We start from the raw sequence: 115,343 nt of genomic DNA, 5'->3' as shown, positions 1-115,343 counted from the left end.
TACTGTGACGACCCATCAGCTCAATGATGATTCGTTTCACGGACACATCACCGAGCTCGTCGCGCTGGCGAACGTCAATGTGAATGATCCGCTCCATGCCGATCTGACGGATCTCTTCTATAATGGCTCCCTCACAGTGCTTGCGCAGGAGCATACAGAACATCGGTGCTTCTGTAGGGTTTAAAAATGTTTTCTCCGTAAAGTGCACACGGGGATACGTCGGACTGGCCGATATGAGCAATTTGCTGTTCCCGCGTTGGGCACGAAGGGTCAAAACGACATCATGACCATTGGGCTGATGAATTTTGCTGATGCGGCCGCCTTTGCAGCCCTGCAATTCGTGTACGATGGCTCGTGTAACAATGCCGTCCAATGCCATATTTTTCAACTTCCTCTCTATCTATAACTGAAACGCACAACTGGAATATGTAAAAAATAGAACCGGTTGCAGTTCGTTGTCACTTGCTCTTGCATACAGCAATTTGCATCATTCGATTTCACTCGCTCCCGAGTACAGTATATAGACGAACAAAACCATTTCGATCTACATGTTGGAGTTTGGAGGTCGCTTTTTGGATTTATGCAAAATGCTCAATAAGTTAACTCGGCTTCCGCTGCGTTATGACCGCAGACCTTTATTTTAGCCTATTCTGTCCATCAGGGAAAGGATTCACCATCCGGGTGCTAATCGGGGTCCTGTCCGAATACATATAGAGCAGGTAGTTTGTCCGGCGTAACATGCAGCTGCCGTTAGCAAGCCGGCGCAGATGTATGAACGTCTTTTACAGGAAATATAGACTGGGAGGGGAACCTTGAAGCATGGAACAGACCAAGTGGCATCAACTAAGCGTAGAGGAGCTTCGCAGCAAGCTTGACGTCAATCTTGAGGAAGGGTTGACGGATGAAGCTGTCGCACAGAAAAGGAAAGCAGCGGGTTCAAATGAGCTGAGTGAAGGGAAACGCATATCTCCCATTACACTACTGCTAAATCAATTTAAGGATTTTATGGTACTTGTCTTGATGGGGGCAACACTGGTATCCGGATTGCTCGGAGAATATTTGGATGCCGTAACCATCGTTGCCATCATCGTACTTAATGCGATTCTGGGCTTTGTGCAAGAATTCCGGGCTGAGCGTTCCCTGCGCGCATTGAAGCAGCTGTCTGCTCCGCTTGCCAAAGTGCTTCGGGCCGGTCAGGAAGTGCAGCTTGCTGCCAAACAGCTGGTCCCTGGCGATATCATCCTTGTGGAGAGTGGAGACCGCATTCCGGCGGATGTACGTTGGCTGGAGACGAACAGTCTGGATGTGGAAGAATCCGCACTCACCGGGGAATCGGTCCCTGTAAGCAAGCATTGCAATATCATTAAGGATGATGCCGTGCCGCTCGGAGACCAGAAAAATATTGGATTTATGGGTACCATGGTCACCCGCGGGACAGCCAGAGGTGTTGTCATTCGGACTGGCATGGACACCGAGATGGGCAAAATTGCCGATCTGATCCAAAATACCGAAGAACAGGAAACACCGTTACAGCATCGCCTGGAGCAACTTGGCAAAATACTCATTTTTGTTGCGCTGGGACTTACCGTAATGGTGGTTGTGGCTGGTATTTTGCATGGACAACCGGCTGTGGGGATGTTCCTTGCTGGCGTGAGTCTGGCGGTAGCTGCCATACCTGAAGGTTTACCGGCCATCGTGACGATTGCACTCGCGCTGGGTGTACAGCGGATGATCAAGCGCAAAGCCATTGTACGCAAGCTGCCTTCTGTCGAGACACTTGGTTGTGCTTCAGTTATATGTTCGGACAAGACAGGCACGTTAACCCAGAACAAGATGACGGTCACCGATGTATGGCTGGAAGGGCGAAGTATCAAGGTTACCGGGGACGGTTACGCTCCGGAAGGACAGATGCTGGAGGACGGCCGCACGGTGGAGCTGAAGAGTGACCAGACGCTGCGAAGACTGCTTCAGATCAGTGCACTATGTAATAACGCCAGTATTGTGGAGAGCTTTTCGGAGGAACGCAGTAAGAAGAAGGGGAAGGATAGCAAGAAGGAAATCGTCAAGGAAGACGGCGTGGTATGGGAACTGAAAGGTGATCCAACCGAAGGAGCACTCGTCACCCTCGCTTCCAAAATGGGCCTTACCCCTGCCGGACTCAAAGAGTTATATGCACGTCAACAGGAATTCCCGTTTGATTCGGACCGCAAACGGATGTCTGTCCTCATCCAGCATCAGGGAGGCCGTATGATCTATACGAAAGGTGCCCCCGATGTGTTGATCGGACAGTGCAGTTATATTCTATGGGAAGGCAAAGTTGTGCCTTTCACCGGAACGTTGAGACAGAAAGTGATGGCTGCAAACGAGAAGATGGCCGGGGCAGCCCTGCGGGTTCTTGGAATGGCTTATCGTGAGGTGCGTCCTGATGAAAAGGTGGACGACGAACATGCTGCCGAGAACCAGCTTGTATTCGTAGGGCTCGCGGGCATGATTGATCCACCGCGTCGTGAAGTCAGAGATGCGATTGCTACCTGTCGCAGAGCAGGCATTCGGACCGTCATGATTACGGGTGACCACGGAACCACGGCTGAGGCCATTGCCCAGCAGTTGGGTATTCTTCCGCGAGGTGGAGGCTCGTTAAGCGGACAGCAACTGGCAGGACTGACGGACGACGAACTGGATAAACAGGTAGAGGGCATCTACGTCTTCTCCCGGGTGTCGCCTGAGCACAAGCTCCGGATTGTAAAATCACTGCAGCGCAAAGGCCATGTTGTAGCGATGACAGGGGACGGTGTCAACGACGCGCCAGCGATCAAAGCGGCTGATATCGGTATCGCGATGGGCATCACGGGTACGGATGTGACGAAAGAGGCATCCGCGTTAATTCTCAGTGACGATAATTTCTCTACTATTGTAGCGGCCATTGAGGAAGGACGTAATATTTACGAGAACATTCGCAAGTTTATCCGATATTTGCTTGCTTCGAACGTGGGCGAGATATTAACGATGTTCTTTGCAATGATGATGGGGCTACCGCTGCCGCTCGTGCCGATTCAGATTCTGTGGGTGAATCTCGTGACAGATGGCTTGCCTGCGATGGCGCTCGGTGTGGATCAGCCGGAAAAAGATCTGATGGAGCACAAACCAAGAGGTGCCAAGGAAAATATTTTTGCCCGGAGACTGGGTTGGAAAATCATCAGCCGAGGTGTGTTAATTGGCTTGTGTACACTGGGTGCGTTCTGGCTTACGCTTCAAGCAGCTCCGGATCAACCGGGTCAGCTCATCAAGGCACAGTCCGTGGCTTTTGCGACACTCGTCCTGGCTCAGCTTATTCATGTATTTGACTGCCGCAGCTCTCGCTCCATCTTCCACCGAAATCCGCTTCAGAACAAATATCTGGTTCTCGCGGTCATTTCATCTGTGGTACTCATGCTGGTCGTTATGTATGTGGAGCCGCTGCAGCCGATCTTCAAGACGGTACCGCTTGGCTTGCGTGAATGGGCAATTTCCATTGTTGCCGCAGGGATCCCAACGTTCCTGATGGGAGCAGGCAGTGTCTGGGGAGGCCGTCGTAACCGCCGCCGGATGGGTCCTGGAAGGTTCGTACCGAAAAGTACAAAGTTTTCAGCATAAAATCAATAGCTTTTCCTTATTGTTTTCGATATGCTATCCTCAAAATGATTCGAGGCGAGAGCCTTCGGCATTTTGCAGGATAGCTTTTTTCTGTAAAAGGGTAAGTATAACGCTTTGGCAGCAGACTGCCAAAAGGAGTGGGCAAGGATATGGAATTTACAAAGATGCACGGACTTGGCAACGATTTTATCGTTGTATTTGGAGAAAAACAGCTTCCGGCTGATGCAGCAGAGCTGGCTGTGAAATGGTGCAACCGTTTCTTCGGCATTGGCGCGGATGGACTCGTTTATATACTGCCTTCCGAAAAGGCGGATTTTCAGATGCGTATTATGAACTCCGACGGCTCGGAAGCGGAACAATGCGGAAATGCCATTCGCTGTGTAGCCAAGTATGTCTATGATCATGGTCATGTGACATCGGAGCAAATTACGATTGAAACGATTGGTGCGGGTGTACAGCCGGTAACCCTCAATGTTCTTGATGGGAAGGTGGCAAGCGTTCGAGTGGATATGGGCGAGCCTATTTTGGACGGGCTTCAGGTTCCCACAACCGTGGATGCCAATCCTGTCGTAGATCATTCCATTGAAGCGAACGGACAGGAGTTCAAATTTACAGCGGTATCGATGGGTAACCCTCACGCCGTCATTTACGTGAATGATGCGGTGAATTTCGATCTTGCGACTTGGGGGCCGCTGCTGGAAGTTCATCCGATGTTCCCGAAAAAGATCAACGTTGAGTTTGCCACTGTTCGCGATCGCGGATTCGTGGATATGCGCGTATGGGAACGCGGGGCTGGGCCAACACTGGCCTGTGGCACCGGTGCCTGTGCAACACTCGTATCCTCTGTTCTGAACGGACACACGGATCGTACAGCAGTGATTAGCCTCAAAGGCGGAGACCTGCACATTGAGTGGAACGAAGCTGACAATCATGTGTATATGACCGGACCAGCCGAAGTTGTTTTCAAGGGATACACTTCATAAGATGACAGTTTAAGCCAAGAGGCCTTCGGGCCTCTTTTTTTGACTTAATTTCATGGGAATGCTGTGTTTTTCTACGTTATTGATCGGTTTTTGTGTTACATTAGTATGAAATGATCACAGCTAGGCGGGGGGAAAAGGGATGAAGGCGGATTTGCGGAGTGTCTTGCAGGAACGAGTTCTCATTGGGGATGGGGCGATGGGAACATATCTGTACCAAATGGGTTTCCCGGTAGGAATTTCATATGAAGAATTAAACCTCGTTTCACCTGAAGTGGTGGCAGACGTACATCGTCGTTATTTGGAAGCAGGTACTGAAATATTTGAGACCAATACGTACTCTGCCAACTTTGATAAATTGTCCAAGTTCGGACTGGAGTCGAAGGTAGCTGACGTCAACCGTGCAGGTGTACGCATTGCCAAGGATGTTGCGGGTGCGAACGGTTACGTTCTGGGTGCTGTGGGCTCCATTCGCGGAGGCAAGCGGACCAACGTATCAACAAGTGAACTTAAACGCTTCTATGAACAACAAATTTTTGCCCTGCTTGATGAAGGGGTAGATGGCATTTTGCTTGAAACCTTCTATGACATCGAGGAGATGGATATCGCCCTGCTGCAGGCTCGCAAGCTGAGTGATCTGCCAGTGATTGGACAGTTCGCAGTTGAGGATATAGGACATACACTGGACGGATACACGATGCCGGAAGCTTTCCGGATCATGCGTGAGCAGGGTGCAGACGTAATCGGTTTTAACTGCCGTTCCGGTCCAAACGGAATTATGCGTGCCATGGAAACCGTATCCGGACGAATCGGAGTTCCGATGTCTGTTTACCCGAATGCGGGGGCGGCAGACTATGTCGATGGCCAGTTCCGTTACGGTGCCACACCGGAGTATTTCGGTCAGACCGCAGTACAATTCGCTGATCTGGGTGCCCGTATTATCGGTGGGTGCTGCGGTACCACACCTGATCATATTGCAGCAATTGCGCAGGCTCTTACTGAATACGCACCAACACCAATTGCCCTGCCTGACCCTGCAGAAGCGAAACCGCGTATCGTCCTGCATGAAAATGTGGATGAGCGTTCCGGCCGCGGCGGCCAGCCGACGATTGTGGATCTGGTAAAGCAGCGCCACACGGTTATCGTTGAACTTGATCCGCCCCGTGACCTTGATATTGCCAAATTTATGAAGGGGGCCGAAACGCTAAAAGCAGCTGGTGCGGATGCATTGACGCTGGCTGACAACTCTTTGGCGGTTACCCGCATGAGTAATATGGCTCTTGGTCATCTCGTTCAGGATCGTACAGGCTTGCGTCCGCTTGTACATATTGCCTGCCGCGACCGAAATCTGATTGGGACCCAGTCACACATGATGGGTTTTGACGCTTTGGGCATCAACCATGTGCTTGCCGTTACAGGTGATCCGGCACGTTTTGGTGATCTGCCCGGATCCAGTTCCGTATACGATCTGACTTCTTTTGAAATTATACGTATGATCAAGCAATTGAACGACGGTGTTGCTTTCTCCGGAAAACCGCTCAAGCAGAAGGCCGGTTTTGTGATCGGTGCAGCATTTAACCCGAATGTGAAACATCTGGACAAGGCAGTACAGCGCCTAGAGAAAAAGATTGCCTCCGGAGCCGATTACATTATGACGCAGCCTGTCTATGATCCGCAGTTAATCGTGGCGATGCATGAAGCGACCAAACATCTGGAAGTTCCCATTTTTGTTGGCGTAATGCCACTGGCAAGTGGACGGAATGCAGAGTATTTGCATAACGAAGTTCCAGGAATTCAGCTGTCGGATGAAGTGCGTTCCCGCATGGCGGGTCTCGAAGGGGAAGAAGGCCGCGCCATGGGAGTGAAGATTGCCAAAGAGCTGCTGGATGTGGCAACCGCCCACTTTAAGGGGATCTATTTAATGACTCCGTTTATGTTCTATGGCATGACTGCCGAACTGACCCAATATGTATGGGAGAAGTCCGAGCACCAATGTCCTACTTGTTTCAACCCTAATAATCAATTACAATAGTGTAACGGATGTGATGCCGATGTCATTCAGTATGACCGGATACGGTCAATCCGCCTTTCAATTTGGAGGCTATAAGGTACAATTGGAGATCAAATCAGTCAACCATCGTTACTGTGAAGTCATGATGCGCATGCCCAAGGAGTGGACATGTTATGAAGACGGATTGAGGAAAATGGTACAGAGCCGGCTGAAGCGCGGGCGGATTGATGTTTATGTAATGAAAGAAAAAGATGAAGACCAGGCTCTTCCCGCCGTGCTCAATGAGCAGGCAGTCAGGGCCTATCTGCAGGCGGCAGAGCAGCTGGAATCTCGCTTTGGGATGCAGGGCAAACCTAGCATTATGGATATGCTTGCGTTGCCGGATGTCATGGTTCATTCCGATGGGATGAGTTCCATTCCTGAGGAAGACAAGGACGAATGGGAGCGTGTGTTGCAACAGAGCTTGGAAGAAGCCCTGTCCAGTTTGGAGCAAATGCGAGCACGCGAGGGTCTTCATCTGGCCAGTGATCTGGAACGGCGGCTGAGTCGTCTGGAGTCACTGCATGCCGAGATGCTTGCTCTTGCACCTACGGTGGTAACGGATTACCGCAACAAGTTAAGACAAAGGCTTACGGAAATGCAGGAGGAAGGCTCTTTCCCTTTTGACGAGCATAAATTGGGTATGGAAATTGCTGTATTTGCCGATCGTTCTAACATAGAGGAGGAGCTTACGCGTCTACTCAGCCACTTCGGACAGAGCAGGGAGCTGCTGAAGAGTGAAGAGCCGGTAGGCCGCAAGTTGGACTTTCTTATTCAAGAGATGAATCGGGAAGTCAATACGATTGGATCAAAAGCCAACCATTTGGCTCTGGTGAACCGTGTTGTCGAGATGAAGGCGGAGCTGGAGAAAATTCGCGAGCAGGCGGCGAATATCGAATGAACGGCCATATTTCGGCAAAAGAGTCGCATGTATAGGGGGAAGAACCTGATTATGGCAATCAAACTCATTAACATTGGATTCGGTAACATCGTGTCGGCGAACCGGATAATTTCCATCGTAAGTCCGGAATCGGCGCCGATCAAGAGAATTATACAAGAGGCAAGAGATCGTCATATGCTGATTGACGCAACGTACGGAAGACGTACTCGCGCCGTAATTATTACGGATAGCGATCATGTCATTCTGTCGGCGGTTCAGCCTGAGACGGTCGCCCATCGTCTTTCTTCGAAAGATGATGACAACGACGAATAAAAATGGAGTGTAATATGTCTAAGGGATTACTGATAGTGTTGTCCGGCCCATCTGGGGTCGGGAAGGGTACAGTATGCAGCGCTTTGCGCAAACGTGTGCCGGAGTTGATTTATTCTGTGTCTGCAACGACTCGTCAGCCTCGTCTTGGTGAGGAGCATGGCGTGAATTATTTCTTCAGAAGTCATGAAGAGTTCCTGAACATGATTGCCGAGGATCAGCTGCTGGAACACGCAGAATATGTAGGTAACTATTACGGAACACCACGTGATTTTGTGGAGAAAACCATTAACGAGGGCCGCGACATCATTCTTGAGATTGAAGTTCAAGGCGCGTTAAAAGTGAAAGAGAAGTTCCCGGAAGGGATCTTTGTATTTCTGCTGCCTCCTTCATTGGACGAGCTTAAAGATCGCATTCAGGGACGTGGTACGGAAAGTCAGGCGACGATTGATCACCGGATGTCCGTAGCAGTGGATGAGATTAGCCTGCTGGAGCAGTACGATTACGCTGTCGTTAATGACGAAATTGATTTGGCGTGCAAACGAATAGAAAGCATTATTATCGCCGAACATTGTAAGATCAATAAATAATTCTTCTTGGCCGTCCCAGAATGCAATAATTCAGGCAACTGCTGTCATATAACTATAGATGGTCAGATGATGCCGGTTCGCATAAACAGGCTGAACAAGTTGCATTCTGTCAGGCGGCAAGTGGAATTATACTAAAGCAAAGAGGTGTTTTGTAAACATGCTGTATCCTTCTATTGATGAAATGATGAACAAAGTTGACAGCAAGTATTCTCTTGTTGTTGCCGCTTCCCGCCGGGCCAGACAGCTTCGTGAAGGCGAGAAAACGGATCTGAGAAATGCGAGATCCCATAAACAGGTTGGCGTTGCACTCGAAGAAATTTATGGTGATCATCTCGTTGTCATCAAAGGACAGGACGAAGAGGAAGAAGAGTAAGCCGCCTGCGGCTGCTCTTCAACTGCATACGGCGGAAGCCGGACTTATTTGACAACCGCGAGGTTGTTATTTTTTTCTCTATTCATCGTTTTAACGTCGTATATATCGGGGGAAATAACCATGTTGAACGGTAAAAAAATCGTACTTGGTGTGACAGGCGGCATAGCCGCATACAAGGCGGCTACATTATGCAGCAGACTGGTGCAAAAAGGGGCAGACGTTCATGTCATTATGACGGACTCTGCTAAACAGTTTATTACCGAATTAACGCTGCAAACGTTGACCCGAAATGTAGTTTATAGCGATACATTTGATGAGCGCGAGCCATCGGTTGTATCCCATATTCATTTGGCCGATATGGCGGATCTGGTCCTTGTTGCCCCGGCGACAGCCAATGTCATTGCCAAAATGGCACACGGTATGGCCGATGATATGCTCTCTACAACACTGCTGGCAACCACTGCACCGGTCATGATTGCACCCGCCATGAATGTTCATATGTATGATCACCCTGCTGTACAGCATAATATGCGTTTGCTCGTCGATCGAGGAACACTGATGATTGAACCGAGTGAAGGACAGCTGGCGTGCGGGTATGTGGGCAAGGGGCGGCTGGAGGAGCCGGAGACGATTGTTGAGGTAGTTGAACGGTTCTTTGAAGACCAGGAATCAGCCAAACAGAGCTTGAATCAACATGCCTCATTGTTAAAGGGCAAGAAAGTGGTTGTGACGGCCGGGGGTACTATTGAGCGCATTGATCCTGTGAGATATATTACCAATGACTCCTCGGGCAAGATGGGATTTGCCATTGCTGCGGCAGCGCGTGATTTGGGAGCAAAGGTTACGCTGGTTATGGGCAGCACACAGGTTCAGCCGCCAACGGACGTAGAAGTGATTCGGGTTCAGTCTGCCCAGGATATGTACGAAGCGGTCTCGAATCATTGGGAGCATGCGGATATCGTGGTTAAGGCAGCGGCAGTTGCTGATTACCGGCCCAAGGAAGTGTACGAGGAGAAAATGAAAAAGAAAGGCGATACGCTATCGCTGGAACTTGTTAAAAATATAGATATTCTTGAAACGCTGGGCAAGCAAAAGCGTCATCAATTTTTGATTGGTTTTGCCGCAGAGACCCATTCGGTAGAAATGTACGCAAGGGAGAAGCTGGAACGGAAAAACTGTGATCTGATCGTAGCCAATGACGTTGCCCGTCCGGGTATAGGATTTGGAGCAGATACCAACGCGGTTCATATTTACGACCGTGAAGGGTTGGTGGAAGAGCTTCAGGTGATGTCTAAGGAAGACATAGCTCACCGGTTGCTTGCGATTGCGGCGGAGCGCATTGCCGGGAGGAATTAAAGATGGAGATCGCCAAGGTTATTGTCGATGTTCCGGTGAAGCAGACGGACCGGCCTTTTGATTATCTGGTGCCGGATACGATGCGTGAATGGATCGAGATTGGCAGTCGGGTTGGCGTGCCTTTTGGACACCGTACCGTGCAGGGGTTTGTAATTGATCTTGTACCGCGCACGGGTACGGAGTCCTTTAAGTTGAAACCGATTCAGGAGCTGTTGGACATCGTTCCGCCCTTGTCAGAAGATCTGGTGCAGCTCGCGGAATGGATGAGTGAACGTTATGCCAGCAACCGCATTTTGTCATTACAGGTTATGGTACCGACTGCACTGAAAGGTAAAGCGGAGCGATATATTTCACTTGGAGATGCAGTGGATGGACAGCATGCTGGAGCACAGTCGGATGAAGAAGTCCTTTTTGTGTGGGGAGAGGAGTCTACATCCGAGAAAGTGCAGCAGGACATTATACGTTTTGTTAAAAGTCGGGGACAGGTTCCCCTACAGCAATTGAGCCGGAAATATCCCAATCATGCAGCATTGATCAAAAAGCTTCTGCTTAGCGGTGTATTGCTGGAAAGCCAGGCAATCAAGGATAAGCTGAACAAAAAGACGATGAAAGCTGTTGATCTGGCGATAGATGCTGCTGCTGCACAAGAAGCCCTTGCATCCTTTCCGGCGAAGGCACAGCGGCAGAAGGAAGTTCTCGCTTTTTTGCTGGAAATGAAAGAGCTGCTGCCGATGCCGATGAAAGAATTGCTGGCTACACTTCAAGTGTCTGCCGCTACAGTCAAAGGACTGGAAGAGAAAGGATTGCTTGTAACGGAGGACGTGGAGGTCTTTCGCGATCCTTACCAGGGCAGAACGTTTCGTGCGACAGAGCCACTTGCTCTTACAGCCGAGCAGCAGAATGTGTATGACAAAATTAATGGCCGATTACAGGAGAGGCGCCATGGCGTCTTTTTGTTACATGGTGTAACAGGAAGCGGTAAGACGGAGGTATATCTGCAGACGATTCAGCAGTGCATTGAGCAGGATCGGCAGGCAATCGTTCTTGTACCGGAGATTGCACTTACACCACAAATGGTGGAGCGGTTTAAAGGGCGATTCGGAGACCAGGTTGCCGTCATGCACAGCCGCCTGTCGGGTGGAGAGCGTTATGATGAATGGCGCAAAATCCGGGAAGGCCAAGTGAAGGTAGCCATTGGAGCGCGTTCCGCTGTCTTTGCCCCATTTGATCGTCTTGGTCTGATTATCATGGATGAGGAGCATGAGACCTCGTACAAACAGGAAGAAACGCCGAAATATCATGCCCGCGACGTAGCTGTAAAAAGAGCGCAGCAGCACCAGGCAGTCGTGGTTTTGGGTTCAGCGACACCATCGCTGGAAAGTTATTATGCCGCACGTTCGCAGAGCAATGATGATTTTGCTCCGCTTCTGCTGGAGATGCCTACCCGGGCGCTCGGCAATAACTTGCCGGATGTACGAATTATTGATATGCGCGAAGAATTGAAGGATGGCAACCGTTCGATGTTCAGCCGGGCTCTGCACAAGGGACTGGAGGAACGTTTGGAGCGTGGAGAACAGACGGTTTTGCTGTTGAACCGCCGGGGCTATTCCACTTTTGTGATGTGCCGCAGCTGTGGTTATGTGGCCGGCTGTCCCGAGTGTGATATTTCACTCACGTATCACCAGCGCTCCAACAATCTTCGGTGCCACTATTGTGGATATGCGGAGGCAGCCCCTGAAGTATGTCCGGAATGCGGCAGTGAACATATCCGCTATTTTGGCACAGGTACGCAGCGAGTGGAGGAAGAACTGGCGAAGTTGTTTCCGGGAATTCGTGTGATTCGCATGGATGTGGACACAACGACGGAGAAAGGTTCGCATGAGAAACTGCTGAAACAGTTTAGGGAGAAAAAGGCAGATGTGCTGCTGGGTACCCAGATGGTTGCCAAAGGACTGGACTTTCCGGATGTAACCCTTGTGGGTGTAATCACGGCAGACTCGGCGTTGAACTTGCCTGATTTCCGGGCTGCCGAGAAGACGTTTCAGCTGCTGACTCAGGTGGCAGGTCGGGCGGGACGTCATCAATTGCCTGGCGAGGTATTTGTTCAATCCTATACGCCGGAGCACTATTCCATCGGACATGCCAGCCGGCATGATTATGTTTCTTTTGTACGTGAGGAATTGCTTCATCGCCGCAATCTGCAGTACCCGCCGTATTGTCGCCTGATTCTGGTGACCTTTTCGCATGAGCAGTTGCCTGTACTGATCCGTCTGGCTGAAAATTACACGCGTTTATTAAAAGAACGTGCAAATGCAGCCGGCTGGCTGGGAAGCCTGGACCGTTTCAGCAACGATGCCTTTGATGTGCTTGGTCCTGTAGCCTCACCCATCCCACGGATCAAGAATAGATACCGATTCCAATGTATGATAAAATGGCGGGGGGATGTAGACGCCATCGGAATCGCTCTGGAGACGGCCCGGCGCATGGACGATGATGTTCAGGCGCAAAAACTGCTCATTAGTCTGGATGTAGACCCGCAAATGTTAATGTAAGCATTCAGCATCATTTTCCGAGGAACACTTGTACATTGAAGTGATGAAAATGATTGCGCAAAATGTGGATGTGAACAAGCGGTATAAACATAGATTAAAAACAAAGCAACAAAAAAACAAAAGAATGATACCCGATATGAGATTTGGGTTAGGAAGGTGCTTACAACATGTCGATTCGTATTATCGTTAAAGAACCGGATGAGGTGCTTCACAAAAGAGCCAAGGAAGTTACAAAAGTAACACCCAATGTACAAAAACTGCTGGATGATATGGCAGATACGATGTATGACGCTGAAGGTGTAGGTCTTGCCGCACCGCAAGTGGGCATCTTAAAACGCCTGATTGTTATTGATGCCGGGGATGAACAAGGTTTGATCAAAATGATTAACCCTGAAATCATCGCGAGTGAAGGTGAACAGTTCGGACCGGAAGGCTGTCTGAGTATTCCTGGGATTAACGGCGACGTTCGTCGTTTCGAAACAGTTACCGTTAAAGGTCTGGATCGTGAAGGCAATGAACTGATTATTACGGGCAGCGGTCTGTTGTCCCGTGCATTCCAGCATGAAATTGATCATCTGGATGGAGTACTCTTTACGGATATCGCTGAAAAGGTGTACGAAATTGCAGCGGATCAGACTGGACCGCGACGTAATTAAGGAGTGATGGATTTGAATATTGTTTTTATGGGAACCCCGGAATTCGCTGTTCCTTCCCTGGATATGCTTATTGCTGAGGGATATAACGTGGTGGGTGTTGTGACCCAACCCGATAAACCGCAGGGCCGCAAAAAAGTGCTCACGCCAACGCCTGTGAAGGCCGCGGCTGAGCGCCACGGATTGCCTGTATTTCAACCGGTAAAGCTGCGTGATCCGGAGTCAGTGGCTAGACTGGCTGAATGGAAGCCGGACCTGATTGTCACGGCTGCATTTGGACAGATTCTGCCGAAGGCTGTGTTGGATATGCCTGTTCGAGGATGTGTGAATGTGCACGGTTCCCTTTTGCCAAAATATCGCGGAGGTGCTCCAATTCAGCGCTCCATCATCAATGGGGAGCCGGTAACAGGCGTTACACTGATGTTCATGGCAGAAGGTTTGGATACCGGAGACATGATCTCACGTGTCGAAGTGCCGATCACCGATGAGGATACTTCTGGCACCATGTTTGTGAAGCTCAGCGATGCAGGCTCCAAACTGCTGCAGGCAGAAATGCCCCGCCTAATTGCGGGGGAGACTACGGCTGTCCCTCAGGACGAAGCCGAGGCTTCGTATGCCCGCAATCTGACCAGAGAAGACGAGAAAATGGACTGGACTCGTTCATCCCGTGAACTCTTTAATCAGATTCGTGGTCTTGTTCCGTTTTCCGGTGCATTTACGATGTGGGACGAGCAGGTGTTCAAAGTATGGGCTGCTGCCAACCCCAATCAGTCAGGTGCTTCAGAAGCTGCAACCAATGGACAGGCTGAGCCTGGCACGGTTCTGCAACTGGGGGCAATGGGGATTGAAGTGCGAACGGGTGACGGTTCACTCTGGCTGACGGAAGTTCAGCCTGCAGGCAAGAAAGCGATGAAAGCTGCTGACTTCGCTCGCGGTGGCACGCTGAAGCCGGGCACGGTGTTACGATGAGCGGGAATACATCTGGACGATCAGCAAATAGCACAAATAAAGGTAACGGCAACCCGAATCGTCGTCCTTATGCAGGGAAGTCGACTGGTTCCAAAAACAATGCGGGGTCCCAATCCTCTGGAGGAGCTCCGCGTACCCAAAGACCTAAAACTTCTCCACGCGCGCTCGCAGTGAAGGTGCTTAGTGCAGTGGAGCAGGATGGGGCATATAGCAACCTGGAACTCAACCGGCGTCTGAAAGAAGCTGAGCTTAGTCCGGCAGATGCAGGTCTGGCTACCGAGTTGGTGTACGGAACAATCGCACGGCTGAACACACTTGATTATTTTCTGGAACGTTTTGTTGCCAAAGGGATAGCCAAACTCCAGCCGTGGGTACGCAGTTTGCTGCGGATCAGCGTCTACCAGATGATATATCTGGATCGCATTCCGGAACATGCTGTTGTAAGTGAAGCCGTCAACCTGGCGAAAAAACTGGGTCACCAGGGAATCTCGGGCATGGTGAATGGCGTGCTGCGCAACATGATCCGCAATCGGGAAGAACTTCGAATTCCGAATGACCTGCCAGCTGCTGAGCGTATTGCACTGGAGCATTCTCACCCGCTGTGGATGGTCCAACGCTGGATCAGCCAATATGGTGAAGAGACAGCAGAAGCAATCTGCAAGGCAAATAATGAACCGCCAGCAGTGAGTGTGCGGGTAAATACGACGATGACCACACGTGACAAACTCATACGCGAGATGGAGAGTACGGGTGCAGTAGTAGAGCCTTCCCGGTTAAGTCCCGACGGTATTCTTGTTCGCAGTGGTGGGAATATGGCACTAACGTCCTGGTACCGGGATGGACTGTTCTCTGTGCAGGACGAAAGTTCCATGCTTGTGGCCGAAGCGGTCGCACCTGAAGAGGGGCAAACCGTGCTGGATTGCTGCGCAGCTCCGGGTGGGAAAACGGCTCATATGGCCGAGAAAATGCAGGACCGTGGGCAAATCATTGCCAATGACGTGCATGCACACAAACGTCAGCTTATCATGGATCAGGCAGATCGATTGGGACTGGGCTGTATCGATGCGGTTACCGGAGATGCACTGGATCTGGATGAACGTTATCCCCATGCTTCGTTTGACCGTATTCTTTTGGATGCACCTTGCTCCGGTCTGGGTGTTATACGCCGTAAGCCGGATGTCAAATGGACCAAATCCCCTGAAGATATTGAAGATATCTCAGGACTGCAGCGTGAATTGTTGGATCGGGTTGCATCGTTATTGAAGCCTGGCGGCGTTCTGGTGTACAGTACTTGTACCATTGAGCCGGCTGAGAACGAACTTATGGTAGCTGACTTTTTGAAGCGGCATCCCGAATACCAAGCGGTGGATTCTGCTTGGGCTGGAACCCAGATGGAAAAGTGGAAGGCAGTGAACGGAGGTGTGCAGATTTTGCCACAGTATGCACACAGTGACGGCTTTTTCATTGCAAGGTTGACACGTGTAGCCGATGAATAAATCCATAGCACGCAAGGATGGCCGCCGAGGGGAACTTCGGCGGATTTCTTTGTAATAGGGTGCGGCATAAGCGCCGAGGTGGTATAATGCATGAAGTGCAAGACTGAAGGGCATACATGGATGTAAAGTGGTCTTTGTGATAGAATAGGAAGAATGAAAAGAAAAGAAGGAATAGGTGTTGACAACAAAATGAAACCTTTTATATATGATTATTCCCTGGAAGAGCTGCAGCAATGGGCTGTTGAGAATGGGGAACCCGCTTTTCGCGGTGGTCAGATTTTCGACTGGATTTATGTAAAGCGAGTGAATGATTTCAGTGAAATGACGAATCTGTCCAAAGCACTGCGCGAGAAGCTTGCAGAGCAATTTGAATTCGTAACCCTTACCGAAATTACGAAGTTTGAATCCAAGGATGGAACGGTGAAGTTCCTGTTTGGTCTTCATGATGATCATGCGATCGAAACGGTTATTATGAAACATAACTATGGCAACAGCATCTGTGTAACGACACAGGTGGGATGCCGAATCGGTTGTACGTTCTGCGCGTCCACGCTGGGTGGATTGAAGCGTAACCTTACCGCAGGCGAGATTGTTGCCCAGGTCGTACAGGCTCAGAAAATTCTGGATGAGCGCGGCGAACGAGTGAGCAGCATTGTTATTATGGGTTCGGGTGAACCGTTTGAAAACTATGAAGCAACAATGACTTTCCTGCGCATCATGATTCACGAAAAGGGTTTGAATATCGGTCAGCGTCACATCACGGTATCCACAAGCGGGATCGTACCGAACATCTACAAGTTTGCTGATGAAGATACACAGATCAATCTGGCCATCTCCATTCATGCACCGAATGATGCGCTTCGTTCCAAATTGATGCCGGTAAACCGTCGTTTTCCTTTTGACGATGTGATGGAGTCGCTTCGCTATTACCTGGCCAAAACGGGCCGGAGAATTACGTTTGAATATGCCCTTATCGGTGGCGTGAACGATCAGCCGGAACATGCAGCAGAACTGGCAAGCGTGCTGAAAAACATGCTCTGCCACGTGAACCTGATTCCAGTCAATCACGTGCCTGAACGCAAGTATGTAAGAACATCGAGAAGCGACATTTTCAATTTTCAGAAGATTCTCTCGGAGCAGGGTGTTAATGTAACCATTCGTCGTGAACAGGGACATGATATTGCTGCCGCTTGCGGTCAGCTTCGTGCAAAGCATATGGAGTTGAGGTGAGAACGTTTTGATCAAAACAGTTCATGTGAGCCATATCGGACGCGTGCGTTCGGTTAATGAAGATTCAGCCTGGATCCGCAATTTGGAGACAGGATACATTCTGGGCATTGTCGCTGATGGCATGGGCGGGCATCTCGCAGGAGATACCGCGAGCCGTCTGGCAGTGGAGACTTTGGTACATGACCTTGGGACACTGGAACCGGGGTTGTCACATGCGTCCTTGTCCGCTGCCCTCAGCGATGCTATTTTGCATGCCAACGAAGTGATATATCGTACTGCATCCGGAGATGACAAATACCACAACATGGGGACGACCGTGGTTGCTGCCTTGTTGAACGATGCAGAAGGCGTTATCGGTCATATCGGGGACAGCCGAGCTTACAAAATTGCAAACAAACAAGTGATCCAGTTAACGGAAGACCATACATTGGTGAACGAATTGTTTAAAAATGGTCAGATCAGCAAGGAAGACGTATCTCATCATCCGCGTCGCAATGTGCTGACTCGTGCCCTTGGAACAGATGCCGAAGTAAAAGTCGATCTGGATGCTGTCAAGCTGGAAGCAGGTGAAGTTCTGCTGTTATGCAGCGATGGACTTAGCAATCTGGTCAGCAATGAACAGTTGGTTCAGGTGGCAGGCAATCAGGAATTGCCGCTTGAGGAGCGCGCGGATCGGCTGCTTCAGCTGGCACTGCTGGCTGGCGGAGACGATAATATCACGGTTGCGCTGTTTGAAGTGCAACAGGAAGGTTCCGTGGTGACGGAAACGGGGTGTGAGTCATGATTGGGCACCAGCTAGGTGGACGCTATGAAGTCATTGAGCGTGTTGGCGGTGGCGGCATGGCACTTGTGTACAAGGCCCAGGACCTTCTGCTGAACCGTAATGTGGCGATTAAAGTATTGAGGCAGCAATTTGTACATGATGAAGAGTTCATTCGTCGTTTCCGTAGAGAAGCACAGTCTGCCGCATCCTTATCTCATCCCAATGTCGTCAGCATCTATGATGTTGGCCAGGAAGATGACGTTCATTATATCGTCATGGAGTACGTGGAAGGCAAAAACCTGAATGAGATTATCAAAGAGCGGGCCCCTCTGCAGGTAGACGAAGCTGTTCGAATTGCTTCCCAAATTGCAGACGCTCTGGATCATGCACATCATAACCAGATTATTCATCGGGATATTAAACCGCATAATATATTAATTGGCCGAAATGGCCGTGTGAAGGTTACCGATTTCGGAATTGCCCGAGCGGTGACATCCACGACGATTACACAGACCGGCTCCGTTGTCGGTTCCGTGCATTACTTTTCACCGGAGCATGCGAAGGGGATCGTGACTGGCGAAAAGTCGGACTTATATTCTCTTGGTATCGTACTCTATCAAATGCTGACTGGGCAGCTTCCGTTCCTAGGTGAGAGTCCTATTAGCGTTGCGTTGAAGCATTTGCAGGAAGAATTTGATGAACCACGCAAATTCAACCCGCTGATTCCGCAAAGTGTGGAGAATGTCATTTTGAAATCCATGCGGAAAAATCCGCAGGAGCGTTATCAGTCAGCAAAAGAAATGCAGAATGATCTGGAAACGTGTTTGCTGCCGGAAAGACGCAATGAGTCCAAGATCGACTTTCCGGATGAGGATGATGTGGATCAGACGCGGGTAATGCCTGCAATCAAACCGGAACCACGAGGAATTACTTCTACGGGCGCAGCTCCAATCATGGAGCCTGATGAGGACAACAATAAGGGCAAGCCCAAAACGAAGAACTGGAAAAAACCAACGCTATTGATCTCATTGACCGTTCTAATTCTCATAGCCATGGTTGGTGTTGTATGGTATGTCAAAGGCATGCTTGTTGTGCCTGAAGTCACTGTTCCAAGTGTAATTAATCAGACAGAGGAAAGCGCACGTCAAATTTTGCAGGATAAAGGTCTTGTTGTTAGCGGGGATGTCATCCGGCAGTATAAGGAAGGTGTCGATCCCGGCATCGTATTTGAACAAAGCCGAAACGAAGGTGACGTGGTCAAGGAAGGTTCCGAGATTCAACTAACGGTTGGAGCCGAAAAGGAACTAACCAAAATGATCAGCGTTGAAGGTGATTCCTATGAGGATGCCGTCAAGGATCTGACGAATCTAGGAATCAGTGAGGATCGGATTAAGCGTAAAGATGAATATTCTAATGACGTTGCTTCAGGCATGGTTATTTCCCAGACACCTGGGGCAGATCAAGAATTTGATCCGGAACAGACCGAAATTGTGTTAACGGTTAGCAAAGGCGCGGAGACCGTCAAAATGCCTGATCTGAAAAATCGTACCCGCAGCGAAGCTGAGGAGATGATCAAGTCTGCCGGACTTGTTCTAGCGCAGGTTCAGGAAGAATCAAGCTATACGGTTGAGAAGGGGAAAGTAACCCAACAATGGCCTGTGGAAGCCGGGACCGATGTGAAACCAGGTGACAAAATCACCATTTTCGTCAGCACGGGTTATCCGCCTGAGGCATTGGAGTACTCCTTCAATATCAATGTTTCGCCAAAAGAAGAGGGCAAGAACAGCAAGATCCGAATTACATTCGAGGATGCCCGCGGCAAGAATCAGGAATGGGGAACCCGGACCATTAACAAGTCCTATCAGGCACTGACCATTCCACTTGTACTGGCTCCGAATGAGAACGGTGCTGTATCTGTATATCGTGATGGTCAATTCCTGGATACCTACGTGGTTACCTACGCTGAAGCCAAAAATGGTACCGTAGTGGTGCCTACCATTGAGCCGGAGATTAGCAATCAGCCAACACCTCCAGCAAATGAACCTGACGAAGGCGGCGGTGGTGACGAAGGCAGCGTGGATACGAATCAGGAAGGTGAATCTGAATCGATCCCTGCTGATGGTGAAGAGGATAATGAAGGCGAAGATACGTCTGCCATGGATAACGGCAGCGGTAAAGGTCATGGAAAAGACAAGAACAAGTAAGTCGTTAACGCATCAAGCCGTCCGTAAGGACGGCTTATTGCTGACGTTAGGTTGAATGTACCGAAAATCAAAGGAGGGCGACGGAGCTATGCCAGAAGGTATCATCGTAAAAGCGCTAAGCGGTTACTATTATGTCATGCCACTGTTAGAAAACGGGGTGCCTTCGGTTGAAGGCTCCGCCGTTACATGCCGAGCAAGAGGAATATTCAAAAAGAGAGGCGTTTCTCCACTTGTCGGTGACCGTGTGAGCTATATGCTGACAGAGAATGGTGAAGGAACAGTAGATGAGATTCGGGAACGGGATAATGAACTGATTCGGCCCCCTGTTGCCAATGTCAGTCTGGCTGTTCTTCTATTCTCCGTTAAAGAACCGGACATGAACCTGAACCTGCTGGACAAATTTCTTGTACATATTGAGCAGGCGGGGCTGGATGCTCTAATTGTATTAACAAAGCAGGATCTGGCTGATGCACAGAACGATGCGAGAGATACTGTGACCGAGGTAAAGGCATTGTATGAGCAGATCGGGTATGAAGTTATTTCGACCAGTTCGCGAACCGGTGAAGGAAATGAACTGCTCAAAGAACGCCTCGCGGGCAAGATTAGTGTATTCTCGGGTCAGTCGGGAGTAGGCAAGTCTTCTATGCTTAATGCCCTGATGCCAGGGCTGACGCTGGAAACGAGTGAAATCAGTATGCGTCTTGGTCGAGGCAAACATACGACGAGACATGTTGAACTGATTCCGCTGGATAATGGCGGATTTGTCGCGGATACACCCGGATTCAGCCAACTGGACTTTCTGGAGATCGGTGTAGAAGAACTTTCCACCTGTTTCCGGGAATTTGCCCAGTATGCGGACCAGTGTAAATTCCGCGGCTGTACCCATACGCATGAACCCCAATGCCGAGTACTTGCAGCCAAGGAGGAAGGTTTGATTTCCGAAAGCCGCTACCGGCATTATGAGCAGTTCCTTACAGAAATGAAAGACAAGAAGCGGAGGTACTAACATGATTAAAATTGCTCCATCCATATTATCTGCTGATTTTGCCCGTCTCGGTGCTGAAGTGGCCGAAGCACAGGCAGCTGGCGGCGACTGGATTCATGTTGATGTCATGGACGGTCATTTCGTCCCGAATATTACGCTTGGTCCTGCCATTGTAAAAGCAATTGCTCCTCATACTAACTTGCCCCTGGATGTGCATCTGATGATCGAAAATCCTGAGCGATATGTTGAGGAATTTGCTAAAGCCGGAGCGGCGGTTATTACCGTACATGCCGAGGCTTGTGTACATTTGCACCGTGTGATTCATTTAATTAAGGAACAGGGAGTCAAGGCGGGTGTTGCCCTGAATCCGGGGACGCCGGCCAGTGCCATTCAGGAAGTGCTGGATGATGTGGACATGGTTCTTGTCATGACCGTGAATCCTGGTTTTGGCGGACAAGCCTTTATCTCGGGAACGATGAACAAAATCAGACAAATTCGCAGCTGGCTGAATGAAAAAGGACGCCATGATGTTCATATCGAAGTGGATGGGGGAATTGCAGCCGATACAGCCCCACTCGTTGTGGAGGCCGGCGCAGATGTACTCGTAGCGGGAAGTGCCGTATTCGGACGCGAGGACCGTGCAGCGGCCATTGCAGAGATTCGCAGCAGCTACGGAGGCTGATCTATGAACCTTAAGGAGACGCTGCTGACGATGGCTGCGAGCCTCGTGACGGGACTGGTGCTTGCGTTATTTGCAGTTATTCAATCCCCTTACAATGCGCTTACCTCACTGATTGGCGTAGGCGTTGTCATTATGTATTTTCGCAAATTTGATCGGACTAGATCACGTGTTACTTTCGTTATATTCAGCATACTGTATTACTTGCTGAGCGTATTCATGATCGCTGTTTATCAGTATGTTCCTGCCCAAACGTAAATGAGCTGTTCTTTCGGGCTCGTCATGTTGGAATAGGGACAGGGCGTTCCGCATAAATATGGTTACATGAGCAGGTTTCTCATGTAGCCTTTTTTGTCGTGTTTAGGGTAAAGAAGGCCTGAAGCATAGGATACGGCGGACGCATGAGCATGATGGGGAGGGTGAAGTATGAAATTTTACACATTCAAACTGCCGAAGTTTTTGGGAGGTTTTGTAAAGGCGATTCTTAATACGTTTCAAAAGAACTGATACGATTGAGAACAGGCTCAAAGGACGAATACCGCCGCTATGGCTTCAGACGATCAGGGACTCCGACCTGAGAAGCACCATGCGGCGGGCATTCACATGCTTGCGCAGGTACTTATGTACTTTTTTGAATACCAAAAAAGCACCTGCAAGGAACAAGGTGCTTTTTGCTTATCCGATTTATAGTAGCTTTGCGTGATTATACGCGAGTCACTTTACCGGCTTTCAGTGCACGGGTGCTTACGTATACACGTTTTGGTTTACCGTTCACGAGAATGCGGACTTTCTGAACGTTTACGCCCCAAGAACGACGGTTACGGTTGTTAGCGTGGGATACGTGGTTACCGGTGCCCGGTTTCTTACCTGTCACATAACATTTGCGAGACATAGATTACACCTCCTATCCTAAAATAACCAGTTGCCTTCGGAGAGACGAGAGTCATTCTCTAAAGGCTAAATTGTTCTTCCTGACCATAATAGTCAGGCTCCAGTAGCTAATGGCGTTGTTCAAGCCGGCATGGCCGGATCATTTCCATTACTTAACCTGCATAAAACAATACTTGAATATAATATCATACCCAAAAAAGCTTCGTCAACTGATCCAAAAACTTTATTTATTTCTCCTGTCTAATATAGTACAATGTTGAATAGTCCATAATACAGCGGTGAACAGGCTGTTGCCGTGGGAAAGCCGGAGATTAGACCGGCCCAAGAGGTCGGTGGTCTGCAATTTGGCAACGCTGTGCGCTGTGACATTTCCATCATTGGCACCAGTCTCCATGCGGCATTCATGCCGGCTCTCGATACCGGTGCATATCCGTATGCCCCGAATTGGGGCTTCAGAGGTTGCAGGATATCGGTGGCCCGGCCGCCCAGACCGTCGATCCGGATGACATGTTGATTTGTATGCCTTTGCCGGACAAGGTATGGACGAAGAATGACGCAGCAAGCGTCAGCGCATGAACAGACCAGATAACATCTTGGTGCAAGATGTTCGTGTATCAAGCTAGGAAGGGGAATTCTCACTTGAGTATACGTTCTTTAAATGGAACAGATTTCACCGCAATGGTACTTGCCGGTGCGGAACAACTTGGACAGCATGCAGAGCACGTCAATTCCCTGAATGTTTTCCCTGTGCCGGATGGCGACACGGGAACGAACATGAATTTGACAATGAGTGCAGGAGTTGCAGAGATTAAACGCAAGAGTTCTGCCTCCATCGGAGAAGCTGCCGGTATTTTATCTAAAGGCCTGCTCATGGGCGCACGGGGGAATTCAGGCGTTATTTTATCGCAATTGTTCCGTGGATTCAGTCGTTCAGCTGCTCCTTATGAGGAACTGAATACGCTCCAATTCGCAGCGGCCCTCCAAAACGGTGTGGATGCAGCGTACAAAGCTGTTGTAAAGCCCGTTGAAGGAACCATTCTTACCGTGGCAAAGGAAGCAGCGAAACACGCCAGCTACTATGCAAGACGGACGAATGATATTACTGAATTAATGAATGAAGTATTGTTAAAAGCAAAAGAGGCACTGGCTACGACTCCGGAATTGCTGCCTGTTTTAAAACAGGTCGGTGTTGTGGATTCGGGTGGACAGGGGCTTGTATATATTTACGAAGGTTTTATGGAAGTTCTGCTGCAAAGTGACGGCGTTAGCCGTGCATCCCTGCAGAAAGACGTACCACCATCTGCAGCGTCATCTGCCTTGAAACCGGCTGTACCGTCAGAAGAGCTGCCTGCCAAACCCGTACAGCAGGTGATTGCACCGGAGATGCCGTTGTCCGCACAAGCCAGACTGGAAACGGAAGATATTGAATTCCTCTATGACATGGAGTTTTTCATTAATCGCCAGCTGGGGGATAACGCAGGAGTTGCATTCGATGACGAGGCATTCCGGAAAGCGTTGTCAGTAAATGGGGATTCCATCATCATTATCGCTGACGATGAAGTGATCAAGGTGCATGTGCATTCCAAGACACCTGGGGATGTATTGAATCTGGCACTTCGCTACGGTGAAATTACACAGATTCACATTCTGAATATGCGTGAACAGCACCGGGATCTGCTGACGGCGGGTATGGACATTGCGCCATCACCTGAATTGTTTGCAGAGATTCCGCCGGAGATTTCGCGGAGTCACGAAGAAGCTGTGCCTCCTGCAGATGAAATGGCACCTTACGGTTTTATTGCCGTATCTTCCGGTGAGGGCATTGCGGAAATCTTCCAAAGTCTCGGAGTGGATGTTGTACTGTCCGGTGGACAGACGATGAATCCGAGTACAGAGGACTTTGTGAATGCAGTTCGTTCGATTGCTGCGGAACAGGTGTTTATTTTGCCGAACAATTCCAATATTGTTCTTGCTGCCGAACAGGCACGCGAATTGCTTGAAGACGAACGCCGGATCACGGTGATACCGAGTAAGACGATTCCTCAAGGGATGGCAGCCGCTTTTGCTTTCCAGGAAGATGAGTCTGCCGAGGCGAACCGTGATCAGATGCTGGAAGCAATTAGCCGGGTGCAGTCGGGTCAAGTTACGCATGCCGTAAGAGACACTCAGTATGATGAGTTGGATATCAAGGCAGGCCATTACATTGGTATCCACAATTCCAAAATCGTTGCGACAGACGAAAGCATGCTGCGGGCATGTGAAGGATTGCTGCAACAGATGATGGAGAGTGGAGATGAAGTGGTAACAATCCTTGAAGGGGAAGAGGCTGACTCCGAGGTCACCGCTGCGCTTGCAGCATGGGTAGAGTCACAATACCCTGAAGCTGAGGTGGAGGTACATGCCGGAGGCCAGCCAGTGTACTATTATTTGTTCTCTGTGGAGTCCTGATATGCACTCACGCAAGGAGGAGGCGATCTCGCTTGAGCCATAAAGTTGCAATTGTAACAGACAGCACCGCAGATATACCGGAAGAACTTGTCCGTAAATACGGGATTCATGTGGTTCCACTGCGTGTTTTGTTTGGGGAAGAGAGTTATGCGGACGGCGTTGATCTGTCTTCAGAACAGTTTTATGCAAAATTGGAGAAGGCCTCGGCGCTGCCTACCACGTCACAGCCTTCCCCTACGGAATTCATGAACATATACCAGACGCTGCTGGATGAGGATCCGGATCGTCCGATTGTCTCCATTCACCTGTCATCCGGCATGAGTGGAACGTATCAATCGGCGCTGCTCGGCAAATCTCTGTTGGAGCGTGAAAATGACATTACGGTGCTGGACTCCAAGTCGGCATCTTATGGATATGGCTTGATGGTTGTCCAGGCAGCCGAACTGGCCAGCCAAGGCAAGTCGGCAGCCGAGATTGCTGCAGCTGTAGAAGCCATGCAGAAGAGCCGTAAACTGTTTTTCCTTGTGGATACGCTGGAGTATTTGCAGAAAGGCGGCCGAATCGGGAAGGCTGCGGCTATCCTGGGAACATTACTGAATATCAAGCCCATCTTGTCCATTGATGAGGAAGGTGTCATATACGCTGTTGAAAAAGTCAGAGGACACAAGAAAGCAATGGCACGCATTATTGAGCTGTTCCAGCAGGATCTGGCGGGCAAGCGTGTTAATGTGGCCGTAGGCCATACCGCAGATCCCGGATCAGCGATTGCTTGTGCAGAGCAGTTACGTGGGCATTTTACACTGAATGAAGTGGTGTACACCAATATTGGGGCCGTCATCGGCAGCCATGTTGGGCCAGGCGTTATTGCCATCTTTATGTGGCCTGTTCCGGAATGAGGGATTAGATATGAGATTGGAAGAAATATCGGTTAAGCAAATTAACGGCGTGAGTGCTCTCAAAGAGGGAGAGCTTCACGCCTTTGGCATCTCTACTGTAAAAGACCTGCTTGAATATTATCCGTTCCGTTATGAGGATTATCGTCTGCGTTCCCTTAGTGAAGTGAAGGATGGGGACAAGATTACGGTCCAGGGTAAAATCATGGGTATTCCTGTATTGCAGCGCTATGGCAAAAAGTCCCGTCTCACCTGTAAGGTGATGACCGAAGAGTGGATGATCACGGCGACCTGGTTCAATCGGCATTTTTTGAAAGATCAGCTTACGCCGAACCGGGAGATTGTGCTTACGGGCAAATGGGAACAAAAGCGCATGCAAATGACGGTTTCGGACTCGGAGTTTCCCGATAAGGGAGATGGTCGCTCGGGTACACTGCAGCCGGTATATTCGGTAACGGGCAAGCTGACCCAATCATGGATGCGCAAGACGATTAATCAGGGGTTAATCCAATTCGGAGACATGATTCCCGAGATTTTGCCCCCATCGCTGATGAAGAAATACGGACTGACGCCTCGGAAACAGGCGATTGCCGGCATTCATCGTCCGCAGGATAATCAGGAAGGACAGCAGGCCAGACAGCGCATGGTATATGAAGAACTGTTTTTGTTCCAACTTAAAATGCAGGCGTATCGTGCATTGAATCGAAATCGGATGGATGGTGTCGTGCATACAACGGATAATGCAACCATTCGCGAGTTCGTGCGCAGCCTGCCGTTTGAACTGACAGATGCTCAGAAAAAGGTAGAGCTTGAAATTCTTCATGACATGCGTTCACCATACTCCATGAATCGTTTGCTCCAAGGGGATGTTGGCTCTGGTAAAACGGTTATCGCTGCAATCGCCCTGTACACCTCGGTCCGGTCCGGCTTCCAGGGGGCTCTGATGGTCCCTACAGAGATTCTGGCTGAGCAGCATATGCGATCATTGCAAAAGCTGTTTGAACCTTTTGGTGTAACCGTGGGACTCCTAACGGGCAGTGTGAATGGACGGAAACGAAAAGATCTGATTGCTTCGCTGCAAATGGGCCTGATTGACATCGTGGTGGGCACCCATGCGCTGATTCAGGAAGATGTATTTTTCCGCGATCTGGGTCTCGTCGTTACGGACGAGCAGCATCGCTTTGGTGTGAACCAGCGCAGCATTTTAAGGCGGAAGGGATATAATCCCGATGTGTTAACGATGACAGCAACGCCGATTCCGCGTACGCTGGCCATTACGGCATTTGGCGATATTGAAGTATCGACGATCTCGGAACGGCCAAAAGGGCGGATTCCCATCTCCACATACTGGGTCAAACATGACATGATGGAGCGGGTGCTCGGTTTTATCTCCCGCGAAGTGGATCAGGGCCGTCAGGCGTATCTCATCTGTCCCTTAATTGAGGAATCCGAGAAGCTGGATGTGCAAAATGCGATTGATCTGCATATCCAGATGCAGCAGAACTTTCCGAATTACCGTGTGGGTCTGCTGCATGGACGGATGACCGCTGGTGAGAAGGAAGAGATGATGCGTGCGTTTTACAGCAACGATATTCAGCTTCTCGTCTCAACCACCGTTGTAGAAGTAGGTGTCGATGTACCGAATGCTACGTTAATGGTCATTATGGATGCCGACCGTTTCGGTCTCTCTCAGCTTCATCAGCTGCGCGGCCGGGTTGGCCGGGGAGCCCATGCATCCTATTGCGTGCTCATTGCTGATCCCAAAACGGAAGTAGGGCAGGAGCGCATGAAGGTGATGACGGAAACGGAGGATGGGTTTGAAGTATCCCGTCGCGATCTGGATCTGCGGGGACCGGGGGATTTTTTCGGTACCAAACAAAGCGGTTTGCCGGAATTCCGTCTTGCCGATATGGTTGCTGATTTTGCCGTATTGGAGCAGGCGAGAGATGACGTATCCGCTCTAATCGCCGATCCTAACTTCTGGACGTCTGTGGACTACACAGCTTTACGAGATTATTTACAGCAGCAGCAGGTGTTCCAAGGTGATCTGATCGACTGATTGGTGCCTCGAATGCATAGTTTCCTACATTTACTGCGAAAAAGGTCAAGTGAACAAGCCCTCCTGTCATATGAATAGAAAGTGAGTTCATTATTCGGGAGGTGCTGTACGTTTTGAGTTATCAACAATATGGAATCAGTCCGCAGCTGGTGGAGCGGATCAAATTAAAGATGAAAAATCCGGCTGTCAAAGATCGCATCAAAAAGCTGATTGACGGAATTACCAAGTCCGATCTCCAGGATCGGGCCAAAGTTCGGAGATTGGTCAAGTCATCTGCTGTCATTTTGAATGAAAACTTCTCGTCCGCTCAGGAGGAGCAGTTTGTTGCTTTTGTCATTGCCCAGAAGATTGATCCAAACAATACGTTTCATCTGATTAAGTTGTGGGGGATGTTTCGGTAAGGGTTCGATGTAGGTTGAGGATTATAAAATCCAATACAGGACTTTACACGGTGCCGCTCCGATTGCAGTACAATCTTCCGATCGCTGTTATCCCCGGATTTTTTGGATTTCCTTTTTCAAAGGGGGAAATCCTGGAATAAAGGCGAACGCTTCGCTTCTCCAGATTGGTTCTGCACTCTCCGTTAAGTGTAATCCGGTACATTTTATAAAAACTTAAAACTACATCGAGTTTGTAGTCTAGTGTTGGGGCTGTCCCGTATGTCATGAACATGACGGGACGGCTTTTTGCTATTGTAGGGCGGGTCATGATAACAATCATTGTAGTTCCATTGTCGCTAAACATCCCAATAGGGTATAACCGGTTCCTTAGCGTGTTATTAAAAGCAGACCATAAGTGTGCAGGATAGTTTCCTTTCAATGAGAACACGAGATTCGGTACAATCTGATTGCGTCATTTTCACAGGATGGACTTTGCTTTCTCCTTAGCAGAACGGTAAACTGGTGCATACGAGCATGAAGGATGAGCGTAAGAATGAGCATCCGTATGACCATGCATAAGGGAATAAAACGGATGAATGCAATGATAGCGTTGATTTTGGACGGATATGGAGGAAATAGGATTCATGGAAATGTTTACGATGCTGCTGGGTTTGTTTGAACGGGCGGCGCTGCTCATTATCTTTTTATTCTTTTTGTCGAGGGTACCCCGCTTTAGACAGATTCTGCAAAAGGGGAAGTTAAGACCCCAGGAATATGTGGCGGTGACGCTGTTATTCTGTGCTTTTGCGATCTTTGGCACCTATACCGGGATCAATGTGGAAGGTTCACTGGTGAATGTGCGGATTATCGCCGTTCTGTCCGGTGGGATTTTGTTTGGAGCACCTGTGGGGATTATTACGGGGATTGTATCCGGGGTGCATCGTTATTTAATTGATATGGATGGGGTAACGGCCATTCCGTGTCTGATTACGAGTATCATTGCCGGCCTGGTGTCGGGTTACATTCACAAGTATACGCCCAAGTCGAAGCGTTGGATGGTTGGTATTGGAGCCGGGATGATCTGTGAAGCGCTCACGATGCTGCTGATCCTGCTGTACTCCTATCCCGACCCGCTCGGTGCGGATATCGTATCCAAGATTGCAGTGCCCATGATTCTGGGTGAGGTCAACATTGGACTGATCGTGCTGCTGGTACAGAGTGTGGAAGGGGAAAAGGAAATGATTGCCGCACGCCAGGCGAAACTGGCGCTGGAGATTGCGAACAAAACCCTACCCTACTTCCGTTCCATTGATGAGGATTCCCTGCGGACCATCTGTCGAATCATTCAGGAGGACATTCAGGCAGATGCAGTTGCGATCACGGATACCCGGAACGTGCTGGCCTATGTCGGGTTCGGAGAGGAGCGATATCACATCGGCAATGAGATTATTAGTGAGATGACGAAGCAGACGATCTCCAGCGGGGAGATTACCATCAGCAATGATGTGACCGATGAGAAAACGCCGGATATTCATTCCTTGTTGATTATTCCGCTGAAAGAGCGGAGTGAAGTTACGGGAGCACTGAAAATTTATTACCGTAAAGCCTATAAAATTACGTACCCGCTGCAAACGATGGCTGTGGGACTTTCGCAGATTATTTCCACCCAGATGGAAGTATCCCGAGTGGAAGAGATTAAGGCAGCCGCCAACAAAGCGGAACTGCGGGCATTACAAACAACGATTCATCCACATTTTCTCTTCAATGCGCTGAACGCAATCGCTTCTTCCATTCGAACGAAGCCGGATCGGGCGCGTGAGCTGATTGTGAATCTGTCGGGATATATGCGTTATAATCTGGAGCTGTCGGACGAGCTGATTGATATTCATAAGGAACTGGAGCAGGTCCGCAATTATGTGGAGATTGAGAAGGCCCGTTATGGGAGCAGGCTTCATGTGATCTATGAGATTGATGAGGTGGCTGTGCATATCCCCAGTCTGGTCATTCAGCCGCTTGTTGAGAATGCCATTATCCATGGCGTCCTCAAGGTCAAAGGACCTGGAACGGTTCGAATCCGGGTACAGGATTACCCTGATTTTGTCCGAATAGGAGTCAGTGATACAGGTGCGGGTATTGACCCGGATATCATTGAAAAGGTGTACCATGACCGGATGCCGGGGAATCAGATTGGTTTATATAATGTCCATCGACGGGTGAAACTCATTTATGGACAAGGTGTAACGATTACGCGGCTGGAGCAAGGAACGGATATTATTTTTGATGTACCCAAAGGAGATGTCGTGACAAGGTGATGATTGGTCAATGAGAGCCCTTATTGTTGAAGATGAAATTCCGGCAAGTGAAGAACTGAATTATTTGGTCCAAGAGCATAGTCAGATTGAAGTGGTTGCCTGCCTTGAAGATGGGCTGGATGTGCTGAAGTTTCTACAGGAGCAGGAAGTCGACGTTATTTTTCTCGATATTAACATTCCCTCGCTGGATGGCATGATGTTGGCACATCATATTGGCAAATTCGCCAGAAAGCCTTATATCGTCTTTACTACAGCCTACAAGGAGCATGCAGCAGAAGCATTTGAGCTGGAGGCCTTCGACTATATTCTGAAGCCTTATGATGAAAAACGAATTGCAGCCATGCTGCATAAGCTGGAGACAACCTTCAAACGCGATCATGCGGGGGAGGAACAAGTTGAGGATGGACAAACCCAATTGACGGATGAACCTTCCATCCAGGGAGCAGTGCTCAGGGCATCCGACGCAGGGACGGGAAAACGAATCAATCTTCTGCGCAACGACAATATTATTGTGACGGATACGGCAGATATTTATTATGCGGAGGCGCAAGAGAAAGTAACGAAGGTGTATACCAAAAATGGTGAGTTTACGATGCCGGTGAGCATTACGGACTTCCATGGCCGACTGCCTCAGGAGACATTTTTCCGCTGCCATCGTTCTTATCTGGTCAATCTGTCTCAAATCCGCGAAATTGTACCCTGGTTTAACAATACCTACCTGCTCCGTTTGCGTGATTTGGAAGCTGAAGTGCCGGTAAGCCGGGGCAAGGTCAAGGAATTCAGGCAGCTCATGCGCATATAGAGGCATTTCATTCCGGATCTGATGCAACTCATGCTTAAATCGGTGTTATGAATCCCCTTTCATGTATGATTACATTGTGAACGCATTCAAAGAGGCATTTTGCATCATTCGATTCCAAACAATAGCGGGTACAATCTGTAGACGAATAGAACCATTTCGACCAACAGATTGCTGAATTAAAGCCGTTCTTTGGATTGATGCAAGATGCTCCAGACATCGGCAAAGGGGAGATCACGATGAAAGCAGCTATTTCATCAGCACCTAATTCAACATCTACACCTATAAAAATGAATCGGTGGCTTATTGTACTGGGAACCATTATTGTACAAATGGGTCTTGGAACCATCTACACCTGGAGTTTATTTAACCAACCGCTGTCTGATCGTTTCGGATGGGACGTCAGCTCGGTCGCCATAACTTTTTCAATTACCAGTTTTGCGTTGGCATTTGCCACACTATTTGCAGGCAGGCTGCAGGAACGTTGGGGGCTTCAGCGGCTGATTCGTATAGCCGGGATCGTTCTGGGTCTGGGACTTGTCCTAAGTTCCCAAGTTACTTCATTGACACTGCTCTACATTTTGGCGGGATTTGTGGTTGGATTCGCGGATGGTACGGCGTATATTACGTCTTTGTCTAACCTGATTAAGTGGTTTCCAGAGCGCAAAGGTCTAATCTCGGGTATTTCCGTTGGTGCTTTTGGTACAGGCAGTTTGCTGTTTAAATATGTGAACTCGGCATTAATTGGTGCTGTAGGTCCTGCTCAGGCGTTTATGTATTGGGGCATCATTGTCCTGGTTCTGATCGTGGCTGGATCATTTCTGATCCGTGAAGCGGTTGTTCGTGAACAGGCTCCTGTCAGCAAGACGGAGGGAACGAAGCAGGAAGCAACCCGTCATCAGTATACGGTAAAAGAAATGCTCCGGACCAAAGAAGCCTATATGCTGTTCGTTATTTTCTTCACGGCATGTATGAGCGGGCTGTATCTGATCGGTATTGTCAAAGACATTGGCGTGCAGCTGGCAGGTCTCGACGTGGCTGCGGCTGCAAATGCAGTAGCGATGGTTGCGATCTTCAATACGGCAGGGCGTATCATCCTGGGAGCGTTGTCGGACAAAGTTGGGCGGATGAAGGTTATTGCTGGAGCACTGCTGGTTACAGCAGCAGCCGTCATGACGCTGAGTCTTGTTCCGCTAAGCTATGGCGTTTTCTTCGCCTGCGTGGCCGCTGTCGCGTTCTGCTTCGGTGGTAACATTACCGTTTTTCCGGCGATTGTCGCGGATTACTTTGGACTGAAAAATCAGAGCAAAAATTACGGCGTCATCTATCAGGGATTTGGAATTGGTGCCTTGGCTGGATCGTTTATCAGTGCTCTGCTGGGCGGTTTCCATCTGACGTTTATCGTCATTGCAATACTTTGTGCAATTTCCCTGCTGCTGGCATTGATGATTACACCTCCGGGTCAAAATCGTCGTACACGTCAGCGTGAAGGTCAAATGAGTCTCAAGCCTTCATCCCGGGCAAGCTGATTGAATTTAATTTTGAATTCTTTGGTGCCATTCGATGCACATCATAAATGAAAGTTTGGGCGGTCTCTGTGGAGGCCGCTTTTTTTAATAAGGATAGATAGACAGACAGGCAATGCTTGATGGAACTCGATCGATCGGTGGCTGCGTGCAATGTATCCTGTGCTTCTGCTATACTCTAGGGGAATTGAAAGGAACTACATCCGTTTGGACTTGGAGGAGGATTTCAATGAATTTCGTTAAATATGCTGAAACTGATTTTGAGGATTATTATGCTCTCGTTTCCAATATGGAAGTCATGAAACAAATTACGGAACGTACACTCCCGGAGGATGAAGCGAAAACGCAATTCCAGTCCATGCTCGATTATAATCTGGGCTACAGTTGCGGATATTACCGGATATCTGGTGAAGATGGAGTAGGGATGGCATATGCCAAACTAATTCCGGATGAATCCGATCCGTCCCGGGCGGAAATGGGTTATATGGTTTTGCCTGAATATTGGGGCCAAGGTCATGGTACGTCCATTGCGGCGCGCCTCATTCTAAAAGCACAGGCAGCAGGAATCGGTGTACTCTACGCGGTGATCGATCCCTCTAACGCAGCATCACGCCAGATATTAAATAGACAGAACTTTGTTTCCACATGGGTAGGCGATGTTGACGGACTTCCGGGTGAGATTCTGGAGTTGAATCTTCAAGTGCGGCGGTAATGGATCAGTCCTGAGGGTAATGAATAGACGTACCTGCATTTTGCATTATTCGGTGGGGTTTGCCTCCTGAATCCATGCAAGATGCGCATACATAGATATGGAGGAGATGGAGATGAGCAATACGGTAATGGAGCGTCTGAACGAATTGCTTCCGGAATGGCTGGAGACCAGTCGGCTGCACACGGGACAGGGAAAGGTCGCATCTTATATCCCGGAGCTGGTCAAAGCCTCACAGGATGAGCTGGGCATACATATCATGGATGCCGAAGGCAATCATGTATCTGCCGGAGATTGTGGTGTTCCCTTTACGATGCAGAGCATCTCCAAAGTCTTCACGCTTATTTTGGCCCTGATGGATCATGGGGAAGAAGCCGTTTTCTTTAATGTAGGAAAAGAGCCTACGGGTGACGATTACAATTCGATGATCAAGCTGGAGCTTGTTGAACCGGGTATTCCGTTTAATCCGTTAATCAACGCGGGAGCCATTACAGTCTCCTCTCTGGTCGCCGGGGATTGCAAGGAAGAGAAGTCACGGCGTATTTTGGAGTTTTTCCGCAAGCTGGCCAACAATGATCGGCTGGATTATAACGAAGAGGTGTTTCAGTCCGAATGGGAAACAGGTCATTTGAACCGTTCACTTGCTTATTTTCTGAAGCATAATGGCGTAATTAAGGATGACGTTGAAGATGTGCTTGGTGTCTATTTCCGCCACTGTTCCATTGAGGTGACTTGTGCGGATCTGGCCCGTATGGCACTGGTGCTTGCCTATGACGGAACAGATCCGATCACCGGAAACGAGCTCATTCCGCGTCGCTATGTACAGATTGCCAAAACGTTCATGACCACCTGCGGTATGTATAACGCATCCGGCGAATTCGCCATTGAGGTTGGACTTCCCGCCAAGAGCGGGGTGTCCGGGGGAATTATCACCCTTGTACCTGGTCATTTTGGCATCGGTCTTGTCGGGCCGGCCCTGAATCGGAAAGGGAACAGCATTGCTGGTGTTCATTTGCTTGAGCGCCTTTCCAAGGAATTTGACTGGAGTCTTTTTTAAAGGTTTCCCATATACCCATCAAAGTGGCCGATGAATCACATATCGGTCATTTTGCTTCTTTTGAACGAAGTCAAATTGAAGCAAATAGGGTTCTCGGCTGCATCCCGGAAGCCATAAGGGAGTGTAGGAAAACGGTCCTGCATGTACCGTTTAGGCTGCATCTATTGCGGAATATTCGCTAATGAGAGCCTGCAGGTTCATAGTTCGGATTGACGATATGAGCATGGCTTGTGACTGCTGCAGCGTCAGTCGTTTGCTAATTCAACATTGGTAATCAGATTCATCTGAATGTCCCGGGTCCCGTTTTTCGTCAGCAGTCTAAGAGTACGGGCAGAAGGATCCAATTTCAGTACCTGTCCGGTATAACGGATATCGTCATGTTCATGGAACAGGCCGATGGTCAAAGCATCTCCAAGCATCATTGAATTGCTGAGCAAACGGGACATTTCTTCCGCTGCCTGAGCATCCAGAGACGGGCGGGTACGGGGAGCAAGCTGTTCCTGATGAAGAATGTAAGCTTCCCGGTGTTCGGGAAGCATCATGCGGGAAGACTCGAAGAGTCCGTTTTGCTGTAATTTTTTACTCATTTATAATGACCTCCAATTTTATGAGAACGGTCCTGTGCCTGCGCGGACGAGCAGAGCGAGGAAGCCCGCATGATGGCGGTGTCTCCGAACTTACGCTTGATGTCATCTGTGGCACGTTCCAGTTCTCTTTTGCGTTCACGATCATCGAACCAGGACAGCTGCACTTCGGAATCGGGCACCAGCCCAGTCAGTGACACGCTGATCCGGCGGATGGGTAATCCGTCCCAATGGCGAAGAAAGAGTGCCGCGGCCGCATCGTATACTTCATCCGTAATGTTGGTCGGTTCATTAACCTTCATTTGGCGTGAGAAGCCCGTGGGACGATCGTAATCCTGCCCGCGGCATCCAACGGAGACGACGTTGCCCATGAGTGATTTGTCCCGGGAACGCCGGCAGACGAGCTCTGCCAGTTCAAGCAGGACAACCTTGATATCCTCCCAGGACTCATAGTCCCGGGGAAGGGTCATCTGATGTCCGATGCCTTGCTGTTGATGTGTGTATGTCCCGGGTTTCACGGGCGAATCGTCAATGCCACGGGCAATGCGCCACAATACCTCACCATTTACTCCCCAGCGTTCTCTCAGTCTGGACAGCGGCGTCCGTGCCAGGTCACCAATGGTGTGAATACCCATGTTGTAGAGATGTTTTCCCATCCGGGAACCGACCATAAACATCTCTCGGACAGGTTTCGTCCAGATGGTTTTCTCCATGTCCTTGCGATTCAGGACACAGATGCCTCCGGGAACTTTTTTGGCATATAAATCACAGGCCATTTTGCTCACCACTTTGGTATCGCTGATGCCAATCCGGATATACACACCTGTCTCATCCATGACTCTGGATTGAATGCTGCGGGCAATCGTCTCCGGACTGCCGAACAGATCCAGGCTTCCGGTGACATCGAGAAACTGCTCATCAATGCTATAGGGCTCAACGAGATCTGTGTAGGATTGAAGAATCCGGGTGATGTGCAGGGAGACACGGATGTACTCCGCCATTCGGGGGCGAATGACAACAACGTCCGGACACTTGGCAAGGGCTTCACCCAGTCGTTCAGCCGTGGTAATTCCGTAAGATTTGGCGAGAGGGCAGGCTGCAAGAATGATACCGGAACGGCGTGCCGGATCTCCCGCTACCACGAGGGGACGGTCTTTGTATTCGGGATGTGCAGACTTCTCCACACTGGCATAGAATGACTGGCAGTCTGCGAGCATAATGACACGTCCGTCTTTGCGGGACATAACAGGTCTCTCCTTTGATCCATGATTCGGCTGTTCACGAACAGAAAGAGGATTCAGCCGCATGTTTTTTTACAGTTTATTTACAGTGTGGAACAAGTGTTCCTGTTTTATTAGCATATCCCGAATGTTCAAATGCGGCAACCGGAATTATTTTGCAAATTGGACACAATTGTGGAATCGCAATAATAGAGTCAAAATTTAGGAAATAAGATGTACTTTTTTACATTTGATGTAAGAGATTCGTGACTTCAGGGTGATGACCCGGTGTTCATTCGGATTTTTGTAAAAGTAATATAAATGGGCACAGTCCTATAGAGGGGGACTGATGTCCTTTTTTACTTTTCTGCACTTTTCAGAAAACCTTGACGGGCCGCGGGTTTTCACTGATGCGTTATCGGACTATAGTATCAATTTTGTAATCTTTATGGTTAATACTGTAAAAATGGCCGCAACTTTAACATATTCCCCGCGTTTAATGTGGTAAGTGTTCGGGCGGAAACAGTTGCTGCAAACCGCGTTGCATATAACAATAACGGGTAGAGAAGTGCAACAGGTTTGAGCATTCAAGTGACTGTTTCACTAAGTAAAATGGTGTCCATGAGACAGGGGAGCCAGAAGTGTTTTGGAATGCTAGTTGATGGTGGTTTTTACGAATTATGGGCAGAATGTTGCATTTCACGTTTGCTTCCATCAGCCTAGTTACAAAAGCGGAGTGTTGGAGCTATAGTGAGAACTACACCGCTGGCATCTCTACCCAAAGCGGACATCCAAGCGGCGTTTACTGCTGCATGCCTGTATATTTTATTCAGATTCAAACGGAAACAGGCAGGATGCATAATAGAGAGGTGAGCAATCAAGAGCCATGAGCAGACGAAGACGAAAGCGCTGGATGTTAACGATGTTGACCGGAGCCGTGGTACTGACCGGCGGAATATTAGCCGGCTGGCACTACATGCAACCTCAGCTCGTTACGTACACAGCGGAGAATGGCACGGAGATGAAATTCAAGACCGAGGGAGACCGGTTCATGGAATACGGGCCGGATGGATCCTGGAGGGAGATGTTCGTTAAGGGTGTTAACCTGGGTGCAACTTCGCCGGGATATTACCCGGGAGAATTTCCCCTGACCGAAGAGGATTACCTAAGGTGGTTCCAGCAGATCCAGGAGATGGGGGCCAATGTCATACGGGTGTATACGGTCCACGAACCGATTTTTTACTCTGCGTTGGTCGATTATAATCGCGGCCGGGAGCAACCGTTATATTTTATACAGGGCATATGGTCGCCAGAAGAAGAGTTGATTGAGAAGCAGGATGCCTATGCCGATCATATTGAGCAGACATTCAAGCAGGAGATTGAAAAAGCGGTGTCAGCTGTCTATGGGGATGCGGACATTCCCGATAAGTCCGGAGCCTCAAGCGGCAAATATAAGGCGAATGCAGGCAAATACCTGATGGCCTGGCATGTTGGTACCGAGTGGGACCCCGCGATGGTAGACAACACGAATGAGAAACATCCGGATGTGCCGCAATACAAGGGAGTTCATTTTTCCGGGACAGCAGACGCCTCGCCCTTCGAGAATTGGTTAGCCGAGCTGCTGGACTACACGGCCGTTCTGGAGAAGAAGTATGGCTGGGAACATCCCATGACGTTTACCAATTGGGTGACAACCGATGTGCTGGAACACCCGGGCGAACCGTTGTTTGAGGAGGACCTCGTCAGTGTCGATGCCCGTCATATTCAGCCGGAGGAGTGGCAGGGTGGATATTTTGCGGCATATCATGTGTATCCCTATTACCCGGACTTGTTCCATACGGACGAGACCCTTCAAACGATCAAGGATGCAAACGGGGAGTACAACACATACAAAAGTTATCTGCGCAAGCTAAAAGCCGAGTATTCCGATATGCCTGTAATGGTTACAGAATATGGCGTGCCTTCTTCCCTTGGGATCTCACATTTGGGTATGGGGGGCCGGGACCAGGGTGGACATAATGAGGCAGAGCAGGGAGCCATTGATGCTTCACTGACTCAGGATATTTATGATGAAGGGTATGCGGGAGCCATTTTGTTCATGTGGCAGGATGAGTGGTTCAAGAAAACCTGGAACACGATGCCATTTGAAATCCCGGCAGATCGGCGGGCCTATTGGCTAAACGTGCTGACCAACGAGAAAATGTTCGGCCTTCTCGCGATGGACCCCGGCAAACAGGAACAGCTGACCATCGACGGGAAATTGGATGACTGGGATGGGATGACCGCTGAGGAAGTTACGGTTTGGCAGGGCAAGGTGAACGGCATCCAAGAAATGAAGCTGACCCACGATGAAGCCTATCTGTACATTGGCATGACGCTGGACGAGCCGTTTGATCCCAATAAAAAGGTGCTCCGCATAGGGACGGATACGCTGGCAGGTGGCAATCAGCCTGGTGCGCGGCTTCCGGAACGAACGCTCAGTGACGGCCTTGAAACGGTCATCACGCTGGGGCAGGATGACGAATCCCAGGTGGAAATCGCCAAAGATTATGATTTTAATCAGCGTTTGTATGGCAAGGAAGGATACAATATGCTGCCTGACAAGCAGGCTAATTCCGCTGATCCGTTCCATCCATGGAACCTGGCGGTCAGCCTGAAGATGACTCCGCCTGATACGAGGTCGGCTCATCCGTTCATGAATGAGAAGGTGGGTATCCTGAAGCGGGGAACAACAGCTCCCGGGCAGTCGGATACCGATTCATTGACAACGTGGCAGTATGACGGCAATCAGGTGGAGATGCGAATTCCCTGGATGCTGCTTGGATTCGGTGACCCGAGTTCACTGCAAGTGATTGATTATGGACCACTGCAGGACGGACGGGAGTTTAAGACGGTTACGACCGAAGGCATAACGCTGGTTCCATGGCTGATGGATCGTTCGACTGGCGATGTATCCTGGCCTGCTGGCAATCAGACTACACTGGATTTGAAAACATTGCCTTTGTATAGCTGGCAGTCGTGGGAACAGGTGAAATACAGTGAACGACTGAAACTGAGTTATGAAGAGATGAAGAACGTCTTCGGACAAATTCCCAGTTTTCAGATTGATTAAATGAGTATAAAGGAGGACCTTTTCACATGTTTTCGAGTTTGGCTGTGGCCTATCTATTTCTATACATCTGCATAGCGCTTGTCGCTCTGGGTGTGATTCTGCTGTTTGCCATGAAAGTGTCCCACAACGGCAAACGGCGCAAGATTGAATTTTATAAACGGAAGCAGCGGGATTATTTCACCTATCTGCAAACGGCACTGACTGAGAATCGTCCGCTGAGGCTGCCGCCAGGCAAGCTGGCTCCTGTGGAACGGCAGGTGATCCAGAGCAAACTTATTGAATGGATCGACCAATTCAAGGGAGAGTATCGCGACAAATTGATTGCGCTCTGCCGCGAAGCCGGGTTTGTAGAACGAGATCTGAAAGAACTGGGCCGACTGCGTTATGGTCGGCAGATCGATGCAGCTTATCGTTTGGGCGGCATGCGCTGTCCGGAAGCTGTTCCGGGCTTGATGGAACTGCTCAAGGATGAGAAGCCTGGACCGATGGCATTCATGATCGGACGTTCCATTGCGAGAAGTACAACCCGTCAGGGTGAATTGAAGGACATGCTTGAACTGTTATTGACAAAAGGAAAGTCAATCCATCATCTGGCCGCAGACATCTTGCTTGAGACCAGCCTGGATACGAGCAGACTTCTCATTGAATTGCTGGAAGACCGCAATCCTGATTTTGTGAAGGTAGGACTTGTCGCCATGTGGGGACAGGCTGTACCGGAAGTCATGCCGGCACTTGACCGATTGGTTGGTGCAGAGCATCAGGATGTACGGGCAGAAGCAGTGAAGCTGTATCTGAGTGCAAGTCCGGCCCTTCAGGATGAGACAATTCTGAAGCTGATGAAGGATGCTGATCCGGAAGTCCGGGCAGAGGTGGTGCAGGCACTTGGTTCGAAGCATGCGGCAGGCAGCATTCCACTGCTGCGCAAAGCGCTGCGTGATGAAGACTGGCGAGTACGCTATAACAGTGCGGAGAGCTTGAGCATGCTGGGTGAACCCGGATTCGAAGCCTTATGTCAAGCAGCTGTACAAGGTACAGGTGTTGAACGTGAGATTGCAATGCAGCAGATCGAGAGCACGATGAAGCAATCGGGAGCCGATCACAAAGCGGTAGACCAGATGATTGTACACAACAAGAGAAGGCTGCTGTATGACCAGTATTTTGGCCCTGTTCCGGGTAACCGAACAACCAAGAGACGTACGGGTGTGGCTGCGGTAGGAGGGGATTACACTGCTTAGGGATCTGTTATTAATTTATGGCATGGTGGCCATTTACTATGTCATTTCTGTAAACTTGCTTTATTTTTCCATCTTGGCACTGTCATTTCGCAACATTTGGACCATCTTCAGAAGGTCACATTTTTCCAAATACAATACATTGTCAGGCTCGGAACTTGTACCTTCGGTATCGCTGCTGGTCCCGGCTTACAACGAAGAATTGACAATTATTGAAAATGTGAACTGTCTGATGACGCTGAACTATCCAACGTATGAAGTGATCGTCGTAAATGACGGCTCGAGCGACAGCACCCTGAACGTGCTGCTGAAGGAATATCGTCTGAAACCCGTTCCTGACACGAAGATCCGGGGCAAGATTCCCTGTCAGGCGATTCGCGGGATATACCATAATCCGGAATTCCCGGATCTGTACGTGATCGACAAAGAAAATGGCGGAAAGGCAGACTCCCTTAATGCGGGGATCAACTTGTCCCACTACCCGCTGATTTCTTCGATTGACGCCGATTCCCTGCTGGAAAAGGATGCTCTGATCCGCATGGCTCGCATGTACATGGAGAATCCGGAAGAGACTGTGGCGATCGGCGGCGATGTTCGCATAGCCAATGGCTGCAAAATCGAAAATGGAGCTGTACAGGACGTTTCACTGCCACGAAAAATGTGGCCTATGTTCCAATCCATTGAGTACCTCAAGGCCTTTCTGGGTGGACGGATTGGTTGGAGTCACATGAATGGTTTGATCATCGTGTCGGGTGCCTTCGGTATGTTCCGCAAGGATGCAGTCATTGCCGTTGGTGGATACCGGGATGGTTATCCTGGGGAAGACATGAACATTATTATCAAGCTTCATCGCTATATGCTCGAGAACAAACTGAAATATCGTGTAGCCTTCTGTCCTGAAGCCGTCTGCTGGACACAAGCACCAGATTCCTACCGGATCCTGTCCAGTCAGCGCAAACGCTGGGGACGCGGAAATTTGAAGAATATGATTGAGAATCGGGGCATGCTGTTCAATCCGAAATATAAGGTGATGGGCATGTTGACCATGCCGTACAATGTCATTTTTGAAGCACTCAATCCGTACTTCCGGATCACCGGCCTTTTGGCCCTTGCCGGGTATGTGCTCTTGGATATGACGCAATGGCCGATTCTGGTTCTGTTCGGATTGCTGAACTTTGTGAGTGGTTATCTGCTCAGCGTAGGGGCGCTCATTCTGGAGGAAATTGCATTCCGCAGATACAACAAGCTGTCTGATATGGTCAAAATGCTGGTCTATTCCGCTCTCAAATTTGTGGGCTACCACCAGCTGGGTGTTCTGTGGAGATTGCAGGGGCACATTCAGTTCATGCAAAACAACAATTCCTGGGGAACCATGACACGCCAAAGCTGGTCCGAAGAAGAAAAGGGAACTGAAGCAGCCTGATTCGCAGCCTGCATCGGAGTAAGCGGTCATGGACAGCATCTTTGATTCATTAATGGCAATACAGCAGCAACAGGATAGATAACCAAGGGAGAAGGGTGGAAAAGAACATGCCTAATACGGCAACATTGCAGCGTGAGGCTGCCGTTAATGTGTACCAAAGTGTAGAACAGGGATTGATGGATACGGGTGCCGGATCATGCGGCTTAATGTTCATCCATTGCGGAGGAGGACAAGCCCAGCCGGAGCAGCAGGTCAGGAACTATCTCGAGCAAACGAGCGAGTTCGCCTTCCAGCTGTGGAAGGATGGGGCGACCCAGACGCTTGCGGTCCTGCTGCCTGGTTTGACACTGAATGAAGTTCACTATGAGGGGCTTCGCATCAAGCATGAGCTGCAGGAGACGGTCCCTGGGGCGGAGCCGCAGATTACGCTGGCGAGCTTCAAGGATAGTGAGCGTCCTTCGCAGGCGACCATCCAGCATATGGCTGAATCGGCGAAGCTGGTCGATGCCTCGGAGATTCACATCTACACGTCGGATAAGACGGCAGACGAGCCTGGGAAAATTTTGATTGTGGATAACGATCCGACGGTTCGTGAGTTTCTGCAGCTGCGTTTAAAAATGCAGGGTTATGAGACTTACGAAGCTGTAGATGGCCTGGCTGCGCTGGAGCTGATTGAGAAGGTAACGCCTGACCTGGTGCTGACGGAATTGAATCTGTATGGCATCGACGGTCTGCCGTTCATTCACCATATTCAGAATCTGGGAGTGAAGCATCCGCCCAAAATCGTTGTGCTGACCGAGCAGCGTGTCGAACAGACGATCAGCCAATGCTTCCGCAGCGGTGTGGACGATTATATGACCAAACCCTTCTCTCCCGTGGAGCTGGATGCACGTATTCGTCGCTGCCTGAACTGAGAAGATTATTTAACCGAACGGATTTACGGAACATTACAAATACATTAACCTGGAGGGAATATCATGGAGAATCAACAATTCCATACTTTACTGAATGCCATTGAAAACAAAGAAGCGGTGCTCGGCGTGGTCGGGCTCGGTTACGTAGGACTTCCACTTGCCGTGGAAATGGTAAATCAAGGCTTCACAGTAATCGGAATTGACCTGGATGCGTCCAAGGTCGACAGTATCTATAACGGAGATTCCTATATTCACGATATCTCGTCAGAGGAATTGAAAAAAGTGATGCAAACGGGCCGTTTTCAGCCCACAACGGATTACAGCATGCTGCGCGTCATTGATGCCCTGAGCATCTGCGTGCCGACACCACTTAGTGAAAATCAGGATCCGGATACATCCTACATCGAGACAGTGGTTGATCAGATCAAGCTGCACATGAAACCGGGCATGCTGATTACGTTAGAGAGCACCACGTACCCGGGTACGACAGAAGAACTGATTCAGCAGAAGCTGGACAAAATCGGCCATGAAGCCGGCAAGGACTATTTCCTCTGCTTCTCGCCTGAACGTGTGGATCCGTCCAACGGAAGATTCACCACGTACAATACACCTAAAGTCATTGGCGGGACAACGGAAGCCTGCCTCAAACTCGGAACAGCGCTGTATAGCAAGTATGTACAAACGGTTGTACCGGTATCTTCACCAAAAGTGGCGGAGATGTCCAAATTGCTGGAAAATACATTCCGCAGTGTAAACATTGCATTTGTGAATGAAATGGCGATGATGTGCGACCGCATGGGCATCGACATTTGGGAAGTCATTGATGCAGCTGCGACGAAGCCGTTTGGCTTCATGCCGTTCTACCCGGGCCCGGGTATCGGCGGTCACTGCATTCCGCTTGATCCGATGTATCTGTCGTGGAAAGCGAAAGGATTCCGTTTCTACAGCAAATTCATTGAGCTGGCGCAATCGACCAATGACAACATGCCATATTATGTTTTGAATAAAACATCAACCATTTTGAACGAGTACGCGAAGTCTGTTCGGAATTCCAACATTCTCCTGCTTGGCATGTCGTACAAGCCGAATATTGCAGACCTGCGTGAGTCACCGGGACTGGAAGTCTACGAACTGTTCAAGGAAAGCGGAGCGAATGTCAGCTATTACGATCCATATGCCGATTCTTTCCGTGACAAGCATGACGATACAGTGCACAGCGAAGCATTCAACCTGGAGCAATTCAGAAAGTATGATTGCATCGTGTTGATTACCAACCATAGAGATCTGCCTTATAGCGAAATTGCCGATTTGGGTGTGCCAATTCTGGATACACGCAATGCGTTCCGGACATTCACACAGCCACACATTTACAAAATTGGTCACTCGGTGCAGCATCCTGTGCTGGAACCAAGTGAAGCGTTGCTCGTCTGAGAAACAAGATGATTCGCTGGGGCAAGATGTCGGTGAGGACAAAATGGATTCTGCTGGCTCTGACCTTTTGCCTGCTGCTTTTGCCCTGGCTGTTCAAATGGTTTTCGGCGGAGGAGAAAAAAGCGACCTGGCTGTGGGATGCTTCCATCATTGCAGAACAGACCCCGGATATTATCTCCTTTTCCAAAGAGCAGGGTGTGGATGTCATTTTTCTGCAGCTGCAGGATGAAGTACCCGATGATACGTATCGCAAATTCATTGCGTCTGCCCGGCAGGCAGAAATCCAGGTGCATGCCCTGAACGGTCATGCCGATTGGGCCTATCAGGAAAAACGGGAAGAAGGACTCGCTTTTATCGAGCGGATTCGGGCGTATAATGCCGCTTCGGCCAAAAATGAGCGCTTCGAAGGCATTCAACTGGATGTGGAGCCTTACCAGCTGCAGCGCTGGGAAGATGAGCAGGACAGCGTAATTGCAGAGTGGAGTGACAACATGAAGGCCTGGACGACAGCCGGCAAGGATGCAGGGCTCTATATGAGCGCAGCCATCCCTTTCTGGCTGGATGCCCGCCAGGCATCTGAAGGCGGAGGCTCACTCAGCCGCTGGGTCATTTCCCAGTTTGATGCAGTCGCCATTATGGCATATCGGGATAGTGGTCAGCAGATGTATGATCTGTCCAGGGAAGAATTGGACGAAGCCGATGAGTTGGGCAAGGACGTGTGGATCGGAGCCGAGCTGGCAGATACCCATGAGGGTGAGCACCTGACCTTTTTCAGAAAGTCCATAAGCAACATGGACGAAGAGATTGCGAAGGTGTTTAACCTGGGATCGCCTCATTCCTCTTTTGCCGGAGTAGCTGTGCATCATTATGAAGCGTGGTACGCAAAGGAAAACGGTATTCCCCTGGCTCGCAAGAGCGATGAGAAGGAGTAACGGGTGTTATTGAAGAAAAGTATAGGACAGCAAAAGGCAAGTTTCCGGTTAATGGAGACTTGCCTTTTTGTCTTTTATTGATGACTGCTGCAGCACGGGACAGCGCGAATCAGTTTTTGCCGTTTTCATTTGTCCGATACCGATTGGGTGGCAGACCTACCTGTTTTTTAAAAGCTTTGGAAAAGGAAAATAAATCCGGGTATCCTACCGAATGAGCTACCTCGGTGAGGGTTAGCGGGGTCTGTACGAGCAGATGCTTGGCCTGATTCATTTTGAGCTGCTGGATATATTGCACAGGAGATAATCCATAAGCTTTGCGGAACTGTTTGGCAAAATGGGTTCGATCCACGCCTGCATGAGCAGACACACCTTCTACCGTGATCCCCCCAGCAAAATGAATATCCATGTATTCCTTGCCTTTTTGCAGCCAGGGAATAGCCGAATCAGGCTGCAGTCCCTTGGTGGCAGACGAACGTGCAACTCGGTCGAACAGGCCAAGAAACCGGGTGAGACGTCCCAGGTCGCTCGCACCCCCCTGAGGTTTGCGGACTTCCTCCATAAAAGCACGCATTCCACTTGCTGTCTCTGGAGTAAGTACGCCTGAACGGTGAGGGGAGTCTGGCGTAAGTCCAATCCGCGACAGCAGTTCAGCTGCATGGGTTCCATCAAACGCGATAAAGATTTTCTGCAGCGGCTCCTGCGGGTCAGTCCAGTATTCATGAGTGACATGCGGAAACAGACAGAATGCATCCCGGGCCCTGAGGGGGTAATGATGTCCGTTCTGAATAAATGTGCCCTCCCCCTCCAGCACAAACAGCAGGTAATGGTACGGTGTGGTACGAGGGCCGATATGATAGTTGTTCTTGGCTATATTGCGTCCGATTCGTATAGGCCAGGCGCCACCGGCTTTCTCGAATTCAGACGGAGTAAAAAAAATAATATCCAAAAACTCGTGGTGGTCCTCCTTCATGCTCTCCGTCATCAGGAACACCTCTTTTAATAAAAGTTTAATTTGTAATGTCTGTCATTTTCTCTTATAACCTATTATACAGGTGGGTTTTGTTTATATTCAAGATCAGGATGACTTATTTCTGTAAGTTGACCACAAAATGACAAAAACAAATTGTCGTAAAATGACATTGATCACAGACAAATCAATTGATATGATGTCCATACCTATTAAACCAAGTTAATTAATCGGCATTTACATTTATATGATTTTACAAATTTCAATGAGAATTAGGCCCAATCTTAAAATTAGTTAGTTATATACGAAAGTAGTGGAGGGGACGAAATCGATTATGAGGAAGTGTAACGCTCGCCTTTATCAGAAGAACGATTCGTCACCGGAATGGCCAATTCCCAGATGTCCATTTGATTTTTGAAATGGAACTTTATTTATCAACAGAGAGGAATGACTAGTGTGAGCGAACAGGAAGAACTGAAATTTGGATGGTTTTTGCCAACGGCTGGAGACGGAAAATATGTTGGGGTCGCCCCGGAACGGGAACCAAGCCTGGATTATTTGATTCAGGTGGCACAGACAGCGGAGACGGCAGGGTTTGAATTTGTACTGATTCCGACCGGTGGCGCCTGTCTTGATGCTTGGGTTGTCGGTTCTGCAGTAATGAGCCATACTCAAACGCTGCGTCCTCTCGTGGCCATCCGGCCAGGCTTGGTTACACCGGTGCTCGCCGCACGGATGGGAGCGGCTCTTGATCAGCTGTCGAGTGGACGCGCGATGATCAATGTCGTTACAGGCAGTTCAGTTCGGGATCTGGAGGGACTGGGAGATCCGCTGGCACATGCCCATGACGAACGTTATGTACGGGCGAGTGAGTATATGGACGTGATGAAGCGTTCATGGACCCAGTCGACCGGGCTGAACCTGACCGAATTTGCCGGAAGTGGTACCAAAGCGGACGCGGAAGCATCAAACGATGATAATCAGGAGTTTAACGGTCAATATTACCATTTTAAAGGACCGGTAGGCATGCCTGAAACGGTACAGAAGCCTTATCCGCCATTTTATCTGGGTGGAAGTTCACCTATTGCCAAGAGAGTTGCAGTAGAACATGCGGATACGTTCCTCATGTGGGGGGAACCGCACGACTGGATTCAGGAGCAAATTGAGGAAATTGAAGTGATCCGTGAACAGGTAAAACAGGAAACAGGGCAAGATCGCCAGCTGCGTTACGGTATGCGGGCACAGGTACTCATTCGGGATACCGAAGAAGAAGCTTGGGCGGCAGCGTGGGAGATTATTAGCAAGGTTCCACCTGAAGCGATTGAGAAAGCCAAAGCAGCTTTTGCGGAGACCGATGCAACCAACCAGCGCAGACAGAATGAACTTCGTGAATTGTCCGAGAAGCAGCAATTCGTGGTTGGCCCAAACCTGTGGACAGGCTTGTCCGTTGTTCGTTCCGGCGGGGCAATCCTCATCGTAGGCACGGCAGATCAGGTTGCCGAACGTCTGATGGAATACGCCGATCTTGGTGTGACCACATTTATTTTGTCAGGTTACCCGCATCTGGAAGAAGCCGAAATTTTTGGCCAAACCGTGATGCCGATTATTCGCAGCAAATGGAGTACAAGAAATGCGAAGCATCAGCTAAGCAACACCTAATTAAATCATTTACTCAGGAGGTCGTCTTTCATGAGAAAAAATAAAAAATTAATCCTTCCTCTGGTCAGTATGCTGGTCATGTCATTGCTGCTGTCCGCTTGCGGGGGCGGGGATAATTCTGCAGCAGGAGAGAACGGCTCCTCCGGTTCAGGCAAAGTTACCATCAGCTTCATGCACTGGCGGGGTGAAGATGCAGAAGCGCTGAACAAGACCATTGACGCGTTTGAAAAGGAAAACCCGAACATACAGGTGGAGATGCAGACGCTTCCTTCCGACCAGTATCAATCCACGGTGCAATCCAAAATTAGTGACGGTTCAGTAGGGGATGTATTTGCGTCTTTCCCTGGTGCACAGTTCGAAGCCTTTACGAAAGCAGGATTGTTCACGGACCTGACAGGGTCATCCTTTCTGTCTGCCTATAACTCCAAGCTGATTGAGGCAGGCCAGCTTGATGGCAAGCAATATGCCATACCGTATCAGCTTGTGTACAACGATCCAATCTACAATGTGAAACTGTTTGAAAAATATGGACTAACACCACCGAAGGATTGGGAGAGTTTCCTGGCACTCTGCCAGACGCTGAAAGACAACGGCATTATCCCGATCGCCTTTGCCGGCGCGGACATTGGTCCAGGTCAATTCATGAACACCATGGTTATGAATAATGCACCGAGTGACGACATTTTTACCAAAGTGGAAGCCGGGGAGGCGAAACTGACGGATGAGTTTTGGGTGAAAACACTCACACAGATTAAGGAACTGAACGATAAAGGCTACTTCCAGCAGGATGCACTGGGTACCAAAGATCCGGCAGCGGGGGCGCTGTTCATTCAGGAAAAGGCAGCCATGCTTGCAAGTGGTTCCTATCAGCTGGCTCAGAACAAGCTGCAAAACCCGAATCTGGAGCAGAAGCTGCTTGCACCGATCACGGTAAGTGCAGACCAGGCGAAGTATGAAGGGGTTCATACTACAACATTCATGCTCGCGGTAAACAGCAAGTCCAAACATCCGGAAGAAGCGAAAAAATTCATCGAGTTTCTGAGCAAACCGGAAGTGGCAGGAGATTATGCCAACTCGACGGGACAAAACGTGACCGTAAATGACGTGAAGTACGATTCTGCAGAGCTACAGGTTGCCGGAGAGTGGGCGAGCAAAAAAACCGTGTTCCAGCCGCGGTTCACCATTCTGAACGGGGATAATCAGAAGGCAGTCACGAACTCCATTCAGGCCGTGCTTAGCGGGACTTCCCCTGAAGAAGCCGCCAAGCAGGCGCAAGCGATCATTGATCAGCACATCGGGAAGTAAGCGATGAAGAACCGTATTCAGCTATCCCTGTTTCTGTTACCTGGGTTGCTGCTGTACGTGGGACTGTTCGTATTTCCTACATTGACGGGGCTGTTCTACTCCTTTACGGATTGGGACGGGGTATCCCCGTCGTATGCGTTTGTAGGGCTGGATAACTATAAGGACAATCTCAGCAGCATCGTCTTTCGCAAGGCTTTTGGCAACAACGTTGAATTCATGTTGACGGTGGTTATTGCCCAAACCTTTATTTCACTTGTTCTGGCCCTGTTGCTGGTTAAAAACACCAAAACACGTGTCGTACTTCGTGCGCTGTATTTTCTCCCTGCCATTTTGTCCTCCGTATCGGTTGGACTGATCTGGGCCTTTATGTATGATCCATCCATTGGATTGATTAACTATGGGCTGAACGGAGCTGGTATGGAGAGTCTTGCACGAAACTGGATTGGTGATCCCAAAATTGCAATCTACTCCATTGCAGCGGTACAGGTCTGGGCACATGCCGGACAGATGATGATTGTGTTTATCGCGGGTCTGCAAGGCATTCCTGCTGAACTCTATGAGGCGGCTCGAATGGATGGCGGAAGTAAATGGCAGGTATTCCGTACCGTGACCTGGCCGCTGCTTGCACCTTCGGCCACGATTGTCGTTGCTTATACAACGATTCAATCGTTTAAGGCATTTGACCTTATTTTCACCATGACGGACGGAGGTCCGAACTACGCTACTGAAATTTTGACAACCTATATCTATCATACCGCCTTTGGCAGCTATTCATTTGGTCTCGCTTCTGCGGGTTCAATGATCTTCCTGGTTCTGCTGGCCTTGCTGACGTTCGTGCAGTTCAAGGCGCTGCGTGCCGACCGGGTAAGCTATTGATGCAGGAACGTTCGTCTCGCACAAGAGGCAGAAGGGAGTGCATATGTTTCTAAAATGGTTCAATCGCCTGATCTTGTTAGTGTACGCGATGCTGATCATCGTGCCGCTGTACTTCGTCTTTGTATCATCATTCAAAACAAGCAGTAACTTCTTCACCAGTCCATTCAGCTGGCCTGATCCGTTTACGTGGGATAACGTTACGGGCATGTTTCGCAATCAGCCGATGTGGCAATATTTCGGAAACAGCCTTGTCGTGACGCTGGGTACGGTTGTGATTGAATTGCTGCTGAGCAGCATGATCGCTTATGCCATTGTCCGCTGGGGCGGAAGTGTGGGCAAAATCGTATTCGCCTTGTTCGTGGCGGGCCTTATCGTTCCTTCCCAGGTCAGCATGCTGCCGATCTATTCCCTTACGCGTACGCTGGGATGGTCGGACAGTCTCACGGGATTAATCGTTGTATCAGCCGCGATGCTGATGCCTGTTTCCGTATTCATGCTGACTGGATTTATGCGTATGCTAAATGCCGAAATTCTGGAGGCGGGCAGCATGGATGGAGCGAGCGAGTGGCGGCTCTATACACGGATTGCGCTTCCGCTTGCCGCACCTTCACTCGCTGCAACGGCTACGTTCCTGCTTGTCATGGTGTGGAATGACCTGCTTATTCCGATGCTGATGCTGAGCAGCAAATCCAAGCTGACGTTACCGCTGGCACTCATGCAGTTCCGCGGGGAGTATGTGACCAACTATCCGATGATGCTGACCGGGGTGCTGGTGACCGCCATTCCGATGATTGCGCTGTTCATTTTGCTTCAGCGTTATTTTGTTGCAGGTCTGACAGCGGGTTCACTTAAGGGGTGAGCTATTGAGTGATGGTGGGCATGAGAGCGTATTTTTCATTGATTTCTGGATCATTCTGCATAATAATGGTTTAGTGTCAGAATGACTACATAGAGATCAAGGAGCTATCGTTATGACTAAACTGGAAGTGTTGCGGAATCCCAAGCAGCGCAAGCTGCTGTTCAGTGCCGGCATGAGCTGGCTGTTTGATGCAATGGAAGTTGGCATGATCTCCTTCATCGTGGCGGCCCTCGCCAAGGAATGGAGCCTCAGTCCCGGACAAGTCGGTGTGCTGACCAGTATCAACTCCATCGGTATGGCACTGGGTGCATTACTTGCGGGTGCCCTGGCTGACCGTTTTGGCCGTAAGGCCATCTTGATGTGGACCCTGCTCATCTTCACGATTGCGAGCGGGTTATCTGCCCTGGCGACTGGCTTTGCCGTATTGTGTGTACTGCGCCTGATTGCAGGGATCGGACTCGGTGGAGAACTGCCTGTAGCATCCACGCTGGTATCGGAGTCCATGCCAACCGCGGAACGCGGCCGTGCCGTCGTGCTGCTGGAGAGTTTCTGGGCTGGAGGCTGGATTGTATCGGCGCTTATTGCCAACTTCGTCATCCCGGAATACGGATGGAGAATTGCATTTGCCATTGGTGCCGTTCCGGCGTTCTATGCCCTGTATCTGCGACGTGTCATTCAGGATCCGCCGCGTTACAAGCAAAACAAGACTATCCGGAAGACAACGTTCCGGGAGAAGGTGGCTGCGGTCTGGTCTGCTCCGCATCGCCGGACAACCATCATGCTCTGGGTCTTGTGGTTTACGGTGATTTTCTCGTATTACGGCATGTTCCTATGGCTTCCATCGGTCGTGATGGCCAAAGGCTTCACGCTGGTCAAAAGCTTCCAGTACGTGCTGATCATGACCTTGGCGCAGCTGCCAGGTTACTTCACAGCGGCTTATTTTATCGAGCGGTACGGACGAAAATTCGTCCTGGTCGTTTACCTTACACTGACGGCAGTGAGTGCGATTGCTTTTGGTCTCGCAACGACCGAAGCGGCGATTCTCACCGCAGGCATCTGTCTTTCTTTCTTCAATCTGGGGGCATGGGGTGGTCTGTACGCGTATAGTCCGGAATTGTATCCGGATTCGGTTCGTTCAACAGGCGTGGGTCTTGCCACATCGGTAGGCCGCATCGGGGGCGTACTTGCTCCATTGATGGTCGGCATGCTGGTTCAGCGTGAGGTAGAAATCAGCCTGATTTTCACGATTTTCTTCGTGACGATCCTGATTGGTGCAGCGGCTGTGCTGTTCCTCGGCCGGGAAACCAAGGGTCAGGAACTGACGGAGTAATGTAAATAAATACAAGCGCAACTTTTGTACGGGTCTGCCTTCCTACGGAAATGACAGGCTGGACAAGCGGAAAAAGGTTGATATAAGAAGAGGCACGACCCTGATATGACCATGGGCTCATGCCTCTTTTTGTTGTATTCAAAGCCCTGTTTTTCATGCTCCATCGGTCCGATAGACGGCACTTTGGCTATATCCTATAATGACACTCGGGATGTCCATAAGGGAGGGTTCAGGGGAAGATATGGAGTCTGGACTCAGAATAATGGAGGTTAATTAAATCATGAAGAACGATATTAAAATGGATCAAACGAATAAAATGAATGAAAAGAATAATGTGAGTGGAACAAAAAGTGCCAATGAACTGATTAAAGCTTATAGGTTAGAATTATGTAAAAGTGCTGGAAACATGGAACCTATCACCGTGAGTCGGTCAGTAACTCATCAGAGGGGGAAAAAGGCTGGCAAAAGAGCAGGACGAGTCAGTGTGCTTCTCGGTGCCTTCGCGATGGCTCTCGGTCTCACGATGGCAGCTCCGTCTGCGGGAGCACAGAAACTGGAGCAGGGCGTTCAAAGTGAGCATGTACTGCAATTGCAGGAGCAATTAAGTGATCTGGGATACTTCAATGCCGGATTGACCGGATATTACGGTTCCATTACCAAAAGCGCTGTACGCAAGTTCCAGCAAGCTCAGGGGCTGAGTGCGGATGGGATTGCAGGTCCGGCAACACTGAACAGGTTGAACAAGAAGGCCAAAGCCGAAGGTGAGACGCTGCGTCAGTTGGCTAAGCTGATCCACGGGGAAGCGCGCGGGGAATCCTTTGAAGGACAGGTTGCTGTAGGGGCCGTCGTCTTGAATCGTGTGCAATCGGACGCATTCCCATCCTCCATTCCGCAGGTGATTTTCCAGAAAGGGCAGTTCACTGCGATTGACGACGGTCAGTTTAATCAAAAGCCGACGCAGACCTCCTACCGCGCAGCTCGCGCGGCGCTAAATGGTGCAGACCCCACGAACGGGGCGCTGTACTACTATAATCCGAAAATCGCTACTTCCGTATGGAGCAAAAGCAGGCCGACGTTGCTGACCATTGGGCAGCATGATTTTACGCAGTGAGATAGCTTGAGAAATGCAGGACCATAATTGAATATCATACTGAACCCCGGCTGTGCCCTGCTGAATGCAGAAGCGTTGCCGGGGTTTAACAATTATTTTATTGCGGACAAATGATATCTTACCATTGAAGCAAATATAAGATTAATATTACTTTTGGACTGTGAAAGGAATATTCAACGAAGTAGGCTCTACAATGGTTTCTCCGGAGTCGTAGTCATAGATTCTATTGAAAACCAATTCAATGGATTCCAGATTGTCGGGGTCATCTGTATATACTAAACCATAGCCCATATTATCCATGACTACGCCGTCATATTGATGATAAACATAGGGTTTCCTCATGAAATTACGATCTGCTGAGATGGGATTACCCGTGTTCGGATGAATGGAATTCAAACCGTAAAATCCGATATTTTGATCCGTTGTATTTTCTACACTGTAGATGATTTTGATATAAGTCATATCAGGACCGATATCTTCTTGATTCAGAATAGAAATGTTTTCACGGGAATCCTCAGGAATCTCACGAGCCTCTAATAATTGAATATCCATAATATGAATAGTTAATGGTCCGAATTCAATACTTTGCTTCAGAGGGACAGCGTTTAACAACTTGAGTTGTCCGCCGTAATCAAATGTACCTGTATCTCCGGGTTCAGATAGAAGCGGAGATGGTGCACTTTCAAAAAGCTTGTCCTGAAGATCGCTGGCGGCCTGCTCGAATGGATTATAATCTGGCTTAAATCCTTTGTATGTTAGTTCAGACCGGAAAGGCTTTAAACCGGATTCTAAGACAAGTTCAGAATCAGCAGGGTGAGGCTGTAATGGATTGATTTCCAGTTGTGTAGATGTGGCATCATTGGAGCTGCCCGAACCGCCCAAAAGTGCGAGAGCGAGCAGTAATTGAACAATAAACATAAAAAGTGGCACCCTTCCTCTTTGTGAAATATGAATTAATACATCGTATTTATAATCATAACAAAACAGCTCATGGTGACCATGAGAATATGGGCCCAACTTCAGCTAATAGCATATTGATAAGTTTTTCTTTGGTCTAGTAGCAAGGGCCTACTCCAGACAAAGCGGGTTTGAGACACGAGAGGATAATGTGCTCACCATTTCATTCGTCTGGCCAATCCTGTACAATGAATAACGATAAAAACAACTGTAGATTAAGGATGATCAGCACGATGAGAATTATCATATCACCTGCCAAAAAGATGAAGATCGATACCGATCTTCTGACCAGCGAGCAGATGCCGCATTTTATAAACGAGTCAGAACAACTACTGAGTCTGCTTCAAAAATTAACCTATGACGAACTCAAAGCGTTGTGGAAATGTAACGATGCAATTGCCGAACTAAATATGGAGCGGATTCGGAATATGAATCTAAAGACGAACCTTACGCAAGCCATCTATGCCTATGAGGGCATTCAGTATCAATATATGGCGCCTGGTGTTTTTCAACATGAGGAACTGGCGTATCTGGAGCAGCATTTGCGAATATTATCTGGTTTTTATGGCATGTTACGGCCTTCGGATGGAGCTACACCCTATAGGTTGGAGATGCAGGGCAAGTTGCAAGGTCCAGGGTTTAGCTCCCTCTATCAATTTTGGGGCAGCAAATTAGCAGATCAGCTTCAGTCGGAAAGCAACTGTATTCTGAATTTAGCTTCCAAAGAATATAGCAAAAACATCACGCCTTTTCTGAGCGAGGAAACCCGGTTTATCACTTGTGTTTTCGGACAAATGGTCGATGGGAAGGTTGTTGAGAAGGCAACCCGTGCCAAGATGGCCAGAGGCGAAATGGTACGGTATATGGCAGAGCGCAAGATTACAGATGTGAGGGATATCAGAAACTTTGATCAGTTAGATTTTTGTTTTTCAGAAGAGCTATCCGACGAGAGCACGTATGTTTTCATATACCCAGGAGGAAAGTAGTCTGTTGTACTACTTTTGCTTTTAAATGTACATATTGTGAGCAGTTTGTTGTCACGTTTGGATAAGCCAGCTCAGAACTCTTACCGGGCAACTATTTTTCAGCAATTCAAAAATCCCCTTCTTCAATACCACCGATTGGGCTGGTATGAGAAGGGGATTTTGCTTTTAATTTCTTATTATCTTTTAGCGTGCACCAATATTCGTACCTGAAGGCGTACCTGACCCAATGAGATCACTGCCGCCCGCAAGCTTCAGGAAATTGCCCAGCACAGGTGTTCCATCGCTGCTGCGGGTTACTGAGGGCACAAGGGAGACAAAGTCGGCTGCGCTTGCAAGCAGGCCTTTGTCGTTCACGCTCTTTTTGTTTTTCCACCAGACGTTGGTACTGCCGACGTCCGTTCCGCTTGTTTTGTCACTGGCACCGCCTTCGAAGGACAGGTTGTTCGTGAAGATATGTGTGCCTACATCGAAGGCAAAGTTGCTTTGTCCATTTTTCCAGGACGTGTTGTTTTTCATCTGAATGGAGCCAGGGTTGCTGTTATACGTGAAGCCATGCTTTTTATTATTGAAGGCAATGCTGTTCTCCACAATATGATTCACGGCGATTTTCTCCCCGCCCAGTTTGAAGCCGTTTCCGTCACTGTCGGTGGTGGAGGTACCGTCCGAAGTCGCACCATTGGCGTACGCAATACTGTTGCGGATGGTAACGACACCAATAGCACCCGTATCCGTTTTGCTGTACAGATCCCATCCATCGTCCACATTGTAGGCGGCAATACAACCATCGAAGAGATTGCCTGGGCCTACCGTCAATTTGGCTGCAAAACCATCTGCATCCTCGCCATTATCGGGATCGTAATTGTCATGGGAATAGGACCGGATAACCTCATTGTATGCAGGCCATTCACTCTTGGCGGCGGTGGAAGCATATCGCCCCAGCTGAATGCCTGTATCCCGATTATGATGAGCTTCAATCTGTTCCAGGCGGTTGTAACTGCCCCCGATAAAGATGCCATTGTCGCCGGCCCCCTTCACTTCAAGCCCTTTAACGAGCCAGTAATCGCCGAACATTTGCAGGCCCCGATTCGTGGAGGCGAAGGCTTGGGCCGAGAAATCGAAGACAGGCTTTTCCGATCCGTAGGCGACCAGATTTTTTCGCTGTCCCGATGTACCGCTGTTGCCTCGTTCAATTGTAACCGTTTCCGAAAAATTGTAGGTTCCACCGCGCAGATAAATTGTTTTGCCTGGAGCGATCTGGGTCAGGGCGTTCGCCAATGTTGTTGGACTTTCGAGCGTCCCTGGATTGCTTGCCGATCCGTTAGGAGCTGCGTACAAGTCACCAGCAGCAAGTATGGCAGTGGGTGCAGCTACGGATTCAGAGGGATTTGTCACGCCGTTCTCCATGAGTTCCACCGCACCAGCTGATCCACTACTGATCAATAATAGAGGAAAAGCGGCACTCAGGCAGATGTGGGCCATTTTCGATTTCAACGAACGTTCAGAGCGTGCAGATGCATGAGCAGAAGAAAAGGGAAATAATTTCATTACGCAAACCTCCTTGGTTAATGGACATGGAATTCGTTGTGCACAGGTTCATGGTAAATGTTGTAAGCGTTATCATCAATAATCATTTGATTGGGTGAGCTATACAAGCTGATGCGTCAAGCATTACAGCCCTGAACGTAGTCTGATGAAGTGGGATGGTATAATCCTCTCATTAGCTGATAACCTTGATTTAACGAGCAATCGTCCAAATTGAACGTGGAGAGGAACCAATGATCTGAGAAATGGCATGAGAAAAATGCATGATCCACCGAAATGAACCTGCAGCTATTTTAAAAGTGGAGAGCGTACTAGTGTAAATGTGAAGTTTTCCGCTTTAAATAGGGCATGAGCGCCAGCGCCACGGGCATGGGCAATCCGCTCAGGAATGCGTTCGCGGTCAAAATGGGTGATTTTTTTGAGAAAGTGATCGTTCTCCAGTGTAGTTGGTCCCTGGCTGCTAACGGTTCGAACATTTTCATTATCTGTGATGGGATGACCCTGCCAATCCGTTAATTTCTCTTGTGCTGAGTCTGGGGAATGCGCTGGTTGTGAACAATGGTTATTCATGGAGCACCATTTTCCTTATGATGGATTCGAATGTATATTTTTTTCTAAATTATATATCCATCGTCGTAAAAAAAGCTTGTCACCCACTTCATGACGTGGGATAATTAACTTTTGCCCAGCGGCCTTTATTGAACGGAAACAGGATAGGGACCGCTTGTATAAGAATGGAGGCTGACCAAGGATTGTCTACACAACGTTATCCTTTTGCATATGATCCGGCAGAACCTTTTGTATCCCGTTTGGGGGAGTGGGTTGCCGATGTGTTTTACGATATTTTGCCAGAGTTCGGCTTTGAGGTACGGGATGAACAGATTTTTATGGCGTACCAGCTCGAACGGGCCTATGGAGATAAAAAGACCATTATGGCTGAGGCCGGTGTCGGAACAGGCAAGACGTTAGTCTACCTGCTCTACGCGGTCTGTTATGCGCGTTATACGGGCAAACCGGCAGTGATTGCCTGTGCCGATGAGTCATTGATTGAACAACTGGTGAAGCCAGGCGGAGATATTGCGAAGCTGGCTCAACATCTTGATTTGGAAGTGGATGCCCGTCTCGGCAAGTCACCTGATCAATACGTTTGTCTGAACAAATTAAGTGCGGTGCGATTCGCGGATGAGGATGCGCCTGTCATTGAAGAAGTGCATGAGAGTCTTCCGGATTTTGTGAATTCGCCGGGTACGCTCCAGGCTTTTCATCCGTACGGTGACCGTAAACAGTATCCGCATCTGAACGATCGTCAGTGGAACAAAATCAACTGGGACCCGTTCCAGGATTGCTTCGTTTGTCCGAAGAGACAGCGCTGCGGCTTAACGCTGTCGCGTGACCACTATCGCCGCTCCAAGGACATCATTATCTGTTCCCATGACTACTACATGGAGCATGTGTGGACCTATGAGGCTCGTAAACGCGAGGGACAACTGCCACTGCTGCCAGATCACAGCTCGGTTGTATTTGATGAAGGGCATCTGCTGGAAGAAGCAGCCCTGAACGCACTGAGCTACAAACTGAAACACCGCATCTTCGAGGAACTGGTAACCCGGCTCCTGGAAGGGGAGATTCGTGAATCGCTTGCCGAACGTGTAGATGAAGCGATTGAGAGCAGTGAACGACTGTTTGCGCTGTTGGATACGTACACGGTGGCTATTCCCGGATCGGATCGGAAGGAAGTTCGGGTGGAGGCACCGCTGCTGCGTGAGATTGAACGCCTGACCAGTGTGCTGGATGCCATTGGCGAAGAGTTGGTGTTTGAGAGCGGCTTGTTCTCGCTCGATGGTTATCAGATGCGTGTTGTGGAAGAGCATTTGGACATGATTCAGACCGCGCTGTCCCTCTTCCGCAAGGAAGACGGGTACATCTGCTGGGCTGAAGAGAATGAAGATGAGACGACATTGTCCATCATGCCACGCACGGTAAAGGAAATTCTGAACGAGCGTGTGTTCAATACAGGCATCCCCATCGTATTTTCTTCCGCGACGCTATCTGTGGACAATTCGTTCCGTTATGTGGCAGACAGCCTGGGAATTAATGATTTTGTATCCTTCTCCGTTGCTTCTCCATATGACTATGCGGACAAAATGCAGATGAGAATTACAGATGAAGCCAAGCCAGGTCACCCGGAAAACGAAAATCGATTGCGGGACGCGGTGTCCTTGCTCCAGGAGAGCGGAGGCCGTGCACTCATTTTGTTCCGTACCATGGAAGAGCTGCGCACATTTAAACAGGACATTGTTCATATCCCTGAAGCCCAAGGACTGCGCTTTATGTACGAGGGAGATCGGGAAATCAGTGACTTGATCGCGGCATTCCAGCAGGATGAGGAGAGTGTGCTGTGCTCCGTCAATCTGTGGGAAGGGCTGGATGTTCCAGGACCTTCATTATCCAATGTCATGATCTGGTCGCTTCCATATCCACCACAGGATCCTGTATTTAACGCAAAACGCAGTGCATCGGAAGCGCCTTATGAAGAAATCGATCTTCCATATATGCTCCTGCGCGTGAAACAAGGTCTGGGACGTTTGATCCGGACGAGCAGTGATTCGGGTTCTGCGGCCATTCTTGATGAATCGCTGTATACCAAAAAGGAAGCCAAAGACCGCATTGCAGCCCTGCTTCCCAAAGGTGTCGAATGGACGACGCTGACACACTAATTTCGTATATTTTTAGAAATGGAATGGCTCCTTACCGAAATAAGTTCCTGTTCTCTGTGGATTAACCGTCTGTAAGAGAGCAGCATCTTATTTTGGCAGGAGCCATTTTTTTGCGAAGAGTTCTTTTTGTGATGTTAAAAAATACCCATGCTCAGATACCGTTCCCCGGTATCCGGCGCAATGCAGAGCACGCGGTGCCCCGGCCCCAGTTCCTTCGCAATGCGAAGGGCGGCCCACACCGAAGCACCGGATGAAGGGCCGAGCAGCAGCCCTTCTCGGGCAGCAAGCTGCCGCATCGTATCCAGTGCATCCTCATCGGACACCTGGATAATGGAATCCCACACGTCGGTGTTCAGAATGTCCGGTATGAAGCCGGGACTTGTACCGACGAGCTTGTGCGGCCCGGGCTCGCCACCGGACAGCACGGGTGAACCTTTGGGTTCCACCGCATAGATCCGGATGCCCGGCAGCTGCTTGCGCAGCTCTTCTCCGGTTCCGGTGATGGTTCCGCCCGTTCCCGCGGTGGCAATGAAGGCGTCGAGCTTGCCTTCCATCTGCTGCACAATTTCGGGTGCGGTGGTAACCCGGTGAATGTCCGGATTGGCTTGATTCTCGAATTGCTGTGGAACGAAGCTTCCCGGAATGTCAGCGTGAAGCTCCTTCGCTTTGCGGATCGCTCCAGGCATCCGTTCAGCCGCAGGAGTAAGTACTACATCTGCACCGTAGGCTTTCAGAATATTGATGCGTTCCTTGGACATATTATCCGGCATGACGAGAATGGCTTTATAGCCTTTGGCAGCAGCATTCATGGCAAGGCCGATCCCGGTATTGCCGCTGGTTGGTTCGATGATTGTGGCCCCGGGGAGCAGGAGTCCTGCGCGTTCAGCCTGAAGGATCAGGTTATAGGCGGCTCGGTCCTTGACGCTCCCGCTTGGATTGAAATATTCCAGTTTGACATATACGTCAGCAGAGTCATTACCTGTGAGCCTGTTCAGTCTTACAGCGGGTGTCTGGCCGATCAGTTCGGTGATATCTGCGGCAACGCCAATATATCTGGATGTTTGGTTAACCGAATTCGAATTCATAAAGTACAGCTCCTTGAGTGATGAGACGTATGAAGGAATTTCAACCATGGAAGTCTGGGCGCCTAATAATATGCGGCAGGCTTTTGGTGTTTTGAGATGAAAACAACTCAGGTCTGGATGGGGTGCATAGTCAATGACGTTCCATTCCATCTTAATGAACCCGGCCTTCCGTGGTCAACCTGTATTCCAATTTAAGCTATAGTCACTGCGTCAGATCAATGTTCAGATGCAGGCTGAGTTCTTGTTTGACTTCATTACGTGCGAATGTCCACAGCATGTAGAATCGCTGCCAGTATCCTCTGCACAGGTAGATCGTTTCAATTCCTTCCGTTTCACGTTTCTCTTCAAGAATCTTGACACCACGTTTTCGCATCTGTTTGCGAACCACCAGCATTTCTTTGAGTACTTGATTTTGAATGCGGGTTAGGGACAGGACGTAGACTTCAGGCATTTTCAACAGCAGTGTTTCCAGAGTGCGAATATCCCGTTCAAGCACATCCAGCAGCAGGGTACGTACAACAAGGCCTTTAACCAAACGGTGGTCTTCATCCGCAGGGGATGGGGCGGAAGAGGAGGATGACATACATTCACTTCCTTAACCTTGAATTCGAACATGTTTTGTATTTACAGAACATATGTTCTTATATTATAATCAATATATGCAATGATGATACAGAATACAACCGGGAAAAACTGGAATGGTTTTTCTGCAGGTCATGTACGACGATTGAAGACAGGAAGATCAGGACAAGCCAGCACCAAAATTAGGTATAATTTTTGGGTTTTGCAGGAAACCTAAGGACGTAAAAGAATAGCTGATGCTTCCGGGAGTTAAATTTGCGATCTTTCCATCACGTTGTGGGAAGAGGGCTAGAACCCAACAAAAGTTTCCAATAAAAAAGCCCCTGCCTTGGGCGGCGGGGCCTACATGACTGCCGATTCAGCGGCAGGCTTGAGAACGTTGCTTAGAATGTTAAGCTAAATATTGGGGCTTCTCGTACAATGCTTCTTTTTCCAGGATGACCTTATAAGGTCGTTCCTTCCCCTTCAGAGAAGGGCCAATCGTAATTAGCGGTACGGCCGGTTTGTGGAAACGATCTTCTTCCTTAGGTTCCGGAACCGGTCGTGATGATTCTGGCGCAGAACTGAGGCGTACCTTTTTCTCGCTGCCCCAGCGCTTGCTTATTTTTTTCATTTCCGGTTTCATTCCGGTTCGCCTCCTAACAAATCGTTGATGGCGTTAAACAGTTGACGATTTTGTAAATCAATCTGTTGAAATACCGCCTCATCCGCTTCTATATGTCCAATAATATGAACCGTAATCACATACCTCTTGGCTACAGGATAGCATAGCAGATATTCTTTCTCAAGGTAATCGTCATACAGGTTAATCTTGATTTTATTTTCGCGGTAAGAATCAATGACCAGAATGCGCTTCGGGTCATCTGGCTGCATGTCGTCGTTGGCAGACAGTTCATATTTTCTCCCCGGTTCTCCTACATTACCACATAATTGCTCGATATAACCACTGTCATCTGTCCGGTATATGGCCGTACCACGTACTGCGAATGGAGGTTGAGATACAAAGGCTGTACGAAGGGCATCGCTCATCCGGTCAAGCATGACGGCATCGGCTTTGCGTACCCGTAGTAATTCTCTGAAGAATCGCAGCAGCTTGAGCAATTGCAACCGTGCTTCTCCTTCAGCCACTTTATGCTGGGTGATGATTTTTTCCAATTCCGGATCACTCCAGCGTCCCTGTTCTTCAATACTGTCAGCGATTTTGGAACATGCGACTGAGACAGCTGGCGCCCACTTCCCATCTGAACGAATTTCGTAGACCAGTGGATTTAATCCCAACAGATCTGTAGGCATTCGCAATCCTTCAACTTTTGTGGCATCCTTGATGTCCGTAATATCCTCAGGAAGAATGAAAAAAATACGCTTTCGTCCCAAGCGGCCCATAAACAGACCCATTTCCAGCATTGTATTATCCCGGACCGATGCATAGTACTTCCCGCGAATCTTGGATATGTCATCCGGATGAAAGATAAAAATGGCAAAGTCAGTCGTGCGCACCTCAGTTTCCAGATCGTCCATGGTATAGCTGCTTGGATTAAAAACACCGGAGTACCAAGGAGTAACCTCGGCAGAGAAACGCAAGTTTTCGTGTACTGCGGCTGCAATCGGCTTCGCTTCCAGCGAGCAGCCAATAAAGACTCTTGGCTTTAACGTTTTCATCAATCCGCCTCGCTTAAACGGTAGTGGGAATCAATTGTTATATTATACCATAAAAAGCAGAGTAAGTTTGAAAACGTCTGCACCCGGACAAGAATAAGCCGATTTTCGTTTGCTATAGTGTATGTGGAAGCGGCCGATGATTCCTTCAAAATTCGCACAAAAATAAAAAATGGACCCAAATTGTCACAGTTGGGTGACTGGACAGTTATATTCGGAGCCATCGGTCATAGAATGAAGGAGCAGGTTGCACCATTAGCAAGCATTGATTGTCCTGGTGTGGTTGTTTGACTGCTGGAGCAGCCCAGAGCCTGCTTTATGCGCATTTTTGGAGGGTCAGCTGTTTAGACCCGCTCACGTCGGTGTTATATAATAGAAGAACAAGCAAGTTAGCTACAGAAGTTTAAACTGGATAAAGAATTCGCATGTTTCTATAAGATGTCATTTACACGAGAACGAAGAGTGCAGAACCCATCTGGAGAAGCGAAGCGTTCGCCTTTATCACCGGATTTTACCTTTGGAAAAAGGAAATCAGAAAATCAGGGGATAACAGCGATCGAAAGAGGGTACTGCAATCGTAGTGGTTAAGTGTAAAGTTCATTTGGTCAAACGTGTAAAGTTCGCCAGTTTAATTGGCATAGCTAACCACAACAGACAGAAAGGATCAGGATACCATGAGTTCCCGAAGGACAATCTCCCCAAGGACGATCTGGAAACGTTACGATCTCTCATACACATAGCGCCCCTTGTAGAGTAAACCAACCGTATCCAAAAAACGGCTGACTCTGCGAAAGAGGGGATTGGAATGAATATTCGAAGGACAAATACGATGATTTCTTCCAGGCTTGCCTTTTGCAGGGTACGGTCGGTCTAAACCAACCTACAAACTGCGAGGGAACCTGAATGAAGAGAACATCGTTAACCAAACAACACATTAAAGCTGAGGCGGGAAAGCTCGCCATCATGCTGCTCGGTACTTTTATTTTGGCATTTGCGTATTATCACATTAATTTTCAGAATCATTTATCGGAGGGCGGATTTGTCGGTCTGGCCCTGCTCGGAAAATACGCGACGGGGTTATCGCCTGCCATCGGCATGCTGCTGCTCGACATCCCGGTCATGATTCTGGCTTGGTTTATTAAAGGCTGGAAGTTCATGATTCAGGCGTTGATTGGCGTCGGTGCATTCTCCCTGTTCTATGACGGGTTTGAGCGTTACTCGACACTCGAAATGTCGTTCAACGGTAACCTGTGGATTCCGGCAGTCTTATCCGGTGTATTGACGGGTATAGGGGCAGGAATTGTGCTTCGTTTTGGCGGAGCGACAGGCGGAGACGATATTCTCGCCGTGCTGGTTAGCCGCTGGAAGGGATGGAAACTGGGAACAGTTTTCTTTGTCAGCGATGCGTTTGTGCTGGGATTATCCCTTTTCTTTCTTCCGGTAAAAGAAACTTTATATACCATTCTGGCCGTGTGGATTGCCAGTAAAGTCATTACGTACGTGGTCAGTGTTCCGGCTCGCCGGACGGTGACAACTTCAGCTGTGAAATTGCCGATACCATCTGCTGCAGCCAAAGCAGTTAACGCTGCTGCTTCACAGCGGGGTACAGTGGCTAGAGGGGTATCCCATTAACCATACGTTTCAGAACGACTACAACCCGTATGAACATGTCATGCTTTCGTTAGATGGTTCAAACGCTTTAAACAAAAATCCCTTTTGGCTGCTTGGGCAGCAAAAGGGATTTTGTTATTTTAGTAGCGTTATTACGAAATGCGGCTGCCCGAGTACTTTCGTTTTTCCATCTACTGATTCGTTCAGGGCTTGATGGAGGAAGCAATCTGCCCATCCTGATTATGGATAATGGCCCGGATGTTCTGCTGGCTGCCAAGTTCTTTGGCCGCTTCTACAGCTTCCGTCTTGGTATCGAATGTGGATAAATATTTGGACTTTCCTTCTTCCTTGATTGCCCAGCCAGAGTCCGTGGGTACCACATGGATGTTATCATGACTTTTGGAAGTAGAGATGGGTTCGGAGTGACGACGCTCAGAAGAGGATTTGTTGCGGTCTGACGATTTCGAATTCTCCGACGCGGGATGATTCTCATCCCACTCTTCCGCTTTGGCTGTCGCTATGGCGATCGAGCGACCTTCCTCATACCCGTCATCCAGCAAGGCATTGGCGATTTCGATTGCCTTATGTCTGATACGTGGCTCCAGGTTTTTCATGGATACCGGATAATCATGTTTGTTCCAAGGCATGTGAATCCCTCCTGTGCAATAATGGATTAGTTGTATATTACCCTGTGAGGGGAGGGATAAACGACGAGCAGGAAAGCTCCATGAGTGTAAGTAACGATGATCCAGGTGCTCTCGTTTCTATACTTCTGCTGGCGGGAGGAGTATAATGCTGTGACATGAATGGAAAAATTCAATAAAAGGAAGATAAAGGAGTTCGTACATATGTTTAGTCTTAGTTTAGCTATTCCCATGCTGTTCACCATGCTGATTCATGCCGCAGACAGCTTGTCATACGCGCTCCGCCTTGGTGGATTACGCACGCGCAGAATCGCGCTGGCTATCTCATTGGCAGGTATCTTGTTGTTGGTTTCTCGAACCTCAAATATGGCTCAGGGTCCAATGATAGGTAATCTGGTGGATACCGCAACGCGTGGAGCCAACCCACACTTTGCAGCACAGCTGCATTGGTTAATGGGTGCCGCAACGATAGGAACGGCAGCAGCCATATTGTGTTTCCCAACCATGGTGAAGCTCTCATCGAGAATGGTCGTGCATTTTGAAGCAGCCGGTTCGATCCCGGCGATGGTTCGCGGTATGCTGAAGCGGAGCAAGATTAGAAATGCAGCATATTACATCACCCCGCCATCCTGGAAGATGGCTAAGCGATTAGTTCAACATGGGATGCCAAGACGCTTAATGACGCTAAATGTAGCGGTAACAGCCATTTATACGACAGGTGTGTTGTCCAGTTTGTACGCAGCGTACCTTTATCCCGCACAGGCTGTTGCTGCATCCCAATCGACCGGGTTAATCAACGGAATTGCCACCATTTTGCTGACCATCCTGATTGATCCGCGAATTTCCCTGCTTAGTGACAAATCATTACGCGGTGAGATCCGTTTGGATCGAATGAGTCAAATCTATGGCTGCATGCTTGTATCCCGTTTATTCGGTACACTGTTGGCACAGTTGTTATTAATTCCATTTGCGTACTGGATCGGTTGGATTGTAAGCTCGATGTAATTGAACTGGTCATATCAGGAATGGTTCCATACTTCCTGAGGGGCCAGTTTTTTTGAGCTTCGATTCATTTTTGCTATGAAAAGACAAAATAACTTATTTTTTATTGAATATTTACATAATAGGTTATCAATGTGCAAAATATTTTAAACAATAGTGGTATACTTGTTTAATATGGTTTATTATGAAATAGGAATTGAGTTTCACTTTAATTCCCAAGATATACGAATATTACATGTTACAGAGTGTACTTCTTCAGATAACTTCCATTATTTACCACTAAAAGGCAACCAGACATTGTTCTCTTTGCTTCTCCTGTTTTACAAGTCACTTAATCCAAGTAATTAAAACCTCTGATTAAATTTCACGAGAAACGATAGCAAATCTCCTTTTATGACGAAAGACGAATTTAATTAAACCGAACAGTCTGTTTTTTAAGTTTCAGAATTCATATTCACGTTACAACTGCAAACAGAACGGTTTGGTACATCTTGTTTTAGACCGAATAGTCAGTCTCCCAGATAGTAAGTCATCCTTTTCTAGATTTCAATTCAATATTGGAGGGATACCTGCTTATGATCGTCATGATTGATAACTTTGATTCTTTCACGTATAACCTTGTGCAGTACTTCGCTGATCTGGGAGAGAATGTACACGTGCACCGTAACGATGCAATCACGCTGGAGGAATTGGAAGAGATGTCGCCAGATTATATCGTAATTTCTCCTGGTCCGTCCAATCCGTCCAATGCCGGAATTTCTCTTGATGTGATTCGTTATTTTGCAGGAAAGATCCCGATCCTTGGTGTATGTCTTGGCCATCAGGCCATCGCTCAGGCATTTGGAGGAAAAGTCGAATCTGCCAAACATCTCATGCATGGGAAAACATCCGATATCACTCATGATGGCAAAACATTGTTTGAAAATTTGCCTGCCGTCCTGAATGTTGCCAGATACCATTCGCTTATTGTCAATCCTGACCTCCCGGAAGAATTGGAAGTCACCGCATGGTCCAGCGATGGGGAAGTGATGGGACTTCGTCATAAAAATTGGACTATAGAAGGGGTCCAGTTTCATCCGGAATCGATAATAACCCCGTCCGGTAAGCAGATTCTGGCTAATTTCCTGCAGAACTGTTCGCGACAGAAGACGGAATCCGATTCAAGTTACGTTACGCTCTAAACCAGCTCCCAAGGAGGTTTTCTTGAATGAATCAATCAGATGCCAATCCGTATATCCTATTTGATTTTGTAGGCGAAGATCGCTGCAAGCAGCGAAAAATCTTCAGGAATCCTGTTGAAGTTATTAAAGCCACATCCATTGATGAGGTGAAACCAGCATTGCGGCAAATTCAGGAGGCCGTTCGTCAGGGATATTATGCAGCAGGCTATGTGTCTTATGAGGCAGCTCCGGCTTTCGATCCTGCTTTTCGTGTTCATTCAGGTGTAGCTTTGCCGCTGGTATGGTTTGGTATTTTTGAAGGGTACGGCACAGGTTTTACAACTTCATCTGAAGGATATCGCATCTCTGAGTGGGAACCAACGGTTACGGAGAAGACATACCATCAGAATATACATAAAATTCACGAGGCTATCGCGCGGGGAGACACTTATCAGGTCAATTATACGATGCGTCTTCGTACAGCTTACGAAGGTGATCCGTACGCTTTTTATACAAAACTATGCGATGCACAACAGGCGGATTATTCAGCCATGCTGCAATTGGGTGATATCAGTATTTTGAGTGCTTCTCCTGAATTGTTTTTTAAGAAAAATGGAAACCAGCTGGAGACTCGTCCGATGAAAGGAACAGTGAAACGGGGATTCTACCAGGAACAGGACAACGAATTGGCGGACTGGCTGTATCAGTCCCCCAAAAATCGGGCTGAAAATGTGATGATTACGGATTTACTCCGGAATGATCTTAGTGTTATTGCCGAGACGGGAAGCGTTCATGTACCGAGACTTTTTGATATTGAGAAATATTATACCCTGTTTCAAATGACCTCCACCGTTACAGCAAATACAAGGTCGCGCATAGAGCTTGAGGACATGTTCTCAGCCCTTTTTCCCTGTGGTTCCATCACTGGGGCCCCGAAGATTAGCACCATGAACTTAATTCATGAACTGGAAGATACGCCTAGGGAGATTTATTGCGGTTCGATTGGCATGTTGAGTCCGGATGGTTCATCCGTTTTTAATGTAGCGATTCGGACGGTGTGGATAGATCATAAGCGAAATCGGGCTGAATATGGTGTAGGCGGAGGCATCACCTGGGATTCGACAGCTTCGGACGAATATGGGGAGGCCAAAACCAAAGCGCTGATGCTAACGGAACAAAAACCGTATTTCGAATTGCTGGAATCGCTTCGATTGGAGAACGGACAGTATGCACTCTTGGAAAGACACCTTGATCGCTTGATGGACTCGGCTTCCTATTTCAACTTTGAGGCAATTAGAGGAGATATTCAGAACAAACTCACTGCCTATGCCAGCGAACATTCAACCGGCCTGCATAAAGTCAGAGTTTTGTTGTCTCCATTGGGGCACATCTCAGTTGAGGGCGCGAGCCTTGCTGAAGTAAAAGGAACCCAGACGGTAGCGCTCGCTAAAACGCCGATCTCTTCCAGGCAGCGCTTATTGTATCACAAGACAACGTATCGGGACGTGTACGAGGTCCATCGCAAGGCGTGTGGAGATGACTATGATGTGTTGCTGTGGAATGAGCGGGGTGAGTTGACTGAATTCACGATAGGGAATGTTGTCATTGAACAACAAGGTAAGAAGTATACTCCACCAAGAGATTGTGGACTATTAGCAGGCACGCTACGAAATCAGCTTCTGGAGGACGGCGTCCTGGAGGAAAAGGTATTAACATGTAAAGACATTATCGAAGCTTCAAATATATGGCTGATCAATAGTGTCCGTGGGTGGATCCCTGTTGAAGTTTCACAGGATAGTCTGGACCATTCGTTACATGAACTCACCATTACCTCAGGGCAGTGAAAGGAGAAACCGTTCGAATGTCATTTCATACTGATCTCCAACGTTATATTAGACGTGAGCTTCCGATCCAACAACTTACCATATCTATGCGGGCGGTGCCTTCTTCCGGGACTTGGCATAAGTACTCGCCCCAACCGGCTGCTTCAAACCTATTGAAGACGCAGGAACATTTCAAATATGGTCAGACACCGAAGCTATGGGATTCGCAATCTAACCATTCTTCTGGAACACCAGCAATTCTGATAGGCAAACCTCTTGATTGTTCGGGACATCCTGAGACGCTTGCTGAGTCCTTCGATCTGACCGTCAGAAATCATCCAAAGAAGAGACTGTACTATAAGTTGGAGAATGGGGAAGACCGAGTGTCGGATTATATGGAATTGTCTCAGGATGCGGAACGCATCCTTCAGGGACTGCATCGGCAAGGCGTCAGGCCAGGAGACTCCGTCATTCTGCAGATTGTTCGCATTGATCATTTCGTGGCCGTATTCTGGGCTTGTATACTCGGCGGGATTATCGCTGTACCGTTGAAACCCGCTCTTCATTTGCCAACTGATCATGTGGATCACCATAAGCTGGAACAGGTGTGGGAGTTATTAAATTGCCCGCTCATTGTAGGAGACTCCGATGCTTCTTTCATGAGGGAGGGCAATCGTAAAAGACCGTTAACCACGGTTCAGGAGTTGCTACAGCATGAACGTTCTCAGAATAGGCATAGGAGTGAATCCGGGGACCCTGTCCTTACCCTGTTTACTTCAGGAACAACAGGTACTCCAAAGTGTATCCGTTATCAAAACCGCCAAGTCCTGGCGAACATTATAGGTATTGAACAACATCTGGGGCTGACGTCCGATGAGATCACATTGAATTGGATGCCACTCTATCATGCTGGTGGACTGTTAACCAATCATATCCTCGGCGTTGTATTGGGCAGTGAGCAGGTGTTAAGCTCCGTTGAGCGTTTTTTGAATACTCCCATTACATGGCTGGATGATATAGAGACACATCAAGTCACATTCACCTGGGCTCCTAATTTTGCCTATGCACAGATCAATCAGCAAGATGAAGCTGTTCATTCCAAGCGATGGGACTTGTCATCCATTCGCACCATTTTGAATGTAGGACAGCCGATTTCGGCCCGGACAGGCAAAGACTTCCTGCATCGGTTAGCCCCATTTGGTCTGAGATCTGACAGTATTGTTCCTGCATACGGCATGACTGAATTTTCCGGCAGTCTCTGCTTTAGTAGAACGTTTGATCATTCCGAGACAGGTGGCATTCAGCATATTGTAAAGGATTCGTTGAATGACGAATTGATCGTTGTCGACCAGTCCAAGACTGACGAAACGATAGCCTTTGTCGAGATTGGAGAGGTGATTCCCGGCATAAGTCTGCGTATAGTGAATGATTGCAATGACCTGCTTCCGGAAGCCCGGATAGGGAAAGTTCAACTCAAGGGAGATTCAATTATCACGGAATACTTCAACAATGCTGAAGCGACTAACAACGCATTAACGGAGGATGGATGGTTCGAATCAGGTGATCTCGGCTTTGTTAGAGGCGGAATATTGACATTAACAGGCAGGGAAAAAGACGTGCTGATCATGAACGGCAGAAATATATACAACTATGAGATTGAAGCAATGATGAAGCAAGTGTACGGTATTGACACGGACTACGTGGCCGCAGCAGGAATATCAGGGGGGGAGTCCGGTAATGATCAGCTTTTGCTGTTTTATACACCCCAGAATGACGATGAAGGCTTGAATTTGTTCGTCTGTCAAGAGCTGAGAGGCAAGATATCGAGACAATTTGGCGTGAATCCCAGGTTTATCGTTCCGGTGAGCAAAGAGGAATTCCCTCGTACACCTACAGGGAAAATCCAGCGCCTGCAACTTGTGGATTTGCTTCTCCAGGGACAATTTGATGAAACGCTAAATCGAATAGACTGCTTGCTGCATGAACGACAGCAGGCCCAGTTGATCATGGAAGAAGAAGTTGCGGCAACTTCGATTGAAATAGCAGATTGGGAACAGGCTGGACAAGAAGATTCAAGGGGAACGCAGATACAACAGGACAAGCTGTGCATTATTCACTACACGTCAGAGCAGGACCATTGCCAAGAGGCTTGGGTGTATACAAAAGTTCGTGAATATGTACAGACGCAGAACATACATTTTGATCGAATTGAAGTGTATAGACAACCTCATGCAACTGAAACAACATCGGTATCTTCAGAGCAGCGTCAGTTTCTTGAGAAGGCATTTCAAATGGTGTTGGGATTAACTCAAGTGACAAGCCATGATGATTTCTTTCAACTTGGTGGCGACTCCCTTCGCATGACTCGGCTGCTATCCATGATTGCTTCCGAATATGGGGTGGTTATTCCGGTACAGCGTTTCTTCAGACAAGCGACCATCGAGGGAATTCTTCATGAACTGCAGCATGCTAAACCGTTGAAAAACCACCTTTCCATCCCGGCTCAGCAGCAGAGAACGGGCAAGCTTCCACTTACATTGAAGCAAAAAAGTCAGTGGGTTCTGCACATGATTGCTCCGGACAGCGCATTTTATACCAATACCTTTTCAATTCACTTTACAGGCGTCTTTCATGTACGCAGACTCCAGAACGCCCTACAAACATTAATGATGCGACATGAGGCTTTGCGTATTCGTTTTGGTATTCAGGATGGAGAGCCCTATCAATATGTCGCGGAGATGGGATCTGATATAGAGATTCGGAAGGTAGATCTGGGGCAGCTTCAGGACAATGAGAGACAAGTTGGAATTAGAGCGGAGATTGAGCGGGAAGCGAACTTGCGGTTTGACCTTGTGAGCGATGCATGTCTTCGATTATGCCTGATCGATTGCGGTACGGACAAGCATATCCTGATTGTGTCCATGCACCACATCATGTCTGATGGCTGGTCAGTAGAGATTTTCACCCATGAATTGGTGCAATTATATAACTCGGAAGTGGAAGAGTCACATCGAATGATGGCTAAACCTTCCGTGTCCTACTCGGATTATGTGTTGTGGCAATCCTCCATGGAACAAGACAACTCTTCTCCCTTATGGGAGCAAAGAGCATACTGGATAAACACACTGAATCGCCCGTTGCCCATCATACAGGTGCCATGTGATTTTCCGTATCCTGAGGCCAGAACATACAAGGGAAATACGATAGAGCGTATAGTAGACCCCCAATTGACCTCTATGACGTTAATGAAGGCGAATCAGTCAGGAGCCACTCTCTTTATGTTCTTATTCTCACTATACGCTTATTTGATCCATCGTTTCACCAGACAAGCCTATATTCCTATTGGAACCGTAATGTCCAATCGTACCCGCGCAGAAGTGGATCATCTCATTGGGTTTGTAGCCAATACGGTTATTCTGCCAGTCGAGTTTAGCGAAGATATGACATTTGAAGATCTGCTGGAACAGGTTAAAGGAATGTCCCTGGATGCCTATCAACATCAGGAAGTACCTATTGAATTGCTGCTACCCGACCTTGCGTATCAGACGGCTCCGGGATCAACGCCAGGTTTTCAGGTCATGTTCACGCTGCAAAATGAATTTACACACCAATATCAGCTCCAGGATGTATCCGTGCAATTGATGATTGAAGCAGGAAATACGTCCAAGTATGACTTGATTCTGCATGTATATGAAGAGTCCGATATCCTGAGGCTACGTATGGAATACAACACGGATTTGTACAGAATGGAAACCATGCATAGGCTTCTTCAATTCTATCTCACCATGCTGGAAGGGGTTGTTGAGCATTAAGCTGTCGAGTCTGAATACAATGCCTGATACCGAGAGGCGCATGCTTCTGGAACAATTCAATGATACGCAGGCCTCATATCCGCGAGATGCAACACTGATCCGTTTATTTGAGGAGCAGGCGGAACGATCAGGTCAACGGGTTGCCTTGCGTTATGAGCATACGGAGATGACTTATGCAGAGTTGAATGCTAAGGCCAATCGCCTGGCGTTTTATCTTCGGGAGCAGGGTGTGCAGCCCAATCAGGTTGTGGGCATTTTGTTATCGCGTTCACCTGGAATGGTTATTAGCATTCTTGCCGTACTTAAGGCAGGCGGAGCTTATATGCCGATTGACCCCGATTATCCGAATGAACGTATTCAATACATGCTTGAAGACAGTAAAGCGCAACTCTGTATTACAGAAGATCAGGGACGCATTCCTGAAGGATTGTCGATTCAGGCAGTCGTTCCAGACATGCTGGATGAAGATGCAGTGGAGGATAGTTATGAAATGAATCCGGAGCAAGTGAATCGACCATCGGATCTGGCTTATATCATCTACACATCGGGATCCACAGGAGCACCGAAAGGGGTCATGATTGAACATTCCAATGTGGTCAGACTGCTTTATAATGACCGCAACCTGTTTGACTTCGGCGAAGAGGATGTGTGGACACTATTCCATTCATTCTGTTTTGATTTTTCGGTATGGGAGATGTATGGAGCGTTACTGTATGGTGCCAAATTGATCATTGTTCCTTTGAATGTAACACGAGAGCCGGCACGGTTTTTGTCATTACTTCAGAAGGAACAGGTAACTATCTTGAACCAGACACCAACGGCCTTTTACCGAATTGCCAAACTGGAAGTGCAGTCAGACATGGACACATCCCTGGCTGTTCGAAAGGTGATTTTTGGCGGAGAAGCTCTTCAGCCCACGCAACTAATGGATTGGAAGAAGAAATATCCTCATACCCAGTTAATTAATATGTATGGAATTACAGAAACAACGGTACATGTAACGTACAAGGAAATGGAATGGGATGATATCCAGGGCAGAACAAGCAACATTGGGAAACCGATTCCTACGCTTCAGATTTACATTCTGGATGAACAGCGTGAACTGGTTCCCATCGGTGTAGAAGGAGAGATTTATGTTGGTGGTGAAGGCTTGGCCAGGGGTTATCTGAACCGAGAAGCCCTAACCGAAGAAAGGTTTGTTCCCCATCCTTTCGCACCCTCGCAACGGTTATATCGAACCGGAGATCTCGCCCGATGGCAGATGAATGGTGAACTTGAATATTTGGGAAGGATCGACCATCAAGTGAAGATCAGAGGTTTCCGAATCGAACTTGGAGAGATCGAATCCAGACTACTGGAGATAGAAGGGGTACAGCAAGCAGTCGTAACCGTTAGGGAAGGGGATACCGGGGAGAGCATGCTCTGTGCCTATTATGTCTCTGAACGGCTGCAGCAGGGCAAGGATTTGAGAGCAAGGCTGTCCCAGCATCTGCCGCAATATATGCTGCCTGCACATTATATTCAACTTAAGACCCTGCCGATGACACTGAGCAACAAAGTTGACACAAGAGCACTCCCTGCCCCCGGCGATAGCGTTACTCCAGTGGATGTCACCGATCTGGTCATGCCAGGCAATGAATTGGAATGGCAGATGCTGAACATTTGGCAGGAGATGTTGGATAACCGGAATATGGGGGTAACGTGTGATTACTTTGAGCTTGGCGGAGATTCCATTCGTGTAATTGAACTGATCAGCCGGATGAACAGAGAACTCGGACTGCATATTCAAATTGTTGATATGTACGATTATCCGACGATTCGAGACCTTGTTAAACATCGTGCTTCTCTGGATGCACCCGATACCGTCCGTAAGGAGATTGAAATGGAGTTATCACAGATGCATGCGGAGTGGCTGGCGAACCCGACATTACGTGCCTTGCTGCCCACCAATGTGGAAGACGTGTATCCCATGAGTGATATTCAGCAGGGAATGGTGTTCCATTACATGAAAAACGAAGGTCTCGGCGTTTATCACGATCAGTTTATATATCAGATTCATGAGCATCGAATTCAGGCGTCGAATCTTCAAGCAGTCATGACTGAACTTGTGAACAGGCATCCCATTCTGCGTACCGGTTTCAATATTTCTGATTTTCCCGTACCCGTCCAATATAGTTGTGAACGGATACATGTTCATATTCAGGAGGTAGAGCTGGAAAGCCTCGACAGCGCATCGATTGAAAAAGAAATCCAAGAATTTATGGAGCTTGACCGCAAGCGACCATTTGATATCCAGCATGCTCCACTGTGGCGTCTGGTGGTTTTCACCTCCCAGGAGGAGTCGTATGTGGGCTGGATCTTTCATCATACCATTCTGGATGGATGGAGCGTTGCCGTCTTCATGTCGGAATTGTTGAATTTGTATGGTGCTCTCAAAGGAGGGGAAGTCAGTGCCTGATCCGTTAAAAATCAGCTACAAAGATTATGTTATAGATCAGATGGCCCAATCCAGAAATTCGTCCATTTTGGAGTATTGGCGAGAAGAACTGTTTGATTACCGAAAATACTCTTTTCCCGAACAACCTGATATCAATAATGGCAATTCAGTGGCCAATTCCACAGTGACTCCCCTTTCTTCAGAACTGTATAACCAGTTGAAAGATTCAGCACGCAACCAGCGTGTTACGGTTAAATCCTTGTGTCTGTCAGCATTCGTCACGACACTATATATGTTGTCCTATGAGGATGATATCTTGATCGGGGTTGTCGAGAATGGGCGTCCTGTTCATGAGGATGGAGCACGCATATTGGGCTGCTTTTTGAATACCGTTCCCATGCGCACGCAATTCGAATCTTTAGTGCACTGGGGAGATATTACTCAGGATGTGTATCGTAAACAAGCCGCTCTCAAAAAGTACGGCCGGTTGTCACTTGTTCAGATTCTGAATGCAATCGGGGAGCAGAGCAGCAGAGAAAACCCGCTATTCGATATTGCCTTTAACTATATTGATTTTCATGTGTATGAGTCTGTGGAAAAAGGGATGTTTGAATTCAAGTCTTACAGCTATGAAAAAACAAACACCATGCTTGATTTCAGTATTTCAGTGACTCTCGGTGAGTTGTCTGTGAAGATGGTGTCCTCTTATCCGAAAGAATTCACGGATCGGTTGCTTGACATATACCTGCGGGTTCTTGGTTGCTTGATCGCCAAGCCTGAACAGGAGATGAATACAGCCGATATCATCACGGCAGAAGAACACGCTTTGCTTGCAACTTACAATGATACAACAGCTGAATACCCTTATGAAGCAAACATAGTAGAGCTATTTGAGCAGCAGGTCGTACAGCGTTCTGAGCGAACAGCAGTTGTAATGGGAGACGAACAGCTGTCATACCGTGAATTCGGTGAGCGGGTGGATCAGCTTGCGATCCATCTGGTTGAATCTGGGGTTGCACCTGGACAGCATGTTGGTCTTATCTCAAGGCGGTCCATAGATATGATTACGGCCATTTTCGCTATATTGAAAGCAGGATGTACATATATTCCGCTGGACCCGGAGTTTCCGAATGAGCGAATTCGTACCATACTTGCCGATAGTGAAGTGTCTGTACTTGTTGCTGAGAAAGACCTCTTCGTCAGTGGTTATGAAGGTAAGCAAATCAGTTTGAGCAAACAGGGACAGTTGCTTAGTGACAGCGAGCGTAAGCAAGCTTCGGAAATGTTAACGAACTGCCGTAGATCCGCTGAAGATGTGGCTTACATCATGTATACATCAGGTTCTACGGGTAAACCAAAGGGCGTGCAAACGACACACCGCAATATTGTGAAGACCGTAATTAATAATGGCTTTGTGGACATTAATGAAACGGATCGGATGCTGCAGCTCTCCAACTATGCTTTCGATGGTTCCACTTATGAAATATTCGGCGCTTTACTCAACGGAGCTACCCTGGTTCTTATTCCCAAGGATGCTGTCCTCAACGTGTCGGAGCTTGCTGATACGCTGGAGCACGAACGAATCACTTCAGCTTTTATGACCGCGGTGCTGTTCAATGCCGTAGTTGAATGGGATGTTCAATCTTTGAAACATGTGAGAAGACTATTCTTTGGCGGAGAAACTGGTTCCAAAAAGCATGTGGAGAAGGCACTGCAATTTCTGGGGAATGACCGGATTGCCAACGGATACGGCCCCACGGAAACGACCGTCTTTGCAGCGACCTATCTGGTCAATCAACGTATGCTGGATTACAATACGGTTCCCATCGGAAAGCCTGTTCACAATACCCAGGCCCATGTGATGAATCGAAGAGGACAGCTTCAGCCCCTGGGAGTACCTGGCGAGTTGTACATTTCGGGAGACGGTCTGGCAGAAGGATATCTGAACCAGACAGAGCTGACCGGGGAGCGTTTTGTAATCGGTGCTGCTGGAGAGAGGATGTACAGAACAGGCGATCTCGTGCGATGGCTGGCGGATGGAAACCTCGAGTATATGGGAAGATTGGATCAGCAAGTGAAGATTCGCGGTAACCGGATTGAGCTTGGGGAAATCGAGAGCAGGCTATCCAAGGTTGAATCGATTCAAGATGCCGTGGTCGTGACGGAAAAGGACGAGCAGGGACATGCCTATCTATGCGCGTATATCGTCCCAAGTGATACCAAAAAGCCTGTGTTGGACTGGAAGAAAGAGCTGAGGCAGACCTTGCCAGAATATATGGTTCCGAGTACTTTCGTTACACTGGAAGCATTTCCGATGACTCTGAACGGTAAGCTGGACCGGAAGGCACTTCCGAAGCCTACAAGAAGACAGAGCAACCATTTTGTTGCTCCGTCTAATGTATTTGAAGACAAGCTGGCACGCATCTGGGAAGAGATTTTGGATATTCAGAGCGTCGGAGTGGAGGAGCACTTTTTTGAAATTGGAGGGCATTCGCTCAAAGCCATGATGCTTGTGGCTAGAGTGCAGAAGGAGACCGGAGTAAAGGTCTCATTGCAGGATGTATTTGTGATGCCTACGATTCGGGAGATGGCCTTGTGGATTATGACAGCACGCTCAACAGATCAGTCTGGTGAAGAAATTGTACCCGCATCCTATAGGGATACGTACCCCGCTTCTTCCATCCAGCAACGGATGTATATTGTTCAGCAAATGGAAAATGCAGATGTAAGCTACAACATGCCTTTTGTGGTCCGGTTAGATGGCAAGCTGGATCTGGATGCTATGGAGAAATCAATGCAAATGTTAATTCAGAGACATGAGGTGTTGAGAACTTCATTCGAGTTGCACCATGGTAAACTGCAGCAGCGAATTCACAGACCGGATGAAATGTCGATTGCGCCATTACACCTTGAAGAAGCTTCATTGACGGATACAGAAGACTCGGCCATTCAGGTGTTCATGGATCAATTCATCAAACCGTTTGATCTGGGGAAGGCTCCTTTGTTCCGAAGAGGTTTGCTTCGCATCAATGAGAAGCGTCATATTCTGCTGCTTGATATGCATCATATTATTTCGGATGCACGATCCATGGAGATTATTATTTCGGAATGGGCTCGGTTATATCAGGGCCAGCTTCTTCCGGATTTGCATGTGCAGTACAAGGATTATGCTGTCTGGGAACAGGAAGTGTATCTCCAACGGGATGCGTACAACAGAAGCAATGAGTACTGGATGTCCTTATACAGAGACGAAGTCCCTGTAATAGAGCTTCCAACAGATCATCTGCGCTCCCCGATCCGTAGTTATAAAGGAAGTCGTATGACTGTTGGGTTAGAGCCTGATCTTGTAACCCGATTAAAACATACGGCACTCACTAACAAGCAGACCCTTTTCATGCTCATGATGGCCTCATATCAGATTTTGCTGTCCAAATACTCGGCGGCAGAAGATATTGTGGTGGGTACTCCGTTTACATGCAGAGATACCCTTGAACATGAACACATGGTGGGCATGTTCGCCAACACGCTGGCACTTCGAAGTAGGCCCAAGGCAGAACTGTCGGTAAGTGCATATCTGGAGATGATGAGAGAGCTTACGCTATCAGCATATCAACATGGTCAATACCCACTGGAAGATCTGATAGATCGCTTGTCGCTGCCGTTTGATTCGAGTCAGCATCCCTTGTTTGGCACGATGTTTATGGTACAGGAGTCAGCTACAGCAGCGCTGCATATACCAGGACTTGAGGTTCAGTATACGGAGTGGGATCATCATGCCTCGAAATTTGACATGACCTGGGTCTGCACCCATTCCGAAGACGATATGACGCTGTCTGTTGAATATCGAACCGATCTGTGGGAGCCACATACGGTGAACCGGATGTTACAGCATTATGTGCACCTGCTGCAGCAGATCGTGACTTTCCCCGAACTGAAAATCGGTGAGCTGGAGCTTGTAACGGAATCTGAAATTGCACAGTTAGAACAATGGAACAACAGGGATGCAGACTATCCTCAAGATGTTTCTATAGCTGAACTGTTTGAGCAGCAGGTCAGGCTCAGCAGCGAGAAACCGGCTGTCCGGATGGAAGGACACCTTGTCACGTATCAGGAGTTGAATGAGCGCGTGAACCGTCTTGCCGGATTCCTGATTACACAGGGAGTTCAGCAGGGTCAGCGTGTTGGACTAATCATGGATCGTTCCATTGAGGTCATTGTTGCAATGCTCGCTATTGTTAAGAGCGGGGGGGCTTACGTCCCTATTGACCCGAGTTTTCCTGCGGACAGGAAGTCATTCATGCTCACGGATAGCGGAGCAAGGTGGTTGATTGCAGACCATCCTGATCAGGTTCCCGACTATGAGGGAGAAGTGGTTATTTTTGATGAGAATTGTTGGGCACATGAGTCCATTCAGAATCCGGTTTTTATCCAGAATAGCGCTGGCAGTGCATATTGCGGGCCTCCTGGTCCGGAAGATTCCTTGTATGTCATGTACACTTCGGGTTCCACCGGTACTCCCAAAGGGGTGATTACGACCCACCGCAATGTGATCAAGACGGTAATTCACAATGGCTATGTGGATATTAGCCACGAGGACCGCTTGCTGCAGATATCGAATTATGCGTTTGACGGATCGACATTTGACATCTACGGTGCCCTGTTGCACGGTGCTGAGCTTGTTCTGATGAAACGGGAAGAGGTGCTGGATGGGAGTGCTCTAGGCAGAGTCATTCGTGAACAGCGTATTACCATCGCCTTCATGACGACGGCACTGTTTAACACCCTGGTAGATCTGGATCCGGCATGCCTGACCGGGACTAGTAAAATCCTCTTTGGCGGAGAGAAAGTATCCGGGAAACATGTTAAAAAGGCCGTTGGACTGCTTGGCAAGCATAGACTTGTGCATGTATACGGCCCGACTGAGACGACGGTATTCGCCACATTTTATTCGATTGCTTCGGGTGAATATATTCCAATTGGTCAGCCGACGAATAATACAAGGTTGTATGTTCTTGACCGTGAAGGCAAGCGTCTGCCTGTTGGGATTCCTGGTGAGCTGTATATAGGTGGACAAGGACTAGCTCAGGGATATTTGGGTCAACCGAAGCTCACTCATGACAAGTTTATCGCTAACCCATTTATTCCGGGAGAACGTCTGTATCGGACTGGAGATCTGGTTAAATGGCTGCCGGATGGAAACCTGGAATTCATTGATCGAATAGATCACCAAGTTAAGATTCGTGGCAATCGGATTGAGCTGGGGGAAGTCGAAGGGCAGCTTCGTATGCTGCCAGGTATACACGAAGCGATTGTGATGGCGGACCGTGACGAGCAGGGTCACTCCTATCTATGTGCTTACATTATACTTCAGGATGGAGAACCGAAGCAGTCATTTCAAGAACTGGCAAGCATGTGGAAACAGGAACTTAAGCATCGACTTCCGGAATATATGATTCCAACAGTCTTCTCCTTCTTGGATGCGATACCACTAACTCATAATGGAAAAATTGATCGCAAGAAACTTCCGAAGCCGGTACTTGTACGAGGACAAAAATATGTTCCTGCGGAAAATTCAGTCCAACAGGGCTTGGTTGGGATATGGGAGAGCGTTCTCGGCATTACAAAAATAGGAATACTGGATCATTTCTTTGAATTGGGCGGACATTCCCTGAAAGCCATGCTCCTAGTAGGCAAGATTCACCAGGAGTTTGATGTCAGACTTACCTTGCTGGATGTATTCCAGACTCCGGTTCTTCGGGACATGGCTGAATGGATTCAACAGGCGACTCGGAATCTGTATGCTGCCATTAAGCCTGCTCCGGACATCCAATCATATCCGGTTACATCGGTTCAGAAGCAGATCTATTACGCCCAACAATACGAATATAGTGGTACAAGTTATAACATGCCAATGTTGTTTGAAATCTCCGGAGCACTGGACAAGGATCGGCTGGAAGCTTGTTTTAAACGAGTCATCGCACGCCATGAATCCCTACGGACATCATTCGATATGGTGAATAGCGAGCTCATTCAACGCATTCATACGATAGACGAAGTGGAGTGGAAGCTTGAAAGATGGGATATGGATTCATTGCAATCCTCGATCCAGGAATCTGATTCAAGTGAAGCAGATCCCATTCACTTGCTGATGTCCACTTTTGTCAGGCCGTTTGATTTGGCGCATGCACCGCTGATCAGAGCAGTTGTAATTGAAACGGACCGCGAACGGCATTTGCTGGCACTGGATACACATCATATTGTTTCTGACGGGGTATCCACTCACCTGATTTATGATGAGTTGTTTGATCTGTATGAGGTACGGCCGTTAAGCCCGATACGTGTTCAATTCAAGGACTATGTCATGTGGAAGCTAAAACAGCAGGAAAGCAGTGCGTATGAGGAAACGCAACAATTCTGGATGGATCAGTATTCGCAGTTTGAGAGTTCCGCTGAACTTCCAATGGATCGGGCACGTCCTGCCATCAGGTCGTATCGGGGAGCATCCTATACATTTGGTCTGCCGAGTAAAAGGGTACAGGAACTGAAGAGAGCTGCTGCCGGTTACGGGGCTACTCCGTTTATTCTTCTTTTATCCACTTATGGCCTGATGTTGTCCAAATATACGGGTGAAGAGGAGATTACCGTAGGGGCGCCGGTTGCCGGACGAGAACATGTGGATATTGAGCCCACTGTGGGCATGTTTGTAAATACGCTGCCATTGAAACTTAATCCGGCTGCCAATCTGAGTATTGGTGAATACATCCATCATGTCAAAAATTATATGCTGGCAGTACATGAACGAGGCATGTATTCCCTCAGCGATCTGCTGGACAAACTCCATTATACTTTTCAGCCGAACCGCAATCCATTATTTGACACGTTGTTTGTGCTTCAGGATATGACACTTCCTGTAAAAACACTTCAGGATATGTCTGTTCGCAAGTTGGATTGGCATGGACAGCAGGCCAAATTCGATATGTCCTGGGTTTGGCATGAAGATGGGGATGAACTCGTGGCTGAGGTTGAATACAGTCCAGACCTGTGGGATCGGGTTACCATCGAACAAATGACTCGTCATTATGTTCATTTGCTGGAACAACTATTAAACAGCAGGGACACGAAACTGAGGGAACTGGAGCTGCTTACCCTACAAGAAAAGTATTATTTTAAAGAACTCAATAAGACGGATGCGCCATATCCACGAGACTGGACTGTCATCGATGCATTCGAAGCCAGCGTGTCAGAGCAACCTGCACAGGAGGCACTCCTATACGGTACAGAGACTGTGACCTATGGGCAACTGAACGAACGCGTAAATCGGATGACGGCCTTACTCAAGCGCCGCGGGATTAGATCCGGTGACTATGTCGGACTATTAACGGATCGTAAACCGGAGATGATTGTTGCCATTCTGGCGATATTAAAAGCAGGAGGAACGTATGTCCCTCTTGATCCCAACTTCCCTGAAGAACGATTAGTATACATCCTTCGGGACAGTGGAGCCCAGTGGCTCATCATAGAGCAGGATCGCACACTTCATTCATACACGGGAACGATTATCCCACTGCTCGAACCACAAGTTTATGCAGAGGGCAGTACGACACAGGCGCCAATCTCATATTCCGCAGAACAGCCTGTCTATGTCATGTATACCTCTGGATCTACCGGAATGCCGAAAGGTGTGGTGACGAGTCACCGCAATGTAGTGAAGACCTGTATTAACAACGGATTCGTTGAAATTGACCAGCAGGATCGTATGTTACAGTTGTCCAATTATGCATTCGACGGCGCAACATATGAAATCTTTGGAGCACTTCTTAATGGAGCAACGCTTGTGCTTATGCCTAATCACCATGCTTATGATGTATCGTTTCTCACACACATATTAAGACAGGAAAGGATCACGAGTCTCTTCATGACAACCTCCCTGTTCAACACGGTAGTTGATTATGACGTAAACAGTTTGCAAGGCATGAGGAAACTATTTATTGGAGGCGAAGCTGCCTCGGTGAAGCATGTGATTAAAGCGCTGGATGTGCTGGGCGAACATCGGATTGTGAATGGCTATGGTCCGACCGAGACTACCGTGTTTGCAGCAACGTATTCCGTGGATGAGAAAGTAAGGGAAAGCGGGCGTGTCCCCATTGGCCGATCCATTCATAATACAAGGCTCTATGTATTGAATACATGGGGCAAACCTCAACCGGTGGGAGTTCCTGGAGAACTGTACATCGGAGGCGAGGGGCTGGCTGCCGGATATTTGGGTCAGCCGGAGCTGACGGAAGAGAGATTTCTCACCCGACACATAGATGGGGAAGAGAGAGTCTACCGTACCGGTGACCTCGTGAGATGGTTAACAGACGGCACACTTGAATATCTGGGAAGATTGGACCAACAAGTGAAAATCCGTGGGAATCGTATTGGGCTGACAGAGATCGAGGATCACATCCTTGCTCTGCCGGAGGTGAATGAAACTGTAGTTATTGCACAACGAGACGACCAGGGACACTCTATGCTGGCAGCGTATGTTGTGCTTGACCATGCAGGTGCACTTACCGGAGAAGAAGCAAAGGACAAGCATCTAGTTGAAAACTGGAGAAAAACCTTAAAAGAAACACTTCCTGAGTATATGGTTCCATCTGTGTTCATCCAGCTCTCCTCCTTACCGCTTACACGGAACGGGAAGCTTGATCGAAAAGCTCTACCCAAGCCAGATCTCGCTTCATTGTCTTCGGATTATGTAGCTCCTTCAACGCATACGGAGAAGGAACTGGCACAACTATGGGCTGATGTGCTGGGTCTTGCACAAGCAGGTGTGCATGATCATTTTTTCGAAATGGGAGGCCATTCCCTGAAAGCGATGGTACTTATCGCGAAGGTACAGGAGCAGTGGGCGATTAAACTGAGCATGCCGGATTTATTTGATGCTCCGACACTGAAACAGATGGCTTCCTTGATTGACGAAGGGGATAAGCAGAACCATACCGTTATTCCGCGTGCCCAAGAGCAAGAGGATTACCCCGTGTCATCGGCACAGAAGCGATTATATCTGGTGGAACAGTTCGAGGATACCGGGACAAGTTACAATATGCCTGTGGTGCTGAGAATGAAGGGGAGACCCGATATGATCCGTCTGGAGCTCGCGCTGAAGGGACTTATTCGTCGGCATGAATCACTAAGAACCTCCTTCAAAATGGTTGAAGGTGAGCTGCGGCAGCACATCCACGCCATGGAGGACATGAACTGGAAACTGGAACATGGATCTGAACCTGACATGCTCGATAGTCATATGAGGGAAGAGCAGACGGCTCAATACATTAGCACATTTGTCCGGCCTTTCGATCTTGGATGTGCACCGCTCATGAGAGCAGGCTTATGTGCACTTTCAGACAGGGAATATCTGCTGATTATGGACATGCATCACATTGTTTCGGACGGAGTCACGACAGGAATTCTGTATCAGGATTTTATTCGTCTCTACCAGGGACAGCCTCTTGATGCAATGCCAGTTCAATATAAGGATTACGCAGTGTGGATGAGTGAACAAAAGAGCAGACTGGCCTACCAGGCGAGTGAAGATTACTGGCTTAAGCGGTATGAGAAAGACATCACCGTACTTGACATACTCACAGAGGGTCGCCGCCCGAGCCGGCGACAATTCGAAGGTTCTTCCCATACGTTTGAACTCAGTCCTGAACTGAGCGGGGCAGTGAGGAAGCTGGCACAACAGACCGACGCAACACTCTTCATGGTGATGCTTGCCGCTTATAACATTCTTCTGTCCAAGTATACGGGGGAACAGGATATTATTGTGGGTATCCCATTTGCAGGAAGGACTCATACCGATATCTCCTCTGTTGCAGGGATGTTTGTTAACACCCTGGCGCTGAGACAAGAACTGCATGGTGATCTAAGGATTCATGAATGGATTGGTCATGTGCGCAGAGAAACGCTACTGGCTTATGAGCACGGAGAGTATCCATTGGATGAACTCATCGAAAAGCTGCAAGTTGCAAGAGATCCAGAACGCAATCCGTTATTTGATACCATGTTTGTCCTGCAGGATGCCAAACCTCAGATGGCAGAGCTGCAAGACCTACACATAGAACCACTGGACTGGGCGAGCAACACGTCTAAATTCGATATGACTTGGGTGGTTCACGAGACTCAGGAGACGCTTAAACTGACGGTAGAATACGCTACAGATCTCTATGAACGTTCTCAAATGGAAAGAATGGCCGTTCATTATGAGCATGTATTAAGTCAAATGTCTGCCACTCCAGACATGTTGATGAACGAGATCAGGCTAATCACTCCTTCGGAAGAGCACGAGATTCTGGGACAGTTCAACGATACTTACGCAGAATATCCGCGTGATCGCACGATAAGCCAATTATTTGAGACCCAAGCGTCGCTTCGCCCTGATCATACGGCTTTGCAATGTTATGGAGAGACGCTAACCTATCAGGAACTTAACGAGAAGGTTTGCCAGCTTGCAAGCTATCTCGCGCAAAGCGGTTTACAGCGTGGAGATGCTGTCGGCTTGCTAGCAGACCGTTCCATTGAAATGATCGTTTCGATCTTGGGAATCTTGCGAGCAGGGGGCGTATATGTTCCGCTGGATCCATCCTATCCACACGAGAGAATGACCTATATGCTGGAACATTGTCATGCAAGTATGCTTATTGCTCCATCGGATAGACCTCTTGCTGGATTCAAGGGGGTAATCGTTCCGCTGGAAGAGTCCCGCCGGATTCCATTGGATCAGAATGCTTTGTCTGCACAATCCAATAGGAGTCAAACGATATTACCTGATGAAGCGACCATGCCGGCGTACATTATGTACACTTCAGGATCGACGGGATTACCGAAAGGTGTGGTCACGACACACCGAAACGTTATTAAGACATCGATCAACAATGGATTTATCCGTATCCGTGAACAGGATCGTATGTTGCAGCTCTCCAACTATGCCTTTGACGGATCAACTTATGAAATCTTTGGTTCATTATTGAATGGGGCAACACTTGTGCTGATCAGCAGAGAAGATCTGTTGGATATCAACAAGCTTTCCTCCATCATGAAGGGCCAGCGTATCACGTCTGCCTTTGTAACCAGTGTATTGTTTAATGCGCTGGTCGATCATGATGTAACCTGTTTGCAACATGTGCATCGATTGTTTGTTGGAGGAGAGGCACTTTCCAAATCTCATGTCATGCAAGCTCAACAATACCTGGGAGACGATCGTATCGCGAATGGGTATGGCCCAACCGAAACGACCGTTTTTGCAACAACATATAATGTCGGGCGTAGTCTGGCAGGACTGGGTTCGGTTCCTATTGGAAGACCCATTCACAATTCGAGAACCTATATTCTTGATGCCCAAGGCCATCTTTTACCTGTGGGTGTAGCAGGAGAACTGTACATTGCCGGTGATGGTGTAGCGGAGAAATACGTCGGAGATTCGGATCTGACGCTGGCCAGGTTTCTGGATGATCCCTTCTGTCCTGGTGAACGAATGTACCGGACAGGGGACAGAGTCCGCTGGATGCCTGATGGCAGTATTGAATTTCTCGCACGGATGGATCATCAGGTCAAAATTCGCGGGCATCGAATTGAACCGGGAGAGATAGAGGCAAGGATGATTCAGCATCCTGACGTACAGGAGGCGGTAGTTATTCCTCGTCAGGACAATTCCGGACATTATCTGTGCGCTTATATCGTTTCATCGGGAGGATTTCACGAGCAGGAACTCAGAAAGTATGTTCAGCAGAGTTTGCCCGAATACATGGTGCCATCATATTTTGTGGCTATTACAAAGCTTCCGGTAACGCGTAACGGCAAGCTCGATCGAGGAGCACTCCCTGCACCGGATCTAGACAGCGTAAAAGGCGATTATAGTGTACCGGTAACTCAAAAAGAACAAATATTGGCCCTAGTCTGGTCGGAAGTGCTAGGTGTGGATCGTGTGGGAATCGACGACAACTACTTTGTCCTTGGAGGAGATTCCATCAAATCCATACAGATTGCTTCAAGACTCACGCGACATCAATTCAAACTACAGGTCAAGCACTTGATGTTACACCCAACGATCGCGGAATGTGCCGAGTTTTTGGAACCTATGGAAACCAGGAAAGAGCAGCAAGATCTCATTGAAGGAGACATCCCTTTAACTCCCATTCAACAATGGTTCTTTGCACAGGATTATAGCAACACGGGCCATTGGAATCAGTCCATGATGCTGTATAACCAAGAAGGATGGGATACGGACACAGTGAATCAGGTATTCCGTAAACTAAGTGAACACCATGATGCACTGCGTATCCGATTTGAAATACGGCCGGAAGGTGTAGTGCAGACGGTTTTCCCAATAGACACGGAGAAGCTCTTCCCTATGGAAGAGCATGAAGTGGAAGCTGACTGGGAACCCGTCCACATTGAACGTCTTGCGACAGCGATACAGTCACAAATGAATCTGGAACATGATCTCATTCGGCTTGGTGTGTTCAGAACACCACAGGGTGACCATCTGCTTATTGCAGTACATCATCTTATTATTGACGGCGTTTCGTGGCGAATTCTGCTGGAGGATTTCCATCGCATGTATCCGGCTATTCTTCTCGGAGACCATACAGTGCGGCTGCCTGAAAAGACAGATTCCTATGCCTTCTGGAGTCGTGAACTTATGAACTATGCCACTTCAGAAGAGATGAAGCAACAACAAGTGTACTGGCACGAGTTGAATCAGAAAGCACTCCAGCTTCGTGAACATCACGATAAACCTGGTCTGCTCAAGCAAAGCAAAACCGTGACTCTGGAACTGGAAGCTTCCAGAACACGCGAGTTATTGACCGAAGTTCATTGTGCATATCACACCGAAGTCATGGATATTTTGTTGACGGCTCTCTCCATGACGTATGCAAAAGACATTGTTATTGATCTTGAAGGGCACGGAAGAGAAGGAATGCTGGACCATGTGGATACAACAAGGACAGTAGGCTGGTTTACCTCGATCTATCCAGTGCTTCTCCGCACAACTCATGAAGAAATTGGTGAAGCGCTGCGTCATACGAAAGAAATGCTTCGCAGCATCCCTGGCAAGGGTACCGGATATTCTATCCTGAAATATCTGACTTCGGAGTTGAAATCTGAGGAGGTGACGTGTGATCCCGACATTGTCTTTAATTACCTGGGGCAATTTGGAGAAGACACACAAGCCGAGTCGTTTACGATGTCACCCATGCCTATGGGCGAATTGATTAGTCCATTTAATCGAATGTCGCATTTCGAAGAATGGAACTGTGTTGTCGATCAAGGGAAATTCCAACTGATCCTTCGCTATGATCCTTCACGGATGGATGAGAAAGCGGCTATGGAGCAAGTAGCCAGCTATGGATTGAATCTGGAGAGATTGATTGTACATTGCTTGACTCGTGAAGCTGAGGAATTTACACCCAGCGACTTTAGCGATGCAGACCTCACGTTGGATGAACTTGATGATATCTCGGATATCATTGCCAAGCTGTGAGCATTCCGGAGATACCTTTGAATGAAAAGGGATCTCCGGACTCCTTCAGCTACCAATAGACTTAAGGGGAGGACATAAGGGATGATGAACAAACCGGAAATTGCTGATATTTATCCATTATCTCCAATGCAAGAAGCACTGCTGTTTCACTCGCTTTACGACCAGGGAGATGTATATTTCGAACAAATGATTTTTACGATTGAAGGGTTCGTTGATATTAAGGCATTGGAACGCTCCATGAACAAAGTGATTGAGAGATATGATACGCTTCGGACGATCTTTATTCACGACAAAATCAACAAGCCACGACAAATCGTATTACGAAATCGAAATATAAAGTTGGATTCCCTTCACTTGACTGAGCCAGATCCTGCTGAGCAACGGAAGATAATCCGGCGAATGGCGGAAGAAGACCGGCAGCGGTCCTTTGATTTGTCCAAAGATATCCTTCTTCGGTTGCAAATGATCCAAACCGGCCCGGCGGCGTATACCCTTATCTGGAGCAATCATCATATTCTGATCGATGGATGGTGTCTTGGCATCATTTTTAAGGAGTGGTTCTCTCTATATAAACAGGAGATCCACGGAACACCTGCACAACTCGAGCGTGTTATTCCTTATAAAAGATATATTAAATGGTTGGGTAAGCAGCGGGAGACCGAAGCCAGAACCTATTGGAAAAATTATTTGTCAGGTTACGAGCCAGGAGCCGACTTCCCTGTGGAAATGGCTCTGGACTCATCGGAACCCCCGTCGATTAAGGAGATTACGTTTAACTTGGGCAAGGTGCTGACCGAGCAATTAATGGAAGTTAGCAGTCAATATCAGGTCACGATGAGCAGTCTTTTTCAGACGGTATGGGGAGTGGTACTTCAGTACTACAGCAATTCTGACGATGTGGTATTTGGAACTGTGGTGTCTGGAAGGTCTGCTGCCATACCGAATGTGGAGAAAATCGTAGGTTTGTTTATTAACGCTGTACCCGTAAGAATAATGTCGGATGAAAAACAGTCGTTTGCGCAATTACTGAAAGAGACACATCAAAATGCGATTCTGTCTGAGGAGTACAGCTATCTGTCTCTCGCGGAAGTACAAGCCGAAGCAGGTCAGAATGGAACGCTTTTTAATCATATTATGGTGTATGAGAACTACCCGTCCAGTGCCAGCATGTTTGATACCAAACAGATCGAACTGGGGTTTGATATTACATCCATTGAAGCTTATGAACATACCAATTATGATCTTAATATTTCCATAGGACCAGGTGAGGAGATTCGGGTCAAGATCAATTATAACGAACAGGTGTATTCGGACTCTTTTATCGAGCGTTTGTTTAGTCACCTGAAGCAAGCCTGTCTATTAATAGCTGGGGAACCCGAGATAAGTGTTGCAGATATTCATATCCTGACTCCGGAAGAAAATAACATGCTGGCGAAAGGGAACGAGACCAAGGCAGACTATCCGAGAGAACAGACAATTCCTGAATTGTTTACCCGACAGGCACGGTTATATCCTGATCATCCAGCGATTCAATTAGCTCAACAGACGTGGACCTATGCTGAACTCCATGCTCTGGTTGAAGATTGGACCATCGTGTTACAAAGCCAAGGCATCAAGCCAGGAGACAGGGTGGGTTTGGTTGCCCGGAAATCCATGGAGATGATTGCAGGCTTGTTGGCTATTATTCGGGCTGGTGCTGCCTATATTCCGCTTGACCCCACATTTCCTGCCGAAAGACTGACCCATATGCTTCACGATAGTGGTGCACGATCCCTGCTTCGTCTGACCGAGGTAGCGTTACCCGAGTATGAGGGTTTTATCGTAACCCGGGACATGCTGATGATGAATAAAGGCTTCAAGAACCAGGATAATCACCAAGATTGCGAGGTGCTTTCCGAACCTCATGATGCTGCATACATCATATATACTTCGGGTTCAACTGGAAAACCAAAAGGGGTTGTGGCAACCCATCAAAATATCATCAAGACCGTGCTGAATAACGGTTATGTGGAACTGAATTCCAATGATCGGATTTTGCAAATCTCGAATTATGCTTTTGATGGAGCTACCTTTGATATTTACGGGGCTTTGTTGAATGGCTCAACGCTTGTACTCACTACTGATGAGCAGATGCAGAATGTATCTGCGCTTGCTGAGATGTTCGCCAAGGAAGAGATTTCGGTCGCTTTTATGACAACTGCGCTATTTAACACCATGGTGGATTGGAACCCCAACTGTTTTAGTAAGGTGAGACATCTTCTGTTTGGCGGTGAGAAGGCCTCGATTAGGCATTTGAACAAGGCGTTCGCCGTATTGGGACCAGGGCGGTTATTACACATGTATGGACCAACGGAAACGACAGTTTATGCAACATATTATCCAGTTACGCAGCCTGATCAGGCACCTATAGGCAAACCGATCCATAATACCACTGCTTATGTCATGAACTCGAAGCGTAACCCGATGCCCATTGGTGTGACGGGACAGCTATACATCGGTGGGGAAGGGTTGGCCAGTTACCTGAATGCTCCTGAACTGATGCTGGAACGCTTTGTCGATAATCCACTCGTGCCCGGCCAGAAAATGTATAAAACTGGAGATCTGGTTAAACGTCTGCCTGATGGAAATTTGGAGTTCGTAGACCGGAAGGATCATCAGGTCAAAATTAGAGGTCATCGTATTGAACTGGGCGAGGTGCAGGAGAAGATGAGAACTCTTTCCGCTGTGGAAGATGTTCTTGTCACGGCATGGCGGGATGCCCAGGGGAATTCCAATTTATGTGCATATATCATTCCTGTTCCATATACAGATGCCCCTGATGAGCAGAATCAACAAATTCAGGAATGGAAGTGGGCTTTGAAAGCCCATTTACCCGAATATATGATTCCTGCCACATTTCAGATTCTTCGGGTGTTTCCGCTCACTTCCAATGGGAAGATCGATCGAAAAAATCTCCCGCTGCCAGAGACATTGAACCAAACAGGGAACCTGTCTCTGTCCGGGGAAACCGAACATAAACTTGCACAAATCTGGAAAGATGTGCTCGGCTGTAAACCGGGTGCTGGGGATCACTTTTTTGAAGTCGGGGGTCACTCGTTGAAAGCCATGATGCTGGTAGCCAAAATACATAAGGAACTGGATGTGAAACTTTCCTTGCATGATGTGTTCCAGGCACCGGTGCTGCGGGAGATGGCGGTGTGCATAGACAGTTCTCGCAAAAGTGTATATAAGGGGATTCCTGCCGCGGAACGACAGGACTCGTACCCGGTATCCGCATCGCAGAAAAGAGTTTATATTGCACAGCAGCTTGCTCCCTTGGAGACCAGTTATAATATGCCAATGGTACTGGAGATTGAAGGGAAACTTAACCGGGACAAGCTTGAAAGTGCCTTCATACAGCTTATACAACGGCACGAGGTTTTGAGAACCCGTTTTATCTGGTCTGGTGAACACTTGCGTCAACACATTCTCGAGTCTGCGGAATTAAACTGGAAGCTATTCGACTATGAAATGCAAGAACAACAAGTGGAGGTGTATCTCGGCAAGGATGCTGTTGATGGTAAGAAAACGATTATTGCCTCACACCTTGAAAAATTCGTGCAGCCATTTGATCTCTCAACTGGTCCGCTTATTCGTGCAGCCCTTGCTCAAGTCGCATCCGATCGCAGTCTCTTGTTCATTGATATTCATCACATCGTGTCTGATGGTGTATCCACCGGAATCATTTATAAAGAGCTAACCCAATTATACGAGGGAGAAGAGCTATCACCTGTAAACCTACATTATAAAGACTACTCCGTATATGAACAGAATGAGCGTTCGAGTCAGAGATATGAGGATAACCGGAATTACTGGTGTGCAGAGTTCGAAGGTGATCTTCCGAGTTCAGAGATTGTACCTGATTATATCAGACCTTCCGTCCGATCTTATGAGGGAAATTCGATTTCATTTCAACTTGGAACGGACCTCACGGATCGCCTTAGGAGCCTTGCTGCTCAGCACAACACCACATTATATGTTATTTTGCTTGCTGCTTATAATATCATGTTATCCAAATATACCGGAGAAGAGGATATTGTGGTCGGTTCGCCAACAGCCGGAAGATATTACGAGGATGTTCACAGTATGGTCGGTATGTTCGTGAATACACTGGCGCTTCGTAATCAGGTGCCAGGTGAACTCACAGTAGATGAATTCATACGTCGGGTGAAATCCCGTTTCGTTGAGGCGCAAGAGCATGGAGAATTCCCTCTGGAGGACCTGCTCGAACATCTTCAACTATCCAGGGATCTCAGCCGTCATCCGTTGTTCGATACACTTTTTGTACTGCAAAATATGGACATTCCTCCAATCCAGCTTACGGGGATCACATTTACTGCAGCCGAGTGGGACTGGAATCATGCCAAATTCGATATGACATGGGGTGCTCAGGAGGGGCGCCATGGCATGAACTGGACAGTAGAATATGCCTCCTCCATCTATAAGAAGTCGACCATTTTGCGGATGATTGATCATTACAAAACATTACTTGTGCAAATGGTTGATGCCCACTTCATGAAACTGAAGGAAATCCATTTGTTAACGAATGATGAGCAATCCACCATGCTTTCTTGCAATGAAACTCAGGCACAATACCCACGTCAAGCCAGTATCCCGTTGGTACTCGAGCAGCAGGCTGTCCAAACTCCTGATCAGATCGCTGTTATTGATGAAGACCAGAGTCTGACATACAGGGAATTCAACGAGGTGACAAATCAATATGCACGGGTACTGATGGAAAAGGGAATGAAGCAGGGGGACATTGTGGGCTTGCTGACCGATCGTTCTCTCGGTATGATCATAGCGATCTTCGGTATTCTCAAGACAGGTGCGATGTATATTCCTATGGATCCTTCCTTTCCCGAAGAACGCAAACGCTTCATTGTGGAAGATAGCAATGCCAACTGGCTAATCACAGGCAATGCGTTAACCATAGCCGAATGTGCAGCACGTCATTTGGAACTTGAAGCGATCCTTCAGGAGGCAGCAAATGCACAAGAGCAGATGAGAGATTGGAGGTTGCCTGCGATTCCACCGGAAGCAACAGCTTACATGATGTATACATCAGGCTCAACCGGTAAGCCGAAAGGCGTAATGACCAGCCATCGAAATATTGTCAAGACATCTATCCACAATGGCTTTGGAGATTTGTCCCCGTCTGATCGGGTGCTACAAGTATCCAATTATGCATTTGATGGCTCAACCTATGAGATTTACGGAGCGTTATTAAACGGCGCATCACTCCTATTAATCGCCAAAAATACATTACTCGATGCTGCAGAGCTGGCCAGAACGATGGATGAACAACGCATCACGTCTGCTTTTATGACGACGACATTGTTTAATACCATGGTCGACTATGACATTACGTGCTTCAGGCATGTGAGAAAGCTCTTTTTTGGCGGAGAGAGCGCATCGATTAAGCATGTGCTGAAAGCACTGGATTACCTGGGCGAGCATCGTATTGTGAACGGGTACGGACCGACGGAAACGACTGTTTTTGCAGCGACCTATTCGGTTGAAAACAGTTTGCGCCAATATGATCGGGTTCCCATCGGAAGGCCAATACACAATACACGACTATATGTGCTTAATCGGTGGAACCAGCTGCAGCCGGTGGGTGTTCCCGGGGAGCTGTACATCGGAGGTGAAGGTGTATCGAAAGGATATCTGAACCAACCAGGTTTGACAGAAGAACGCTTTGTTCCAGATCCATATGTCCCTGGAGAGACGATATATCGGACAGGGGATTTGGTAGTCTGGAGAGAGGACGGCCAACTGGAGTACTTGGCAAGAATGGACAATCAGGTCAAGATTCGAGGCAACCGGATCGAGCTCGGCGAAATCGAAACCAGGCTGAAAGCCATCTCCTCCGTGAATGAAGCTGTGCTGCTAGCACGCAAAGAGGAGCGTGGTGAGGGTCTCTGCCTGTGTGCATATGTCGTACCCAACGATAGTGCGTTGAAGCGGGTAGACAGCTCCGAGCTGACTTCTGAGTGGAAGAATGAGTTGAGGCAGGTACTTCCGGAATACATGATTCCTGCGTTTATACTCGTTGTGGATACCATACCGATGACATCCAATGGCAAGGTGGATCATGCTGTTCTTCCCATGCCTGCGGCTATGGGGAATGCGGATGAAGTTATACAGCCTGAGAACCTGTATGAAGAGCAATTGCAGCATATCTGGTCCGAGGTTTTGGGCCAGGGTCATCCCGGCATGTTGGAATCGTTTCTGGATCTTGGGGGACATTCGCTTAAAGCCATGACCATGGTAGCCAAAATCCACCAGATATTTGATGTAAAGCTAAGTCTGCAGGATATATTCAGCCACCCTACCATCCGGGAGCAGGCAAAGCTCATTCAGGGTAACGACAAGCTTCATCGGCATATCCCACTGCCTTCTGTGAATCAGGGTACAAGTTATAGCGTATCTTCTGCTCAGAGAAGATTGTATATTATTCAGCAAAATGAACATATCGGCACCAGTTATAACATGCCCATGGTATTGCGAATCGAAGGCCATTTGAATATTGATCAACTCGAAAATGCGTTGCTTCGGCTGATTGAACGCCATGAGTCCCTGCGCACCTCTTTCTTGATGGAAGAGGAGGAGGTTAGACAGCGGGTACATGTGTTGAGCGAGCTGGACTGGAAACTCCAGATAACAGAAGTTAATAATGGCACCTCGGAATACGGGGCTGTGGATCAAGACGAGGAGGCATGGGTGGCATCCTGTATTTATCCTTTTGATATGTCAGCCCCTAGTTTGTTTAGGGCTTTTGTCCGCAGACAATCGGATACGGAGCATCTATTGTTGCTGGATGTTCATCATATCGTCTCGGATGGGATATCAACAGCCATTATGTACGACGAGTTATTCAGGATATATGACAACGAAGAGCTTCCTATTCTGAATAAACAATATAAAGAGTACGCTGCATATGAGCAGCTACAGCAGTCAACGGAAACCTATAGTGCTGCTCGGGACTACTGGCATAAGCTGTATGAGGGAGAGGTGCCTATACTGGACTTCCCTCTGGAGAATGTGCGCCCCCGAGTACAGCGTTATGAAGGAGCGCAGCATACGTTCCTGTTGGGTAACGTGCTTGCCAAGCGGGTGACCGATCTGGCTGCAAGTCAGGATACGACCGTGTATGTTATGCTGTTAGCCGCATATTACATTCTGCTGTCCAAATATAGCGGGCAGGAAGATATCGTTGTAGGCACACCGGTTGCAGGCAGAGATCATGCCGAAACGGCTGCCATCGTGGGAATGTTTGTTAAAACGTTGCCTTTGCGAAGCGAAATCAAGCCGGACCTTACGGTTGCGGGGTATATGGCATCATTGAAGCAGCGGGTACTGAACTGCTCCAATCACGCCTTATATCCTCTTGAAGAATTGCTGGATCATCTGCAAATTGTCAGGGAACCCAGTCGTCATCCCCTGTTCGAAACGTTGTTTGTACTGCAGAACATGAACACGGCACAGTTGAAGGCGAATCAGCTGAATATTAGTCAGATGGGAACACCTACAGGACGATCCAAGTTTGAGATGACCTGGGCTGGACATGAGATGAATGAAGGCATCTCCATGACCGTTGAATACAACACGGATTTATTTTCACATGAGAGGATTCAACAATTGTCTTCACACTACACCCACATTCTTGAACAGATGACCAGCAATCCTAATCTGAGCATTAACGATATGGAGTTGTGCACAGCTGAGGAAATCCTATATTTTAAAAAGCTTGAAGGACAGATTGTAGAATACCCACGAGAATTATCAATACCAGAGCGGTTTGAAGAGCAAGTCAGACAGCACGGAGATCGCTCTGCGGTGATCCTGGGCTCCATGAGCATGACCTATAGTGAGCTGGGTATGAACGTTAATCGAATGGCTGCGATGTTAAGACAGGAAGGAGTACGTCCCGGAGACAGGGTCGGATTGCTAACGGATCGCTCCATGGGGATGATCGTGTCCATACTCGGCATTCTAAAATCCGGAGCTACGTATGTTCCACTTGATCCAGGATTTCCACAAGAGCGCCTAGCCTACATGCTTGAAGATAGTCAGGTACGATTGTTAATGGCTGAGCAAGGTCGAGACGTTCCTGGATTTCCGGGGAAAACGGTGGTGTTGAATGAACAGTGCTGGACTGGAAGTGTTAGGGCAGAGTTTGTGGGGAACCCAGTCGCGCAGCCGGATAATGCAGCATATGTGATGTATACATCGGGATCAACCGGCAAGCCAAAAGGGGTTGTAACCACACATCGTAACATTATGAAGACCAGTATCAAGAACGGCTTCAATGACATGATGCCCACGGATCGTGTGCTACAGTTGTCCAATTATGCTTTTGACGGATCGACTTATGACATTTTCGGAGCTTTGCTGAATGGTTCCGCGCTTATCTTGATTTCCAGAGAGGACATGCTGCATATTACAGAACTGGCCCGTACATTGGATGAACAGCGAATTACTACTGTCTTCATGACGACGGCTCTGTTTAATACGCTGGTAGACTTCGACTTGAGTTGTCTGAAACATGTGCGAAGACTTTTTTTTGGTGGGGAGCCCGGTTCCAGAAAACATGTCCTGAAGGCACTGGATTATCTTGGTCCCCATCGCATTATTAATTGTTACGGCCCAACGGAAACGACTGTTTTTGCAACAACATTCTCTGTGGACGAGAGTATGCGGGACAGAAGCAATGTGCCTATAGGCTGCCCAGTTCACAATACACAGGTATATGTGCTTAATCCGTGGGGAAAGAGACAGCCAATTGGGGTACCCGGAGAACTCTATATCGGAGGAGAAGGACTGGCACTGGGTTATTTGAATCAACCAGCATTGACGGAAGAGCGATTTGGTAAGAATCCGCTGAAGTCAGGAACAAGACTCTATCGTACAGGAGATTTGGTGAAGTGGTTACCTGATGGAAACTTGGAATTCCTGGATCGTTTGGATCAGCAGGTCAAAATTCGTGGCAATCGAGTGGAGCTGACAGAGGTCGAAAGCAGGCTTCTTGTATTGCCGGAGGTTAAAGAGGCGATGGTAACATCTGGACGGGATGAGCAAGGGCACTCCTTTCTCTCAGCATATATCGTTCCTCATTCGACATCTGAGCCTAGGCTGGCGGGTATTATTCGGGAACAGTTGCTTCACGATCTTCCAGATTATATGGTGCCTTCAACATACACCTTGCTTGACTCTTTTCCGCTCACCAGTAATGGTAAAGTGGATAAGAGAATGCTTCCGAATCCACAGCCCCTGTTAACCGAGAGTTATGTTGCACCAACCAATCCGCTCGAAGCTGAACTGGCCGAAATTTGGACCAATGTTCTGGGGTTATCAAGAGTGGGCATTCACGACCATTTCTTTGAACTGGGAGGACATTCTCTCAAGGCTATGTCTCTTATTGCCCAGATCCATAAAGCTTTTGATGTAAAGTTTACGGTACAGGATGTGTTTACCTACACTTCCGTGCTGGATCAGTCCAAGTTTATTCAAAAAGCTAGAGGGACCCATCGTTATGCATCGCTGCAACCTGTGACGGTTCAAGATACCTATCCTGCTTCGTCGGCTCAGAAGAGACTATTTTTCCTTCAGCATATGGATCAGCAGAGTACCAGCTACAATATGCCAATGATATTTGAAATTGAAGGTGAACTTTCTGCTGAGCGACTCGAGGAAGCTTTTATCTCCCTGATCCATAGACATGAATCTTTGCGTACGTCTTTTGAACTTGTTCAAGAGGATCTCAGACAGCGTATATGGCCTGCAGCAGACTTGGAGTGGAGGATGGAGCGTACATTGGCTGAACGGAAGGAACCAGCTACAGCTGATACAAAGACGTACGTTCATTCGTTCATTCGCCCCTTCAATCTCAGAGATCACAAGTCGCTTATTCGTGCAGGCTTGTTAAGTACTTCAGCAAATAAGCATATTCTGGTTGTGGATACTCACCATATTGTTTCTGATGGTACATCGACCGGTATTATCTTCAGTGAACTGTTTCAGTTGTATGAACAACAAAAGTTTGAGCCGCTTCCTGTTCAGTACAAGGAATATGCTGTCTGGGAACAGGAACAGAAGAACGCGGAAAGCTATCGAAGCAGTGGGGAATACTGGCTCAATCAATTCCAAGGTGAACTATCGGTGCTGAATCTTCCTTATGACAATTCCTATGGCAGAACGGATAGAGCTACTGGGGCACGAGTAGAGATGCAGCTTGGAGCAGAGCTGACTGAACAGCTGCAGAAGCAGGCAGAAGAGAATAAAACAACGTTGTATACGGTAATGATGGCGGGCTATTCCATCCTGTTGTCCAAATATGCCGGACAGGAGGATATCATCATCGGTGTACCTACAGCCGGGCGGGAACATGCAGATATTGCATCCGTCGTTGGCATGTTCGTGAATACTTTGGCATTGAGATTGAGGCCCGAGGGAGAGATCGAAGTAGAGAGATACATTCAACAGGTTCACACCCAGTTGCTACAGGGCTACGAACATGGGATGTATGCTCTTGAGGAGTTAATTGAACAGCTGGCATTGCCCAGAGCACTGAACCGCCATCCGCTATTTGATACGATGTTTGTGTTGCAGAACATGGAGCACTCATCACCTGAAGCGAGTTCGATCTCCATACGTCAGATGCCTTCTGGATCGAGTGAGCCCAAGTTCGATATGACATGGGGAAGTGTTGAGCACGCTGGAGGCCTGAGCCTAACCGTTGAATATAATGAAAATCTGTTCTCTTCGGAAACGATTGAGCGCATGATGCATCATTATAAACATATTTTGCAGCAAATGGTGATCCGCCCTTATGAGCAAATCATGAAGATTGAGATGTGTACTCCGGAGGAAAGGCTGCACCTGGCAAGTCTCGAAGGAGAGATCGTAGATTACCCGAGGGAAGAAACGATATCACAGAGGTTTGAAAAGCAAGTGCTGCAATATGGGGATCGTCCATCCGTTGTGATGGGTACGGAGGAGATAACCTATGGAGAGTTGGAGATGAGGGCCAATCTGCTTGCAGAGATACTCCGACTGAAGGGAATCGCCTCGGGTGGAGTGGTAGGATTACTGGCTAATCGCTCCATAGGCATGATCGTATCCATTATGGGGATTTTGAAGGTGGGAGCTGTATATGTACCGCTTGATCCGACTTTCCCGGAAGACAGGTTAGCCTACATGCTGAGAGATAGCCAAGCCCAACTATTGATATCTGAAGTTAATCTGGGCGTACCTGATTTTCAGGGTCAAACGATATTGCTAGACGAACGCTTATGGGGTGAAGTGGCCAAGGAAGAGGTTGTATCTGACCGGCTTCAAACGTGGACGGCTGATTCACCTGCCTATGTCATGTACACATCTGGATCGACTGGTGCACCCAAAGGAGTCGTCACCACGCATCGGAATATCATGAGAACAAGTGTGAATAATGGGTTCATGGATATGGGGCCGGAAGATCGGGTTTTGCAGTTGTCCAACTATGCATTCGATGGATCAACCTATGAAATATTTGGCGCATTGCTTAATGGGGCTGTTCTGGTGCTGATTCCCAGGGAGGACGTTGTACACACAGCTGAACTTGCCAGAACGCTGAAAGAAGAGCGGATTTCCTCTGCTTTTATGACGGCTGCACTGTTCAATACCCTTGTGGATTATGATGTGACCAGTCTGACACATGTTCGCAAACTGTTTTTTGGCGGGGAAGCAGCCTCCCGAAGTCATGTTCTAAAGGCTCTGGATTATCTGGGTCCACACCGATTGGCTAACGGATACGGACCTACAGAGACGACCGTTTTTGCTGCAACCTATACTGTGGATGAAACGCTGAGAGATAGACGGAATGTACCTATTGGGCGTCCAGTTCACAATACCAAAGTCTACGTGCTTAACCGTTGGGGACAAAGGCAGCCGATTGGTGTTCCGGGGGAACTCTATGTTGGTGGAGATGGCCTGGCCTTGGGGTATCTCAATCAGCCTGCTCAGACAGCAGAACGATTCATTGAAAGTGTTATTACACCTGGAGAGATCATTTATCGCACTGGCGATTTGGTCAGATGGTTGCCTGATGGAAATCTGGAATATTTGGATCGCCTGGATCAGCAAGTCAAAATTCGTGGCAATCGCATTGAACTTCCCGAAATCGAGGATCACTTGATATCACTACCTGAAGTGAGGGAGGCTGTAGTTGTTCCAAAACGGGACAAACAAGGCCATTCCTATCTTGTGGCCTATGTTGTACTGCAATGGGAAGAACAGGCTGCACAGGAACAACTGGCTCATATCAGGCAAGAGTTAAGTTCAATTCTTCCACAGTATATGATCCCGTCTAGATTTGAGTTTCTGAATAATCTGCCGCGCAACTCCAATGGAAAAATAGATCGAAGAGCCCTGCCAGAGCCCGTCAATCAACTGACGAGTGGCTATTGTGCCCCCGAAAATGCGCTTGAACAGGATTTGGCATTGATCTGGGCAGAGGTACTTGGCATTGAACGTGCAGGTACAGAGGATCATTTCTTTGAACACGGTGGACATTCACTGAAAGCCATGATGTTAAATACACTTATCCAAGAGCAGCTTCATATCCGGATAGATCTTCAGGATGTATTTAAGTATCCGACGATAAAGTTGTTGGCCGCTTACATCCAGCAGCAAGGAGCAGCCCTTTATCATGATGAATATGAGCCTATTCAGCCTGCACTTGAACAGAGCACCTATCCTGCAACGCCTTATCAAGCTTACGGTTACGAAGCAAGCGAGGACAATAATCATTGGAATATGCCAATGGCATTTCATATCAAGGGAAGACTTCAGGCGAAGCGGCTGGAGAATAGTTTTAGGGCTTTAATTGAACGCCATGAAGCTCTGCGTACCTCATTGCACAACGAGGGAGGACAAGTGGTTCAGCGTATTCACCAAAGGACTCCTTTTGACCTGATTCAAGAGAACGTTGAGTCAGAATTAGACAGAATACGTATCATGGAGTCTTTTATTCAACCGTTCAATGCAGCACGGCCACCACTTCTTCGTGCGAAGCTGCTCCATATGGGAGAAGAGGATCATGTGCTTCTGATGGATATGCATCACGCCATATCGGATGGTACATCCGTAGGCATTCTGATGCACGAGTTGATTCAGCTCTATCAGGGGATAACGCTTCCGCTTGTCCAGTTACAATATAAAGATTATGCCGTTTGGCAAAAAGACAGGCTTGATCGGGGAGGATATGCAGAATCCCAAATTTTCTGGAAGGAAGTACTTCGCGGCTACCAACCTTTTACGGTAAGTAGCGAACGTGTAAGTGACAAGGACATCATTTCTTATGTGGGAGATCAGATAGTTGTGAAGCTACCTGCAAGCCATCTCGTACAAATTAGAGAAAAGCTCCATGATTCAAGCTTAACGGACTACGCTATTTTATTTTCGGTATATCTGCTTACGTTGCATCAGAAGATGGAGAGAACGGACCTGATTGTAGGAACGTATGCATTTGGCAGAAGAAGACCTGAATTGCAGGACACGGTTGGTTTGTTTATTAATTCAATTCCATTGCGAAACATCATATCAACTGGGGATACCTATAACGAATATCTTCTTAAACTTCAGGCGAATCAGATACGGGCTTTTGAACATCAGGAATATCCATATGAAAAAATGCTGAAAGATGCAGGTTTCTCTTCTGCGCCCGATGGGGATTTGCTGTTTGATACGATGTTTAATTTAAACAATTTTGCTGACCGCTCTGTAGAAATCTCCGATATTCAGGTTTCTCCGTTTACGTATGAATGGAAGTTCAGTGAATATGAGATCTATGTTACAGCTCAGAAAGTTGGAGAACATTTCAGTATCCACTTTGACTATCGGGTGGCAAGCTTCAGCAGGGAGGAGATGGAGCGGTTTACCGATCAGTATCTGAGATTATTCGAACATATAGTGGAGAAGCCTTATATCCTTATTGATCAACTGAATCATATGAATCCATGGAAAGGTTCTGTGATACACTAATATAAACCATTCATAGGAGGAGAAAAAATGAGCAAATTTTTCAAATTCGGAGTTGTAAGGGACGAAGAAGTACCCGAAGAGATCAATGAACTGGTTGAAGAAACAGAAAAGCTACCTGAGACGATTACGCAAGAACTAAGTGATGCTTTCAAAGACGAAGATGAAGATAATTAATCAATAAACAAGAAATTTAAATTTTTCTATTGTACCCTCTTGCAAATCTCAGGAAAATATGAGATATGTAAGAGGGTACATACATAAAGTGCATTGACGGAAAATTTTGGGTGTGATACTATTAGACTGAATGGTCAGTCTTTTGATGGAGGGGTCTTCAATCGAAGTCAAACGGAGAAAAGATGTTGCTCAGATCAAGAAAGATATCGCTCGTAATACCAAAGAGTTATTTGCCCAAAAGGGATATAGTGCAACCTCTATGGAGGACATATGTACAATTAACAATCGAAGTAAAGGCAGTATATATTATCATTTCAAAAGTAAGGAAGAACTCTTCATGTATCTCATCAAACTCAATAACGAAGAGTGGATGGATTCATGGCTGGAAAAGGAACATCAGTATGAGACGTCCGTAGATAAACTATATGGTCTTGCAGATCATTATGTTGACGATTTGGCGAATCCGCTCAATCATTCAATTAACGAGTTTGTCTCAGGTCAGGTGGTCAGTCAAGAGATGCTGGATGAGATGCTTTCCCTGATCCGAATTCCTTATATGACTTATGAGCGGATCATCTCAAAAGGGATTGAGGATGGCGAGTTGAAACCGGAAGATCCACAAGACTTAATGCACATTATTAACGGTCTTTTTAACGGATTAAGCACACTTTATTATGAGAAGGATCTGACCGATATCAGACGACTCTACAAAAAAGGTATTGCCAGCATGCTAGTGGGCATCCAACAACTTCAACAATGAAAAGCTGATGTATAATCAGTTTTTCTTTTGAAAATTAATAAACCGGACAGTCGGTTTAAAGGGAGATGGAGAATGAGCACGTTGTTCAGGAACAAAGCTTTTCTTATCGTCACAGGGTCTGACCTGCTGCAGAATCTGGCTATATGGATACGAAATATGGCGATCCTCTATTATGTGATGGATCAAACCCAGGGCAATCCCATAGCGGTCTCGCTTATAACGGTCCTTGAGTACGCTCCGATTTTCGTTTTCTCCATTATTGGCGGTGCACTTGCTGATCGCTGGAATCCCAAACGTACAATGATACTGGGCGACATGCTCAGTGCATTATCCATTGTAATGATTATTGCCGTCTTGTCTTCTGGTTATTGGCAGATTTTATATGTCGCCACTTTTGTATCCTCTATCGTTAGTCAGTTTTCACAGCCATCATCAGTGAAAATTGTGAAGCGAAATGTAGAGGAAGAGCATGTGCAGTCTGCAATTGCCATTACACAGAGTGGTCAATCTCTTTTCTTAATTCTCGGGCCTATCGTCGGAACTTTCATATATACCGTTATGGGGATTCAGGCTTCAATGTATGCCTTGCTGATTTTATTCATGGTGTCTGCTATTTTACTAACGTTTCTGCCGAAAGATTCCGCCCGGCGGGAAACGGACACATCATTAATTACGGATATTAAGGAGGGATGGCAATATGTTGGTCAATCCCGTTCATTAAAAATGCTTAGTTTGGTATTCGTCTGTGTGGGGCTCTCCTCCGGTTTGATCAGTCCACTTGAAATATTCCTGATCACCGAACGTTTGGGACTTGAGCAGACGTCGTTACAGTTTCTGTCTGGGGTATCCGGATTGGGTTTACTGATCGGTGGAGGAATCGCTGCCGCTCTTAGTGGCAAGTTGAATCAAACCTTGACTCTAATGGTAGGTGTACTGTGTCTGGCCGTAACCACGATGGGAGAAGTGTTATCCAGTTGGTTCTGGCTGACTCTTGTGATAAGTTTCCTGAGCTCCATCAGTCTGGCTTTTATTAACGTCATTATCTCCACGTACTTGGTAACCCAGATCGATGAGCATTTAATCGGGAGAGTTAATGGTACCATCACACCGTTATTCATGGGAGCCATGCTTCTTGGATCTTCGATGGCAGGCGTGCTCATGAATAACACATCATTATTTATCGTCTATGTCATAGCGGTTACTGTAATGGTCCTGAGTATCCTTCCAGGTATGAGAATTCAATTTCACAATGAGCAGACCACTCCCGTGAACACATTGAATTCTGAAGTCGCGCATCAGGCAGTAGACTAGTAAATTGGAGGAAGTTCATGAATTGTATACATCTCATCTGCTTTCCCTATGCTGGGGGTTCATCCATGATGTATTACCGCTGGCGCAATAACCTTCCTTCTTTTATTCAGTTACATTCTGTGGAATTGTCCGGTAGAGGCCGAAGAATGAACGAACCCCTCTACACATCCATGGAACAGGCTGTGGAGGATGCCTATCTATCTATACCATCCCACTTGTTTGAAGAGAAAATTGTTCTATTTGGATATAGTATGGGAAGTCTTATTGCTTATGAGCTGGCCCACTATATTAAGGATAAACAGGGCAGAGATCCGGCTCATCTTTTTGTGGCTGCAAGAAAGGCACCGCATATAGCAAATCATAAAAAAGCGATACATGCTTTGCCTCATCATGAGTTTATACAGGAAATGTTGAAACTTGGGGGCATGTCTCCAGAAGTCTTTGAAAACAAGGAATTGGCAGAGATTTTTGTTCCTTTGCTCAGGTCTGATCTGCATATGGTTGAGAGCTACAAGTGGGCGGGGTCCAGAGAGCCATTAAATACAGATATAACGGTTCTTGCAGGGGCCGAGGACTTGATTCCCATGGAACACATGCATGCTTGGAACCAGGTAACAAAGGGAAGTTGTACCCTAAGTGTCTATCCAGGTGACCACTTCTTCATCAATCAGCAGTATAACCGAATAACGGAGCAAATCACCCGTGTACTGAGTGAGTATCATGTCTAAAGGTTGTTAAAATTCGCAAGAAAACAAGAGCAACGGGAAATAACCCGCTGCTCTTGTTCTTTTTGACTATGGTTTGAATCTACGCTTCAATTACTTGGACTCCATATTACTTGAAAAGGATAGTGTATTCACCGTATCCTTCTTTCTCCATATCTTCTTTTGGTACAAAACGGAGTGCGGCAGAGTTAATGCAATACCGCATGCCTCCAGCTTCGGCAGGACCGTCATTGAACAGGTGCCCCAGATGGGAATCTCCTTCACGGCTTCGAACTTCGGTACGAATCATGAAGTGGCTGAGGTCTGTTTTTTCCTTCACATTATAGTTGCGCAATGGACGCGTGAAGCTTGGCCAGCCGCAGCCGGAGTCGTATTTGTCAGTGGAACTGAACAAAGGCTCGCCAGAGACGATATCCACATAGATTCCATCGCCATGGTGATCCCAGAACTCGTTGTGGAATGCTGGTTCCGTTGCGTTGTTCTGGGTCACTTCGTATTGCAGCGGCGTCAGCCGCTCCTTCAGGCTGCTTTTATCCACATTGCCGGACCAGTTGCGCTCGATGAAATCTTCGCGTCCGGAGCCTTTGCGATACCGTTTGTAGTGGGCCGGGTTTTTGTGATGGTAGTCCTGATGATGTTCTTCGGCCTCGTAGAATGGTTTGGCAGGCAAAATGGGCGTGAAGATGGGCTTGTCAAAGCGTCCGCTCTGCTCCAGAGCCGCCTTGGAAGCTTCCGCAATCTGACGTTGTTCCTCACTGTGATAGAAAATTGCCGTCTGGTAGGATGAACCCCGGTCATGGAATTGACCGCCAGTATCTGTCGGATCAATCTGCTGCCAGAACAATTCGACGAGCTTCTCATAAGGGAAGATGGCAGGGTCAAACGTAATTTGAACGGCCTCTACATGTCCTGTTGTTTCCGAACAGACCTCCTCATATGTTGGATTCTCGGTATGTCCTCCTGTATAACCCGATACAATCTTATGGATTCCGGGCAATTCCTCAAAGGGGGATACCATACACCAGAAGCATCCGCCTGCAAACGTTGCTTTTTCACTTGAATGTTGTTCCATGCTATAGTCACTCCATTTCTGATGAAGATCCAGCGCTCGTTTTCGAGTTGTCGCTCCACTTGTTATGGACATTCGTCCAAAGCCAAAAGTCGCTCCTTTTCGATCACTCGCTCCAGCAATCTACCGTTTTTATTGAAACTTGTTAACACAAGAATTCGGCTTGCTCTTCTATTATATCCTGAATTGGCAAGCCAACCAAGCCGGACCGGGACAATGACTATCATGAGATGCATTCGGATAAAAATGATTCAGCCCTTTTTTCGCGAACGAAAACGGAACAGCAGCAAAACAATGCCCATAAATCCGAGATATCCCACTAAAATGAGCAAACTTAGCCAGATGGATGTTTCCGCTTGAGCACCCGCATAGGCAAAAACAAAAATCGCAGGCATCTTGCCAATGGCTGTGGCGACCATGAAGACCCAGAATGGCGTGAAGGTAATGCCAGCATAGATATTGACCGCGGTTTGAGGTACAACAGGCAGCAATCGAAGGGACATGACGCCCATGAAAGGATGAGCCTCCATCCAGTTGGTGAACCGATTCAGTCCACGGATGCGATCCAGGTAAGCTCTTGCCTGATTACGAAAAACATATCTGGCCCCGGCGTAAACGAGAAGCGCAGCGAGTGTGGTACCCACCCAGCATACCCAAGCTGCTGTCGTGGTGCCGTAACTGTACCCGAACGCTGCAATAACAAACTTATAGGGAATGACGGGAACCAGGGCAAACAATGCTGCTATGCCAATAAGAAGAGGGATGGACGGATTTAGATCGGTCCATGCCAGCAGTTCATATCTGTAAATAAACGTGACTCCGGCGAGCAAAACATATAACAGGAGCCATAACCATTTTCGCAAATCCCAAACGCTCCTTTCAGGTCAGGATATTCTTCGAACGTCCTGTTCCCATAAGCCTTTCTTCCCAAGTGTACCACGTTCACCCATGAACCGGATAATCCATTCCTGGTCTCCTGCTGATCACTGGCATGTTGCTGCCTGAAGGGTTACACTATAGGACGTGGAACTTAGAACTCATCTGAAGGTGGAATGCTTATCATGGAAACAACGAAGCGAACCCGTGCTGCGATCATCGGACTCGGGGATATTGCACGTAAAGTGTATTTACCTCTCCTAACCGCTCATCCGGAAGTGGAGATTGCAGGAATAATGAACCGATCACCCGAGCCGGTCAAGGCTATTCAGCATACGTATAGATTAGACAACGGAACGACGGATCTCAAAGAACTGCTGTCCTGGGATCTGGATGCCGTGTTTGTACATACAGCGACGGAAGCACACTTTGACATTGTGATGCAATGTTTGGAACGGGGATTGGCTGTATATGTGGATAAACCGCTGTCCTACACGCTCCGTGAATCGGAAGAGATGACTGCATTTGCCGAGGCACAGGGGTTGCTGCTCGCTGTGGGATTTAATCGCAGGTTCGCACCTATGTATCAAAAAGCGAAAGCATGGATGGAGGGCGGACAAGGATACGAATCCCTGACGTTAACGAAGCATCGGACAGGCATTCAGGATCGTCCCGCAGCCGAAACCATCTATGATGATCTGATTCATATGCTGGATCTGTTGTTATGGTATTCGGATCATAATGTGGAACTGGTTCATCAATGGATACGCAAGAATGAACTGGACCAGCTGCTGCATGCTGCAGGATCCGCCAAGCTTGGAAGAAAAGCCTATGGCCGGTTCGACATGGTGCGTGAGGCGGGGGCTGATCTGGAGAAGATCGAACTCCATGGGGGCGGCAGATCGGTAGAAGTCGTAAATATGGAAGCGGCGAGATATGCCGCACGTGGAGAACTTGAACGGAACGAAACATTCGGCAGCTGGGATTCCGTATTAGCCCGTAGAGGGTTTAGCGGGGCCGTGGATCATTTTCTGGCCAACCTGAATACACCGGACGAGTGTATCATTAGTGCGAGTCATGTGATGGATAGCCATGAACTGGCCGAGCAACTGATCCGCAAGTGATTTTTTTTTTTTGTGAAAAGGGAATGAAGAACATAACTCATATGGAGGAATTACATCATGGATGAATATGAAAAAGAACGCAGAAAACAGATAGAGGAAGCGGTCGTTGAAACCTACAAACAGGAAGAGGAAATGATGATTCTGGTCTTCGCCCAGTGGTGTGTCAATCATGGACTGGACCCAGAAGAGATGTACCGGCAAGCCTATCCGGACCAGCAGAGCAATGAACGACTGCAGCAAGTGCTGAAGCTGGTTGTGCCGAAGGAGGAAGCCGGGGAGATCCCCGACGATACCGTTCTGGGTGTGTTGTCCATGTTTGGCAACGAAGATCTGGCCATGGTCGTGTCCGAGGCGATCGCCGCGCGCAAATAAGCAGAATTGACGTATGATACCTTACATCTGTTCCCGGTGAATAAGGCGAAATTCCTTGGGCGACATGCCGAACCGGGAGCGGAACACGCGGTGGAAATACGTATAATTGTTAAATCCGGACGATTCGGCTACATGTTCCAGTGTCATCGGACTGAAGATGATCCGTTCTCTGGCCATGTTCAGCCGTACATCCAGAGTGTATTGCATAATGCTTTTGCCAAACGCTTCTTTGAAGAGGTGAACACCGCGTGAAACGCTGATGCCAACATGGGTAGCCACATCTTCAAGCTTGAACAGGGAGGAAGCATTCTCCTCGATATAATTTTTTATTTCATATGCCACATAATTGGTATTCGTAATCGTTGGATGCTCAGAGAGCAGTCGGTCCACTTCCAGACACAGGATACGCATGTAATAACTTGAGATCTCAGGATATGGATTGGAGATTCGGCGCTGCTCCAGCACGAGTTGACGGAACAGGGTCAGCAGGCTTTCGGTCAGTTCGACCTTAATCCGGTTTGGCCTCTTGTGGCGTTCCCACCATTCATCCACCCAGGAACCATTGAAAAAGATATGGTAGTCACCGCTCTCTACAAGTCGTTCCCCCATCGGATTGCGTTCATTGTCTACTTTGAGTTCATAAGGCTCGTCCGGACTGAAAAGAAGCAGATCGCCCGCATCAATGAGTGACATCTCGCCATCGATCCGTGCCCGGCAGCGTCCATCGGTCTGCAGCCTCATGAGATAGTTCTTAACCCCTTCGGGATGAATACCCGCATAGGGTTTGCGGTGAAATGAGAAGCCTGCTGTAAGAACCTGGCAGGAATAATCGGTCGGCATTGGCATACTCCTTGCAATTTGAAAATTATGACCAGATAGTTCATGTTTCGATCATATTATTCATTTTAATTGAACCCAAAACGGAATACCATAGTATTAAATTCAAGGCACAACATTCATGCACAGCTTCTCACCATGCGTAAGGAGATGAACGTCACATTGGAGAAAATAAAAGCAGGCATCATCGGGTGCGGAAACATCAGCGCCATCTATCTGGAGAATCTGAAAAACAGTCCCCTTATAGAAGTTGTAGCTGTAGCGGACTTGATTCGTGAACGCGCTCAGGAACGGGCAGATGAATTTAATATCGCAAACGTTTACAATGTAGATGAGTTGCTGCAAAATAAGGAAATCGAGCTTGTGCTGAACCTGACGGTGCCTGGCAGTCATGCCATGACCGATCTGGCTGTGCTCGAGTCAGGCAAACATGTGTATGCCGAGAAACCGCTGGCCATTTCTCTTGAAGACGGTCGCAAGGTTATTGAGCTTGCTGAAGAGAAGGGGCTATATGTCGGATCCGCACCGGATACCTTCCTTGGGTCGGGCATCCAGACTGCACGACAGGCCATAGAAGACGGTCTGATCGGGAAGCCGATTGCGGCTACTTCATTCTTCATGGGTGGCGGACCAGAAGCATGGCATCCGGATCCGGAGTTCTTTTACATTGCTGGAGGCGGGCCTATGTTTGATATGGGACCTTACTACCTGACCGCCCTGGTTACACTGCTCGGACCGATTCGGAGAATCAGTTCCTCTGCAGGCATCCAGATCACGGATCGCGTCATTGGATCGGGTCCGAAAGAAGGGACACCTTTGCGGGTACAGACTCCGACTCATCTGGCAGGAACCATCGATTTTACGGACGGTGCCATTGCCACGATGATTACCAGCTTCGATATCCGTGGAGCAACGGACCTGCCGCGCATTGAGATTTACGGCACTGAAGGCACGCTGAGTGTACCTGATCCCAACTTCTTCAATGGGGAAGTGAAACTGCGCAGATTCGGTCAGGACACGTGGGAGACGGTAACCCCGGTTTTCGAGAGCAGACAAAACGAACGTGGAATTGGTGTTACCGAGATGGTCGAATCCATTCGTGCCGGACGTGAACACAAAGCCAGCGGCAAGCTTGCATATCACGTGCTTGAAGCCATGCACGCATTCCAGCGCTCTTCATTAGAGGGCAAGCACATCATGCTTGAGAGCACCTATGATCCAATTGCAGCAACCAAAACGGATGAAGATCAGACAGAAATTGTACAATCGCATTAAAGCAATCACATGTTCAAAGTGAAGTAAGTGCCAGGACATAAGGATGGTTTTTCCACGGGAATAACCAGTATTGTTACGTTTAATTTCAGGATAGAAACGCTCTTGATTTTCCACACTATTAAGACAAACTTGTGATCTGAACGGTACATTTATGCAGTTCTTGGTTCATTTAATCAGCAATTATACGATATTTAATCCAGGGAGGAATCGCACTTGAAACTCGGCGTATTTTTGGTATTATTCGGAGGACGTAAATTGGAGGATGCACTTGATTACGTAGCATCCAAGGGCCTGAAAGCAGTGGAGATCGGAACTGGAGGCCATCCGGGCAATGCACATTGTAATCCGGAGGAGCTTCTGAACAATGAAGCAGCATTGAAAAACTTCAAAAACGCGGTGGAATCACGTGGTCTGACCATCAGCGCACTGAGCTGTCATGGTAACCCGCTGCATCCACAAAAAGATATCGCGAAAGGTTTCCACGATGATTTCGTCAAAACCGTTCAATTGGCTCAAAAACTGGAAGTTCCAGTAGTCAATACATTCTCCGGTTGTCCGGGAGACCATGAAGATGCGAAATATCCGAACTGGCCTGTTGCCCCATGGCCGAATGACTTCCAGGAAGTTCTGAAATGGCAATGGGAAAACAAAGTGATACCTTACTGGACAGAGTGGGGCAAGTTCGCAGCTGATCACAATGTAAAGGTTGGATTGGAACTGCATGGCGGATTCTCGGTGCATACACCAGCTACATTGTTGAGACTGCGTGAAGCTGCTGGTGAAGTCATCGGTGCCAACCTGGATCCAAGTCACATGTGGTGGCAAGGAATTGATCCTGTGCAGGCGATCCACATTCTCGGACGCGAAGGTGCAATCCATCACTTCCATGCGAAAGATACAACCATTGATCCAGTGAACGTGAACAAACATGGTTTGACAGATATGCAGGATTACACGAATATGCTGGACCGCGCTTGGCAATTCCGCTCGGTTGGCTATGGTCACGATAACAAGACTTGGGCAGACATTATCAGTGCCTTGCGTCTGGTAGGTTACGATTATGTAGTAAGTATTGAACACGAAGACGGTCTGATGTCGGTTGAAGAAGGATTCTCTAAAGCCGTGCAAAATCTCCAGCAAGTATTGATCGAGGAACCGCTGGGAGACATGTGGTGGGTTTAGAGCTACACTAGGGGGAAACTGAATATGATTAACGTCACCATTTGGAATGAGTTTGTCCATGAGAAAATTCACGATGAAGTAAGGGAAGTCTATCCGGATGGTCTGCACCGGGCGCTGGCAGACGGACTTGGCGGCGAAGGATTCGCGATTCGGACAGCTACACTGGATCAGCCTGAACACGGATTAAGTGATGAAGTGCTGAATTCCACAGACGTGCTTATATGGTGGGGACATATGGCACATGATCGCGTAAGCGACGAGATCTCACAGAAGGTTGCACAGCGTGTATTGAACGGCATGGGACTGATTGTCCTGCATTCCGGGCATTTCTCCAAACCGTTCAAGACATTAATGGGTACCAGCTGTGATCTGAAATGGCGTGTAGCTGACGAGCAGGAGATCGTATGGTGTGTCAATCCATCCCATCCGATTGCGGACGGGATTGAGGGCAAGATTGTACTCGAAAAAGAAGAAATGTACGGTGAATTCTTCGATATTCCGGTACCCGATGAGCTCGTGTTCGTAAGCAACTTCCAGGGTGGGGAAGTGTTCCGAAGCGGCTGTACGTTCCGTCGCGGCGAAGGCAAAATCTTTTATTTCCGTCCAGGCCATGAAACCTATCCGACGTATTACAAGCCGGAAATTTTGAGAGTCATCAGCAATGCGGTAAAATGGGCATACCCTGCCCGCAGCTTCAAGCCGGAATTCGGCAGAAGTGAACCTGTAAGACCATTTGGTGGCGTGCTGGTCTAGGCCGCAAAATTGGTATCGTGATCGGACAAATGAAATGGAATACCAGAGAACCCTTCTCCGAGTCAAGTATGACTGTGGCAGCTGGGTTCTTTTTGGGTAAGATAGCAATAGGGGAGTTATACGATATTTGCCATGGTTCATCGATTCGTCCTGAGGTATACTGTTTTGTATGTCGAAGTAGAATATTGCCTATAAAATTTTAACTTTTTGACGGCAGACGTTTTCTTTGAGACGTAAATGTGTTATTATGAAATATACTAACAAAATGTAAGTTGAGTGATCTCTAAAGAGGTGATTAATGTGGAAGGCCAAGATTTGCGGATGTGTCCGCGTTTTGAGACGGCGTTCTCGTTTTTGGGCAAACGCTGGAACGGTCTGATTATTCAAACGTTGATGAGTGGGTCAAAACGATTCAAGGATATTTCCAACCTGATTCCGTCGATGAGTGACAAGATGTTATCTGAACGGATGAAGGATCTGGAGAGTGAAGGTATTCTGATTCGTCATGTTTATCCCGAGACGCCTGTTCGTATTGAATATGAGCTAACAGAAAAAGGGAAAGCACTTCAGCCTGTAATGAACCAAATTCAGGACTGGGCAGAGCAATGGGTAGATTAAACAACAGATATCCAGGTTCGGCTGAACAACCTGATTACAAAGAGCTCTTGATTTCCATGGAAATCAGGAGTTTTTTGTCTTATAAGATCAGAACGTACTTATGCTTGGCTAGTCCGGTATTCTGGTTTGTCAGAAACCAGCTTTTTCCTGCAGGTCCTGCACATATTGACATGAGTTGTAGTATAATTTAAGAAAAATGGCCGCAGGCGGCCGGAGCGAGGAGGCCACTTGTCATGAGAGAAGAAAGCTTATCCCGTGAAGTACGCTACGGCAAACAAGATATTGCGGAACTTGAGAACGCATCCATTCAGGTACATCTGATTTACAAAAAAGCTGCGGAACTATTCAAGTACTATGTTAGTCCCCGACTGGAGAATCGTGATCTTGAGGAAGGGAATCGGTCAGGAACGAGCAATGGTCAGGAACTGGCTCCGGTCGTCCTGCAGAAATGGATCCAGACTTCTTCAGGCTGGAAGTGCATTGGTTGTGAGTTGAAGTATCCGGAGTCTATGCTGGCTAAGCACGAAAATGAATTTTCCCGTGGTCATTATGCTATGGCCTCAGGTGAACGAAGAAATGTGAAACCGGAGATGCTAATTCAGGCCATTGTATGGTCCCAATATGAAAAAATCAGGCTGCTGGCGCCTTGGCTTGGCGATGAAGCTTTCTATACCACACAGGAACTGGACGTCATTGCCCGGTATATTGTACCCACCTATTTCTCTGAACGCCCGCTGCATGAACAGGGAAAACTCTTCAAGGTTCATCATCCGTACGGCCAGATTCCGCTGTATCAGGAATATGTGGCAGCTCCTTCATTCTGCGTACAGATGGATGGAGAACTGTTGGAAGGGCGCTTGCTGACAGGAGTTTATGTATCCGAGGAACAGTTCTATGGACTTAATCCAT

The 115,343-nt window shown here is 48.1% G+C and carries 77 protein-coding genes and 1 pseudogene (2 of these 78 cut by a window edge); 61 read left to right on the top strand and 17 right to left on the bottom strand.

Going from position 1 to position 115,343, the window contains the following annotated elements; all coding sequences use genetic code 11:
- Positions 1-379 carry the 5' portion of an NFACT family protein gene (locus tag AB3N00_RS16460; RefSeq protein WP_413035560.1) on the bottom strand. 1,367 nt of this gene lie to the left of the window's left edge, so only the first 379 of its 1,746 coding nucleotides appear in the window; it begins with the start codon at positions 377-379; its stop codon lies off the left edge, out of view.
- A 440-nt stretch (positions 380-819) separates the two neighbouring features.
- Between AB3N00_RS16460 and AB3N00_RS16455 the strand changes: the two genes are divergently transcribed.
- From AB3N00_RS16455 to spoVM, 19 genes are all read left to right on the top strand, one after another.
- A complete protein-coding gene (locus AB3N00_RS16455) occupies positions 820-3,633 on the top strand; it encodes a calcium-translocating P-type ATPase, SERCA-type (RefSeq protein WP_413035559.1) in 2,814 nt (937 codons plus the stop codon).
- 149 nt (positions 3,634-3,782) lie between these two features.
- Positions 3,783-4,616 carry a diaminopimelate epimerase gene (gene dapF, locus AB3N00_RS16450; RefSeq protein WP_413035558.1) on the top strand — a complete coding sequence of 278 codons (834 nt, stop codon included), beginning with the start codon at positions 3,783-3,785 and terminating at the stop codon, positions 4,614-4,616.
- A 139-nt stretch (positions 4,617-4,755) separates the two neighbouring features.
- On the top strand, positions 4,756-6,645 hold the full coding sequence (locus AB3N00_RS16445) for a bifunctional homocysteine S-methyltransferase/methylenetetrahydrofolate reductase (protein WP_413035557.1): 1,890 nt from the start codon (positions 4,756-4,758) through the stop codon (positions 6,643-6,645).
- Positions 6,646-6,664: 19 nt separating this feature from the next.
- Positions 6,665-7,564: a YicC/YloC family endoribonuclease gene (locus tag AB3N00_RS16440; protein WP_413035556.1), complete on the top strand. Its 900-nt coding sequence runs from the start codon at positions 6,665-6,667 to the stop codon at positions 7,562-7,564.
- A 51-nt stretch (positions 7,565-7,615) separates the two neighbouring features.
- Positions 7,616-7,876 carry an extracellular matrix/biofilm regulator RemA gene (gene remA / locus AB3N00_RS16435; RefSeq protein WP_006209218.1) on the top strand — a complete coding sequence of 87 codons (261 nt, stop codon included), beginning with the start codon at positions 7,616-7,618 and terminating at the stop codon, positions 7,874-7,876.
- 14 nt (positions 7,877-7,890) lie between these two features.
- On the top strand, positions 7,891-8,463 hold the full coding sequence (gene gmk, locus AB3N00_RS16430) for a guanylate kinase (RefSeq protein WP_090901057.1): 573 nt from the start codon (positions 7,891-7,893) through the stop codon (positions 8,461-8,463).
- A gap of 157 nt (positions 8,464-8,620) precedes the next feature.
- Positions 8,621-8,836, top strand: a complete 216-nt coding sequence (rpoZ, locus tag AB3N00_RS16425; RefSeq protein ID WP_095290265.1) for a DNA-directed RNA polymerase subunit omega — start codon at positions 8,621-8,623, stop codon at positions 8,834-8,836.
- A gap of 120 nt (positions 8,837-8,956) precedes the next feature.
- Entirely contained in the window at positions 8,957-10,192 is a 1,236-nt protein-coding gene (gene coaBC, locus AB3N00_RS16420) for a bifunctional phosphopantothenoylcysteine decarboxylase/phosphopantothenate--cysteine ligase CoaBC (RefSeq protein WP_413035555.1), read from the top strand.
- A gap of 2 nt (positions 10,193-10,194) precedes the next feature.
- Entirely contained in the window at positions 10,195-12,744 is a 2,550-nt protein-coding gene (gene priA, locus AB3N00_RS16415; RefSeq protein ID WP_413035554.1) for a primosomal protein N', read from the top strand.
- Between the two features lie 167 nt (positions 12,745-12,911).
- Positions 12,912-13,400 carry a peptide deformylase gene (gene def, locus AB3N00_RS16410; RefSeq protein ID WP_095290270.1) on the top strand — a complete coding sequence of 163 codons (489 nt, stop codon included), beginning with the start codon at positions 12,912-12,914 and terminating at the stop codon, positions 13,398-13,400.
- 6 nt (positions 13,401-13,406) lie between these two features.
- Positions 13,407-14,366, top strand: a complete 960-nt coding sequence (fmt, locus tag AB3N00_RS16405; protein WP_413035553.1) for a methionyl-tRNA formyltransferase — start codon at positions 13,407-13,409, stop codon at positions 14,364-14,366.
- Entirely contained in the window at positions 14,363-15,862 is a 1,500-nt protein-coding gene (gene rsmB, locus AB3N00_RS16400) for a 16S rRNA (cytosine(967)-C(5))-methyltransferase RsmB (protein ID WP_413035552.1), read from the top strand. The genes fmt and rsmB overlap by 4 nt, the downstream gene beginning before the upstream one ends.
- Positions 15,863-16,051: 189 nt before the next feature.
- The gene (rlmN, locus tag AB3N00_RS16395; RefSeq protein WP_175395675.1) at positions 16,052-17,092 is read left to right on the top strand and encodes a 23S rRNA (adenine(2503)-C(2))-methyltransferase RlmN; all 1,041 of its coding nucleotides are present in this window, start codon (positions 16,052-16,054) and stop codon (positions 17,090-17,092) included.
- Between the two features lie 7 nt (positions 17,093-17,099).
- Positions 17,100-17,876, top strand: a complete 777-nt coding sequence (locus AB3N00_RS16390; RefSeq protein ID WP_413035551.1) for a Stp1/IreP family PP2C-type Ser/Thr phosphatase — start codon at positions 17,100-17,102, stop codon at positions 17,874-17,876.
- Entirely contained in the window at positions 17,873-20,059 is a 2,187-nt protein-coding gene (pknB, locus tag AB3N00_RS16385; RefSeq protein ID WP_413035550.1) for a Stk1 family PASTA domain-containing Ser/Thr kinase, read from the top strand. Before AB3N00_RS16390 ends, pknB begins: the two co-directional genes overlap by 4 nt.
- Positions 20,060-20,147: 88 nt before the next feature.
- On the top strand, positions 20,148-21,065 hold the full coding sequence (gene rsgA, locus AB3N00_RS16380) for a ribosome small subunit-dependent GTPase A (RefSeq protein ID WP_413035549.1): 918 nt from the start codon (positions 20,148-20,150) through the stop codon (positions 21,063-21,065).
- A gap of 1 nt (position 21,066) precedes the next feature.
- Positions 21,067-21,726: a ribulose-phosphate 3-epimerase gene (gene rpe / locus AB3N00_RS16375; RefSeq protein ID WP_095290279.1), complete on the top strand. Its 660-nt coding sequence runs from the start codon at positions 21,067-21,069 to the stop codon at positions 21,724-21,726.
- Positions 21,727-21,729: 3 nt separating this feature from the next.
- Positions 21,730-21,981 carry a hypothetical protein gene (locus AB3N00_RS16370; RefSeq protein WP_175395671.1) on the top strand — a complete coding sequence of 84 codons (252 nt, stop codon included), beginning with the start codon at positions 21,730-21,732 and terminating at the stop codon, positions 21,979-21,981.
- 168 nt (positions 21,982-22,149) lie between these two features.
- A complete protein-coding gene (spoVM, locus tag AB3N00_RS16365) occupies positions 22,150-22,230 on the top strand; it encodes a stage V sporulation protein SpoVM (protein WP_019424875.1) in 81 nt (26 codons plus the stop codon).
- Positions 22,231-22,426: 196 nt separating this feature from the next.
- On the opposite strand, the gene rpmB is transcribed toward spoVM, so the two are convergent.
- On the bottom strand, positions 22,427-22,615 hold the full coding sequence (gene rpmB / locus AB3N00_RS16360; RefSeq protein WP_024631107.1) for a 50S ribosomal protein L28: 189 nt from the start codon (positions 22,613-22,615) through the stop codon (positions 22,427-22,429).
- A gap of 239 nt (positions 22,616-22,854) precedes the next feature.
- A complete protein-coding gene (locus AB3N00_RS16355; protein ID WP_413035548.1) occupies positions 22,855-23,232 on the bottom strand; it encodes a hypothetical protein in 378 nt (125 codons plus the stop codon).
- 21 nt (positions 23,233-23,253) lie between these two features.
- On the opposite strand from AB3N00_RS16355, the gene AB3N00_RS16350 reads away from it, so the two are divergent.
- From AB3N00_RS16350 to glsA, 9 genes are all read left to right on the top strand, one after another.
- Positions 23,254-25,062 (top strand): DAK2 domain-containing protein, encoded by a 1,809-nt coding sequence (locus tag AB3N00_RS16350; protein ID WP_413035547.1) that lies wholly within the window; start codon positions 23,254-23,256, stop codon positions 25,060-25,062.
- 32 nt (positions 25,063-25,094) lie between these two features.
- Positions 25,095-25,958, top strand: coding sequence for a DegV family protein (locus AB3N00_RS16345; RefSeq protein WP_413035546.1), 864 nt, complete (start codon positions 25,095-25,097; stop codon positions 25,956-25,958).
- A gap of 10 nt (positions 25,959-25,968) precedes the next feature.
- The gene (gene recG / locus AB3N00_RS16340) at positions 25,969-28,014 is read left to right on the top strand and encodes an ATP-dependent DNA helicase RecG (protein ID WP_413035545.1); all 2,046 of its coding nucleotides are present in this window, start codon (positions 25,969-25,971) and stop codon (positions 28,012-28,014) included.
- Between the two features lie 113 nt (positions 28,015-28,127).
- Positions 28,128-28,415 (top strand): stage VI sporulation protein F, encoded by a 288-nt coding sequence (locus AB3N00_RS16335; RefSeq protein WP_095290289.1) that lies wholly within the window; start codon positions 28,128-28,130, stop codon positions 28,413-28,415.
- Between the two features lie 623 nt (positions 28,416-29,038).
- Positions 29,039-30,706, top strand: coding sequence for a LytS/YhcK type 5TM receptor domain-containing protein (locus tag AB3N00_RS16330; protein WP_413035544.1), 1,668 nt, complete (start codon positions 29,039-29,041; stop codon positions 30,704-30,706).
- A gap of 10 nt (positions 30,707-30,716) precedes the next feature.
- Positions 30,717-31,508: a LytR/AlgR family response regulator transcription factor gene (locus tag AB3N00_RS16325; RefSeq protein WP_413035543.1), complete on the top strand. Its 792-nt coding sequence runs from the start codon at positions 30,717-30,719 to the stop codon at positions 31,506-31,508.
- A gap of 236 nt (positions 31,509-31,744) precedes the next feature.
- Complete coding sequence (locus tag AB3N00_RS16320; protein WP_413035542.1) at positions 31,745-33,034, top strand: OFA family MFS transporter; 1,290 nt, start codon at positions 31,745-31,747, stop codon at positions 33,032-33,034.
- A 226-nt stretch (positions 33,035-33,260) separates the two neighbouring features.
- Positions 33,261-33,743, top strand: a complete 483-nt coding sequence (locus AB3N00_RS16315; RefSeq protein WP_413035541.1) for a GNAT family N-acetyltransferase — start codon at positions 33,261-33,263, stop codon at positions 33,741-33,743.
- Between the two features lie 112 nt (positions 33,744-33,855).
- Positions 33,856-34,797: a glutaminase A gene (gene glsA, locus AB3N00_RS16310; protein WP_413035540.1), complete on the top strand. Its 942-nt coding sequence runs from the start codon at positions 33,856-33,858 to the stop codon at positions 34,795-34,797.
- Positions 34,798-35,042: 245 nt separating this feature from the next.
- On the opposite strand, the gene AB3N00_RS16305 is transcribed toward glsA, so the two are convergent.
- The gene (locus tag AB3N00_RS16305; protein ID WP_413035539.1) at positions 35,043-35,384 is read right to left on the bottom strand and encodes a YolD-like family protein; all 342 of its coding nucleotides are present in this window, start codon (positions 35,382-35,384) and stop codon (positions 35,043-35,045) included.
- Positions 35,381-36,625, bottom strand: a complete 1,245-nt coding sequence (locus AB3N00_RS16300) for a DNA polymerase IV (protein WP_413035538.1) — start codon at positions 36,623-36,625, stop codon at positions 35,381-35,383. The genes AB3N00_RS16305 and AB3N00_RS16300 overlap by 4 nt, the downstream gene beginning before the upstream one ends.
- A gap of 862 nt (positions 36,626-37,487) precedes the next feature.
- On the opposite strand from AB3N00_RS16300, the gene AB3N00_RS16295 reads away from it, so the two are divergent.
- The 6 genes from AB3N00_RS16295 (at position 37,488) to AB3N00_RS16270 (ending at position 45,645) form a co-directional block, all read left to right on the top strand.
- Positions 37,488-39,713, top strand: coding sequence for a hypothetical protein (locus AB3N00_RS16295; RefSeq protein ID WP_413035537.1), 2,226 nt, complete (start codon positions 37,488-37,490; stop codon positions 39,711-39,713).
- A 26-nt stretch (positions 39,714-39,739) separates the two neighbouring features.
- Complete coding sequence (locus AB3N00_RS16290) at positions 39,740-40,948, top strand: HEAT repeat domain-containing protein (protein WP_413035536.1); 1,209 nt, start codon at positions 39,740-39,742, stop codon at positions 40,946-40,948.
- A gap of 22 nt (positions 40,949-40,970) precedes the next feature.
- On the top strand, positions 40,971-42,368 hold the full coding sequence (locus AB3N00_RS16285) for a glycosyltransferase family 2 protein (RefSeq protein WP_413035535.1): 1,398 nt from the start codon (positions 40,971-40,973) through the stop codon (positions 42,366-42,368).
- A 107-nt stretch (positions 42,369-42,475) separates the two neighbouring features.
- Complete coding sequence (locus AB3N00_RS16280; protein WP_413035534.1) at positions 42,476-43,282, top strand: response regulator transcription factor; 807 nt, start codon at positions 42,476-42,478, stop codon at positions 43,280-43,282.
- 63 nt (positions 43,283-43,345) lie between these two features.
- Positions 43,346-44,713: a nucleotide sugar dehydrogenase gene (locus tag AB3N00_RS16275; protein ID WP_413035533.1), complete on the top strand. Its 1,368-nt coding sequence runs from the start codon at positions 43,346-43,348 to the stop codon at positions 44,711-44,713.
- 26 nt (positions 44,714-44,739) lie between these two features.
- Complete coding sequence (locus AB3N00_RS16270) at positions 44,740-45,645, top strand: hypothetical protein (protein WP_413035532.1); 906 nt, start codon at positions 44,740-44,742, stop codon at positions 45,643-45,645.
- A gap of 109 nt (positions 45,646-45,754) precedes the next feature.
- Here AB3N00_RS16270 and AB3N00_RS16265 read toward each other — a convergent pair whose 3' ends face one another.
- On the bottom strand, positions 45,755-46,627 hold the full coding sequence (locus AB3N00_RS16265) for an AraC family transcriptional regulator (protein ID WP_413035531.1): 873 nt from the start codon (positions 46,625-46,627) through the stop codon (positions 45,755-45,757).
- A gap of 441 nt (positions 46,628-47,068) precedes the next feature.
- Here AB3N00_RS16265 and AB3N00_RS16260 point away from each other — a divergent pair, with 441 nt between their 5' ends.
- From AB3N00_RS16260 to AB3N00_RS16235, 6 genes are all read left to right on the top strand, one after another.
- The gene (locus AB3N00_RS16260) at positions 47,069-48,271 is read left to right on the top strand and encodes an LLM class flavin-dependent oxidoreductase (protein WP_413035530.1); all 1,203 of its coding nucleotides are present in this window, start codon (positions 47,069-47,071) and stop codon (positions 48,269-48,271) included.
- A gap of 30 nt (positions 48,272-48,301) precedes the next feature.
- Positions 48,302-49,576: an ABC transporter substrate-binding protein gene (locus tag AB3N00_RS16255; RefSeq protein WP_413035529.1), complete on the top strand. Its 1,275-nt coding sequence runs from the start codon at positions 48,302-48,304 to the stop codon at positions 49,574-49,576.
- Positions 49,577-49,579: 3 nt separating this feature from the next.
- Positions 49,580-50,452: a carbohydrate ABC transporter permease gene (locus AB3N00_RS16250; RefSeq protein WP_413035528.1), complete on the top strand. Its 873-nt coding sequence runs from the start codon at positions 49,580-49,582 to the stop codon at positions 50,450-50,452.
- A gap of 43 nt (positions 50,453-50,495) precedes the next feature.
- Positions 50,496-51,311: a carbohydrate ABC transporter permease gene (locus AB3N00_RS16245; RefSeq protein WP_175395649.1), complete on the top strand. Its 816-nt coding sequence runs from the start codon at positions 50,496-50,498 to the stop codon at positions 51,309-51,311.
- Between the two features lie 112 nt (positions 51,312-51,423).
- Positions 51,424-52,641 carry an MFS transporter gene (locus AB3N00_RS16240; protein ID WP_413035527.1) on the top strand — a complete coding sequence of 406 codons (1,218 nt, stop codon included), beginning with the start codon at positions 51,424-51,426 and terminating at the stop codon, positions 52,639-52,641.
- A 523-nt stretch (positions 52,642-53,164) separates the two neighbouring features.
- The gene (locus tag AB3N00_RS16235) at positions 53,165-53,752 is read left to right on the top strand and encodes a cell wall hydrolase (protein WP_413036056.1); all 588 of its coding nucleotides are present in this window, start codon (positions 53,165-53,167) and stop codon (positions 53,750-53,752) included.
- 147 nt (positions 53,753-53,899) lie between these two features.
- Here the strand turns inward: AB3N00_RS16235 and AB3N00_RS16230 are convergent, their stop codons facing one another.
- Complete coding sequence (locus AB3N00_RS16230; protein ID WP_413035526.1) at positions 53,900-54,769, bottom strand: hypothetical protein; 870 nt, start codon at positions 54,767-54,769, stop codon at positions 53,900-53,902.
- Between the two features lie 173 nt (positions 54,770-54,942).
- Between AB3N00_RS16230 and yaaA the strand changes: the two genes are divergently transcribed.
- Positions 54,943-55,695: a peroxide stress protein YaaA gene (gene yaaA, locus AB3N00_RS16225; protein WP_413035525.1), complete on the top strand. Its 753-nt coding sequence runs from the start codon at positions 54,943-54,945 to the stop codon at positions 55,693-55,695.
- Positions 55,696-55,878: 183 nt separating this feature from the next.
- Here yaaA and AB3N00_RS16220 read toward each other — a convergent pair whose 3' ends face one another.
- Together AB3N00_RS16220 and AB3N00_RS16215 are read right to left on the bottom strand one after the other, a co-directional pair.
- Positions 55,879-57,099, bottom strand: coding sequence for a right-handed parallel beta-helix repeat-containing protein (locus AB3N00_RS16220; RefSeq protein WP_413036055.1), 1,221 nt, complete (start codon positions 57,097-57,099; stop codon positions 55,879-55,881).
- A 471-nt stretch (positions 57,100-57,570) separates the two neighbouring features.
- Positions 57,571-57,753 (bottom strand): annotated as a pseudogene (locus tag AB3N00_RS16215) (catalase); the annotation flags it as partial.
- 236 nt (positions 57,754-57,989) lie between these two features.
- Here AB3N00_RS16215 and AB3N00_RS16210 point away from each other — a divergent pair.
- Complete coding sequence (locus AB3N00_RS16210) at positions 57,990-59,954, top strand: ATP-dependent DNA helicase (RefSeq protein WP_413035524.1); 1,965 nt, start codon at positions 57,990-57,992, stop codon at positions 59,952-59,954.
- Between the two features lie 134 nt (positions 59,955-60,088).
- Here AB3N00_RS16210 and cysK read toward each other — a convergent pair whose 3' ends face one another.
- The 4 genes from cysK to AB3N00_RS16190 all read right to left on the bottom strand — a co-directional run bounded on the left by cysK (position 60,089) and on the right by AB3N00_RS16190 (position 63,280).
- Entirely contained in the window at positions 60,089-61,039 is a 951-nt protein-coding gene (gene cysK, locus AB3N00_RS16205; protein WP_413036054.1) for a cysteine synthase A, read from the bottom strand.
- A 202-nt stretch (positions 61,040-61,241) separates the two neighbouring features.
- A complete protein-coding gene (locus AB3N00_RS16200) occupies positions 61,242-61,622 on the bottom strand; it encodes a hypothetical protein (RefSeq protein WP_413035523.1) in 381 nt (126 codons plus the stop codon).
- Positions 61,623-62,012: 390 nt separating this feature from the next.
- Positions 62,013-62,246 carry a hypothetical protein gene (locus tag AB3N00_RS16195; protein WP_095290332.1) on the bottom strand — a complete coding sequence of 78 codons (234 nt, stop codon included), beginning with the start codon at positions 62,244-62,246 and terminating at the stop codon, positions 62,013-62,015.
- Positions 62,243-63,280: a nucleotide-binding protein gene (locus AB3N00_RS16190; RefSeq protein WP_413035522.1), complete on the bottom strand. Its 1,038-nt coding sequence runs from the start codon at positions 63,278-63,280 to the stop codon at positions 62,243-62,245. The genes AB3N00_RS16195 and AB3N00_RS16190 overlap by 4 nt, the downstream gene beginning before the upstream one ends.
- 900 nt (positions 63,281-64,180) lie before the next feature.
- On the opposite strand from AB3N00_RS16190, the gene AB3N00_RS16185 reads away from it, so the two are divergent.
- Positions 64,181-64,909 carry a YitT family protein gene (locus AB3N00_RS16185; RefSeq protein WP_413035521.1) on the top strand — a complete coding sequence of 243 codons (729 nt, stop codon included), beginning with the start codon at positions 64,181-64,183 and terminating at the stop codon, positions 64,907-64,909.
- Positions 64,910-65,091: 182 nt separating this feature from the next.
- Here the strand turns inward: AB3N00_RS16185 and AB3N00_RS16180 are convergent, their stop codons facing one another.
- Entirely contained in the window at positions 65,092-65,535 is a 444-nt protein-coding gene (locus tag AB3N00_RS16180) for a DUF2188 domain-containing protein (RefSeq protein ID WP_413035520.1), read from the bottom strand.
- 201 nt (positions 65,536-65,736) lie between these two features.
- Between AB3N00_RS16180 and AB3N00_RS16175 the strand changes: the two genes are divergently transcribed.
- From AB3N00_RS16175 to AB3N00_RS16125, 11 genes are all read left to right on the top strand, one after another.
- Positions 65,737-66,537, top strand: coding sequence for a lipid II flippase family protein (locus tag AB3N00_RS16175; RefSeq protein ID WP_413035519.1), 801 nt, complete (start codon positions 65,737-65,739; stop codon positions 66,535-66,537).
- A gap of 572 nt (positions 66,538-67,109) precedes the next feature.
- Positions 67,110-67,715: an anthranilate synthase component II gene (locus tag AB3N00_RS16170; protein ID WP_413035518.1), complete on the top strand. Its 606-nt coding sequence runs from the start codon at positions 67,110-67,112 to the stop codon at positions 67,713-67,715.
- A gap of 26 nt (positions 67,716-67,741) precedes the next feature.
- Positions 67,742-69,538, top strand: a complete 1,797-nt coding sequence (pabB, locus tag AB3N00_RS16165; protein WP_413035517.1) for an aminodeoxychorismate synthase component I — start codon at positions 67,742-67,744, stop codon at positions 69,536-69,538.
- A 17-nt stretch (positions 69,539-69,555) separates the two neighbouring features.
- A complete protein-coding gene (locus AB3N00_RS16160; RefSeq protein WP_413035516.1) occupies positions 69,556-73,329 on the top strand; it encodes a condensation domain-containing protein in 3,774 nt (1,257 codons plus the stop codon).
- Between the two features lie 19 nt (positions 73,330-73,348).
- On the top strand, positions 73,349-75,787 hold the full coding sequence (locus tag AB3N00_RS16155; RefSeq protein ID WP_413035515.1) for a non-ribosomal peptide synthetase: 2,439 nt from the start codon (positions 73,349-73,351) through the stop codon (positions 75,785-75,787).
- The gene (locus AB3N00_RS16150) at positions 75,780-89,294 is read left to right on the top strand and encodes an amino acid adenylation domain-containing protein (protein WP_413035514.1); all 13,515 of its coding nucleotides are present in this window, start codon (positions 75,780-75,782) and stop codon (positions 89,292-89,294) included. Before AB3N00_RS16155 ends, AB3N00_RS16150 begins: the two co-directional genes overlap by 8 nt.
- 81 nt (positions 89,295-89,375) lie before the next feature.
- Positions 89,376-103,358, top strand: coding sequence for an amino acid adenylation domain-containing protein (locus AB3N00_RS16145; protein ID WP_413035513.1), 13,983 nt, complete (start codon positions 89,376-89,378; stop codon positions 103,356-103,358).
- Positions 103,359-103,385: 27 nt separating this feature from the next.
- A complete protein-coding gene (locus AB3N00_RS16140; RefSeq protein ID WP_413035512.1) occupies positions 103,386-103,532 on the top strand; it encodes a hypothetical protein in 147 nt (48 codons plus the stop codon).
- A 145-nt stretch (positions 103,533-103,677) separates the two neighbouring features.
- Positions 103,678-104,292: a TetR/AcrR family transcriptional regulator gene (locus AB3N00_RS16135; protein ID WP_100527643.1), complete on the top strand. Its 615-nt coding sequence runs from the start codon at positions 103,678-103,680 to the stop codon at positions 104,290-104,292.
- 72 nt (positions 104,293-104,364) lie between these two features.
- Entirely contained in the window at positions 104,365-105,603 is a 1,239-nt protein-coding gene (locus AB3N00_RS16130) for an MFS transporter (RefSeq protein WP_413035511.1), read from the top strand.
- 17 nt (positions 105,604-105,620) lie between these two features.
- Complete coding sequence (locus AB3N00_RS16125; RefSeq protein WP_413035510.1) at positions 105,621-106,331, top strand: thioesterase II family protein; 711 nt, start codon at positions 105,621-105,623, stop codon at positions 106,329-106,331.
- 106 nt (positions 106,332-106,437) lie between these two features.
- Here the strand turns inward: AB3N00_RS16125 and msrA are convergent, their stop codons facing one another.
- Both msrA and AB3N00_RS16115 read right to left on the bottom strand, forming a co-directional pair.
- Positions 106,438-107,400 carry a peptide-methionine (S)-S-oxide reductase MsrA gene (gene msrA / locus AB3N00_RS16120; RefSeq protein WP_413035509.1) on the bottom strand — a complete coding sequence of 321 codons (963 nt, stop codon included), beginning with the start codon at positions 107,398-107,400 and terminating at the stop codon, positions 106,438-106,440.
- Between the two features lie 248 nt (positions 107,401-107,648).
- On the bottom strand, positions 107,649-108,260 hold the full coding sequence (locus tag AB3N00_RS16115; protein ID WP_413035508.1) for a TVP38/TMEM64 family protein: 612 nt from the start codon (positions 108,258-108,260) through the stop codon (positions 107,649-107,651).
- 198 nt (positions 108,261-108,458) lie between these two features.
- Here AB3N00_RS16115 and AB3N00_RS16110 point away from each other — a divergent pair, with 198 nt between their 5' ends.
- Together AB3N00_RS16110 and AB3N00_RS16105 are read left to right on the top strand one after the other, a co-directional pair.
- Positions 108,459-109,397 (top strand): Gfo/Idh/MocA family protein, encoded by a 939-nt coding sequence (locus AB3N00_RS16110; RefSeq protein ID WP_413035507.1) that lies wholly within the window; start codon positions 108,459-108,461, stop codon positions 109,395-109,397.
- 57 nt (positions 109,398-109,454) lie between these two features.
- Positions 109,455-109,769: a hypothetical protein gene (locus AB3N00_RS16105; protein ID WP_413035506.1), complete on the top strand. Its 315-nt coding sequence runs from the start codon at positions 109,455-109,457 to the stop codon at positions 109,767-109,769.
- Positions 109,770-109,790: 21 nt separating this feature from the next.
- On the opposite strand, the gene AB3N00_RS16100 is transcribed toward AB3N00_RS16105, so the two are convergent.
- Positions 109,791-110,609: a helix-turn-helix domain-containing protein gene (locus tag AB3N00_RS16100; RefSeq protein ID WP_413035505.1), complete on the bottom strand. Its 819-nt coding sequence runs from the start codon at positions 110,607-110,609 to the stop codon at positions 109,791-109,793.
- Between the two features lie 159 nt (positions 110,610-110,768).
- Between AB3N00_RS16100 and AB3N00_RS16095 the strand changes: the two genes are divergently transcribed.
- The 5 genes from AB3N00_RS16095 to AB3N00_RS16075 all read left to right on the top strand — a co-directional run.
- The gene (locus AB3N00_RS16095; protein WP_413035504.1) at positions 110,769-111,881 is read left to right on the top strand and encodes a Gfo/Idh/MocA family protein; all 1,113 of its coding nucleotides are present in this window, start codon (positions 110,769-110,771) and stop codon (positions 111,879-111,881) included.
- 213 nt (positions 111,882-112,094) lie between these two features.
- The gene (locus AB3N00_RS16090; RefSeq protein ID WP_336780673.1) at positions 112,095-113,063 is read left to right on the top strand and encodes a sugar phosphate isomerase/epimerase; all 969 of its coding nucleotides are present in this window, start codon (positions 112,095-112,097) and stop codon (positions 113,061-113,063) included.
- Between the two features lie 24 nt (positions 113,064-113,087).
- Positions 113,088-113,816, top strand: a complete 729-nt coding sequence (locus AB3N00_RS16085) for a ThuA domain-containing protein (protein WP_413035503.1) — start codon at positions 113,088-113,090, stop codon at positions 113,814-113,816.
- Positions 113,817-114,137: 321 nt separating this feature from the next.
- Positions 114,138-114,434, top strand: a complete 297-nt coding sequence (locus AB3N00_RS16080) for a winged helix-turn-helix transcriptional regulator (RefSeq protein ID WP_148565210.1) — start codon at positions 114,138-114,140, stop codon at positions 114,432-114,434.
- Positions 114,435-114,667: 233 nt separating this feature from the next.
- On the top strand, positions 114,668-115,343 hold the 5' portion of the coding sequence (locus AB3N00_RS16075; protein WP_413035502.1) for a hypothetical protein. Its footprint extends 53 nt past the window's final position; only the first 676 of its 729 coding nucleotides appear in the window; it begins with the start codon at positions 114,668-114,670; the stop codon falls past the right edge of the window.

This window comes from Paenibacillus xylanilyticus, assembly GCF_047246825.1.
GTDB classification, from domain to species: Bacteria; Bacillota; Bacilli; order Paenibacillales; family Paenibacillaceae; genus Paenibacillus; species Paenibacillus xylanilyticus_B.
The sequence above is the reverse complement of the archived record's forward strand: the minus strand, read 5'-3'. Positions and strand labels throughout refer to the sequence as shown.

Excerpts from the sequence above, each read along its gene's own strand:
- AB3N00_RS16170 (WP_413035518.1), top strand. The coding sequence starts at position 67,110 with ATGATCGTCATGATTGATAACTTTGATTCTTTCACGTATAACCTTGTG.
- priA (WP_413035554.1), top strand. The coding sequence starts at position 10,195 with ATGGAGATCGCCAAGGTTATTGTCGATGTTCCGGTGAAGCAGACGGAC.
- AB3N00_RS16175 (WP_413035519.1), top strand. The coding sequence starts at position 65,737 with ATGTTTAGTCTTAGTTTAGCTATTCCCATGCTGTTCACCATGCTGATT.
- rlmN (WP_175395675.1), top strand. The coding sequence starts at position 16,052 with ATGAAACCTTTTATATATGATTATTCCCTGGAAGAGCTGCAGCAATGG.
- AB3N00_RS16135 (WP_100527643.1), top strand. The coding sequence starts at position 103,678 with ATGGAGGGGTCTTCAATCGAAGTCAAACGGAGAAAAGATGTTGCTCAG.
- AB3N00_RS16240 (WP_413035527.1), top strand. The coding sequence starts at position 51,424 with ATGACTAAACTGGAAGTGTTGCGGAATCCCAAGCAGCGCAAGCTGCTG.
- AB3N00_RS16280 (WP_413035534.1), top strand. The coding sequence starts at position 42,476 with ATGCCTAATACGGCAACATTGCAGCGTGAGGCTGCCGTTAATGTGTAC.
- AB3N00_RS16195 (WP_095290332.1), bottom strand. The coding sequence starts at position 62,246 with ATGAAACCGGAAATGAAAAAAATAAGCAAGCGCTGGGGCAGCGAGAAA.
- AB3N00_RS16085 (WP_413035503.1), top strand. The coding sequence starts at position 113,088 with ATGATTAACGTCACCATTTGGAATGAGTTTGTCCATGAGAAAATTCAC.
- glsA (WP_413035540.1), top strand. The coding sequence starts at position 33,856 with ATGAGCAATACGGTAATGGAGCGTCTGAACGAATTGCTTCCGGAATGG.
- AB3N00_RS16265 (WP_413035531.1), bottom strand. The coding sequence starts at position 46,627 with ATGACGGAGAGCATGAAGGAGGACCACCACGAGTTTTTGGATATTATT.
- pknB (WP_413035550.1), top strand. The coding sequence starts at position 17,873 with ATGATTGGGCACCAGCTAGGTGGACGCTATGAAGTCATTGAGCGTGTT.
- AB3N00_RS16270 (WP_413035532.1), top strand. The coding sequence starts at position 44,740 with ATGTCGGTGAGGACAAAATGGATTCTGCTGGCTCTGACCTTTTGCCTG.
- rsgA (WP_413035549.1), top strand. The coding sequence starts at position 20,148 with ATGCCAGAAGGTATCATCGTAAAAGCGCTAAGCGGTTACTATTATGTC.
- AB3N00_RS16140 (WP_413035512.1), top strand. The coding sequence starts at position 103,386 with ATGAGCAAATTTTTCAAATTCGGAGTTGTAAGGGACGAAGAAGTACCC.
- AB3N00_RS16125 (WP_413035510.1), top strand. The coding sequence starts at position 105,621 with ATGAATTGTATACATCTCATCTGCTTTCCCTATGCTGGGGGTTCATCC.
- AB3N00_RS16445 (WP_413035557.1), top strand. The coding sequence starts at position 4,756 with ATGAAGGCGGATTTGCGGAGTGTCTTGCAGGAACGAGTTCTCATTGGG.
- AB3N00_RS16100 (WP_413035505.1), bottom strand. The coding sequence starts at position 110,609 with ATGCCGACCGATTATTCCTGCCAGGTTCTTACAGCAGGCTTCTCATTT.
- AB3N00_RS16325 (WP_413035543.1), top strand. The coding sequence starts at position 30,717 with ATGAGAGCCCTTATTGTTGAAGATGAAATTCCGGCAAGTGAAGAACTG.
- AB3N00_RS16190 (WP_413035522.1), bottom strand. The coding sequence starts at position 63,280 with ATGAAAACGTTAAAGCCAAGAGTCTTTATTGGCTGCTCGCTGGAAGCG.
- yaaA (WP_413035525.1), top strand. The coding sequence starts at position 54,943 with ATGAGAATTATCATATCACCTGCCAAAAAGATGAAGATCGATACCGAT.
- AB3N00_RS16290 (WP_413035536.1), top strand. The coding sequence starts at position 39,740 with ATGTTTTCGAGTTTGGCTGTGGCCTATCTATTTCTATACATCTGCATA.
- dapF (WP_413035558.1), top strand. The coding sequence starts at position 3,783 with ATGGAATTTACAAAGATGCACGGACTTGGCAACGATTTTATCGTTGTA.
- recG (WP_413035545.1), top strand. The coding sequence starts at position 25,969 with ATGAGATTGGAAGAAATATCGGTTAAGCAAATTAACGGCGTGAGTGCT.
- AB3N00_RS16235 (WP_413036056.1), top strand. The coding sequence starts at position 53,165 with ATGGCAGCTCCGTCTGCGGGAGCACAGAAACTGGAGCAGGGCGTTCAA.
- AB3N00_RS16145 (WP_413035513.1), top strand. The coding sequence starts at position 89,376 with ATGATGAACAAACCGGAAATTGCTGATATTTATCCATTATCTCCAATG.
- msrA (WP_413035509.1), bottom strand. The coding sequence starts at position 107,400 with ATGGAACAACATTCAAGTGAAAAAGCAACGTTTGCAGGCGGATGCTTC.
- AB3N00_RS16220 (WP_413036055.1), bottom strand. The coding sequence starts at position 57,099 with ATGGAGAACGGCGTGACAAATCCCTCTGAATCCGTAGCTGCACCCACT.
- AB3N00_RS16080 (WP_148565210.1), top strand. The coding sequence starts at position 114,138 with ATGTGTCCGCGTTTTGAGACGGCGTTCTCGTTTTTGGGCAAACGCTGG.
- remA (WP_006209218.1), top strand. The coding sequence starts at position 7,616 with ATGGCAATCAAACTCATTAACATTGGATTCGGTAACATCGTGTCGGCG.
- AB3N00_RS16330 (WP_413035544.1), top strand. The coding sequence starts at position 29,039 with ATGGAAATGTTTACGATGCTGCTGGGTTTGTTTGAACGGGCGGCGCTG.
- rpoZ (WP_095290265.1), top strand. The coding sequence starts at position 8,621 with ATGCTGTATCCTTCTATTGATGAAATGATGAACAAAGTTGACAGCAAG.
- AB3N00_RS16295 (WP_413035537.1), top strand. The coding sequence starts at position 37,488 with ATGAGCAGACGAAGACGAAAGCGCTGGATGTTAACGATGTTGACCGGA.
- gmk (WP_090901057.1), top strand. The coding sequence starts at position 7,891 with ATGTCTAAGGGATTACTGATAGTGTTGTCCGGCCCATCTGGGGTCGGG.
- AB3N00_RS16315 (WP_413035541.1), top strand. The coding sequence starts at position 33,261 with ATGAATTTCGTTAAATATGCTGAAACTGATTTTGAGGATTATTATGCT.
- coaBC (WP_413035555.1), top strand. The coding sequence starts at position 8,957 with ATGTTGAACGGTAAAAAAATCGTACTTGGTGTGACAGGCGGCATAGCC.
- AB3N00_RS16110 (WP_413035507.1), top strand. The coding sequence starts at position 108,459 with ATGGAAACAACGAAGCGAACCCGTGCTGCGATCATCGGACTCGGGGAT.
- AB3N00_RS16245 (WP_175395649.1), top strand. The coding sequence starts at position 50,496 with ATGTTTCTAAAATGGTTCAATCGCCTGATCTTGTTAGTGTACGCGATG.
- AB3N00_RS16305 (WP_413035539.1), bottom strand. The coding sequence starts at position 35,384 with ATGAGTAAAAAATTACAGCAAAACGGACTCTTCGAGTCTTCCCGCATG.
- AB3N00_RS16180 (WP_413035520.1), bottom strand. The coding sequence starts at position 65,535 with ATGCCTTGGAACAAACATGATTATCCGGTATCCATGAAAAACCTGGAG.
- AB3N00_RS16130 (WP_413035511.1), top strand. The coding sequence starts at position 104,365 with ATGAGCACGTTGTTCAGGAACAAAGCTTTTCTTATCGTCACAGGGTCT.
- AB3N00_RS16155 (WP_413035515.1), top strand. The coding sequence starts at position 73,349 with ATGCCTGATACCGAGAGGCGCATGCTTCTGGAACAATTCAATGATACG.
- spoVM (WP_019424875.1), top strand. The coding sequence starts at position 22,150 with ATGAAATTTTACACATTCAAACTGCCGAAGTTTTTGGGAGGTTTTGTA.
- AB3N00_RS16275 (WP_413035533.1), top strand. The coding sequence starts at position 43,346 with ATGGAGAATCAACAATTCCATACTTTACTGAATGCCATTGAAAACAAA.
- rsmB (WP_413035552.1), top strand. The coding sequence starts at position 14,363 with ATGAGCGGGAATACATCTGGACGATCAGCAAATAGCACAAATAAAGGT.
- AB3N00_RS16455 (WP_413035559.1), top strand. The coding sequence starts at position 820 with ATGGAACAGACCAAGTGGCATCAACTAAGCGTAGAGGAGCTTCGCAGC.
- AB3N00_RS16250 (WP_413035528.1), top strand. The coding sequence starts at position 49,580 with ATGAAGAACCGTATTCAGCTATCCCTGTTTCTGTTACCTGGGTTGCTG.
- AB3N00_RS16285 (WP_413035535.1), top strand. The coding sequence starts at position 40,971 with ATGGTGGCCATTTACTATGTCATTTCTGTAAACTTGCTTTATTTTTCC.
- fmt (WP_413035553.1), top strand. The coding sequence starts at position 13,407 with ATGGATTTGAATATTGTTTTTATGGGAACCCCGGAATTCGCTGTTCCT.
- AB3N00_RS16320 (WP_413035542.1), top strand. The coding sequence starts at position 31,745 with ATGAAAGCAGCTATTTCATCAGCACCTAATTCAACATCTACACCTATA.
- def (WP_095290270.1), top strand. The coding sequence starts at position 12,912 with ATGTCGATTCGTATTATCGTTAAAGAACCGGATGAGGTGCTTCACAAA.
- AB3N00_RS16105 (WP_413035506.1), top strand. The coding sequence starts at position 109,455 with ATGGATGAATATGAAAAAGAACGCAGAAAACAGATAGAGGAAGCGGTC.
- AB3N00_RS16200 (WP_413035523.1), bottom strand. The coding sequence starts at position 61,622 with ATGTCATCCTCCTCTTCCGCCCCATCCCCTGCGGATGAAGACCACCGT.
- AB3N00_RS16370 (WP_175395671.1), top strand. The coding sequence starts at position 21,730 with ATGAACCTTAAGGAGACGCTGCTGACGATGGCTGCGAGCCTCGTGACG.
- AB3N00_RS16255 (WP_413035529.1), top strand. The coding sequence starts at position 48,302 with ATGAGAAAAAATAAAAAATTAATCCTTCCTCTGGTCAGTATGCTGGTC.
- rpmB (WP_024631107.1), bottom strand. The coding sequence starts at position 22,615 with ATGTCTCGCAAATGTTATGTGACAGGTAAGAAACCGGGCACCGGTAAC.
- AB3N00_RS16160 (WP_413035516.1), top strand. The coding sequence starts at position 69,556 with ATGTCATTTCATACTGATCTCCAACGTTATATTAGACGTGAGCTTCCG.
- pabB (WP_413035517.1), top strand. The coding sequence starts at position 67,742 with ATGAATCAATCAGATGCCAATCCGTATATCCTATTTGATTTTGTAGGC.
- AB3N00_RS16185 (WP_413035521.1), top strand. The coding sequence starts at position 64,181 with ATGAAGAGAACATCGTTAACCAAACAACACATTAAAGCTGAGGCGGGA.
- cysK (WP_413036054.1), bottom strand. The coding sequence starts at position 61,039 with ATGAATTCGAATTCGGTTAACCAAACATCCAGATATATTGGCGTTGCC.
- AB3N00_RS16440 (WP_413035556.1), top strand. The coding sequence starts at position 6,665 with ATGTCATTCAGTATGACCGGATACGGTCAATCCGCCTTTCAATTTGGA.
- rpe (WP_095290279.1), top strand. The coding sequence starts at position 21,067 with ATGATTAAAATTGCTCCATCCATATTATCTGCTGATTTTGCCCGTCTC.
- AB3N00_RS16300 (WP_413035538.1), bottom strand. The coding sequence starts at position 36,625 with ATGTCCCGCAAAGACGGACGTGTCATTATGCTCGCAGACTGCCAGTCA.